Source organism: Winogradskyella aurantia (genome assembly GCF_002266855.1).
Lineage (GTDB): Bacteria > Bacteroidota > Bacteroidia > Flavobacteriales > Flavobacteriaceae > Winogradskyella > Winogradskyella aurantia.
The window spans coordinates 115,344-230,686 of the sequence record NZ_NGJN01000002.1; the positions used below are offsets into that span (position 1 = coordinate 115,344).

104 protein-coding genes and 2 tRNA genes (2 of these 106 cut by a window edge) are annotated in these 115,343 nt (G+C 37.7%); 39 read left to right on the top strand and 67 right to left on the bottom strand.

Features of this window, described 5'->3' with window-relative positions; translation table 11 throughout:
• Positions 1 to 2,945: the 3' portion of a cytochrome c biogenesis protein CcsA gene (ccsA, locus tag CA834_RS03895; protein ID WP_094967367.1), read on the top strand. The gene continues 253 nt to the left of window position 1, outside the view; 2,945 of the gene's 3,198 nt are visible here — the last part of the coding sequence; the start codon falls outside the window, past its left edge; it ends in the stop codon at positions 2,943 to 2,945.
• Between the two features lie 77 nt (positions 2,946 to 3,022).
• Positions 3,023 to 3,211 (top strand): hypothetical protein, encoded by a 189-nt coding sequence (locus tag CA834_RS03900; protein WP_094967368.1) that lies wholly within the window; start codon positions 3,023 to 3,025, stop codon positions 3,209 to 3,211.
• 137 nt (positions 3,212 to 3,348) lie between these two features.
• Here CA834_RS03900 and CA834_RS03905 read toward each other — a convergent pair whose 3' ends face one another.
• Positions 3,349 to 5,034 carry a carbamoyltransferase family protein gene (locus CA834_RS03905; RefSeq protein ID WP_094967727.1) on the bottom strand — a complete coding sequence of 562 codons (1,686 nt, stop codon included), beginning with the start codon at positions 5,032 to 5,034 and terminating at the stop codon, positions 3,349 to 3,351.
• Positions 5,035 to 5,414: 380 nt separating this feature from the next.
• Here CA834_RS03905 and CA834_RS03910 point away from each other — a divergent pair, with 380 nt between their 5' ends.
• From CA834_RS03910 to CA834_RS03920, 3 genes are read left to right on the top strand one after another with little or no spacing between them, the layout of a single operon-like run.
• Positions 5,415 to 5,798: an alkyl hydroperoxide reductase gene (locus CA834_RS03910; RefSeq protein WP_094967369.1), complete on the top strand. Its 384-nt coding sequence runs from the start codon at positions 5,415 to 5,417 to the stop codon at positions 5,796 to 5,798.
• Positions 5,795 to 6,166, top strand: coding sequence for a DoxX family protein (locus tag CA834_RS03915; protein WP_094967370.1), 372 nt, complete (start codon positions 5,795 to 5,797; stop codon positions 6,164 to 6,166). Before CA834_RS03910 ends, CA834_RS03915 begins: the two co-directional genes overlap by 4 nt.
• 1 nt (position 6,167) lies before the next feature.
• Complete coding sequence (locus CA834_RS03920; protein ID WP_094967371.1) at positions 6,168 to 6,581, top strand: hypothetical protein; 414 nt, start codon at positions 6,168 to 6,170, stop codon at positions 6,579 to 6,581.
• Between the two features lie 100 nt (positions 6,582 to 6,681).
• Here the strand turns inward: CA834_RS03920 and CA834_RS03925 are convergent, their stop codons facing one another.
• Positions 6,682 to 7,425, bottom strand: a complete 744-nt coding sequence (locus tag CA834_RS03925; protein WP_094967372.1) for a bacteriorhodopsin-like — start codon at positions 7,423 to 7,425, stop codon at positions 6,682 to 6,684.
• A 108-nt stretch (positions 7,426 to 7,533) separates the two neighbouring features.
• Here CA834_RS03925 and CA834_RS03930 point away from each other — a divergent pair, with 108 nt between their 5' ends.
• Positions 7,534 to 8,406, top strand: a complete 873-nt coding sequence (locus tag CA834_RS03930) for a Brp/Blh family beta-carotene 15,15'-dioxygenase (RefSeq protein ID WP_094967373.1) — start codon at positions 7,534 to 7,536, stop codon at positions 8,404 to 8,406.
• A gap of 44 nt (positions 8,407 to 8,450) precedes the next feature.
• Positions 8,451 to 9,596: a trans-sulfuration enzyme family protein gene (locus tag CA834_RS03935; RefSeq protein ID WP_094967374.1), complete on the top strand. Its 1,146-nt coding sequence runs from the start codon at positions 8,451 to 8,453 to the stop codon at positions 9,594 to 9,596.
• 145 nt (positions 9,597 to 9,741) lie between these two features.
• Here the strand turns inward: CA834_RS03935 and pckA are convergent, their stop codons facing one another.
• Positions 9,742 to 11,379 (bottom strand): phosphoenolpyruvate carboxykinase (ATP), encoded by a 1,638-nt coding sequence (pckA, locus tag CA834_RS03940; protein ID WP_094967375.1) that lies wholly within the window; start codon positions 11,377 to 11,379, stop codon positions 9,742 to 9,744.
• Positions 11,380 to 11,403: 24 nt separating this feature from the next.
• Entirely contained in the window at positions 11,404 to 13,242 is a 1,839-nt protein-coding gene (locus CA834_RS03945) for an SLC13 family permease (protein ID WP_094967376.1), read from the bottom strand.
• 217 nt (positions 13,243 to 13,459) lie between these two features.
• Between CA834_RS03945 and bshB1 the strand changes: the two genes are divergently transcribed.
• Both bshB1 and CA834_RS03955 read left to right on the top strand, forming a co-directional pair.
• Positions 13,460 to 14,182, top strand: coding sequence for a bacillithiol biosynthesis deacetylase BshB1 (gene bshB1, locus CA834_RS03950; RefSeq protein WP_094967377.1), 723 nt, complete (start codon positions 13,460 to 13,462; stop codon positions 14,180 to 14,182).
• Between the two features lie 59 nt (positions 14,183 to 14,241).
• A tRNA-His gene (locus CA834_RS03955) sits at positions 14,242 to 14,317 on the top strand.
• A gap of 53 nt (positions 14,318 to 14,370) precedes the next feature.
• On the opposite strand, the gene CA834_RS03960 is transcribed toward CA834_RS03955, so the two are convergent.
• The 3 genes from CA834_RS03960 to CA834_RS03970 form a co-directional block, all read right to left on the bottom strand.
• A complete protein-coding gene (locus CA834_RS03960; RefSeq protein ID WP_094967378.1) occupies positions 14,371 to 15,954 on the bottom strand; it encodes a M28 family peptidase in 1,584 nt (527 codons plus the stop codon).
• A gap of 115 nt (positions 15,955 to 16,069) precedes the next feature.
• The gene (locus tag CA834_RS03965; RefSeq protein WP_094967379.1) at positions 16,070 to 17,107 is read right to left on the bottom strand and encodes a M28 family metallopeptidase; all 1,038 of its coding nucleotides are present in this window, start codon (positions 17,105 to 17,107) and stop codon (positions 16,070 to 16,072) included.
• Positions 17,108 to 17,166: 59 nt separating this feature from the next.
• Positions 17,167 to 17,496 (bottom strand): hypothetical protein, encoded by a 330-nt coding sequence (locus CA834_RS03970; RefSeq protein ID WP_094967380.1) that lies wholly within the window; start codon positions 17,494 to 17,496, stop codon positions 17,167 to 17,169.
• Positions 17,497 to 17,733: 237 nt separating this feature from the next.
• Between CA834_RS03970 and CA834_RS03975 the strand changes: the two genes are divergently transcribed.
• From CA834_RS03975 to CA834_RS03985, 3 genes are all read left to right on the top strand, one after another.
• Positions 17,734 to 17,818 (top strand) — tRNA-Ser (locus tag CA834_RS03975).
• A 199-nt stretch (positions 17,819 to 18,017) separates the two neighbouring features.
• The gene (locus CA834_RS03980) at positions 18,018 to 20,663 is read left to right on the top strand and encodes a cation-translocating P-type ATPase (RefSeq protein WP_240507453.1); all 2,646 of its coding nucleotides are present in this window, start codon (positions 18,018 to 18,020) and stop codon (positions 20,661 to 20,663) included.
• Positions 20,664 to 20,782: 119 nt separating this feature from the next.
• Positions 20,783 to 22,726 (top strand): erythromycin esterase family protein, encoded by a 1,944-nt coding sequence (locus CA834_RS03985; RefSeq protein ID WP_094967382.1) that lies wholly within the window; start codon positions 20,783 to 20,785, stop codon positions 22,724 to 22,726.
• 91 nt (positions 22,727 to 22,817) lie between these two features.
• Here the strand turns inward: CA834_RS03985 and CA834_RS03990 are convergent, their stop codons facing one another.
• The 6 genes from CA834_RS03990 to ppsA all read right to left on the bottom strand — a co-directional run bounded on the left by CA834_RS03990 (position 22,818) and on the right by ppsA (position 28,764).
• Positions 22,818 to 23,456, bottom strand: coding sequence for a phosphoribosyltransferase (locus tag CA834_RS03990; RefSeq protein ID WP_094967383.1), 639 nt, complete (start codon positions 23,454 to 23,456; stop codon positions 22,818 to 22,820).
• Between the two features lie 4 nt (positions 23,457 to 23,460).
• Positions 23,461 to 24,096: a dienelactone hydrolase family protein gene (locus tag CA834_RS03995; RefSeq protein ID WP_094967384.1), complete on the bottom strand. Its 636-nt coding sequence runs from the start codon at positions 24,094 to 24,096 to the stop codon at positions 23,461 to 23,463.
• Between the two features lie 4 nt (positions 24,097 to 24,100).
• A complete protein-coding gene (locus tag CA834_RS04000) occupies positions 24,101 to 24,745 on the bottom strand; it encodes a YceI family protein (protein ID WP_094967385.1) in 645 nt (214 codons plus the stop codon).
• Between the two features lie 7 nt (positions 24,746 to 24,752).
• Positions 24,753 to 25,487: a peroxiredoxin gene (locus CA834_RS04005; protein ID WP_094967386.1), complete on the bottom strand. Its 735-nt coding sequence runs from the start codon at positions 25,485 to 25,487 to the stop codon at positions 24,753 to 24,755.
• Positions 25,488 to 25,524: 37 nt separating this feature from the next.
• Positions 25,525 to 25,761, bottom strand: coding sequence for a heavy-metal-associated domain-containing protein (locus tag CA834_RS04010; protein ID WP_094967387.1), 237 nt, complete (start codon positions 25,759 to 25,761; stop codon positions 25,525 to 25,527).
• Positions 25,762 to 26,352: 591 nt separating this feature from the next.
• On the bottom strand, positions 26,353 to 28,764 hold the full coding sequence (gene ppsA / locus CA834_RS04015) for a phosphoenolpyruvate synthase (RefSeq protein ID WP_094967388.1): 2,412 nt from the start codon (positions 28,762 to 28,764) through the stop codon (positions 26,353 to 26,355).
• A gap of 172 nt (positions 28,765 to 28,936) precedes the next feature.
• Between ppsA and CA834_RS04020 the strand changes: the two genes are divergently transcribed.
• On the top strand, positions 28,937 to 29,140 hold the full coding sequence (locus tag CA834_RS04020; RefSeq protein WP_094967389.1) for a dodecin family protein: 204 nt from the start codon (positions 28,937 to 28,939) through the stop codon (positions 29,138 to 29,140).
• 63 nt (positions 29,141 to 29,203) lie between these two features.
• Here CA834_RS04020 and ligD read toward each other — a convergent pair whose 3' ends face one another.
• On the bottom strand, positions 29,204 to 30,100 hold the full coding sequence (gene ligD, locus CA834_RS04025; protein ID WP_094967390.1) for a non-homologous end-joining DNA ligase: 897 nt from the start codon (positions 30,098 to 30,100) through the stop codon (positions 29,204 to 29,206).
• 139 nt (positions 30,101 to 30,239) lie between these two features.
• On the bottom strand, positions 30,240 to 30,908 hold the full coding sequence (locus tag CA834_RS04030) for a BON domain-containing protein (RefSeq protein WP_094967391.1): 669 nt from the start codon (positions 30,906 to 30,908) through the stop codon (positions 30,240 to 30,242).
• Positions 30,909 to 31,113: 205 nt separating this feature from the next.
• Here CA834_RS04030 and CA834_RS04035 point away from each other — a divergent pair, with 205 nt between their 5' ends.
• The 3 genes from CA834_RS04035 (at position 31,114) to CA834_RS04045 (ending at position 32,755) form a co-directional block, all read left to right on the top strand.
• Positions 31,114 to 31,893 carry an RNA polymerase sigma factor gene (locus CA834_RS04035; protein WP_094967392.1) on the top strand — a complete coding sequence of 260 codons (780 nt, stop codon included), beginning with the start codon at positions 31,114 to 31,116 and terminating at the stop codon, positions 31,891 to 31,893.
• A 12-nt stretch (positions 31,894 to 31,905) separates the two neighbouring features.
• The gene (locus CA834_RS04040; RefSeq protein ID WP_094967393.1) at positions 31,906 to 32,313 is read left to right on the top strand and encodes a hypothetical protein; all 408 of its coding nucleotides are present in this window, start codon (positions 31,906 to 31,908) and stop codon (positions 32,311 to 32,313) included.
• An 82-nt stretch (positions 32,314 to 32,395) separates the two neighbouring features.
• Entirely contained in the window at positions 32,396 to 32,755 is a 360-nt protein-coding gene (locus tag CA834_RS04045) for a hypothetical protein (RefSeq protein WP_094967394.1), read from the top strand.
• A 14-nt stretch (positions 32,756 to 32,769) separates the two neighbouring features.
• On the opposite strand, the gene CA834_RS04050 is transcribed toward CA834_RS04045, so the two are convergent.
• The gene (locus CA834_RS04050) at positions 32,770 to 33,495 is read right to left on the bottom strand and encodes an LOG family protein (RefSeq protein ID WP_094967395.1); all 726 of its coding nucleotides are present in this window, start codon (positions 33,493 to 33,495) and stop codon (positions 32,770 to 32,772) included.
• Positions 33,496 to 33,622: 127 nt separating this feature from the next.
• On the opposite strand from CA834_RS04050, the gene CA834_RS04055 reads away from it, so the two are divergent.
• Positions 33,623 to 34,072: a pyridoxamine 5'-phosphate oxidase family protein gene (locus CA834_RS04055; protein ID WP_094967396.1), complete on the top strand. Its 450-nt coding sequence runs from the start codon at positions 33,623 to 33,625 to the stop codon at positions 34,070 to 34,072.
• Between the two features lie 14 nt (positions 34,073 to 34,086).
• Here the strand turns inward: CA834_RS04055 and CA834_RS04060 are convergent, their stop codons facing one another.
• The 3 genes from CA834_RS04060 to CA834_RS04070 are packed head-to-tail and all read right to left on the bottom strand — an operon-like array spanning position 34,087 to position 35,925.
• Positions 34,087 to 34,851: an exodeoxyribonuclease III gene (locus CA834_RS04060; protein ID WP_094967397.1), complete on the bottom strand. Its 765-nt coding sequence runs from the start codon at positions 34,849 to 34,851 to the stop codon at positions 34,087 to 34,089.
• Positions 34,852 to 34,853: 2 nt separating this feature from the next.
• A complete protein-coding gene (locus CA834_RS04065; RefSeq protein ID WP_094967398.1) occupies positions 34,854 to 35,507 on the bottom strand; it encodes a BON domain-containing protein in 654 nt (217 codons plus the stop codon).
• A 31-nt stretch (positions 35,508 to 35,538) separates the two neighbouring features.
• Positions 35,539 to 35,925, bottom strand: a complete 387-nt coding sequence (locus CA834_RS04070; RefSeq protein WP_094967399.1) for a hypothetical protein — start codon at positions 35,923 to 35,925, stop codon at positions 35,539 to 35,541.
• Between the two features lie 369 nt (positions 35,926 to 36,294).
• Here CA834_RS04070 and CA834_RS04075 point away from each other — a divergent pair, with 369 nt between their 5' ends.
• Genes CA834_RS04075 through CA834_RS04085 form a run of 3 tightly spaced genes read left to right on the top strand, consistent with a single transcriptional unit; the run spans position 36,295 to position 37,744 of the window.
• Positions 36,295 to 36,684 (top strand): hypothetical protein, encoded by a 390-nt coding sequence (locus CA834_RS04075; RefSeq protein WP_094967400.1) that lies wholly within the window; start codon positions 36,295 to 36,297, stop codon positions 36,682 to 36,684.
• Between the two features lie 52 nt (positions 36,685 to 36,736).
• A complete protein-coding gene (locus CA834_RS04080; RefSeq protein ID WP_094967401.1) occupies positions 36,737 to 37,228 on the top strand; it encodes a hypothetical protein in 492 nt (163 codons plus the stop codon).
• Between the two features lie 39 nt (positions 37,229 to 37,267).
• On the top strand, positions 37,268 to 37,744 hold the full coding sequence (locus CA834_RS04085) for a DinB family protein (protein WP_094967402.1): 477 nt from the start codon (positions 37,268 to 37,270) through the stop codon (positions 37,742 to 37,744).
• 23 nt (positions 37,745 to 37,767) lie between these two features.
• Here CA834_RS04085 and CA834_RS04090 read toward each other — a convergent pair whose 3' ends face one another.
• The 6 genes from CA834_RS04090 to CA834_RS04115 all read right to left on the bottom strand — a co-directional run bounded on the left by CA834_RS04090 (position 37,768) and on the right by CA834_RS04115 (position 42,822).
• The gene (locus CA834_RS04090; protein WP_094967403.1) at positions 37,768 to 38,121 is read right to left on the bottom strand and encodes a carboxymuconolactone decarboxylase family protein; all 354 of its coding nucleotides are present in this window, start codon (positions 38,119 to 38,121) and stop codon (positions 37,768 to 37,770) included.
• Positions 38,122 to 38,388: 267 nt separating this feature from the next.
• Entirely contained in the window at positions 38,389 to 39,582 is a 1,194-nt protein-coding gene (locus CA834_RS04095; RefSeq protein ID WP_094967404.1) for an acetate/propionate family kinase, read from the bottom strand.
• Between the two features lie 13 nt (positions 39,583 to 39,595).
• Complete coding sequence (gene pta, locus CA834_RS04100) at positions 39,596 to 41,704, bottom strand: phosphate acetyltransferase (protein WP_094967405.1); 2,109 nt, start codon at positions 41,702 to 41,704, stop codon at positions 39,596 to 39,598.
• A gap of 15 nt (positions 41,705 to 41,719) precedes the next feature.
• The gene (locus CA834_RS04105; RefSeq protein ID WP_094967406.1) at positions 41,720 to 42,085 is read right to left on the bottom strand and encodes an arsenate reductase family protein; all 366 of its coding nucleotides are present in this window, start codon (positions 42,083 to 42,085) and stop codon (positions 41,720 to 41,722) included.
• A gap of 23 nt (positions 42,086 to 42,108) precedes the next feature.
• The gene (locus tag CA834_RS04110) at positions 42,109 to 42,321 is read right to left on the bottom strand and encodes a hypothetical protein (RefSeq protein ID WP_094967407.1); all 213 of its coding nucleotides are present in this window, start codon (positions 42,319 to 42,321) and stop codon (positions 42,109 to 42,111) included.
• Positions 42,322 to 42,363: 42 nt separating this feature from the next.
• Positions 42,364 to 42,822 (bottom strand): hypothetical protein, encoded by a 459-nt coding sequence (locus CA834_RS04115; RefSeq protein WP_094967408.1) that lies wholly within the window; start codon positions 42,820 to 42,822, stop codon positions 42,364 to 42,366.
• Between the two features lie 326 nt (positions 42,823 to 43,148).
• On the opposite strand from CA834_RS04115, the gene CA834_RS04120 reads away from it, so the two are divergent.
• The 4 genes from CA834_RS04120 (at position 43,149) to CA834_RS04135 (ending at position 47,577) form a co-directional block, all read left to right on the top strand.
• Positions 43,149 to 43,832, top strand: a complete 684-nt coding sequence (locus tag CA834_RS04120) for a sll1863 family stress response protein (protein ID WP_094967409.1) — start codon at positions 43,149 to 43,151, stop codon at positions 43,830 to 43,832.
• A 203-nt stretch (positions 43,833 to 44,035) separates the two neighbouring features.
• Positions 44,036 to 44,665, top strand: coding sequence for an NAD(P)H-dependent oxidoreductase (locus CA834_RS04125; protein ID WP_094967410.1), 630 nt, complete (start codon positions 44,036 to 44,038; stop codon positions 44,663 to 44,665).
• 75 nt (positions 44,666 to 44,740) lie between these two features.
• Positions 44,741 to 45,934 (top strand): DegT/DnrJ/EryC1/StrS family aminotransferase, encoded by a 1,194-nt coding sequence (locus tag CA834_RS04130; protein WP_094967411.1) that lies wholly within the window; start codon positions 44,741 to 44,743, stop codon positions 45,932 to 45,934.
• 89 nt (positions 45,935 to 46,023) lie between these two features.
• The gene (locus CA834_RS04135; RefSeq protein ID WP_094967412.1) at positions 46,024 to 47,577 is read left to right on the top strand and encodes a family 16 glycosylhydrolase; all 1,554 of its coding nucleotides are present in this window, start codon (positions 46,024 to 46,026) and stop codon (positions 47,575 to 47,577) included.
• Here CA834_RS04135 and ribB read toward each other — a convergent pair.
• The 7 genes from ribB to pheT all read right to left on the bottom strand — a co-directional run bounded on the left by ribB (position 47,574) and on the right by pheT (position 57,447).
• The gene (ribB, locus tag CA834_RS04140; RefSeq protein WP_094967413.1) at positions 47,574 to 48,722 is read right to left on the bottom strand and encodes a 3,4-dihydroxy-2-butanone-4-phosphate synthase; all 1,149 of its coding nucleotides are present in this window, start codon (positions 48,720 to 48,722) and stop codon (positions 47,574 to 47,576) included. The two genes, CA834_RS04135 and ribB, sit on opposite strands and share 4 nt — an antisense overlap.
• Before the next feature lie 29 nt (positions 48,723 to 48,751).
• Positions 48,752 to 50,773 (bottom strand): LptF/LptG family permease, encoded by a 2,022-nt coding sequence (locus tag CA834_RS04145; protein ID WP_094967414.1) that lies wholly within the window; start codon positions 50,771 to 50,773, stop codon positions 48,752 to 48,754.
• Positions 50,774 to 50,790: 17 nt separating this feature from the next.
• The gene (locus tag CA834_RS04150) at positions 50,791 to 51,432 is read right to left on the bottom strand and encodes a LolA family protein (protein ID WP_094967415.1); all 642 of its coding nucleotides are present in this window, start codon (positions 51,430 to 51,432) and stop codon (positions 50,791 to 50,793) included.
• Between the two features lie 19 nt (positions 51,433 to 51,451).
• Positions 51,452 to 53,875 carry an FtsK/SpoIIIE family DNA translocase gene (locus CA834_RS04155; protein ID WP_094967416.1) on the bottom strand — a complete coding sequence of 808 codons (2,424 nt, stop codon included), beginning with the start codon at positions 53,873 to 53,875 and terminating at the stop codon, positions 51,452 to 51,454.
• A gap of 132 nt (positions 53,876 to 54,007) precedes the next feature.
• Positions 54,008 to 54,376, bottom strand: a complete 369-nt coding sequence (locus CA834_RS04160) for a diacylglycerol kinase (protein WP_094967417.1) — start codon at positions 54,374 to 54,376, stop codon at positions 54,008 to 54,010.
• Between the two features lie 6 nt (positions 54,377 to 54,382).
• Positions 54,383 to 54,883, bottom strand: a complete 501-nt coding sequence (gene tpx / locus CA834_RS04165) for a thiol peroxidase (RefSeq protein ID WP_094967418.1) — start codon at positions 54,881 to 54,883, stop codon at positions 54,383 to 54,385.
• Between the two features lie 137 nt (positions 54,884 to 55,020).
• Positions 55,021 to 57,447: a phenylalanine--tRNA ligase subunit beta gene (gene pheT, locus CA834_RS04170; RefSeq protein WP_094967419.1), complete on the bottom strand. Its 2,427-nt coding sequence runs from the start codon at positions 57,445 to 57,447 to the stop codon at positions 55,021 to 55,023.
• A 118-nt stretch (positions 57,448 to 57,565) separates the two neighbouring features.
• Here pheT and CA834_RS04175 point away from each other — a divergent pair, with 118 nt between their 5' ends.
• Positions 57,566 to 58,780 (top strand): peroxiredoxin family protein, encoded by a 1,215-nt coding sequence (locus CA834_RS04175; RefSeq protein WP_094967420.1) that lies wholly within the window; start codon positions 57,566 to 57,568, stop codon positions 58,778 to 58,780.
• Positions 58,781 to 59,090: 310 nt separating this feature from the next.
• Here CA834_RS04175 and CA834_RS04180 read toward each other — a convergent pair whose 3' ends face one another.
• Genes CA834_RS04180 through recG form a run of 3 tightly spaced genes read right to left on the bottom strand, consistent with a single transcriptional unit; the run spans position 59,091 to position 63,544 of the window.
• Complete coding sequence (locus CA834_RS04180) at positions 59,091 to 60,485, bottom strand: short-chain fatty acid transporter (protein WP_094967421.1); 1,395 nt, start codon at positions 60,483 to 60,485, stop codon at positions 59,091 to 59,093.
• A 56-nt stretch (positions 60,486 to 60,541) separates the two neighbouring features.
• Positions 60,542 to 61,378 (bottom strand): DUF6671 family protein, encoded by an 837-nt coding sequence (locus tag CA834_RS04185; RefSeq protein ID WP_094967422.1) that lies wholly within the window; start codon positions 61,376 to 61,378, stop codon positions 60,542 to 60,544.
• 12 nt (positions 61,379 to 61,390) lie between these two features.
• Positions 61,391 to 63,544: an ATP-dependent DNA helicase RecG gene (gene recG / locus CA834_RS04190; RefSeq protein ID WP_094967423.1), complete on the bottom strand. Its 2,154-nt coding sequence runs from the start codon at positions 63,542 to 63,544 to the stop codon at positions 61,391 to 61,393.
• A 78-nt stretch (positions 63,545 to 63,622) separates the two neighbouring features.
• Between recG and CA834_RS04195 the strand changes: the two genes are divergently transcribed.
• Positions 63,623 to 65,587: a M1 family metallopeptidase gene (locus CA834_RS04195; RefSeq protein ID WP_094967424.1), complete on the top strand. Its 1,965-nt coding sequence runs from the start codon at positions 63,623 to 63,625 to the stop codon at positions 65,585 to 65,587.
• Positions 65,587 to 66,516 carry a patatin-like phospholipase family protein gene (locus tag CA834_RS04200; protein ID WP_094967425.1) on the top strand — a complete coding sequence of 310 codons (930 nt, stop codon included), beginning with the start codon at positions 65,587 to 65,589 and terminating at the stop codon, positions 66,514 to 66,516. Before CA834_RS04195 ends, CA834_RS04200 begins: the two co-directional genes overlap by 1 nt.
• Before the next feature lie 31 nt (positions 66,517 to 66,547).
• On the opposite strand, the gene CA834_RS04205 is transcribed toward CA834_RS04200, so the two are convergent.
• Complete coding sequence (locus tag CA834_RS04205; protein ID WP_094967728.1) at positions 66,548 to 67,069, bottom strand: DUF7935 family protein; 522 nt, start codon at positions 67,067 to 67,069, stop codon at positions 66,548 to 66,550.
• Between the two features lie 84 nt (positions 67,070 to 67,153).
• On the bottom strand, positions 67,154 to 68,422 hold the full coding sequence (locus tag CA834_RS04210; protein WP_094967426.1) for an amidohydrolase: 1,269 nt from the start codon (positions 68,420 to 68,422) through the stop codon (positions 67,154 to 67,156).
• 134 nt (positions 68,423 to 68,556) lie between these two features.
• Here CA834_RS04210 and CA834_RS04215 point away from each other — a divergent pair, with 134 nt between their 5' ends.
• A complete protein-coding gene (locus CA834_RS04215; protein WP_094967427.1) occupies positions 68,557 to 70,890 on the top strand; it encodes an ATP-dependent helicase in 2,334 nt (777 codons plus the stop codon).
• Between the two features lie 180 nt (positions 70,891 to 71,070).
• A complete protein-coding gene (locus CA834_RS04220) occupies positions 71,071 to 71,691 on the top strand; it encodes an L-threonylcarbamoyladenylate synthase (protein WP_094967428.1) in 621 nt (206 codons plus the stop codon).
• Here CA834_RS04220 and CA834_RS04225 read toward each other — a convergent pair.
• Positions 71,688 to 72,893: a multidrug effflux MFS transporter gene (locus CA834_RS04225; RefSeq protein ID WP_094967429.1), complete on the bottom strand. Its 1,206-nt coding sequence runs from the start codon at positions 72,891 to 72,893 to the stop codon at positions 71,688 to 71,690. The two genes, CA834_RS04220 and CA834_RS04225, sit on opposite strands and share 4 nt — an antisense overlap.
• Positions 72,894 to 73,103: 210 nt before the next feature.
• On the opposite strand from CA834_RS04225, the gene CA834_RS04230 reads away from it, so the two are divergent.
• Positions 73,104 to 74,876 carry an ABC transporter ATP-binding protein gene (locus CA834_RS04230; protein WP_094967430.1) on the top strand — a complete coding sequence of 591 codons (1,773 nt, stop codon included), beginning with the start codon at positions 73,104 to 73,106 and terminating at the stop codon, positions 74,874 to 74,876.
• A 55-nt stretch (positions 74,877 to 74,931) separates the two neighbouring features.
• Positions 74,932 to 75,672, top strand: a complete 741-nt coding sequence (locus CA834_RS04235; protein ID WP_094967431.1) for an SOS response-associated peptidase — start codon at positions 74,932 to 74,934, stop codon at positions 75,670 to 75,672.
• Here the strand turns inward: CA834_RS04235 and CA834_RS04240 are convergent.
• The 5 genes from CA834_RS04240 to CA834_RS04260 all read right to left on the bottom strand — a co-directional run bounded on the left by CA834_RS04240 (position 75,667) and on the right by CA834_RS04260 (position 80,990).
• Positions 75,667 to 77,208: an acyl-CoA carboxylase subunit beta gene (locus CA834_RS04240; RefSeq protein ID WP_094967432.1), complete on the bottom strand. Its 1,542-nt coding sequence runs from the start codon at positions 77,206 to 77,208 to the stop codon at positions 75,667 to 75,669. The two genes, CA834_RS04235 and CA834_RS04240, sit on opposite strands and share 6 nt — an antisense overlap.
• Before the next feature lie 6 nt (positions 77,209 to 77,214).
• Positions 77,215 to 78,654 carry an acetyl-CoA carboxylase biotin carboxylase subunit gene (gene accC / locus CA834_RS04245; RefSeq protein WP_094967433.1) on the bottom strand — a complete coding sequence of 480 codons (1,440 nt, stop codon included), beginning with the start codon at positions 78,652 to 78,654 and terminating at the stop codon, positions 77,215 to 77,217.
• Between the two features lies 1 nt (position 78,655).
• Positions 78,656 to 79,132, bottom strand: coding sequence for an acetyl-CoA carboxylase biotin carboxyl carrier protein subunit (locus CA834_RS04250; RefSeq protein ID WP_094967434.1), 477 nt, complete (start codon positions 79,130 to 79,132; stop codon positions 78,656 to 78,658).
• A gap of 155 nt (positions 79,133 to 79,287) precedes the next feature.
• On the bottom strand, positions 79,288 to 79,902 hold the full coding sequence (locus CA834_RS04255) for an NUDIX hydrolase (protein WP_240507456.1): 615 nt from the start codon (positions 79,900 to 79,902) through the stop codon (positions 79,288 to 79,290).
• Positions 79,902 to 80,990: a M42 family metallopeptidase gene (locus CA834_RS04260; protein ID WP_094967435.1), complete on the bottom strand. Its 1,089-nt coding sequence runs from the start codon at positions 80,988 to 80,990 to the stop codon at positions 79,902 to 79,904. The genes CA834_RS04255 and CA834_RS04260 overlap by 1 nt, the downstream gene beginning before the upstream one ends.
• Positions 80,991 to 81,117: 127 nt before the next feature.
• Between CA834_RS04260 and CA834_RS04265 the strand changes: the two genes are divergently transcribed.
• On the top strand, positions 81,118 to 81,804 hold the full coding sequence (locus tag CA834_RS04265; RefSeq protein ID WP_094967730.1) for a DUF4294 domain-containing protein: 687 nt from the start codon (positions 81,118 to 81,120) through the stop codon (positions 81,802 to 81,804).
• Positions 81,804 to 82,430 (top strand): PAQR family membrane homeostasis protein TrhA, encoded by a 627-nt coding sequence (gene trhA, locus CA834_RS04270; RefSeq protein WP_094967436.1) that lies wholly within the window; start codon positions 81,804 to 81,806, stop codon positions 82,428 to 82,430. Before CA834_RS04265 ends, trhA begins: the two co-directional genes overlap by 1 nt.
• Position 82,431: 1 nt before the next feature.
• Here trhA and CA834_RS04275 read toward each other — a convergent pair whose 3' ends face one another.
• The 6 genes from CA834_RS04275 to CA834_RS04300 all read right to left on the bottom strand — a co-directional run bounded on the left by CA834_RS04275 (position 82,432) and on the right by CA834_RS04300 (position 87,497).
• On the bottom strand, positions 82,432 to 83,022 hold the full coding sequence (locus tag CA834_RS04275; RefSeq protein ID WP_094967437.1) for an MCP four helix bundle domain-containing protein: 591 nt from the start codon (positions 83,020 to 83,022) through the stop codon (positions 82,432 to 82,434).
• Positions 83,023 to 83,274: 252 nt separating this feature from the next.
• Positions 83,275 to 84,000: a class I SAM-dependent methyltransferase gene (locus tag CA834_RS04280; protein ID WP_317042068.1), complete on the bottom strand. Its 726-nt coding sequence runs from the start codon at positions 83,998 to 84,000 to the stop codon at positions 83,275 to 83,277.
• Positions 84,001 to 84,109: 109 nt separating this feature from the next.
• A complete protein-coding gene (locus CA834_RS04285; RefSeq protein WP_206186842.1) occupies positions 84,110 to 85,477 on the bottom strand; it encodes a metal-dependent hydrolase family protein in 1,368 nt (455 codons plus the stop codon).
• Between the two features lie 175 nt (positions 85,478 to 85,652).
• Entirely contained in the window at positions 85,653 to 86,081 is a 429-nt protein-coding gene (locus CA834_RS04290; RefSeq protein WP_094967439.1) for a DUF4268 domain-containing protein, read from the bottom strand.
• Positions 86,082 to 86,756, bottom strand: coding sequence for a ZIP family metal transporter (locus tag CA834_RS04295; protein ID WP_094967440.1), 675 nt, complete (start codon positions 86,754 to 86,756; stop codon positions 86,082 to 86,084). It lies immediately after the preceding gene.
• Positions 86,757 to 86,765: 9 nt separating this feature from the next.
• Positions 86,766 to 87,497, bottom strand: a complete 732-nt coding sequence (locus CA834_RS04300) for a class I SAM-dependent methyltransferase (protein ID WP_094967441.1) — start codon at positions 87,495 to 87,497, stop codon at positions 86,766 to 86,768.
• Positions 87,498 to 87,553: 56 nt separating this feature from the next.
• Between CA834_RS04300 and CA834_RS04305 the strand changes: the two genes are divergently transcribed.
• Positions 87,554 to 88,717: a THUMP domain-containing class I SAM-dependent RNA methyltransferase gene (locus CA834_RS04305; RefSeq protein ID WP_094967442.1), complete on the top strand. Its 1,164-nt coding sequence runs from the start codon at positions 87,554 to 87,556 to the stop codon at positions 88,715 to 88,717.
• Here CA834_RS04305 and CA834_RS04310 read toward each other — a convergent pair.
• From CA834_RS04310 to uvrA, 14 genes are all read right to left on the bottom strand, one after another.
• Positions 88,714 to 89,283 carry a DUF4136 domain-containing protein gene (locus CA834_RS04310; protein WP_094967443.1) on the bottom strand — a complete coding sequence of 190 codons (570 nt, stop codon included), beginning with the start codon at positions 89,281 to 89,283 and terminating at the stop codon, positions 88,714 to 88,716. The genes CA834_RS04305 and CA834_RS04310 overlap by 4 nt on opposite strands.
• 63 nt (positions 89,284 to 89,346) lie before the next feature.
• On the bottom strand, positions 89,347 to 90,162 hold the full coding sequence (locus CA834_RS04315) for a class I SAM-dependent methyltransferase (RefSeq protein ID WP_094967444.1): 816 nt from the start codon (positions 90,160 to 90,162) through the stop codon (positions 89,347 to 89,349).
• A gap of 47 nt (positions 90,163 to 90,209) precedes the next feature.
• Positions 90,210 to 90,689: a hypothetical protein gene (locus tag CA834_RS04320; protein ID WP_094967445.1), complete on the bottom strand. Its 480-nt coding sequence runs from the start codon at positions 90,687 to 90,689 to the stop codon at positions 90,210 to 90,212.
• A gap of 1 nt (position 90,690) precedes the next feature.
• Positions 90,691 to 91,380: a LytR/AlgR family response regulator transcription factor gene (locus tag CA834_RS04325; RefSeq protein ID WP_094967446.1), complete on the bottom strand. Its 690-nt coding sequence runs from the start codon at positions 91,378 to 91,380 to the stop codon at positions 90,691 to 90,693.
• Positions 91,370 to 92,410, bottom strand: coding sequence for a sensor histidine kinase (locus CA834_RS04330; protein WP_165764751.1), 1,041 nt, complete (start codon positions 92,408 to 92,410; stop codon positions 91,370 to 91,372). Before CA834_RS04330 ends, CA834_RS04325 begins: the two co-directional genes overlap by 11 nt.
• A gap of 19 nt (positions 92,411 to 92,429) precedes the next feature.
• Complete coding sequence (locus tag CA834_RS04335) at positions 92,430 to 93,083, bottom strand: hypothetical protein (RefSeq protein WP_094967448.1); 654 nt, start codon at positions 93,081 to 93,083, stop codon at positions 92,430 to 92,432.
• A gap of 123 nt (positions 93,084 to 93,206) precedes the next feature.
• Positions 93,207 to 93,473, bottom strand: coding sequence for a YidH family protein (locus CA834_RS04340; RefSeq protein ID WP_094967449.1), 267 nt, complete (start codon positions 93,471 to 93,473; stop codon positions 93,207 to 93,209).
• Positions 93,474 to 93,676: 203 nt separating this feature from the next.
• Positions 93,677 to 94,507: a polyphosphate kinase 2 gene (gene ppk2 / locus CA834_RS04345; RefSeq protein ID WP_094967450.1), complete on the bottom strand. Its 831-nt coding sequence runs from the start codon at positions 94,505 to 94,507 to the stop codon at positions 93,677 to 93,679.
• Positions 94,507 to 95,361: a polyphosphate kinase 2 gene (gene ppk2, locus CA834_RS04350; RefSeq protein ID WP_094967451.1), complete on the bottom strand. Its 855-nt coding sequence runs from the start codon at positions 95,359 to 95,361 to the stop codon at positions 94,507 to 94,509. The genes ppk2 (CA834_RS04345) and ppk2 (CA834_RS04350) overlap by 1 nt, the downstream gene beginning before the upstream one ends.
• A 131-nt stretch (positions 95,362 to 95,492) precedes the next feature.
• On the bottom strand, positions 95,493 to 97,904 hold the full coding sequence (locus CA834_RS04355; protein ID WP_094967452.1) for an alpha-ketoacid dehydrogenase subunit alpha/beta: 2,412 nt from the start codon (positions 97,902 to 97,904) through the stop codon (positions 95,493 to 95,495).
• Positions 97,905 to 98,058: 154 nt separating this feature from the next.
• Positions 98,059 to 100,830: a gluzincin family metallopeptidase gene (locus CA834_RS04360; protein ID WP_240507460.1), complete on the bottom strand. Its 2,772-nt coding sequence runs from the start codon at positions 100,828 to 100,830 to the stop codon at positions 98,059 to 98,061.
• Positions 100,831 to 100,895: 65 nt separating this feature from the next.
• Positions 100,896 to 102,170: a T9SS type A sorting domain-containing protein gene (locus CA834_RS04365; protein WP_094967454.1), complete on the bottom strand. Its 1,275-nt coding sequence runs from the start codon at positions 102,168 to 102,170 to the stop codon at positions 100,896 to 100,898.
• A gap of 22 nt (positions 102,171 to 102,192) precedes the next feature.
• Entirely contained in the window at positions 102,193 to 102,879 is a 687-nt protein-coding gene (locus CA834_RS04370) for an LOG family protein (protein WP_094967455.1), read from the bottom strand.
• A gap of 86 nt (positions 102,880 to 102,965) precedes the next feature.
• On the bottom strand, positions 102,966 to 105,794 hold the full coding sequence (gene uvrA / locus CA834_RS04375; protein ID WP_094967456.1) for an excinuclease ABC subunit UvrA: 2,829 nt from the start codon (positions 105,792 to 105,794) through the stop codon (positions 102,966 to 102,968).
• Between the two features lie 339 nt (positions 105,795 to 106,133).
• On the opposite strand from uvrA, the gene CA834_RS04380 reads away from it, so the two are divergent.
• From CA834_RS04380 to arsB, 5 genes are all read left to right on the top strand, one after another.
• Entirely contained in the window at positions 106,134 to 106,769 is a 636-nt protein-coding gene (locus CA834_RS04380) for a transglutaminase-like domain-containing protein (protein WP_094967457.1), read from the top strand.
• A gap of 250 nt (positions 106,770 to 107,019) precedes the next feature.
• Entirely contained in the window at positions 107,020 to 107,352 is a 333-nt protein-coding gene (locus tag CA834_RS04385; protein ID WP_094967458.1) for an ArsR/SmtB family transcription factor, read from the top strand.
• A gap of 45 nt (positions 107,353 to 107,397) precedes the next feature.
• A complete protein-coding gene (locus CA834_RS04390; RefSeq protein ID WP_094967459.1) occupies positions 107,398 to 107,865 on the top strand; it encodes a DUF6428 family protein in 468 nt (155 codons plus the stop codon).
• Between the two features lie 22 nt (positions 107,866 to 107,887).
• Positions 107,888 to 108,511 (top strand): low molecular weight phosphatase family protein, encoded by a 624-nt coding sequence (locus CA834_RS04395; RefSeq protein WP_094967732.1) that lies wholly within the window; start codon positions 107,888 to 107,890, stop codon positions 108,509 to 108,511.
• Between the two features lie 3 nt (positions 108,512 to 108,514).
• Positions 108,515 to 109,552, top strand: a complete 1,038-nt coding sequence (gene arsB / locus CA834_RS04400) for an ACR3 family arsenite efflux transporter (RefSeq protein WP_094967460.1) — start codon at positions 108,515 to 108,517, stop codon at positions 109,550 to 109,552.
• Between the two features lie 72 nt (positions 109,553 to 109,624).
• Here the strand turns inward: arsB and CA834_RS04405 are convergent, their stop codons facing one another.
• From CA834_RS04405 to ggt, 4 genes are all read right to left on the bottom strand, one after another.
• Positions 109,625 to 110,362: a hypothetical protein gene (locus tag CA834_RS04405; RefSeq protein ID WP_240507464.1), complete on the bottom strand. Its 738-nt coding sequence runs from the start codon at positions 110,360 to 110,362 to the stop codon at positions 109,625 to 109,627.
• 13 nt (positions 110,363 to 110,375) lie between these two features.
• Positions 110,376 to 111,284, bottom strand: coding sequence for an ATP-grasp domain-containing protein (locus CA834_RS04410; RefSeq protein WP_094967461.1), 909 nt, complete (start codon positions 111,282 to 111,284; stop codon positions 110,376 to 110,378).
• Positions 111,285 to 111,287: 3 nt separating this feature from the next.
• The gene (locus tag CA834_RS04415) at positions 111,288 to 114,554 is read right to left on the bottom strand and encodes a S41 family peptidase (RefSeq protein WP_094967462.1); all 3,267 of its coding nucleotides are present in this window, start codon (positions 114,552 to 114,554) and stop codon (positions 111,288 to 111,290) included.
• Between the two features lie 96 nt (positions 114,555 to 114,650).
• Positions 114,651 to 115,343 carry the final stretch of a gamma-glutamyltransferase gene (gene ggt, locus CA834_RS04420; RefSeq protein WP_094967463.1) on the bottom strand. Its footprint extends 1,011 nt past the window's final position, so only the last 693 of its 1,704 coding nucleotides appear in the window; its start codon lies beyond the right edge, outside the window; it ends in the stop codon at positions 114,651 to 114,653.

Consider the following 115,343-nt stretch of genomic DNA (forward strand, 5'->3'; position numbering starts at 1 on the left):
TGCACCTTGCCTTTATCCTAATCTTGGTAGGTGCCTTTATTACACGATACATAGGTTATGAAGGTATAATGTCTATTAGGGAAGGCGCTACTGAAAGTCAATTTTTATCGCAGAAAACCTACATTACAGCCTATGTGGTTGGGGATTACAAAAAAGATGGTGTGCTTCAGCGTTACAATTTTCAGCGAGAAGTGGATTTTTCGCCCCGCCTGGATAACGAATTTGATGAGACCATCACTTACGATAATACGGAAGTTAATTTTAAACTTGAAAAGTTTGTAAAGGGAGCAGAAAAGGACATTGTGCCCAATGAAACAGGAGAATCTTATCTTAAAATCGTAGAAGCAGGTGATGGGCGTCCACATAATCATTTTTTAAAGGATGGTGAAATCTCTAATCTTCACAATGTTCTCATTTCTCTCAATAAATTTCAAGAGGGTGCTATAAATATCACCACTACGGATGAAGGGATTTTCATTAAGTCTCCATTTGAAGGGGAGTACATGACCATGGCTACTGGAGCCACTGGCAAGGTTGTTAAAGATAGTCTACAGCCACTGAGATTGCGATCTCGCTATGTGATAGGAAACATGCAATTGGTATTTCCTAAACCTGTTGTTAAAGGAACTTTTGATATTTTGAAGAAGCCTGTCATCTTAAAAAGTGACGAAGACGGTATTGTTTTAGATGTAACTGCAAATGGCCAAACCAAAAAGGTGAACCTACTAGGTGGTAAGGGTTCCTATAATGGTTTTGAGGAAATTGAGGTTGGCGGTTTGGAGATAGCATTACAGTATGGGTCTAGGGTAGAGCAGCTACCTTTTAAAATAAAATTAAATGATTTCATAGCTGAGAAATATCCTGGAACCGAAAATGCGTATTCTTCATATGAAAGTAAGATAACGGTATTGGATGAGGAGGCAGGTGATTTTGACTATCATATCTACATGAACCATATCTTGGATCATAAAGGCTATCGCTTTTTTCAGGCGAGTTTTGATCCCGATGAAAAAGGTACCGTACTTTCTGTCAATCATGATAAATGGGGGACATTAGTCACTTATGCAGGTTACCTATTACTTTATTTTGGTTTAATGGCTATTCTCTTTGCCAAACACACACGCTTTGATGATTTGCGCAAAATGCTCAATAAGCTTAAGGTTAAGAAAGCTAAGATAGCTACTGTATTAGCCTTGTTTTTAAGTTTAGCGGCATTTGGTCAAGAGCATTCTGAAAATGACGGGCACGACCACACAGCTCCGCAAAAGCCTTTAAGAGAGCAGATTGATTCTATTTTACGAGAGAACATTACACCAAAAGCCCATGCTGACAAGTTTGCAGAATTGGTCATTCAAGACTACAGTGGCCGTATGATGCCAATGCATACCTATGCTTCTGAGATGCTCAGAAAAATAAGTAAAAGTGATGTCTATGGTGAATTCAATGCGACTCAGATATTTCTATCCATTCAAGAATCCCCCATGCTGTGGTACAATGTGCCCATTATTTACCTCAAGCCTAGAAAGGCGGACTCCATAAGAACTATAATTGGTGTAGATTACGATCAGAAGTATGTAAGCTTATTGGATTTCTTTACGCCTCAAGGGCGCAATAAGCTAGGACCTTACATAGAAGAATCCTTTAAGGCGCAAGTGCCGAATGGATTTCAAAAAGAGGTGAAAGAAACTTATGGTAGGCTTAGTTTACTGTCCGATGCTATAGAAGGACGTTCTGTTAAGATATTTCCAGTTCCAGAAGACGAAAACAATAAATGGATTTCTGCTTTTGAATACCGAAAGGAAGGCTACAAGGATGTTATAAAGGATTCCCTCTATGGCAATTTCGTGAACAAGGGATTTAGCTTTTATTTAATGACTTTAAATAATGCAAAGCAGACGGGGGATTTTACAAATGCGAATAAATTATTAGAGGATTTTAAAAAGACCCAAAAAAAATTAGGTGCGGAGGTCATGCTATCTGACGATAAGGTTAAAACAGAAATTCTTTATAATAAATATGATATTTTTAAGAAGCTCTTCAGCTGGTATATGTATGCTGGTACCTTGCTATTTATCCTATTGATTGTTCAGATTTTTAAATCTAACAGTAAGGGCATCAATATTAGTGTCAAGGTTTTTAAAGTTATTATTCTTGGTTTGTTCTTGTTACATACTACGGGTCTTGTTGTGAGATGGTATCTTTCAGGCCATGCACCTTGGAGTGATGCTTATGAATCTATGATTTATGTCGCCTGGGCAACCATGTTGTTCGGTCTCTTGTTTGGACGAAAAAGTGATTTAACCATTGCGGCAACGGCCTTTGTGACTTCAATTATTTTGATGGTTGCACATTGGAATTGGATGGATCCGGCCATTGCCAATCTAGAACCCGTTCTTCAGGGCTACTGGTTGATGATACACGTTGCGGTTATTGTTGCGAGTTATGGGCCTTTTACATTGGGCTGGGTTTTGGGAATTGTGGCCTTACTTCTAATGCTGTTTACTACTACCAAGAATAAGGAAAAGATGAAGCTTAACCTCAAGGAACTCACCGTTATAAATGAAATGGCCTTAACAGTTGGCTTGGTAATGTTAACCATTGGAAACTTCTTAGGGGGTATGTGGGCCAATGAGAGTTGGGGACGTTACTGGGGCTGGGACCCAAAAGAAACTTGGGCGCTTATAAGTATCATGATTTATGCTTTTGTTATTCACATGCGATTGATTCCAGGTTTACGTGGAAGATGGCTATTTAATCTTATGGCGGTCTTAGCCTTCTGTAGTATATTAATGACCTACTTTGGGGTTAATTTTTACCTATCCGGATTACACGCATATGCGAGTGGTGACCAAATAATAAGCTTTCAGTTCATTGCTATTTATCTGGCTGCAATAGCCATTTTGGCTGCTTTAGCGTATAGAAAGTATAAGTTGCATTACAAATAGACATAAAATTTTCCTACAAGATTTTAAATATCTACAGACTATTTTTAGTAACTTGAAACCGTAACTAAAGAATAACAATGGAATATTTCAAAAAATTAGGAACGGGTAACCTACTGATGTTGATTTTGTGCGCGATTATAATTCTTGTTGCAGAGTACTTATTTTTAACCGGTGATCAATATCATGGAATATTTGTTGGCCTTTGGGCACCGACATTACTTGGCGTGATGATTTACTTAAAGCTTGTAGATCATGGTGGCAAATGATATCGTTTTTTGGTTTTCTGTAATTGTTATCGCTCTGGTCGCTATTTGGGCCATTCTAATGATTCGTGCATACAACAAGGCGAGTAGAAATGACTAGATTGTTATAATGGTATAGCACTTAAATGTCTACTGCTTCGTCACTTTTCCAAAACATAGTTTCCAATAACTAAAGCGTCTAAGCCAGTAGAGTAGAAGCAACGCAATGCGTCTTTTGGCGATTCTACAACTGGTTCACCTTGGATATTAAAGCTCGTATTTAACACTACAGGTACGCCTGTTTTTTGCCCCAGAGTTTCAATGAGTTTATGATAGAGAGGGTTTGTAGTTTTGTTTACCGTTTGCAATCTCGCTGTGCCATCCACATGCGTAACAGCTGGGATAACATCCTGTTTTTCTTTGTAGACATTACAAACTTTAAGCATAAAAGGCGCTTCTACGGTTAAATCAAAATAGTCTTTATAGGATTCTACCAAAGCAGATGGCGCAAAGGGTCTGTAAGCTTCTCTATGTTTTACCTCAGCATTAATTTTATCTTTCATGTCCGGGAAAGCTGGATTCGCTAAGATGCTTCGGTTCCCTAAGGCTCTAGGCCCAATCTCCATAGAACCCTGAAACCAGCCTATAATTTTTCCTTCGGCTAAAAGTGAGGCCGCTTTTTCCGTAATATTCTCAAAATGTGTAGCTTTTAATTTGGCACCATCAATAGCTGCCTTTATCTCTTCGTTTTTATAGGAGGTACCTACGTATGGATTGTCGTGAACAAATGTTCTCGGTTGCTTAAGAATGCCATTGTACAAATAGAACGCAGCACCAAGTGCGGTGCCATTATCACCTGCAGCAGGCATCACATAAACATCTTTGAAGGGCGTCTCTCTTACAATTCTGCCATTCATAACACTATTTAGAGATACACCACCTGAAATTACCAAGTAGTCGGCTTTGGTTGTTTTGTGCAAAAGATTACAAATTTCCAATACCTTGTTTTCTAAGACTTTTTGGAATGCGGCGGCGACATTGAGGTGATTGGCCTCAAATTCGCCATCTTGTGCTCTTGGACTACCAAAAATCTCTAAAAACTTTTTTGAGTATAACTCCTTGATTAAATATTGATAATTAAAATAGGATAGGTCTACCTTGATTTGACCTTTAGAATTAACCGCAACCATTTTGTCAACTTCTTTTTCAAAAACACTGGGGTCACCCATAGGTGCTAATCCCATGGTCTTGCCTTCGTCATAATTGGGCTTAAAGCCACAAAACTGTGTTACGGTTTCGTAAAAAGAGCCCAGTGAATCTGGAAAGAAACTCTCACTGATTTTGTCAACTTTATTGCCTTCGCCATAACCTACCCAAGTTGATGCCCATTCACCAGAGCCATCAATACCTAATAAGGCCGCCTTTTTATAGGGTGAAACAAAAAAAGAACCTGCCACATGGGTTAAATGGTGTTCTATAAAATGAATTTGAGGTTTGTGCTTCCCATTAAAAGTTTTATTGTACCAAATCTTAAAACGTCTTTGTTTGGCATATGCATTGACGACATGATGACCAAAAAAGGGCATAAAAAGTTTCAAATGCTTTAAAACGAATACCACTTTTTTAAACCAATGCGTTTGAGGCTTGATGGAGACGGCGATATGATCAATATCATCATAATCCAACCTAGAAATGGCTAAACATCTCTTGATAGCTCTTTCGGGAAATGCTTGCGTATGCTTGTCTCTATTAAGTCGCTCTTCTTCAATAGCGGCTATTAACTTCCCATCCTTAACAATACAGGCTGTTGAATCATGAAAATAATAATTTAAACCTAGAATTACCATAACAATAAATTTGGAAGAGCAATTAAGGAAAATAAAATGAATTAGATTATTATTTTCTACCATTTAATAATTTTCTCGTTGAAGGCTTCTGTCCTCAAATGAAAAGAGTCGTTATGAGTATAAAGCTTTTAAGGATTACGCAAAGGATAGTAATAACTTTAGTCTCTCGTATTCCCTTTACCGAAGTCATATTTTCTATGAGTTGGTGCTAACTTTATAAGTGAAACTACGTTTTAAATAATTGATTAGGCTAAGCTAAAATAGTATTTGTGAATGATCTAAAAAGTTGTGTACATTAAGGTTTAATATTTTTCAGTGAATTGGGCATATGGCTTGAAAAAACTACTTAAACAAAGCCTTATCTTTGTATCAAAAAGAAAATGAAACTTACGCTTAAAGTAGCTGCGATTTATAATATTCTCTGGGGTGCTTGGGTTGTTCTATTTCCAAATCATTTTTTTAATCTAGTTGGTATGTCTCCACTTAACCATACGATGGTATGGCAGGGCATGGGCATGGTGATTGGCGTTTATGGGCTTGGCTATTGGTGGGCCTCTTATGACCCAATGAGACATTGGCCTATAGTGGCTGTAGGTTTTTTGGGAAAGATATTTGGTCCACTTGGTTTTATCTTTAATTACCTTAAGGGTGAGGTCCCATTTGAGTTTATATATACCTTAATAACCAATGATTTTATATGGTGGATACCTTTCTTTTTAATTTTGAGAAGAGTACATTGTGACTACAAATGGCGTTTAACATGATTAAAATTTTACGTTTACTACTTATCGGGTTTTATATTTTTGCGGGGGCTAACCATTTTATAAACCCTGACTTTTATTTAGGTTTAATTCCTGATTACTTACCGTTTCCGGAGGCAATTAATTATAGCAGTGGTTTTTTTGAAATACTTTTGTCCATTGGTGTTGCCGTTCCAAAAACAAGGGCATTGGCCGCAAGGGGAATTATTCTTTTATTAATCTTGTTTATTCCATCGCACATCTATTTTATTGAAGTGGGGTCCTGTGTAGAAAACGCCTTCTGCGTAGAACCTTGGATTGCGTGGTTAAGATTATTGGTAATTCATCCATTACTCATGCTCTGGGCGTGGGCCATAAGAAAAACGAAGTAGTATGACTTTAGATTTAGCACGCTTACTCACAGATACAGGGTTCTTGATATTGATTTGGGCTGTTCAATTGGTCATATATCCAAGCTTTAACTATTATACGCCTAAAAATCTTTTTGAGTGGCATAAGAATTACACCGTACGGGTCACCTACATCGTGTTGCCTTTAATGTTCAGTCAGCTTATTCTAGCTGTCATTTATGTGTGGCAAATACAGAATTGGTACAGTATACTCAGCATATTGATTATAGTGATATTATGGCTGCTCACATTTTTAATCTTTGTACCCTTGCACCAGGGCATAGATAAAGCACAGCCTCAAGAAAGAGTTTGCGATAAGTTGGTTTCAAAAAATTGGATCAGGACCGTATTGTGGACCTTGTTATTCATTTTATCTTTATCTAATTATTTATTTTAATAATGGATTGAGACTCTTCATTTAAAGGTCAAAACCACTTATTTAACGAAAAAAGCCTCCCGAAAGGGAGGCTTATATATTATACTCTAACTAACTCTGATTAAGCTTCAGAGGTAGATGTAGCTGCAACGGCTAAACCGTAAACAACAAGTCCGAATCCTATTTTGTTGATAGCGTCACCAATATTATAGATAACATCCATATTAAGTCCTAGCTCACCCACAAAAGAATACCATCCTTCTGTTCCGGCCATATACCCTAATGGATAGATTGCCCATCCAACAAGTACGAACCAACACAATGTTTTGTGAGCGGCTAATACAGCACCACCGGCTTGTTCTGCCAATTTCTTGGCTTCCCCAAACCATATGATGTACACAATAGCAAAATAAGCGACCCCAGAGATAAAGCCCCATAATGCTGGACCAGTTCCAGTAGTATATACAGCTTCTCCAAAATAACCTGTTACAAGCATTACCACAGAAAGGAAAATCAATTTCCACATCAAGGATTTTTTAGCACCTGCAACTCTTAGGATAAGATAAAACTCAACACACATTAACGGTACGGTCAATACCCAATCTACATATCTGAAAAATGTTGGGGACTCCATGTACGTAGCCCAATAATCTCTCATGTACCAATAGTGCACTGCAGCAATAAAAGTAATAAGACCTGACACCAAAATGGAAGTTCTCCACTTTTTATCAAAGGTATTCATTGATAAAAAGAAAAATGCCGAAGCGGCCATCATTGCCATACATCCTACAAAAAATGTAAAGCCAACGTAATCATCGGTGGCCATTTTGCCCACCTCAGCGTAAAAGCTAGTTAGTAAATTCATAATTATAAATTTTAGTTTGTTTAATCAAAAATAAGAATTGTTAAACACAAAATGTTTAAAATTTTCACAAAAAAATTTCACAGATAAGAAATTTCGTATGTTCGTATTATGAAATTCTCAGCTTTTAATTTAGTTTCAACAGTATTTTTGCTTTGGTTGACCATTCAAATTGAATCGGCATATGAGGAATATTTGGCCTATTTTTTTATCCTTACGGTGGGAATTGTTCATGGGGCTAATGATGTGTCTCTTATTAGTTTTATCACCAAAAGTCGGGGAATGTCAAAAAATAAATATCTGATTAGTTATATCGCCATTATTATCGTTATGTCTATTGCCTTCTTTCAATTTCCATTTTTGGCGTTATTGATTTTTATTTTGTTTAGTTGTTACCATTTTGGAGAGCAGCATTTTTACAATCAACTACATCAAGCCGGAGTAACGGGCAACTTACTTTACTTAAGCTATGGTATCTTAATTTTTGGACTGTTGTTCTATTTAAATTACACTGAAACATCATCTATTATAGCTGAACTAACAGGAATTACCCTTGATGCGTTTTATTTCCTTTATTTTTTGATTCTCGGGTTAATAGCTACTTGTGTATTGGTTTTCATAAACTTAAAGAATTTTAAAGATGGGTTAGATTACTTCCAAGAGTTTTTTTTAATCGCTCTTTTTGCCTTACTATTTAAGATGGCATCCCTACTTTGGGCTTTTGCTATTTATTTTATCATATGGCATTCCTTGCCTTCACTTAGGGATCAAACCAAAGCATTATACGGACGATTGGATGCTTCAAGCCTTATCAAGTATTTCAAATCCTCTTTGGTGAACTGGATTATTTCTGTGATTGGTTTGGCGGTGATTTTTTATATCTCCTCACGGCTTGAAATTCGATTTATCACTCTATTTTTTGCTTTTTTGGCGGCAATAACGATTCCTCATGTTATAGTGATGTATTATCTCAATAAAAAATGAATGCGCAGTGAACCTGTTTAGTCGAAATTCAATATTTTTAGAACATGAAAAAATTAGGAGAGAATACCATTTGCACACATATAGGAGAAATTGAGGATAAGCAATTTAAGGGAGCTGTCTCTCCTATGTTTTTAAGTACATCATATGAATTTTTAGATGTTGACGTAAAACGTTATCCTAGGTATTTCAATACGCCCAACCAAGAATACCTTTCACGTAAAATAGCAGCTTTGGAGCATACGGAGTCAGCTATTATCTTTGGTTCTGGTATGGCGGCCATAAGCACTATGTTTTTGGCATTCTTGCAAAAAGGGGACCATTTGGTAGTACAAAATACACTTTATGGTGGCACAGTAAATTTTATAAAAGAAGAACTTCCTAAGTACGGAATAGAGTTTACGTTTACTAAGGGGTATGAGGTTCAAGATTTTAAGAAGGCCATACAACCAAATACAAAACTCATTCATATTGAGAGTCCTTCTAATCCTCTTATGACAATTACCGATATAAAATCTATTGCAGACCTTGGGAAATCGAATGGAATTCTTACATCTATAGACAACACCTTTGCTTCACCTATAAATCAGAATCCAATAGACCTGGGTATAGATCTGGTAATGCATTCGGCAACAAAATATTTTGGTGGTCACAGTGACATAAGCGCAGGTGCGGTAGCCAGTTCTGCTGAGCATATTGATAAAATTTGGAATGTGGCTAAAAATCTTGGTGGTAACTTAAGTGATATGACCGTATGGATGCTAGAACGCAGTATGAAAACCTTAGGTTTAAGAGTGAAAGCTCAAACCAAAAATGCTATGAAATTAGCCAAATGGCTGCACAAGCATCCCAAAATTTCAAAAGTGTACTATCCCGGTCTTAAATCGCACCCCGAGTACAAATTGGCGAAATCCCAAATGAAAGGTTTCGGTGCCATGCTGTCCTTTGAACTGCACGAGAAATTAGATTCCTATGCCTTTCAAAAGGAACTAAACTTAATTAAATCTTCCATGAGTTTAGCGGGTGTAGAAAGTAATGTTATTTCACCGCACTTGACCTCTCATTCATTGCTAACCCAAGAAGAAAGAGATACTATTGGTATAAGTGACCAACTAATTCGATTGTCAGTAGGTATTGAAGACCTTAAGGATTTAAAGGAAGATATTAATCAAGCTATAGCCGCGTTGACTTAGGCTTTTGGTTTCTTGCATCCGTTTTAAATGTTAGCCCTATGCAACAAGTTTAAGGTAAACAGCAAAGAGGTGTTTGCGGTTTGTATTACAACTAAAAAAAGAAAAAAAAGAGCCCATTTCTGGGCTCTTTACAATTTAGACATTATTAAACATGGTCATTCAAATGATGGTGTTCATCAATTAACGGTCCACCTTCTATAATCTGGTCAGAGGCTTCACTAGCAAATTTTTCGAAATTCAAGTGGAATGAATGTGCCAGCTGAATGGCCTTGCTAATGTAGGCGCCTTTTTGCAACCAAGTATTCATTGGGTCTAACATTTCCGTAGGGACATTAGGACAGTACTTAGGCATATGTAATCCAAATATGGGATGTTGCTCAAAGTCAACATTGTCTAATTCTCCTTTAAGGATAGCGGTAATCATCGCTCTTGTGTATTTAAGTTTAATGCGGGAGCCTACACCATAAGGGCCACCGCTCCAACCGGTATTTACCAACCATACGTTAACACCTGCTTCTTGCATTTTTTTGCTTAACATCTCTGCATAGACGGTCGGATGCAACGGCATGAAGGGCTCTCCAAAACAAGCAGAGAAAGACGGTACGGGCTCCGTTATGCCAGCTTCGGTACCTGCAACCTTAGCCGTATAGCCAGATATGAAGTGGTAAGCTGCCTGCCCAGGAGTTAGTTTAGAAACGGGAGGTAATACACCAAAGGCATCACAGGTTAAGAAAAATATATTCTTGGGATTATCAGCGTAAGACGGCTTTTGGATATTGTCTATGTGGTAAATCGGATAGCTCACCCTTGTGTTTTGAGTAATGCTACTATCAAAATAGTCCACTTCACCGATGTCTTTAAAAACAACATTTTCGAGAATAGCTCCCGGTCTAATCGCTCTGTAAATATCTGGTTCTTTTTCTTCCGTTAAATCAATAACTTTGGCATAACAACCACCTTCAAAATTAAAAATTCGATTTTCAGATGTCCAACCGTGCTCGTCATCTCCGATTAGTTTTCTGTTAGGATCGGCGGATAAGGTTGTTTTACCTGTCCCAGAAAGACCAAAGAAAATCGCTGTATCTCCTTCTTCGCCAACGTTAGCGGAGCAGTGCATAGGCAATACATTCTTGTCAACAGGTAAAATCATATTGAGCGCAGAGAAAATGCCTTTTTTTATCTCCCCTGTATATGCTGAACCACCAACAAGAGCAATTTTTTTTGTAAAATTCAAGATGGAGAAGTTACCTTGTCGTAGACCATATGTTTTAGGGTCTGGGCATTCATAACCCGGAGCACAAAGTACAAGCCATTCTTCTTCAAAATTCTCTAGCTCTTCTTCCGAAGGTCTTAAGAACATATTATAAACAAACATATTAGACCAGGGTAACTCTGTTACTGTTCTGACACCCATTCTATATTTTGGATCAGCACAAACAAAACCATCACGAACAAAAATTTCTTTACCGCTAAGGTATTTTTCGATTTCGCCTTGCAGATAATCAAAGTTTTCAGGAGAAATACCTTTATTTGTTTTACCCCACCAAACGCGATCTTTCGTATAATCATCTTTTACTAAAAAACGATCTTGAGGAGAACGTCCAGTGAATTTTCCAGTATTTATAGCTAAAGTACCATTAGCGGTTTCTTTACCCATACCTTTTTCAATGGTTATGGCTTGTAATTCTTCAGGCGATAAGTTCCAATGGGCGTTGGTATCTTTTAGGCCGTACTTCGTCAGGTCTTTTGTTTTCATATTCGGTTTTTTTAAAAATGTTTCCATAAGTTAATAATTTTTAGTTGTAGTTTAAAATGGCCAAATTACAGGCACTAATAGTAATGTTGTTATAAAAAACAGTATAAGTAATGGCGTACCTACCTTGAGGTAGTCCATAAATTTATAGCCTCCTGCAGTCATTACCATAGCGTTTGTAGTTGTTCCTACAGGTGTTAAAAATGCTGTGGATGCGCTAATCGCTACGGCAATCATAAATGGTGCAGCGGATATGTTAAGCGTATTCGCTGCAATGATCACTATAGGCGCCATTAGAACAGCGGTTGCTGAATTATTAATAACCTGGCTAAAAGTCGTGGTTAACAAGAATACACCTCCTAATAGCATAATAGGGTGAAAATTACCTAAGCCATTGACAAGACCATTGGCTATAAGTTGCGCTGTACCTGTTTTTTGAAGGGCCAGTCCCATGGGTATCATGGCTGCTATCATGACCACACTTATCCAGCTAATGCCTTTGTAAGCCTTAGCGATGGGTACACAACCGGTTATTAAAATAACACCTGCTGATAAAAGGGCGGCAATTGCTCCTGGTACAACATCAAACACCAATAGTACAATCATTAAAATGAGCGCAAATAAAGCAATGTATGATTTAGCCGTAAGATTTGTAACCGTTTTAGACATGCCTTCCGGGCTACCGATAATCACAAGGTTTTCATGATGGTCTTTAAGTTGTTCTATGTCGCTCCATACGCCCCTGATAAGAAACGCATCACCAGCTTTTACCGTTATTTCGCGATCCATTATTGGGGTATTATTTCTAGAAGCTGCCATGAGTTGAACACCAAATCGTTTAAAAAATCTACCGATTCTAACCTTACGACCAACCAAAACGGATTTAGGCGTGACGATAATTTCAGTCATTCCAACTTCTTGGTTGATTAGGTTATTTCTAAGCTCATCAGCTATGGGCTCAAGTGGCAACAACCCAAGGCGAAAACGTATCATTAGGGTATTTATAGCCTCTGTATCACCTTTAACCGTAAGAATATCGTGATACATAAACGGTGTATCGTTATTTGGAAATTCAATAAAAGGCTCATTTCCTTTAAGACGGTTAGGGTGTCTTCGTTTTATTCTTAAAATAGAGACATGGAAGTCATCTTCAAAATTCCAATCACCAAGTTTAGTGTTTAAAAGAGGGGATACTGACCGTACTCTTAGTCTGTAGTAGTCGTCATCAACTTTATAGGCTTCTATCCACTTGTGAAGGGTTGTACTGATATCAATGGGTTTGTTGTTGGTTTTGTTACTTGGTAGTAATCTAAACCCAATATATTTGAAATAGACCAGTGTAATCAAAAGAAGTGGTAAGCCTATAAGTGCAAACTCAAAGAATGAAAACCCTTCTAACCCACTCTCTAACATGGTATTGTTGACAATGATATTGGGTGGGGTACCGGTCAAAGTCAGTAAGCCACCGGTATTAGATCCAAAGGCTACTGGCATAAGGAGTTTTGATGGCAGTGTACCCATACTCCAAGCAGAGGAGATGGTAACGGGCATTAAAGTTGCTACTGTTCCTGTATTGCTCACCACACCAGACAACAGTCCAGAACCTAAAGTTGTTATTAGTAAGAGCCGTGTGGTGCTTTTTTTTGCTAAGCTCATGAATTTCTGACCAGCAAGAGCGGTCCACCCTGTTTGAGAAAGACCTTCCCCTATGATAAATAGAGCTGCAATCATTATGACTGTTGGATTGCTAAAACCGCTCAAGGTTTCACTTAAGTCTAATATTCCAAATAGAAATAAGCTCAACATAGATAAGAGGGCTATTATGTCTGGCGTGAATTTTCCCCATATAAAGAGTAGAATCGTGATTGAGAGAATAGCCAGCATTAAGCCCATAGATTTGTTTTTTAATGATGGAATAAAATTACTCAGGCAGTAGGCTAATTCTTATGACGAATGTCATGCTTTCACGGAATTATGGATTTTTCAATTTTACTCAAGAAATACCTTATATTATAACGAATTATTTTTTCGAAACCGATTGCGAAATTAAAAGTCTGCTATAATCTGTTGCCTTTTTAATATTTTTGCAAATCTCAATTGAACAAAAATTATGAAATTAGATATTTTAGCCATAGGAGCGCACCCAGATGATGTTGAATTAGGCTGCGGAGCAACACTTGCAAAAGAGGTTCATTTTGGAAAAAAAGTGGGGATAATAGATTTGACCCGGGGTGAATTGGGTACTCGTGGTACAGCAGAAACTAGGGATATGGAATCCGATAATGCTGCTAGTATTTTAAATGTAGCTGTAAGAACCAATATGGAGTTTGCCGATGGATTCTTTGTCAATGACAAAGCCCATCAGCTAGAAATAATAAAAATGATACGGTTGTACCGCCCTGAAATTGTGATTTGTAACGCCATTGAAGACAGACATATAGATCATGGAAGGGCCAGTCAGTTGGTAAGTGATTCTTGTTTTTTAAGTGGTCTTTTAAAAATTGACACAAAACATGAAGACGTAGATGGATGGCAAGATCCATGGCGTCCCAAAGCGGTATATCATTATATACAGTGGAAAGATTTAAAGCCAGATGTGGTTGTCGACGTGACGGGATTTTTGGAGAAAAAGATAGAAGCCGTTATGGCATACAAAACACAGTTTTACGATCCCAATAGCGAGGAGCCTGAAACACCTATATCCAGTAAAAATTTTACAGATAGTATCGAATACAGGGCCCGTAATTTAGGAAGGCTTATTGGTGTTGCCTATGGTGAAGGTTTTACGGCAGAACGCTATGTGGCCGTATCCTCATTATTTGATTTGAAATAACTATTAAAAGGTTTTGTAGAAAATTGTAAATAATTTACATTTGCAGTCCTAATTAAAATGGTGGTTGTAGCTCAGTTGGTTAGAGCATTGGTTTGTGGTACCAAGGGTCGTGGGTTCGAGCCCCATCTTCCACCCATGAAAAAAGCCTTTCAGAAATGAAAGGCTTTTTTTGTGACCTGTATTATTTTTTATGGGACCGCCTTATCAACAACTATTCTGTTGTCTCTATTAGCCAGTTCCCAAGCGGTATGGAAGACCAATTTAGCTCTATTTTCGAGTAAATCGTATTCAATCTTGTCCGGAGTGTCCGTAGGCTTATGATAGTCAGCATGTGTACCGTTAAAATAAAAAATTACCGGAATATTGTTTTTTGCAAAATTGTAGTGGTCTGATCGGTAGTAAAATCGATTAGGATCGTTTTCATCATTATAGGTATAATCTAACTCAACATTACAGAACTTGGTATTGACCTCTTCGGATATGTTATGGAGCTCTGTACTCAATTTATCACTTCCAATTAGGTAAATATAGTTTCGATTTCCATCCTCGCGCTCAGGGTCCGTTCGGCCAATCATATCAATATTTAAGTTGGCAACGGTGTTTTCTAATGGAAAAATAGGACTATTATCTGTATAGTGACGTGAACCCAAAAGACCGCGTTCTTCGCCCGTTACATGAAGAAAAACCACGGTTCGTTTAGGACCATGTCCATTTTTTTCTGCCTCTTTGAAGGCTTCGGCAATTTCTAGAATAGCAATTGTTCCCGAACCGTCGTCGTCTGCCCCGTTGTAAACTGTTCCGTTTTCTATGCCCACATGATCTAAATGTGCAGAAATGACGATAACCTCATCTGGTTTTTCAGTACCCTTTAGATAGGCCACGACATTTTCTGAAGATACTGCTTCCGACGTTTTTTCAAGGTTAAGATTAATATTGGTAGCAATGGTTTCTGGTTTATCGGATTCTGTTATACGACTATGTAGAGCCTTACCGAGATTCTCGCTGACCATAAGTCTTATCATGCTTGCTTCAGTGCTAATCAATGAAATACGTCCCGATCTTCCAGATTCCGCCTGCCTTTTATAATACGGTGCATATCTGCTAAACATTATGTCATCCATATAAATGAGACCCTTAGCACCATTATCTTTTGCAGCATCGCGCTTACTTGATAAGGATTGTCTTCCTCCAGACCATTTCGTATCTTCAGAAGTACCAGACGTTACATAATTGCCATTCTCATCTTTAGGCTCCCCTGCTTTTGCTAGAACAAATTTTCCCTTCACGTCTACACCTTCATAATCTGAGTAATTATCGGCATCAATACCATAACCGACATAGACAATTTCTGAAAGTGTAAGGCTTTCACTTTCTGATATATCCAAAACAATTATATCATCAAAATTTTTGAATGACATTCCATTAACAGTGATATCTACTTCAGCTGATTGTTGGCGTTCCAGAGGAACTTCTTGAAAATAATCCGAACCACCTAGAGGGGTAGGAACATCCATATCAAGATATTGCTGCTTTAAATATTCTACGGCTAATTTTTGACCCTTTTCTCCTGTATCGCGACCTTCAAACTCGTCTGAAGCGTAGGTGTAGAGCATCGTTTTTAATTCATCTGCAGTAATAGTTGAAGCATAATCCACCGGATTAGCGGTTACTTGGGTTTTATAATTATTGTCCGTAGTAGTCATCTGATTAGATGAACTTCCACAGCTCATTAAGATACCGGAAATTGCTATTAGAAACGCTAAATTTTTCATTGACATTAAAGTTTTTTTAACAAAGCTGAAAGTATACCCAAACAGCTGAGGGTAAAAATAATGAATTAGTTGAGGGTAATTCTTTAATGCAAATTCCTTTTAACAAAATTTAACTTTAAAGGACTTCCTTCGTCAGTGGTTGCTCTGAATTTGCTAAATACCATGCCGTTGCAAAAATAAAATGTGTTCGTTTTGTAAGTAAGGGATAGTTTATTTTGTCGGCAGTATCTGTGGGTTTGCTGTAGTCTTTATGTTCACCATTAAAAAAGAAAATAACAGGAATATCCTTTTGGGCGAAGTTGTAGTGGTCGGAGCGATAATAGTAACGGTTGACGTCATTTTTCTTATTGAAGTTATAGTCTAACTCAAGGTTGGTGAAAGTGCGATTCGCTTCTTGGGCAATAAAATCCAATTCGGTACTCAAGCGGTTAGAACCAATAAGATAAATATAATTTTCGTTGTTAACATGCGCATTGTCAACACGTCCTATCATATCTATATTGAGGAAAGAAATGGTACTTTCTAAAGGAAAAACAGGATTATTTGAATAGTAACGTGAACCGTGTAGGCCAATCTCTTCTGCAGTAACATGAAGAAATACAATGCTACGTTTTGGTCCATTACCTTGCTTTTTAGCAAGCTTAAAGGCTTCCGCCATTTCAAGAACCGCGGCAGTCCCTGACCCGTTATCATCAGCACCATTGTAGATTTCGCCATTAACAACACCCTCATGATCCGAGTGGGCCGAAATATAAATATATTCATTAGGGAACTCTGAACCTTCAATATAAGCGATAATATTTTGCGAGTCTTTTAAGTCATATTCCTTAGGAAAAACTGAAGACGGTACTTTTTGATAATAGTCTGGGTTGGACTGGGGCGCACTAATACCAAGCGACTTGTAATAGTTTCTAATGTAGTCGCACACGGCATTGTGACCTTCCGTTCCGGTCATGCGGCCCATATATTTATCTGAAGATACCTCTTCGACATGCTCTTTTAATTCCTCGGGACTAATGGTGTTAAGATAAATTTTAACATCAGAAGTGTCGTGATATGAAATACTTTCCTTAAGATTTTCTATTTTTTTACTATGCCTTATTGTAGAGCAAGAACCTACAAGTATTAAGACGGATGCAAAAAGTACTTTCATCTAAGTAATTGATTTACGCAAAAATAAGAGAATTAATGAAATATTTTCCCACAAAATTACTAATCTTTGGTATCCTCTTTAGGCTCTAATTTCTTTTCGTTTTTGATGTCAGCCTTGGTTGTATTTATGGGTGGCTCATCTGTTTTTATTGCCGTTGTTGAAAATATACTTTTATAAATAGTAAAACCTAAGGCAATGATAACCATTAAAAAAATGTATTGTATAGATTTCGTTTTGATATGTTGTTTTTTTGAAATAAATAGGATAATCAATCCTGTGGCAAATGCCACGACTATTGGAATAATGGCAAATTTTGAAAATTTTGTTACGGCTAATACTAGTGCTATTATACCTGAGGTTAAACCAAAAACGATTAATGTCTTTTTCATAATTTGTATTTTAATTTCCGTCTAAGGTCAGAGACCTGCCTCGTAAGCTCTTATTATTAAGCAAAACCAGTCAAAGGAATGAACTTAAATTCCGCCAAATAAGACTACTACATTTTTTGTGCCTAAATTACAATCCTTTGTAGAATGATACTAGAATTTTAAAAGTTTGTTCGTTTAAAAAACAACAAAAATTCCTTTGCCTGCAAGAAAAAGGATTTTATATTTGCATCCGCTAAAGGAGAAATGGCAGAGTGGTCGAATGCGGCAGTCTTGAAAACTGTTGAGGGTCACACCTCCGGGGGTTCGAATCCCTCTTTCTCCGCTGAGAAGCCTATAACTAAAGTTATGGGCTTTTTTTCTTTATATATCCACTTGTCTGATATGATGAATATCATTTCACGATAGTCCTCTTTTCAATAGATTTATCCTATTTCCAAAAATTAAATTTATGGATTCAATCATAAAGTTATAAAATGTTTGCACGTCGTTAATTACAGTTTATAGGTCAATTACCACCAATTATGTTAGATCCCTTTTCACTTTCTATTAGTACTGTTGCTGATACCCTGAACAGCAATATTGATTGCGGTCTAAATGAAAGGGAAATAAAACTACGTCTTAAAACGTATGGAAAAAATGAGATTGCTGCCAATCAAACAAAAAGTAGATGGAAAATTCTTTTCGATCAATTTAAAGACCCAATTATTTTTATTCTGGCCATAGCGGCAGGTCTTACATTTCTTTTTAATGAGGATTTACCTGAAACGATAGCTATAATCACAGTTATCTTAATTACCATTACTATTGGTTTTATAATGGAATTACAAGGTATTCGTTCTCTCGAAGCCCTTCGTAAAATGGGATTTATTGAGAGCACGGTTTTACGTGACGGAAAGATTAAAACCATAAAGGCATCCCTATTGGTGCCGGGGGATGTCCTTCTAATAGAAGCCGGAGATGTAGTTTCAGCCGATGCACGTCTCATTACCGCAGAAAACTTAATGGTTAAAGAAGCATCGTTGACAGGGGAAAGTAGAGCTGTAGAGAAGCGTGTGAATTCGCTTCCTGTAAACACCGTTTTATCCGATAGGAAAAATATGGTATTTAAAGGAACTACTGTAGAGCAAGGTTCTGCAAAGGCAATTGTCGTTGCTACTGGTACAAATACTGAACTCGGTAAGATTCAGAAAATGGGTGGCGACGTTGAAGAGCAACGAACACCATTAGAAAAAAAGTTAAATGCATTGAGTAAATGGCTTATTTGGCTCACTTTAATTTTTGGAATCCTCATTGTTTTTACAGGATATTTAAGAGGTCTGGATATGCTTTTGATTATAGAAACAGCTGTTGCACTGGCAGTTGCAGCAATACCAGAAGGTCTTCCCGTTGTAGCCACCATTGCCCTGGCAAGAGGCATGCTAAAACTATCCAAGCGCCAAGTCATCATAAAAAAAATGGAAGGCGTTGAAACTCTTGGAGCAACAAATATCATTTGTACTGATAAAACAGGAACGCTTACCGAAGATAAAATGCAAGTGCATACATTGGTTTTTGAAGATGAGATTTTAAAGGAAATACAAAATAATAGTCCTACTCAGTTAGATGATGTTAAACATTCCCAGGCTTTTTGTGCTCTTATGATGACGAGTATTTTATGTAATAATGTTGTATTAAATACTGAACAATTAAAAGGTGATAGTATTGAAATAGCCCTCGTGCAATTTGCTGAAAAATTACACTTTGATCTAAATAAAATCAAAGAAAATAATCCTGAAAAAACTGAAATCCCATTTAATACATCCAGTAAATTAATGGCAACGTTAAATAAAAACGATGATGGTTTTACCGTTTATGCAAAGGGTGCATTTGAGAGCATTGTAAATTATTGTGATACTATATTAAATGATGAGAAACCACAAGAATTTAAAAACAAAAGAGAATGGCTATCGCATGTTAGTGATATGGCGTCTCAAGGACTAAGGGTCTTGGCTTTTGCCTATAAACATCAGGAAACAGAACCAAAAAAGGATGATTTATTATCACATTTAACCTTTATAGGAGTTATCGGGTTTTTAGATCCTGCGAGGGAAGATGTCAAATCAACGATAAACGTTTATAAAGAAGCAGGGATTAAGGTGGTTATGATGACAGGAGATCATCCCGGAACTGCAAAAAAAATCGCAGAGGAAATAGGTTTGTTGCCGAAGAATGCAGCTTCAAATTGTATTATACATGGAAATGAATTACAATTTGAAGGCCAAGCAAGTCCCACAGCACATAAGAATCTTCTGGATGCTTCGGTTTTTGCAAGAGTGACACCAGAACAGAAATTAAAACTTGTAACCTTTTATCAGGAGAATGAAAATGTTGTGGGTATGTTTGGGGATGGCATAAATGATATACCGGCCTTACGGAAAGCAGATATTGGTATCGCCATGGGAATTAGAGGAACGCAAGCTGCGCGTGAGGCTGCTGATATTATTCTTAAAAATGATAAATTCACGACTATGGAATTGGCAATAAGTCAAGGGCGTGCTGTTTTCGACCATATCAGGCAGTTTGTGGTGTATCTTCTATCCTGTAATTTGGCAGAAGTCGTTTCTGTGGGGTTAGCGGCATTACTTAATTTACCTGCGCCATTGCTACCGTTGCAAATTTTATTTTTAAATCTAGTCACAGATATTTTTCCTGCATTAGCCTTAGGTATGGGTAAAGGTGAAGTGGATATAATGAAACGCCCGCCCCGTAAAGCAAATGAACCGATTATGGGCAGGAAACGATGGGCATCAACTATTATTTACGGCCTTTCCATTACAGTTGCTGTTGTCGGTATTACAGCCTACGCCTATTTTTCATTACAATTATCATCAGTGATTATAAATAATATGGCGTTTTATACTTTAGTGTTGGCGCAATTGTTTAACGTCTTTAATATGGCAGAAAGTAAGGTTTCATTTTTTAATAATGAGGTAATCAAAAATCCGTGGGTATGGTCTGCAATTGCATTATCTTTAATTATTACCGTTAGCGCGTATTATATATCACCTATTTCAGAGGCACTTTTCTTAACCAAACTAACATTAGAACAAATAGGTTGGGTGGTTATTTTCGCTTTAGGTTCATTGGCGCTTTCTCAGATTATAAAGCGGTTAGGAGGCACATTCTAGTCTGTCTCTGCTGATACTGTAGCAAATTCAAAAAAGCAAAATTAAATTTAAATGATATGCGTCATTTCATAATCAATTCATTGGTAATAATTTTAAGTAGCTAGTTAAATAGATTAAAAATGAAAGATATCGGTATTATAGAACAATTGAAGGATAGGGGCATAAGTAATAAATTACTTCTAGAAGCTTTTCAAAATATTCCTAAAGCCTTCTTTTTATCAGAAACCTTACCTCCATATTTCTATGAAAATGTGGCTCTTAAAAAATCAACTGAGAGGGCAGAGCCAAGAGTTCTTGTCTTAGCCCGCATGCTAGAGGAATTGGAGGTAAAAGAAGAAGAAAGTATCCTTATTATTGGTGTCGATTCTGTTTATATTTTAGCTGCTCTATCCAAAATTTATCAAAACGTTTACGCTGTTGAAACGACTCAAACGTATGCAAATTGGGCCTTAGACGTCTTAAAAGCCATAGATGTTACTAATGTGCACATAAAAACAGGAAAACTTGAAGAAGGATGGAAAGCTAAAGGACCATTTAATGCTATTTTAAGCGCTTCAGAATTTGAAGACATTCCAGATGCTCTGAAAAAACAATTAAAAATTGGGGCTAAGTTATTGGCACCAGTGGGTCCGGATTGGGCCCATGTGATGCTAGAAATCGTTGAACGGGTTTCTGAAACTGAATTTATAACAAAAGCACTACGGGATAATTATTTTATTCCGAAGCCCACCCTAATTCCTGACATAGGGACTGAAACCTTTCCGGAAAATGACATTATAGATGAAATCGGGATGAGTTCAATTCCCTTTAAAACCATTAAAAAATTCCCAATAGATGGTTTATTAAATAGAATAGGAGACGCCCGAGTCGTTTTGTTAGGGGAAGCCTCTCATGGAACTTCAGAATTTTATGCGGCAAGACAGGAAATTACAAAAGCGCTAATAGAACGAAAAGGATTTAATTTTATTTGCGCTGAAGCCGATTGGTCAGATGCCGAGCAAATAAATAATTACGTTAGACATGATTACAAATCACAAGATTGGATGCCCTTTGCACGGTTCCCAGAATGGATGTGGAAAAACAAAGATGTACTCCATTTTGTAGAGTGGCTTAAAAAATATAATAGCAAGCATGATAATAGTATTGGATTTTACGGTCTCGATTTATACGGATTAGAGAATTCTATTGATTTGGTTATTAAATATCTAGAAGAGGTTAACCCAGACTTGGCAACACTTGCAAAATTACGTTATTCATGTATTATGCCATTTATGTCTAGTCCTGCACTGTATGGAAAACTTGTAACTACTGATAAATTGAAGAGTTGCGAGGCCGAGATATTAAAAATGTTGTTTGATTTGTTGAAAAACAAAAATAAACTCGACCATTCTAAAGCGTATTTTTATGCTTATCAAAACGCCTCAGTGGTGGTTGATGCGGAACGGTATTACAAAGCTATGTACTACGGCAGTGCAGAATCCTGGAACTTACGTGATTTTCACATGTTTTATACCCTAAAGTCTTTATTATCATATTTTGGAGAAGATTCTAAAGCGATTGTTTGGGCTCATAACTCTCATATTGGTAATGCTTTGGCCACTGAAATGTATGCTAGAGGTGAAATAAATATTGGGCATTTATGCAAGGAACATTTTGGTGATAAATCGTATCATATTGGTTTTGGAACACATACAGGAACGGTTGCCGCGTCCAATAATTGGGGTGAGCCTATGGAAGTGATGACTGTAAAGGAGTCTTTAGAAAACAGTTACGAAAATCTTTGCCATAGAACAAATGTCTCTAATTTCACCTTGCCATTACGTGAAAACCATTCAGAAAAAAAATTAAGGGAATTTTTAAGTACACCACGCTTAGAGCGTGCTATTGGGGTAGTCTATAGACCAGAAACGGAACGGATGAGTCATTACTTTAAAACCGTGTTACCATCGCAATTTGACGAGTACATTTGGTTTAATAAAACGAAAGCTGTGACACCAATTGCAACCCAAACAGCAACTGCTAAATTACTAGATTTGCATCCATTCGGATTATTAGATACCTAGTATGGTATTAAGATTTAGGGCTCTCATCTAAGAATTCAAGAGGTTCAATGGCTTTTAAAAATTAAGCAAAGTTTGTAGTCCGGATGAAATTTTAGTTAGTATTTGCTGATACCTCCTTCAGTAAGGTTTTAACCTCTGCATCATCAACTTGGTCAAAGTTTCTATAAAATTGACCAACAGCCCTAAAATTAATAGGTGTTGATAGACAAACAACGTCATCAATAAAAGGACTGTTTTTTAATTTTTGTAGCGCATCTTGAGAAGATACAGGGATGGCGACTACAATTTTTTCAGGATGCTCTGCGTGTAACATTTCTATGGTAGATATAATAGTGTTGCCTGTAGCAATACCATCATCCACAATAATTAAAATTTTATCTTTAAGCTGAAGCGGTGGTTTATCACCGTAATAATCTCTGTAGCGTTTGGTAAGTAGGGCTCTTATTTTTTTGGTTTCTTCATCAAGATATCTAGGTGATACGTCTGCCGCAGCATTACTTAAAACCTGACTTTTTAAGGTTACGGCACCAATGGCAAATTCTTTATGTAGTGGGTGTCCTATTTTTTTAGAAAGCACTACTTCTAAGGGTAGATGAAGTCGTTTGGCTATAATATAGCCCATAGGAACACCTCCTCTTGGTATGGCTAAAATTATAGCGTTTTTACCCCTATAACTTTCTAGTTCATCTGCTAACAACATAGCAGCTTCAATTCTATCTTTAAACATCATTGCTCTAGTTTTTTAAATATTTAGTAAACCAAGCGCAGGTTAATTCGGCGACAATTTCCAATTTCCCAGATTCTGAAAACAAATGGGTGGCACCTTCAATAATTTCTATTTTTTTGATACTTCTTAGTAGATCGTAAGCCTTCTGGTTTAATGTTATAACATCGCCATCATTACCACCGACAATTAAAAGGGTAGGGCAATTTATTTGGTCTAGAATAGGTGCAGCTAAATCAGGTCTGCCACCTCTAGAAACTATAGCTTTTATTTTAGTGCCTAAAAATGGTGCTGCCTTTAAAGCAGAGGCAGCACCAGTACTTGCACCAAAGAATCCTAAGGGTACGTTCTTCGTAATGTCTTGTTTGTATATCCATTTAGTCACTAGCACCAATCTTTGGGTAAGTAAATCAATATTAAACCTATTCTCATAGACGGTGTCTTCCGTTTCAGTCAATAAATCGAATAATAATGATGAAAAGCCTTCGTCTAGAAGCAAATCAGCTACATAGTTGTTTCGGCTGCTCATTCTACTACTTCCGCTACCATGGGAAAAAACCACAAGCCCTTTTTGCTGTTTAGCTAGTCGCAAACGTCCTTTGAGGGTAACCTCTTCTATTGGAATATCTAGTGACCTGTAGTTCATGATATTATTCCATTACAGGTGTTTTACGTACAGGTAATTTGATAACAACATCCACATCGGGCCAAAGCTTTGATATGCCATCAGCTCCTTTATGAAGATCGTAACATTCTGTGTTTAAACTTGTGATGCCCTCTTCGCCGTTCCAATAGCCCAAATCGAGATGCGCAATGACCTTTATCGTGTCATTCTCGATGGAATAGGTAAACGGCGTTTCGTGAGTCGTACGATTCATGTAAAGTTTTACCATACCCTCGCCTTCTTTGGCATCTAAAATGGTCCCTTTTATTTCAGGGGTATTGAAGGGTTTAAAAAAGAAGGTATTGATCTTAGGATCTCGTATGGCATTTTTAGAATTTACAGAGGCTGTTTGTATGGATAATTGCGCCTTGTTTAAAAGGTTTTCGATGGACCCTGATGCCTCTGTATTATTAAAACTAATCCTATCAAAAGTGCCAGGAACCCCTACTTTATCTGTAAACTTATAGGCTGTCCATAACACAGAAATACCTGTTGTATCTACACTGTATGAATATAGTTGTTCGCTAGGTTTATCGACTGTAGATTTGGTTTTGTTCTTTTCTGAATTATTACAGGAAAGTACAACAACACCAAGTGACAAATAAACTATGGTTTTGAATAATCGAGTCATTGGTAATTTACATTTTTATGGTTTCTTTTTTAAGAATGGCATCTAGGATGGTGTCTTTATCCAGTTTTTTGGTGCAGAAAAACCAATCCTTACAAGTTAATTCATCTGTGGATGTCATACGTTCTTCTGCTACACCGCAAGATCCAGCCGGAGAAATAATTACATCGTCACCAGGATACCAGTCTGCAGGCGTCGCTACAGAAAACTTATCTGCCGTTTGCATGGCAATAAGTGCTCGGTAAATCTCATCGAAATTTCGACCTAAGCTCAATGGATAATAAATAATAGCTCTGACGATGCCTTTAGGGTCTATAAAGAATACAGCCCGCACGGCTTGTGTTTTGCTTTCCCCAGGTTGAATCATCCCATATGTTTTAGCCACCTTCATGGTAATATCTTCGATTAAAGGAAATTTAACTTCAATATTCTTCATACCATTAAATTCAATCTTATCCTTTATGGTTCTCAGCCAAGCAATATGGCTGTACAGACCATCGATAGATAAACCGACAAGCTTACAATTAGCTTTATCAAACTTACTTTCAAGGTGTGCAAACGTTATAAATTCTGAGGTACAAACGGGTGTGAAATCTGCAGGGTGACTAAATAAAATAACCCACTGCCCCGCATAATCATCCGGGAAATTAATAACTCCTTGAGTAGTTTCTGCTTTAAATTTCGGCGCTTTATCGCCTATTCTTGGCATTGTTGTTACTTCTTCTCTCTCTTGTAGTGTTTCCATTTTTAATTAGTTTAAAATTGTTATGTGAAATAGGTTTTTAAGTATTAGGTAAATCTCGTAAAACCTCGTCAGGGCCAAGTATGGGATAACCCATCATTTCCAGTACGTGTTTAGCGTGTTCAAAATCATGGTTTGTAAAAAAATTAAAGCTTACCGTTTCTTTTTTGAAATCGACATCAACATCGCTTATACGATCTAATCCAGTGAGTACGTTACGTATGGTTTTTACACAAGTATCACAGATTAAGTTTTGTATGTGTACAGTTGTTCTCATACTTATATTCTTAATGGGGTTGAGCTTATGTACCCCAAAATTCAAAATGATTATGGTGCCTCTTTTGTTGGTTAACGTCCTAAAAAACAGAAACGAGAAGTTAACACTTCTCGTTTCTTATGAAGCGATTAATATTTAACGCTTTAAATTGTTTAAAGCAATCCATTGCTAGAGAAGTAAACAAATCAAATTTTGGTAATAGACTAATCACTTCATATAGGCTATACTTGCTAAAAGCAGATATAAGCCAATGTTTTTATTCTTTAAAGATAATCTGGGACATTTTACCGTCCCAGATTAGTGGTGCAAACTATTCTTTAAAACCTTTTGTATCATATACACTTTTTACAAAGTCAACATCATAGCCTAAAAGCTGTTAAGAATATCTTGACACCTTCGATTCTCCTGTACCTATACAGCGAGAACCTTTACTTTTTGAATTTCAAAGAACCATATCATAATTATACTACTAATGTAATGTAGGTTATCACAGCAGGAAATGACGACGATCAGTTAAGGTGTTTTTTTAAGAGTATTAGTCACTCAAAATAATTACACCTAGTTTCTCTAGGTGGTAACGACTAATTACTCTTATAAATAGCCGGAATCAATTAAAAAACCTATATTTTCATTTTGCTTTTCTGCTTTATTAATGTTTTCGATGCCTTGTAATAGTGCATCTGGATTAAATGAAATACTATCAATACCTTCTTTTACCAAAAAAGACGCAAACTCAGGAGAGTCGCTGGGTGCTTGTCCGCACAAGCCTATTTTTGTACGGGTTTTTTTAGCCAATTGTATCGCCATTTTAATCATCTGTTTCGGAGCTTCATTGTTTTCATCAAACAGGTCCATCATTAATTCCGAATCTCTATCAATGCCTAAGGTAAGTTGTGTTAAATCGTTCGATCCAATCGAAAAACCATCAAAAATTTTAGCAAATTGTTCGGCTAATATGACATTACTTGGAATTTCTACCATGGTGTAAACTTCTAAACCATGGACTCCACGTTTCAAACCATTTTCTGACATAACGGCTAATACTTTTTTGCCTTCCTCAATAGTTCTGCAAAATGGAATCATCACTTTTAAATTAGTCAAACCCATGTCGCCATGGACCTTTTTTATGGCTTTGCACTCTAAGGCAAAACCCGCTTTATATAAATCATTGTAATATCGTGATGCCCCTCTAAAACCTAACATGGGGTTTTCTTCATGAGGTTCAAAATCTTTCCCTCCCATAAGATTGGCATATTCGTTGGTTTTAAAGTCACTTAACCGTACAATAACTTCTTTTGGGTAAAAAGCCGCAGCTATGGTTGCAATACCTTGTGATAGTTTATCCACAAAATAATCTTTCTTTTCGGGATAGGATTTTGTGATGTCTTGAATGGTTTTCCTTACAGCACTATCTTTTATCTTATCGAATTGCACTAATGCCATGGGATGTATTTTGACATAATGGGTAATGATAAATTCCATCCGTAATAGACCTACACCATTATTTGGATAACGAGATAGCTGAAAGGCATTTTCTGGATCTGCAAGAATTAGTTTCACCTCGGTTTTAGGCATTTTTATATTTGAAAAGTCTATTTGTTCTTCTTTAAAAGCACATTCCCCTTGATAGATATAGCCCGTTTTCCCTTGCGCACAAGACAAGGTAATTGTGTCGCCATTTTTTATGGATTTGGTGGCATCACCACATCCTACAATTGCCGCTACGCCCAGCTCGCGAGCTACAATAGCAGCATGGCTTGTTCTTCCTCCTTTATTGGTAACAATGCCTTTAACTTGTTTTAAAAGCGGATCCCAATCTGGGGTTATGGTGTCTGTTACAATAATAGTATCTGATGATAATGCTTCAGCTTCTTTGGGTGATTTTAAAAGTTGTGCGTTTCCGATAACTATTTTTGAGCCAACGGCATTTCCTTGCGTTAATAGTACTCCTTTTTTTAGAAGTGTATAGGCGATATGAATATTTTTATTTATGGTTTGATGTACCGTTTCAGGACGTGCTTGTGTAATAAACAATTCGTCGGTAATTCCATCTTTTGCCCATTCAATATCCATTGGTTTTTGATAATGGTCTTCTATAAGCAAAGCCCATTTTGCCAAAGAAATAACGTCCTTGTCGGACAAGACAAATTGTTCTTGTTTCTCTATTGGCGTTTCTATATTTGTAGTTGTAATTTTTCCCTGCTGTGTTTCAGAATATACCATGGTTAGTTTTTTATCTCCTAAGACCTTTTGAATTATAGGGTGCTTTTTTTTAGCCAAACTTGGTTTAAAAACATAAAATTCATCAGGATTGACAGTGCCTTGTACTATATTTTCGCCTAAACCCCAGATGCCCGAAAGTACAATGACATTGTCAAAACCAGATTCTGGTTCTATTGTAAATCCGATACCAGAACAACCTTTATCTGAACGCACCATCCGCTGAACACCTACGGATAATGCAATAGTGCTGTGTTTAAATCCTTTGTCTTCTCTATATTTTATGGCGCGATTGGTGTATAAGGACGCAAAGCACTTTTTTACCGCTTCTAGCACTGCTGTTGCTCCTTTAATATTCAAGTAGGTTTCATGCTGTCCAGCAAAACTAGCATCTGGTAAGTCCTCTGCGGTGGCACTACTTCGCACAGCAACTTCTTTCAAATCCTCGCTAAATAAATGGGTATAAGCTTCTGTGATTTCTTTAGAAAATGTAGGAGACAACTTTCCATTTAAAATAAGCGTCCTAGCCTGTTTTCCTATATGTTCAAGATTTGCATATGTTTCTCTATTCAGGTCTTTCAAAAGGTCTTCTAACGCTGTTTGAATGTTGTTTTCTTTCAGAAACTCCCAAAAAGCAGCTGATGTTGTTGCAAAACCATTGGGAATGCTTACGCCTTTTGAAGTTAATTGGTTATACATTTCTCCTAAAGAGGCATTTTTCCCTCCTACAATATCCACATCATTTATGCCAATCTCACTAAATTTTTTAATACGCGATTCCATCTTTTGATTGCTTTTGATTTATGTCAATTTAAAAATACTGCGATGTTGGACGTTCTAAAATGATATAGGTCAGTATGGTGTGGATTTAAACTTTAAAGACTGAGGAAGATCATTTTATAGGGTTTATGTAATCACTATTTTCGAATTATATTAATCATAAAATCAAAGGATTATGTCAGTATTAAAAGTGATAGAAGTATTAGGTAACTCTACAATTAGCTTTGATGACGCCGTTAAAAATGTTGTCGCAGAAGCCTCTAAAACAGTAAAAAATATCAAGTCTGTTTATGTGAAAGACATGCAAGCAACGGTTAACAACAATGAGGTGACCCAATACAGGGTAACTACAAAGGTATGTTTTGGTATTACGGATTAGTTAGGTTGAGGATTCCTTAAAAGTAATCAGATTTCTGATTTACGTTTTTGGAATCCTTTTTTATTATGTCATCTTCTTTATTTTGTGCATTGCACTATCTGTACTTTTGGCATTTTGCTCAAAATCCTCCCAAGGATTAGTCTTTTTTTCTAACCGGTCAACAATGTTGTCAATAGTATATGTTTGAGCGGTTAGTGCCCTATTATCCAATTCATCCCAGCTTAAAAGGGTTGCTACTGGAGCGTTTTCTATAGCACGAATGGAGAAGGGTGCAACACTGGTTTGCCCATATGAGTTTCTTATATAATCAATAAAAAGCCGTCCTTTACGCTTATCCTTTCTAACAGCGGTGGTAAATTCATTTGGGCTATTACTACAAATATAATGGGAAACTAACCTTGAAAATTCATGCATAGTATCAAAGGATTCATCTGCTTTTAAGGGCACCGCAATATGCAGTCCTCTAGAACCCGTGGTCATCAAAAAGGCTTTTAGTTCGAGTTCGTTTTCTAAAAGATTGCGTACTGCTTTAGCCGCTTTTATGGCGAGTTTAAAATCGTCTTTTGGTGGGTCTAGGTCAAAAATGAGTTTATCCGGATATTCTATTTTATCTATTCTACTCAACGTTACGTGAAACGTTAATGCATATTGACTTACGAGGTAACTCAATACGTCTTTAGAGTTACATAATACATGATTTACCGAACCCCCTTGTTTTTTTACCTTTACTGTCGGAATCCAATCTGGAAAATAATCTGGGATATGCTTTTGAAAAAAACCTTCTTTGTCAATCCCATTTGGAAATCGTTGCATGGTTAATGGACGATCTTTTAAGTAAGGAAGTATATAGTCCGAAATAGTATAGTAATACTCAAGTACATTTTGTTTGGTAATGCCCGAAACAGGAAACAGTATTTTGTCTTTGTGTGTTTGTCTGGATTTATTGAGTGATAAATTCATTTTTTAAGATTTTGTAATTATGCCTTCCCAAATTCAATAGTATTTAAAACCTGCGATAGAGATGAAAAAATGTCCTAACTATGTATGAGATAAGTAGGACATTTTAAACAAACTAAATAAAATACTAGTTAACCTTTACCTAAGCATATTCAGGGTAGTATTCTATTTTTAGTTCATTTTTCACATGATACACTCCGGGTGCTTTGTAAGCAGCTTCTCTAGCTTCTTCTTTTTCGGCAAGAGAATGCACTGTGCCTTTCAAGGTTACGGTATGTCCATCAACGTCCACTTTAATATTTTTGGCTTCAAGATCTGCTGAGCGCTCAAATGCTTTAACAATCTTGTTTTTAATGTCTCCAGTTTTAACCTCTTGTTTTAAGGTTATATTATTGGATACGTATTTTACGCCTAAAATATTTTCAATGGCTTTTTTAGCAGCGTCCCTTTGAAAATCCCAATTTACTTGTCCAGTTAAGTAGACCCAACCGTCTTCAACTTTTACCATGATTTGATCCTTTGGAACAGAAATATTCCATTCTAATGCATTGACCACTGCTTTTGCTATTTCCTTATCTGTCTTTTTATAGGAATCTCCAAATTTAACTACAATATCTTCAGCTACGGCTTTAACGCCATATACGCGCTTCGCTGCTTTTTCTGCTGCCATTTTTTTATAGTAATTATCTACAGTACCTGAGAGTGTTACAACCCCATTTTCTACTTCAACTCCAATCTCTGTTTCATCTACAGTTTTTTCCCAAGCTAATTCATCTAAAACATCTTTTTTAATGCTTGCATCTGTTTTCATGATTCTAAAATTTTTAATTAAACAATTAATAGTACCATGAATGTATTTTAATCGTAAGTCACTGGGAATGATATATATCAGCTAACTAAATTTTAACATTATTTTAATCCTAAGTGTGGGACTCAATTAACACATAGAATGACCTACGTCATTTTTTAAGTTCTGATATAGTTTGACCTTTATCATTCAGATTAAAACAAAAAAAATGAAAAGTACGGTTTCATATTCACAGAAAAATGAATTTAAAGTCATTGTCGATCATACATTTTCAGATCTGGTATCGTCAAAAAAGAAAGCTGATAAAATGGCTTTCAATCAACACGTACTTAAAATAGTGCCAGCAATCAAAAAGTATATTAACGGTCGATTGAGTACAGCTATAAAAAAAGGTCATTTTTCTCAGGGCAAGTACAGGGCGGATGATTTTATAGATCAGCTTTTTATTGAAATCTATGACCATGTAGACGAAATTAAAGATGAAAAGCAATTTTACTTATGGCTATTTAAAAAAACCAACGAATTATTGGAGGATACTATTGTTGAGGAAGAATTTGATGATTTTTTCTTTAAGATTATTGATTCTTATTCAAGGCCAGAGTGGGATGCTATGGAAGAAAAATTTACTAAAGATGCAGATGGAGATTTTGTAATGATTGAGGACCTTGATGATCGATCATACAACCACAATGATTATACGTTAAACCATGTGTTTATAGAGGATAACGAAGAGGAATTAACTGAAAAATTGGATGAAGAGATAACAGAAGAGGCTATTGATCGTCACATACAAATGGTACTTCATAATTTGCCACTACCCATGCGCATTGTGTTTGAGCTCTCCACACAACAGCATCTGAGTTTGGATGATATTGCCGAAATAAGAAATAGCTCAATTAGTGAGGTTCAAAGTTTGCTTAAAGACGCAAGAAGGGCCTTGCAAGTAAGTTTTTTTAATAGGTATATGAATAGCAGTAATACGAAATAAAAACTAGACATTATGAAAACCACAACTTCCAATCCAAAAGCCCAAATTTTGTTAGGTGCTGGATTAGATATTTTGCACTTTGAAAGTAAAGAATGGTTAGATACCATTGCGTTTTGGAAAGATGAAGTAAAGTTTTTCAATAATTTATTAAAGAAAAAAGAAGTTTCAAAAAAAAGTAATCCAGACTATGAAAATATGCTTAAGAATCTTGATAAAATTCATGTTGATTTGTTTGAGGATTTAGAAGATAGCATTGTTGAGCATGAGAAGCTTTTGGCTCGGATAGAACAAGGGGAATATGGATTATCTGATGCTGAGTATAGGGAAAGACATCGTATTTTACTTGAGAGAATGGATACGTTTAAACATGATTTTAAAGTATTTAAAAGAATCGTTTTTGACTATGCAAAAAACCTTTAATAAAGACAGTTGATTGAAGCACTATTTTATAACGCATCAGTGTTTTATATAGCAACTCTAATTTGGTGATAAAATATATTCCATGGATTTAATAATATATACAAAGCAATATAAGGAACCTGACGCTATTAGTGTTTTTTTGGATTTTTATTACAGTCTAAATATGACACATCTAGCGAGCGATTTGTTAGATAAAGGATTATCACCAGATAAAATCACTCAGGCCGTTGCAGCTGCTATGAAAATAGCTAACGCTTCGGGATTGGAGACAATGAAGCACTTCATGCCCGTGTACAGTAACTTAGACCACTGTATCATTCAAGACTGTAAACTTTCCCATTTAGCTTATGGATTGGTACTTATGAATGCTGATGCAGATTTACCAATTGTTGGCCAATTTCAAGTAGATTTATTACTCAAGTATTTGGAAAGGATCCATTAAGGGTCAGCTATATTTTAGTGTTCACCATACCACCACCTACTTTTAGATGCTTTATTACTTATAAGCGTGCTATAATTGTTTTCTAATTCCGAGTTGATACAATTCATCCCTTCAGTTACAGAATCCGTCACAAAAAAAAGCTTCAAATCATTTTCAGAAATTGTTCTAAACTTTTGCATCACTTGTGTTTGCTCTAATAATTTAGACCAATACGATTCACCAAACAGAATGACGGGAAAATTGAATATTTTTTTGGTTTGCAACAAAGTGAGTGTTTCAAAAAGTTCATCCATAGTACCAAATCCGCCAGGAAAGACAACAAAGGCATAAGAATATTTCAATAACAATACTTTCCTGACATAAAAATGATTCATGGTTAAATGGAAATCCAGATATGGATTAGGATGTTGTTCTTTTTGTAATTGTATATTACATCCAACGGATTGGCCAGAGACATCTTTTGCACCTCGATTGGCCGCTTCCATAATACCTGGTCCTCCTCCTGTCATAACCGTGAAACCTTTCTCTGCTATTAATTGCCCAAATGCTCTAGCTTGCTTATAATAGATATTGTCTTCTTGAAACCTTGCTGAGCCAAAAACAGTAATGCATGGATTCACAAAATGTAATTTTCTAAATCCGTGTATAAATTCAGATGCAATGGAAAGTACACTTAAGAACTCCATAATTCGACTTCGTTTTCCTACAAGAAATCGGGCTTCTTTGTCGTGTTGTTTCATATTATAAAATTGTGGCTTAAATATATTGTGAACTCTTGTAACTTAAACTGATTGTGGTCATTTCACTACTTGTTTCTATCAATTTACTTTGTAGAATACCTATGTAACTTAAAAAACGAGCAGCATTATGTTAGGCGAATTAAATTCTAAACAGATTGAGCATATTTTACACAGTTCAATTATTGGTCGTATAGGATGTCATGCAGAGGACATAACCTACGTGGTACCAGTCACCTATGCTTACGACGGTACTCATGTTTATGGCCACACGAAAGACGGAATGAAAATAGACATGATGAGGAAAAACCCAATTATATGCTTTGAAGTCGATGTCATAGATAATATGAGTAATTGGCGAAGCGTTATTGCCTGGGGAACATTCGAAGAATTAAAAACGCCATATGAACGCAAGAACGCCATGAACATCCTAATGGATAAAGTCATGCCGTTGATGACCGGTGAAACCACTATTAGTCATTCTATGTCCGATTCTCACCAAAGCACTATTGAGTCTATGAAAGGGGTGGTCTATAGAATTGAACTGACTAAAAAAACAGGACGATTTGAAAAAACCTAATAAAAAGAATCAAATCAAAGGTCAATCTCAAGCTCAATAGGGCAGTGGTCTGAGCCATAATATTGGGATAGTATTTCTGCAGATTTTACGTTTTCCATTAAGGACCTACTCACTAAAAAATAATCGATTCTCCAGCCTGTATTTCGTTCTCGCGCTTTAAAGCGGTAACTCCAATAGGTGTATGCAATGGTATTAGGATGTAAATATCTATAGGCGTCCACAAAGCCTGCACTTATGAAGTTATCCATACCATCAATTTCTGTTTGAGTATAACCAGCTGTTTTGTTGTAATTGGATTTATCATTTTTCAGATCTATGGCATGGTGCGCTACATTAAAATCACCACAGACAATTACAGGTTTGGTCTTCTCTAGTTTTTTTAAATACATGAGAAAATCGGCATCCCATTGTTTTCTGTACTCCAAACGATCTAACTGCTGGCCAGAATTTGGAACGTAAACATTTACCAAATAGAAATTTTCATATTCGGCACATTGAATGCGTCCCTCGGCATCGTGTTCTATAATGCCCATATCATTTGTTAAGGATTCTGGTTTTGTTTTACTTAATACTGCTGTTCCGGAATAGCCTTTTTTATCTGCCGCATTGTAATATTGACAATAATCATCTAATGAAGCCAATACTTTTTTGGTCTCGTCATTCTGGGCTTTGGTCTCTTGCAGGCATAAGATATTTGGATTCAAAGTCTTTATAGTCTCATAAAAATCTTTTTTTACTATTGCCCTTATGCCGTTGACATTCCATGAAACGATATTCATTTTCAGGATACTACTTTTAGTTCATTTTGTACGGCATACACTCCTGGTGCATTAAAAGCTGCCTTTTGAGCTTCCTCTTTTTCTATAATAGAGCGTACCCTGCCTTTTAATTTTACAGCATGATCGCTTGTTTCTATGCTAATGCCTTGAGCATCAATAAGCGCAGAACGTTCAAAAGCATTCTTTATTTGTTCTTGAACATCTTTAGGGTCAATGACTTGTTTTAGTGTAATATTATTTGTGACTCCCTTTACACCTGTTAAATATTCTACAGTTCGTTTGGCCGCATCCCTTTGGTAGGCGTACTCTAGGGTTCCAGAAAGTGTAATCCATCCGTTTTCCACTTCAACAAGCAGCCTGTCATTTGGTACAGAGGCATTCCATTCTATGGCGTTTACCGCGGAATTTGCAATTTCTGTATCAGTTTTGTTTTGTTCAGAGAGGTAACCCACTTTAATATCTTCAGCTATGGCTTTTACCCCTGCCACTTTTTTTACGGCATCCTCAACCGCAAGTTTTATAGGATAGGAAAAAACAAGGCCCGAAAGGGTTACAAGCCCGTCCTTAACAGTGACCCCTATTTGGGTTTCGTCTACGTCATTTTGCCATTTTAATTGATCAATGACATCCTGTTTTATTTGTGCATCAGTTTTCATGGTGTTCTATTTTTACGTTCAGACATTAGATCTACATATACGTCTCAAGAAACCTAAAAAAATCTTTTTTGAGTTTGGCGTAAATATCTCTTTGTGTTTCCATACGATTTCTAAACTCCATATGTTTTTTTGACATTTGGGTGTCCAGTTCATCCAAACCCGTTTTGCTTTGCGCAGCAATGCGAATTTCGTGTTGTTCTATAGCTTCAAGCAAATCTTCAATTACGTTACCGTGAAGTGTGAATTCGTTTTGGTAGTGTTCTAACTGCTCAAGTACCTCTTTGCTTGTATAATGGTTTACAAGTTCACTCAATCTGTTATTGAAAGATTTTAACTCGTCTTGCCAGAAGGCGAGTTCGCGATTCCATTGTCTATGCTCAAAATGCATATTGGAATTAAATAATACCTCAGTTGTCATGATGTTGTTTTTTTAAAAGTTTATCTCACCGTTAAATATTGCACTTTATTAGCATATGTTAAATGACCTCAGTCATTTTTGAGAAGCTTTAATAAGATGAAATTGCTAGATTTTATGATACCTTCCTAAAACGATAAGTTGTGACATCTTTTAATCCTCAAAAAGAAGATTTCAATTATACATGACAAGGTTTTCCTCTAAATCTGTAATTATTGCATTACTGTTTAGGGTAACCATCTTTTCACAATAGAAAACAACTATTTGTTATTCTAAATTAGGCTATTTTTTAAATTATAAGCTCTAAAATGACCTAGGTCATTTCCCTTGTTTTTCACTTTTTATTGCTTTGCTGGTATAAATAGTAGTGTTATGAAGAGTAGAAGTTATTTATTAGTACTACTCATGCTGACTGGTGGATTAACATTGCAAAGCTGTGGACCAATTGTTATTTCATCCAAGCCGGAACAACCATTGCCACCTTGGTTTTACCCCAATAGGGTAGAAGTGCTGCGGTATGTATATTTCCCAGATTATATGATTTATTATGACCTTTCGCATAGAACTTACATTTATTTGGAAAATAATGTTTGGGTACGGGTAAAGACATTGCCACCACGTTTTAATACGCTCAATTTAAACAGAAGCAGATTTGTAAGAATAAAAACCTATCGTGGTGACGACATAGGTAGTTATCACAGTGAAAATTATACTACCCGAAATCGCTCTAATACGAGGAGCACAAGTGGTAGAAGGAATTAAATATTAAGGAGATGTTTTTAAAAATAATAATGAGATTAAAATATATTGAGTCATGAAAAAAATAATGATTTTACTAGTCGCATTGGCTATGACTAGTTGCAATAATGAAAAAAAAGAAAGCGAGCAACCAGAAAGTGTTAAACAGGATACTACAATTGTTAAACCAATAGAATCCTGGGATGTGCAGAAAGAAGTTGATGAGTTTGGGAATCTTATAAAGTATGATTCCACTTACACTTGGAGCTACTCAAATACTAAAGGAGATTCGATTCAGGTAAATTTAGACAGTATAATGGACTCTTTTAAGGGCTACTTTGGAAAGAATACACCTCTTAATTGGAATGAGGACTTCTCTTATTTTCCAGAAGTCGACACGCTTTTAAAGGATAATTTTTTTAAGAAAGACTACTTTTTTGACCAATGGAAACAAAACCCTATGTCTATTGAAAAAATGTTACAGCAGATGGACTCTACTAGAAATCTTTTCTTGAAACGTTTTCACCCTGGTCTATTGGAATCTAGGGATAATATTAAAATAGAATAATTTCGTAGAATTGTGTAACGTTTTAAATAAATAATCAGAATGCATTTAAATAAGAATGGTGGTAACGATTTGGCTAATTTTTCTTCAGCAATAAGAAAGACTACGCTAAAACGATTGGAAGAGGTACCGAGCACATTTATTAATTGGCGATTGAATAATACAGCTATGAGCTTTGCTCATATTGTGAAACACCTCATTCATGTAGATGATTTATTATTTAACCTCGCAGCCTCTGAAGAAACACTATTTCAATGGAAGTTTGGGACAGACGACCCACATCACTTCGTTACGCTTGCAGATTATGAGGCAATGCTTGCTCAACTACAAGTATATCAACAAAAGCGACATGCCCTTATTAGCAATTTCAGTCCTGAGAAAATGAATCAAGAAGTGACCGATGAAAACGGAAACAAAATGACATTCTGGTGGTTTATAATGCGTAAGGTTTTGGAGCACGAAACCTACCACAGAGGACAAATCGCCGCTTATTTAAAAGTTTTAAAGGGCGAGGCTTAAACGACTTTTTTTGTAAATGTTTATCAATCTTTTTCTAATACGACAAACTGTTCTAAGGCTTCCATAGCCTCACAGCCATAAACGACGGCAGGGCCTCCACCCATCAGAACTGCAACCCCAATGGTTTCTAAAATTTCTTGGGAAGATGCTCCTGATTCCAAAGCGTCGTGTACGTGAAAAGCAATACAGCCATCACATCTCACCGTAATGGCAATACCTAGGGCAATGAGTTCTTTGGTCTTTACAGATAGTGCGCCTTGGGAAATACTTGCTTTATGCAGTTCTTCAAAGCTCTTCATGGTAGAAGGGATTTTAGTGCCCAGTTCGTTCATGAGTTTTGAGAGGTCATTGTAGTTTTTTGAATAGTCCTTAATCATGACTTGAATCTTTAATTAATTAGTTTCCCAAAAGTATTTCAAAACAGTAATTCTTAAAATGACCTATATCATTTACAGCCTCTTATTCATCAGCTTTGGTTGTAACTTAAAAATAGAATGCCAAGAGAAAGACCAATATTATTGCAGTTTAGTTGAAATAGAAATCACCCTTTGAATAAATTATGGCTTATAAGGTTCGTTTTAAGGTGACGACATGTTCCAATAGAAGCGTATTTTTTGCGAACTCTCATTCATTAGTATAAAAATCTATAACGACGCCTTAGCCAGACTGAAAGCCTGCTTTGCAATCTCTAGTTCTTCATTGGTTGGAATGACTAATAGTTTTACTTTTGATGAAGTCGTATGAATTTCTCGTAAAACCTTGGATTTTATGTTGTTTTTCGTGTCGTCCAATAGTATACCAAAGTACTCCATATCGGCACATACCAGTTTTCGTATCAAGCTTGAGTTTTCACCAATACCCGCGGTAAATACTATAGCATCTAATCCGTTCATGGCGGCAGCATATGCGCCAATATACTTTTTGATGCGATAGGCATTCATGATTAATGCTAGTGTGCAATCGGAGTCCTTTTTGGCAGCCCTAGCTTCAATATCCCTCAAATCACTATACCCTGTAAGCCCTAACATGCCGCTTTCCTTTGTGAGTAAATTGTTGACGTCATTCAATGTATACCCGAGATTATTCACGAGATAAAAAATAATAGAATGGTCTATATCACCGCTTCGAGACCCCATAACTAGTCCGTTAGAAGGCGCAAAGCCTAAACTGTGATCTATGCTTTTACCATTGACAATTGCAGTCATACTGCAACCATTACCCAAATGGATGGTTATGATTTTTGAGGTTTTCAATTGTAAGTACGACATGGCTTTTTCCGATACATATTTATGACTTGTGCCGTGAAAACCATACACCTGTATACCATTTTCTTTATAAAGCCTATTCGGGATAGCATACTTTTTGGCTTTTTCTGGTATGGACTGATGAAAAGCAGTGTCAAATACAGCGACTTGTTTGGCTAAGGGAAAAAGCGCTTCAGATACTAAAATACCTTCAAGATTATTAGGGTTGTGGAGTGGTGCCAAGGTGCTATATTTTTTAATCTCATGCTTTACCTCAGTAGTCACTAAAGTGGTATTGGAAAATGAATTTCCACCGTGTACCACACGATGGCCTATGACCTTAACGTCTCCTGCATCATGAATAACGCCTTTCTCTGGGTCCACTAATAAGGCAACGATGCGCTGTAAGCCTTCTTTGTGTGTTTTTATAGATTCTGTATAATCAATATTAAGGCTATTAGTTTTGTAGTTTAAAGTGGCATCGGCATAACCGATGCGATCTATCACACCACTGCATACTAATGTTTCTGAAGGCATCTCTATCAATTGAAACTTTATAGAAGAGCTTCCAGAATTTATGATTAATATATTCATATGTCTATACTGTTTAAATACTTTGGGCCTGAATAGCAGTTACAATGACTGTGTTAAAAATATCGTCTATGTTACAGCCGCGACTTAAATCATTAACCGGTTTATTTAAACCTTGGATTATCGGACCAATGGCTAAGGCCTTGGTTTCTCGCTGTACGGCTTTATAGGTATTGTTTCCTGTATTGAGGTCCGGAAAAATAAAGACATTAGCTTGTCCTGCCACTTGGGAATTTGGAAGCTTTGCCTTACCTACTTTATTATCTACGGCCGCATCATATTGAATGGGTCCTTCCACGGTTAAATCGGGTCTTTTCGTTTTAACTAATTCTGTTGCGGTCCTGACGCGTTCCACATCTTTTCCTACCCCTGAAGTACCTGAGGAATAGGACAGCATTGCAATTTTTGGATTAATCCCAAAAGCTAAACTAGTAGCGGCCGATGAAATAGCAATCTCGGCAAGCTGCTCCGCTGTAGGATTTGGGTTTATAGCACAGTCGCCATACACAGAAACACGATCTTCTAAACACATAAAAAACACGGATGATACTATAGAGGCTTCAGGTTTGGTCTTGATAAACTGAAGTGCTGGACGGATGGTGTGCTGCGTCGTGTGTATGGCTCCAGATACCATGCCATCTGCATCACCCTTATAGACCATCATGGTTCCAAAATAGGATACATCTGCCATTAAATCCTTAGCCATGGCCAGGTTGACATTTTTATGTTTTCGAAGCTCGTAAAGTGTTTTGGCATAATCTTCAAAAAGAATAGATTCAATAGGATTGATGATGTTAATCTTAGTGACATCCAAAGCAATATCGAGTGCCCCTATTTTCTCCTCTATTTGTGCTTTATCTCCAAGTAAGGTAATTTCTACGGCACCTAAATCAATCAGCTGTTTTGTAGCCTTAAGGATGCGTTCATCTAATCCTTCAGGAAGAACAATATGCTTTTTGTTTGATTTTGCGTTTTTCAATAAATTATACTGAAACATTCTAGGCGTAATTCTATCCGTTTTGAAAGTGATAAGGCGTTCTTCAAGTTCATCCACCTTTACATACTTTTCAAAATTTGTAATAGATGTCATTATCTTTTGTGTGTTCTCGGCATAAATTTGTGATTTAATGGTTCCGATAGCATTAGCGACCGAGAAAGTGCCGCCTTTTACGGAAATTATTGGGACAATATCAGAGAGCCCTTCAATAAGTTTAATGATGGAGTCCTCAGGTATGAGCCCTCCTGTAAGTACGATACCGGATAAGGAGGGGTAATTATCTGAAATATGGGCTTGCAGGGCACCTAGAATAATATCAGCTCTATCTCCAGGTGTAATGACCAGACCATGCTCTTTAATATGCATTAAGTAGTTATGAAGCTGCATAGCGCCAACACTAAAATACCCAGCTTGGTTATTTATATAAGAGGCGCCAAAAAGAATTTTGGCATCTAAGACATCGACTATTTCCTTAATGGACGGATTCGACAAAATAGGATCTAAAGGAATTGCATTTACAATAACACCTGTTGGAAAGTATGTTTCTAATTCAGAAACTATTGAGGCTTGGTTTTTTGCGTCAACTTTATTTGCAATCACCGACAATACTTGAACGCCTTTATCTTTGAATGCGTCAAAGGCAATTTGCAAATTACCTATAAGCTCTTCTAAGGTTTTACCTAGACCACTAGCTAAAACTATGGCTGGGATACCTAAGTTTTTAGCAATTTGAACATTAATGTCAAACTCTATAATAGAGCCTTCACCTGAAAAACTCGTACCCTCTACCAAAACAAAATCAAAGCGCTCTTCAACAGCTTTGTATTTTTCTATAATCTTGCTAATGATTTCATCGTCCTTGTCCTCATTTTTCTTCTTAATAACATCGCTTCGTTTAAAAGCATAAGCCTCTTCAAATTTAAGGTCTAAGTTAAAGTACGTTATAATGGTATTGATGTGATTATCTATTCCACCATGACCGAAATCGTCAATGATAGGTCTGAAATAACCCAATTTAGCTGCCTTGCCCAAGAGCAATTGCATCAATCCTAAAGAGACAATGGACTTTCCACTGTTAGGTTCAGTTGTGGCTATGTAAATGCCTTTGTTGGTTACTTTTTTTGCCATAGGCTTAGTGCGAATCTATATTTTAATAATATCTGTTGGTGTTTCAACCAAAATAGTAATTTCTCCGCGTAAAGCTATAGGTTGTTTCATAATTTCTGGATTGTTTTGAATCATTTTTATCCAATCGTTTGTAGAAAAATCATGATGTTCAAAGCGTGATTGGTAAGACGGGTGGTTTTGGTTGACAAGATCTTTCACCTTTAAATGCAACCTTTCAGCGAGTTCCACGATTTGGGTTCCGGTAAGTTCTGTCTTTAAGATGTCTATCTCATGAATAGGCAATCCCTCTGCTTTTGCATAAGCTAGTGTTTGTTTTGCTCTATCAGATTTTGCGTTATAGAACAATGTGATTTGACTGTTTGATGTGGCTATTTCACCCATAATAACTTTTAAAAATTCACCTATTATTTATTACTATGTGTCTCTAAATGATGTTTAAGTAATTGCTCTAAACTTTCCAAATACTCTCGCATTACAACTTTATCGACATGAGGGTGTTGGGCTACGGGCAAGGTCATCGTATTTTCGTCCAGTAAACGATAAAGCTCAGGATAATTGCTCTCAATATAGGTGGTAAGTTGCGTGATGTCTTTGAGTAATTTATGTAGATCTTTCATTGCTTATAAGGTTAGAGATTTAAAATCATGTCCTTTTATCAACTATGTTGAAATAATATTAAGTCGACGCACCAATTCTTCAACATTTATAATATGTTCTGTAATTCCAAACACGTCTTTTCTATTTTTTCTAAAATCTTTTACAAATTCGGTAAACGCTTCTTCAAGATTTTCGTGGTCGGTCCTAAATTGAGCGGAATGGCCTGCAAAAGGGTTATCTATAAACTCTGTAATGTAATGTAAATGTTCGTTTGTATTTTTTAATAATGATGCACATTGCTTGTCGACTTTAAGCAAGTTGACTTCAATGTCTAGGACCGAGTCAATATTTTCTTTTTTTGAGACATACATAAAATAGTTGTCAATAAGCTTATGAAGAAATCTTAAATCGTCTTTATAAAACAATAAATCAGATTTCCAATGTTCTGTAAGAGTGAATAGCTCTTGCCAATTGGCCGTTTGAATGAAGTTATTTTTCGGTCTGTACCTCAAATCATTCATTTTTGAATTTTTTTAGATAGTTTATGTTGAAAATTAGTTTTATAAAAGTAAGGATGCCTTCGCTAAAAAGGAATGATATAAATCAGTATCAATAAAATAGAAACTGATCAGCATCATTGTGTGAGACCTAAATAGTATTTAGTTTCACAACCCACGAGGATGGCTGCCATTCAAAATAAACCTGTTCTATAGATTTATAAGTAGTAAATGCAACGAAATCGGTTTACGTATTAAAATCATTCTCGGGCTAGGCATGATCACACAGTGCAATGGGAGCGAAATCTATAAAGCTTTACAAGAAGGAATAATAATTAAAATTTTATATAATGAACAAGAAAGAGTATAAAGCAAAAGCGAGCCAAATGATAGATGAGGTATCTGCGAAAATTAACGAATTAAAAGCTAAACAAGCATCTCTTAAGGACGACGTAAAATCAAAATATGAAGAGTCTTTGACAGATTTAAAAGCAAAAAGGGTAGACCTCGAGAAAAAATATAAGGATTTAGAAAATGCATCCGACGAGAAATGGGTTGAGGTAAAACAAGCCTTTTCATCGGCCTCTGACTCGTTTAAAGAGGGATTTAATAAAATTAAAACCTTATTTTCAATGGTAATTATTTTACTTCTAGTCGCTTCTTGTGGGTCGTCCGACAAGGAGAAAAAGACCACCGCTGAAGACGTGAAGGAAGAAGTAAGGGAAGTTGTAGATGTTTCAAAAGATTATGCAGCAGAACAATGGCGTAATTTGAATGAGGAAATTGATGAAGAGATGCAAAATGTCAGCAATGCATATAATGAGCTAAATGACGAGCTTCAAGAAAAGTTCAAGAATAAGAAGGCTGAATTAGACAAGCAAAGAGAAAAATTACAGGAAAAAATAGAAGCGTTAAATCGATCTACTGAACAAAAGGAAGATGCGTTAGAACGCGAAATAAAGCAGCTAAAAACCGCTTTGGATAAAAGTTTAAAAGCATTTCAAAAAGAAATGGCTGCAGAAACTGAGTCTTAATATTAAGAGAAGTTTATTCGGGAATTAAATTACAAATGTATTTGGTTTTCCAAAAAAGGATAATAGTTCTATCCTTTGCCTTGGTGAATCAAATACATTTTTTTATATATGATTTTTTGACTCTAGGCCTTGTCCCCGCATATGCTATTGGTTTTGGTAATTTTTAACTATAATATTCTTTACTTTTGTAAAAAAAAGAAGCTATGTCTATTATTGAACACCTGCAGTGGCGGTATGCTACTAAAAAATTCGACACCTCTAAAAACCTTGGTTCTTCGGAACTTTCTGTTTTAAAGGAAGCCTTTAACCTTACGGCCTTGTCTTATGGTCTTCAGACCTTGAAAATGGTTATTATTAGTGATAGGGAGACACGCCAAAACCTGGTTGAGGTGGCTTATGGGCAAAAACAGGTGGTTGATGCATCCCATTTGTTGGTGTTGTGTATTCAGTCCGATATCAATGAAGATGATGTGGAAACCCATTTTGAAACGGTAAAGTCTATTAGACATACACCAGAGCCTGTTTTAGAACCGTTTAAGAAACAATTAAAATCTACAATTACTAGTATGCCGGAATCTAAAAAAACAGATTGGGCCACAAGACAAGCGTATATTGCTTTAGGAAATTTAATGACCGTTTGCGCTGTTGAAGGCATAGACAGTTGCCCTATGGAGGGTTTTATTCCAGAACGCTTAGATACTGTTTTAGGCTTGGACAAATTGGGATTAAAATCCGTGCTGTTATTACCTGTAGGATATAGAGCAGAAGATGACCAGTTTGCAAAGTTCAAAAAAGTAAGGCAACCATTGTCTAAAACGATTGTAGAATTGTAGGTGCTTTTATTCAAGAAAACACCTAAAGCCTTATATTTGCTCGTAACCCTATTGATACATTTTAGTTGATTTTTTATGCCAGGATTTGAACTTTTTAGTGACTTAGAACGAAACGAAGTAAACGATGTCTTAGATAATGGCGTCTTAATGCGTTATGGTTTTGATGGGATGCGCAAAGGGCACTGGAAAGCAAAATCACTTGAGTCTGAATTGGCAAAAACCTTCAATGTTAATCATGTACAATTGGTGTCTAGCGGTACTGCTGCCGTTTCAGTAGCATTAGCCTCAGCCGGTGTTGGTGCGGGTGATGAGGTAATTATGCCAACGTTTACATTTGTGGCGAGTTTTGAAGCGATTATGATGCTTGGTGCCATACCTGTTTTAGTGGATATAGATGAAACCCTGACACTTGACCCTAAAGCCGTTGAAGCAGCTATTTCTTCAAAAACTAAGGCGGTTATGGTAGTGCAAATGTGCGGTAGTATGGGTCATATGGATGAGTTAAAGGCCATTTGCGATACACATAACTTAATTTTTGTAGAAGATGCCTGTCAGGCTATAGGTGGTACCTACAAAGGACAGGCATTAGGCAGTATTGCTGATGTAGGTTGTTTCTCATTTGATTTTGTAAAAACCATTACCTGTGGTGAGGGAGGAGCCGTAATTACAAATAATAAGAATTACTACTTAAATGCGGATCACTACAGCGATCACGGACATGATCATGTAGGTAAGGATAGGGGAGCAGAGTCGCATCCGTTTTTAGGATATAATTTTAGAATCTCAGAATTGAACGCCGCTGTTGGATTAGCACAGGTTAAGCGTTTGCCAGAATTTATTGCTATTCAAAAAAAGAATTATTTCATTTTAAGGGAGGCTTTAGCCGAAATTCCAGAAGTTACCTTTAGGAGGGTTCCTGAAGGCGGTGAGGAGAGTTATGCCTTTCTAAATTTCTTTCTACCCAATCTTGATATTGCACGCAAGGTATCAGATGAGTTTAAGTTAAATGGAATTGATGCATGTTTCCATTACTACGATAATAGTTGGCATTATATCCGTAAATGGGAGCATCTTAAAGAACTAAAATCCTTATTTCCAATTTCTAAAGACGTCAAAGAAGGGCTGAGCTACTTAAAAACCAAAACCTTTCTGCAGTCTGACGATGTCATTGCCCGAAACTTGTCGTGTCTAATCAAATTGTCATGGACTGACAGCGAGGTGAGAGACCGTGCAACTAAAATGGTGCATTGCATTAAAAAATACCTATAGCTTTCCGTAACGTTGTGGTTTAGTATTATTTAGCCTAGAAATTAGGTAATATCTTTTTCTATGCTTATTTTGTGTAAAAATTGCTTTATATGAAAGAACTTTACACTAAGGTTATACTCTTTATTTTTTGTTTAGGCACTGTTTCAGCACAGGAAATGCCATTAGATTTTTCAGACTCTAACGATACATTTATCCCTTTTGGAGGTAGTTCTTTCTCAACTGCTTTAGATCCCACGGATAGCTCAAATGAGGTAGGTCAATTTTCTAATAATGGCACTTTATGGGAAGGTTTTTTCATCGATTTGTCTCAACCAGTAAGTGTTAGTGATATTCAGGAATTGACGCTGTCCTTTTATCAGACAGATGCAAGTCCGCATGACATTCTTCTAAAACTTGAAAATGGTACAGGTCCAGATGTCGAGGTTTTAGTGAGCACTTCTGGTACGGGTTGGGCTAACGATTTAATCTTCGACTTTGCCAATGCCACCATAAGTGGTACAAATAATACAGTTTCTGCAACAGGAAATTATTCGAGGCTGACCATTTTTATTGATCCTGGGGTTGTAGCCTCAGGGACCTATTACATTGATGACATTGCCGGTGGATCTGAAGCGGTAGATCCTAACGAATTAGACGTCATATATACAGATTTGGTCTGGGCTGATGAGTTTGAAACCGATGGGGCGGTCAATCCAGATAATTGGTTCCATCAGACGCAGTTACCCGCTGGTGGTGCTTGGTTCAATCAGGAAGAGCAGCATTATACCAATCGTATAGAAAATTCATTTGTAAATAATGGATTTTTAAATATTGTTGCAATTAAGGAAAGTTTTACAGATCAAGGGGAAACTAAACAATATACCTCAGCTAGATTAAATTCTAAATTTGCCTTTACGTATGGCAGGGTAGATGTGAGAGCAAGATTACCTTTTGGTGATGGTACGTGGCCCGCTATATGGACTTTAGGTAAAAATATTAGTGAGGACGGTGCTTACTGGGAAAATCAAGGTTTCGGTACAACGCCTTGGCCTGCTTGTGGAGAAATAGATATTATGGAGCACGGTTTACATTCGTTAAATGAAGTGAGTGCTGCAGTACATACCCCATCAAGTTTTGGGGCCACGGTAAATTCAGCTACTCAACCTTTAGCAGATGTGGCCAATAATTTTCATGTGTATTCCCTAAACTGGTCACCTGACCAAATCACTTTTTTAATTGATGGTGTAGGGTATTATACCTATAACCCTTCAGTTAAAAACGATGCCACGTGGCCGTTTGATTTAGACCAATATATACTGCTCAATATTGCCATGGGCGGTACAGCCGGTATGATTGACCCAAATTTTACACAGAGTAGTATGGTTATCGACTATGTTAGAGTTTACCAAAATTCCGGTCTAGGTTTAGATGATGTTTTTGAATCTCAATTTAACATCTATCCTAATCCGACCAATGATTTATTTAATATTAAAACCAATAAAGTTATTGATGGTGTAGCACTGTACAACAATCTTGGTCAAGTCATTTTAGAACGAGATGGCAATGTGCATCAAGTTGGGGTCGGCGATTTTGACAAAGGTATTTATTACCTAAAAATAAGAGCGGAACAACAGGTTGCAACGAAGAAAATCGTAATCAATTAGTAATTGATATAATCGACAATTTCCAGGCCATAACCAATCATACCAACGCGTTTGGTTTGAAGACTGTTAGAAATTAATTTGAGCTTACTGATTTTTAAATCGTGGAGTATCTGGGCACCAATACCAAAGTCCTTGGCATCCATTCCTATTCTTGGTGCTTTGACTAATTCGCCTTCAATCTGGGCCTCTTTTAAGATTTTAAGTCGAACCAATAAATTCATGGATTCTGCTTGTTGGTTAATAAAAATAATGGCGCCTTTACCTTCCTTATTAATGACGTTAAACATGTCATCTAATTTCTGGTCTACATTGTTGGTCAAGGTCCCAAGGATATCGTTATTAACCAAAGTAGCATTTACCCTTGTAAGTACAGGTTCGTCAGAAGTCCATGTGCCTTTGGTAAGTGCAATATGGATTTGATTATTTGTAGTCTGTAAATAAGCCCTCAATCTAAATTTCCCAAAGCGTGTTTCAATGTTGAAATCCTCTTGTTTATCAATTAAGGAATCAAATTCCATACGATAGGCAACAAGGTCTTCTATAGACACGATTTTTAAATTGAATTTCCTTGCGACTTCAACAAGTTGTGGCAGCCTTGCCATAGTACCATCTGCATTCATTATCTCTACGATAACTCCAGCGGGCTCAAAGCCAGCGAGTCGCGCGAAATCTATGGCAGCTTCAGTATGGCCCGTACGTCGCAATACGCCACCTTCTTTAGCAACCAACGGAAAAATATGCCCTGGTCGTGCCAATTCAAAAGCCTTAGTCTCTTTATTGACCAATGCTTGAACTGTTTTTGCCCTATCGCTTGCAGAAATACCTGTGCTAACGCCATTCCCCCTTAAGTCAACAGAGACTGTAAATGCCGTCTCCATAGGGTCGGTGTTATTTCTAACCATCATATTCAGGTCGAGTTCCTCACAGCGGTGTTCTGTTAATGGTGCACAAATGAGCCCTCTACCATGTGTTGCCATAAAATTTATCATCTCTGGCGTAACCATTTCCGCTGCAGCTAAAAAATCGCCTTCATTTTCACGGTTCTCATCATCAACTACAATAATGACCTTACCATTCCTGATGTCTTCTATGGCTTCTTCAATAGTATTCAGCTGTATTTTAGAATTCACGGTATTGCTTGTCATAGCTCATTTTTTATTACTGCAAAGATAGCCTATTTTATATTTTGAGAACAACTGTAGTAGAAATCCTGATCAATCTTATTCCTAAGCACTAGATATTTTAAAGGATATAGGGGAAGTGTAAGTACTAAGACTAAAGGATTTGTGCTCTTGCCCTTTAAATTAACAACCTTGTAAAATCTTGAATAGACAACAGCATCAACAATGACATAAATACCGAAGAAAACAAAGGCTATAATACTGAGATTTAAGGAAGCGTTAGCTATTTCAGGTAGCTTATTATTCTTAAAGATAAAATGAAAAACAAGTAATATAATACCGCTGCTATAACTGACCAAGCTGGTCTTTGAATAATCCTTATAATCTTTGTATAAGGTTTTCGCCTTAAGGAGCATATCTGGTATAGTGAGTCCCTCTTTGCGTAAATTCTCTAAACTTATATTTCTATGCAAGAGGTTATGTAGGGCAATTTCTTTAGGTTTTTTATCTAAATCGTATTGGCCTTGCCCTTTAATAACTTGAACCAGTTCTTGTATGGAATATTTCTTATAGTAATTAAAACTTTTGGTTTCACTTTCAGATAGCTGTAATTTATTTTTTGGGCTGAAAATGCGTTTGAGCGGCACAATAAGAGCATCAAATTGAAATACGCCTCTGTCATTGGTAGCACGATGGGTGAGGTAAATACTCAATGGAAACATCACCGCAGTAGCTAACCAAGAACCAATAATTGGACTAAAACTGCCTTTTTCCGCACTATTTTTAGCAAAAATACCGAAGAAATGGTAGGTTAGGAAGAGAACAATAGCTATAACCATTGGTAGCCCAAGGCCTCCCTTTCTAATTAAAGCACCGAGTGGAGCGCCAACAAAAAATAAGATCACACATGCAAAGGCAAGGACAAATTTATCGTGAAGAACAATCACATGCTTGTTTAGCCAAATGGCCTTTGTTTCAAAATTACGCTGGTTAGAATCAATAATCTGTAAGGTGCTGTTTGAAGAATTTAGGGCAAGATTCAAGATTTTGGCCTTATCGTTCGTCCCAAAATTATCGAGGATAGGAATCTTGTCAGCCGCACTATCCATTATATCTGTTGTATCTTTTTTAACCGTGGTGTCCTTTTCAATCGTATTTAGATTGTCATCTAAAGCATCAAAGGTACTTCTGTTGTACAAGGTTTTAGAAAACCCCTTTAAACTACTGACCTCACTCGTTTCCAAGCTATCTATGGTGTACCGTAACTGATTAACGTTTAACATATTGTACCTATCGGTAAATTTTTTGTCTTCTAAATCATCAGAATTCAATATCTCCAAATCCACGTTTAAGGTATAAGTCTCAAAATTACTTTTGGCATGTGGTTTGTATAAATCCTTTTTTCTATCCTTACCTATGATTTCCTCATAGTAATTGCCGTTGATAAGTTCTAACTGCAGGACGTTCGAAGTTGGACTGGTCTTCAGTTCACCTTTTTCAGCAATAATGACCTTGTAATTTCCTCGTCTTACAGATGATTTTTCATGGATGACAATACCTTCTAAAAATTGACCGCGATCACCGGTTTTTTCATCGACCTTAATATTAATGTTTCCAATTTCATTGAACTGATCCTCAGCGATGGCTAAGGCTGGTTTCTTTTTGGCAATATTACGCCTTAGGTTATAGAAATTATATTCCCCCCAAGGAATAACATTGTTAGCAAAGAAGAAACAGGCAACACCTAAGGCTAGGATAAATACAATAAGACTTCGCATGGCACGCTGTAGGGAGATGCCGGTAGATTTCATCGCGGCGAACTCATAGTTTTCAGCAAAGTTTCCAAATACCATTATGGAGGATAAGAGAACGGTTAAGGGCACGACCAAAGGAATTAACTTGGGCATGTAGTAAATAATGAACTTAGCGGTAACCGAGACATCTAAATCCTTACCTGCCAATTCAGCAATATAAAGCCAAACACCTTGTAATACAAAGATGAACATGAATATAACGAAGACACTGAAAAAGGTCTTGACGAAGGTGATAAGAATGTACCTATCTAATATTTTCACGATATGTGTGTTAGGCCCTAATCGATTTTATTGATAAAATAATCACTGTACTTGCTTTCATCAAATGTAAATAAGGTTTTTGAGATAGGTTCATCAGTTTTAAAAGAATTAACGGTAAGCGTGGTTTTTGTGCCGTTTTTACCAACTTCTATTAAATTGTAGATATGTTTAGTTGTAGCATCTATTCCTAGCAATACATGTTTAATCTCTGAATTGGTATCCATCGGATTCAATTTTACATACTGAATCTTTCTGCCTTTGACGTTTTGGATTATATCCATTTTATAGGTGTAGCCGTCTTCATAAAAGGACAGCATTTTACTCGGAGTTATAGTACCCTCATCTTCAGTGTTTTCAGATGATATGGTCACTTCCTCGTCTTCTGGACTTATGGTGTACAACGTTTTTCCATCAAATATTCTGGTTACACCCAAGATATTTAGTTTATATTTTTCACCTTCAATAACCACATCTCCTCGTGTCTCTTGATTAATATTTTCACTGAGATTGTTCAGTTCATATTTAAAATCGAGACTTATGTTTTTATACCCTTTGATTTTGGCGCTTACTTCATTAAGTAATGTTTTGGCTTCGGCATCACTTTGAGAAAACCCTATGAAGCCCAGGGTTAAAATCACTATTAAAAGTACTTTTTTCATTTTAACGCTATCTGTTATGTTAGTTTTGTTCGTTTTCCAATAATTGTTCTAGAGCGACTAAATCAGGAACCAAGACCTGTCTCGCCTTACTACCTTCAAAAGGGCCCACAATGCCTGCAGCTTCCAACTGATCTATAATACGTCCAGCTCTATTGTAGCCTAGTTTTAATTTGCGCTGCAATAAGGAGGCTGATCCTTGTTGTGCTGTTACTATGACTTCTGCAGCGTCCTTAAATAACTTATCTCTATCCTCAATATCAACATCAAGATTTGTGCCACCTTCTTCGCCTACATATTCAGGCAGCACATGGGCTTCTGGATAGGCTTTTTGCGATCCAATAAATTCAGTGATGCGTTCCACTTCGGGAGTATCCACGAAAGCGCACTGCAGGCGAATTAAGTCGTTACCCTGTGTGTATAGCATATCACCACGACCAATAAGTTGATCGGCGCCAGACCCATCTAAAATAGTACGTGAATCAATTTTACTGGTAACCCTAAAGGCAATCCTAGCAGGGAAGTTGGCTTTAATAATTCCTGTAATAACATTAACTGAAGGGCGCTGTGTTGCAATAATTAAATGAATGCCTATGGCTCTAGCCAACTGCGCAAGTCTGGCTATTGGTGTTTCCACCTCCTTACCGGCTGTCATTATTAAATCGGCAAACTCATCGACCACCAAAACAATGTAAGGTAAAAAGGCGTGCCCATCATTGGGATTTAGTTTGCGGGCTTTGAACTTAGCATTATACTCTGCGATATTTCTACAAAATGCGTTTTTGAGCATTTCATAGCGATTGTCCATTTCAATACAGAGTGAATTTAAGGTATTGATAACCTTGGTGTTATCTGTAATGATGGCGTCCTCGCTATCCGGTAGTTTGGCCAAATAGTGACGTTCAATTTTATTGAATAAGGTGAGCTCTACTTTTTTGGGGTCTACCAGTACAAATTTAACTTCGGCGGGATGTTTTTTATATAATAATGAGGTCAGTACGGCATTAAGTCCTACAGACTTACCTTGACCTGTAGCACCGGCCATGAGCAAGTGTGGCATTTTAGCCAAATCTACCACAAAAGTCTCATTACTTATGGTTTTACCAAAGGCAATTGGCAATTGCATTTTGGAATTTTGAAATTTTTGGGAGGCAATCACCGACCGCATGGAAACAATAGTGGCTTTTTTGTTAGGCACTTCAATTCCAATAGTGCCTTTACCAGGGATTGGCGCGATAATCCGGATACCTAAAGCGGCGAGGGATAGCGCAATATCGTCCTCTAGGTTCTTTATTTTTGAAATCCTGATACCAGCGTCCGGCACTATTTCGTAAAGGGTTACCGTGGGTCCAATGGTGGCCTTGATACTGCTAATGCCTATTTTATAGTTGTTGAGGGTATCAACAATTTTATTTTTGTTTTCCTCTAACTCTTCCTGATCGATTGAAATACCTTCGTTATCGTATTTTTTCAGTAAGTCCAAAGGCGGAAACTGATAATTACTCAACTCCAAGGTGGGGTCGAACTGTCCAAAGTCCTCAACCAATTTATTAGCTAGTGCATCCGTTTCAGAGAATTCCTCGTTTTCAGTGGGTTTTATCTCAACCTGTAGTTCTGGCGACTCAGTTGTAGTGATATGGGACTCTTGTTTTGTTTTATCCTTAGACGGTGTTGTGTTTTGCTTAGGATCTGAGTGCTTTGATATGGTCGGTGCCTTGTGGTCTATTGGAATTTCAAAGGCAGACTTTATGGCGTCTGCTTCATCCGTAAAACTATTATCTACTACCACGGACGCACTTTCACTGGACTGACCGGAAGGGTCAAAATCTTGTTTAACGTTCCGTTTAAATCTTTTAAATAAGTTTACGAAGGTCTCACCCGTTAGTTTAAAACGAATGGCTAAATAGACGATAAGACCAAATAATAAAAGAAGGGCAGTGCCAATTTTTCCAATATAATCTTGAAAGAAATGGTTCATTTCATAACCTATGGTCCCACCCAGAATATCATATTTATGGGTAAAAAAGCCCAGTAATATGGATAACCATATAACCATTAAAGTACCCCAAACCCAATGTTTTCTGAGTTTTGACTTTTTAAGGTTCAGCGTTATATAGACACCTGAAAGGAAAACCAGCCCGGCAAATATAAAGGACGGAATTCCAAACCCCTTAGTGATGAAAAACTCACTTAACCAGGCACCTAATTGACTGGCCCAGTTATTATAAGCGCTCGAGCGTTCTGGGAAGTTGCTCAGTACACTTTGGTCTTCCTTTCCGGTATAAATGAAGGATAGGAACGAGATAAACATAAGAATGCCTAGAATAATCAATAAGCTACCAAAAACAAGCTTCTGCTGGTTTGATAGCTTAAAAGACCACTTTTTACGCTGGACTTTCGATTTAGTTTTAGTCGAAGATTTTTTCTTGGTACTTCTTTTAGCCATGCTCTAATATACTGACTGCAACATGTAATATACAGCTCCCATTTTGTAGCGAAAATTTAAACCAATTTCTGGTACTAAATTCGCGTTAAACAAAAATACAAATATGTAACGGTAATCCTAACGGTTTGGTATTTAAAGCATCTTTGGTAAGTAAATAATTCCAGCCACAATTACCGCGACAATAGAGGCTATAAAAACAGCTCCAGCAGCTACATCTTTTATGAGTCCTATTTTTTGGTCATTCTCCGGATGTACAAAGTCGGATAAATATTCAATAGCCGTATTGATACCCTCAATACTCATGACTAAGCCAATCATTCCAATTTGTATCATCCATTCCGTTGTGGAAATATTAAAATAAAAACCAGCCATGGTTATAAAGACAGCAATAACAAGCTGTATCTTAATGCTCGCTTCCGTTTGTATTAATATAAACATACCATTAAAAGCATAGCCAACGCTTTTAAGCCTATTGCTAATAAAAGATTCTTTCTTCTGCATTAAGTATTACTCTAAACTTGCAAGAGCAGCCCCGTAATCTGGCTCGTCACCGGTTTCGCCAACCTGTTCGGTATAGATGACTTCACCTTTATCGTTTAGTACCACGATACTTCTGGAATGTAAGCCTTCAAATCCTCCGGAAGAAAAGGTTACGCCGTAGGTGTCACCAAATTTCCCTGTTTTAAAGTCAGACAACATTACTACATTTTCTAAACCTTCTGCTGCGCAGAATTGATCTTGTGCAAAAGGTAAGTCTCTAGAGATGCAAAGTACCTTGGTATTATCGAGTTTAGAGGCTTTCTCATTAAATTTTCTTACTGAAGTTGCGCAAACTCCTGTATTGACGCTTGGAAAGATATTCAATATTAAATTATGACCAGCGAAATCAGCCATGGTCTTAGTGCTTAAGTCAATTGCTGTAAGCTTAAAATCTGGAGCTTTTGATCCTATTTTTGGTAATGTTCCTACGGTTTCTACAGGTGTTCCGCCCAATGTTATATGTGCCATATCTTATGTTGTTTTAATTAATTTGGTTAAAATTAAGGATTATTATATCCTTTACTGTAAAGAAAATGATAATGTTTTGTATGTAAAACCAGCCTCTGGTGTAGAGTCTCAAAATAGATTGATTTATTATAGAGCATCTAACGCAATTCAGCACCCAATTGAGATTGAAAATTGGATTGCAGTTTAGACATAATTTTATCTATTTGCTTATCGGTCAATGTTTTGTTTTCATCTTGAAGCGTAAAACTCACCGCATAACTCTTTTTACCTTCAGGTAGGTTCTTACCCTCATAGACATCGAATAAGTTCACATTTTTAAGCAACTGCCTTTCAGTTTGCTTAGCGATACTGTAGATGTCCTCAAAGCGCACATTCTTATCTAATAAAAGAGCGAAGTCTCGGCGCACTTCTGGATATTTTGATATGGCTTTAAATGTAATGCTCTTATGCTTAACCAAATTAAGGACGTTGTCCCAATTAAAATCTCCGTACAAAACAGGTTGTGAGATACCGAAATGTTTTAAGATAGATTTCCTGACTAAACCAAAATCGACCAGATGGGTCTTGCCCATTGAAAAACTGAGACCCTCACTAAAGATATCTGCCTTGACAGGTGCTGTTTTTAATTGGTCTAAACCGAGTCGTTCAAGTATAGCTTCGATGCTTCCCTTTAAAAAGAAGAAGTCACTAGTTTGTGTGTTAGTCGTCCAGCGTTCTTCGGATTTATTTCCAGTAACGAACAGGGAGAGATGCTTATGTTCTTCGCGTTCCTTGTTAAATTGATGGTAGGTCTTGCCAAACTCAAACAACTTTAAATCGCTTCGTCTTCTGTTGATGTTATGCGCAACAGCCTCTAGGCCAGAAAATAGCATAGATTGGCGCATCACCCCAAGATCGTTGCTCAAGGGGTTGAGCATTTCAACATGATATTCTGATTTAAGTTGCTCAGTTAATGTCGCATAATCTGGCGTCGTTAAGGAGTTTGCCATAATCTCAAAAAAGCCTTGGGCGGCTAATTGATTTCCAATGACATTTTGAAGCTTAAAATCCTCAAAACGTGTTGAATTGGATATAGAGGCATTTAATTTTTCTGTAGTGCCTACATTGTTGTAGCCATAAACCCTTAGTATTTCTTCAATAATGTCCGCTTCGCGCTGCACATCATTTCGATAGGCGGGTACCGTAAGTCCCAGTCCGGCTTCAGTGACATTGTTTACTTTAATTTCCAAAGAGGCCAATATACTTTTTATGGTTTCTGGTGGAATTTCCTCACCTATGAGTTTAGCGGCATTTTCAAAGCTCAATCTCACTTCAAAATCCTTGATTTTTTTTGGATAGGTATCCGTGATATCACTGGTAATTTCACCTCCGGCAATATCAGTAATCATAAGGGCTGCGCGTTTTAAGGCGTATTCAGTAATATTGGGGTCTATGCCACGCTCAAACCTAAAGGAAGCATCTGTGTTCAAGCCATGACGCTTTGCTGTTTTGCGGATGTTAATAGGGTTGAAGTAAGCGCTCTCCAAGAAAATATTAGAGGTGCTTTCTGTTACACCGGAGTCTATCCCACCAAAAACCCCTGCAATACACATGGGCTTTTCGGCATCACAAATCATTAAATCATCCTTGTGTAATTTGCGTTTCACCCCATCTAAAGTGGTAAAGGGAGTGTCTGTATCACAGGTTCTTACAACCACCTTATTCCCTTTGATTTTATGTGCATCAAAGGCATGAAGGGGTTGACCTAGTTCATGAAGCACGTAGTTGGTAATGTCAACGATGTTATTAATAGGTGAAAGGCCAATAGCTCTTAATCGGTTTTGTAACCAAGTAGGTGAGGCCTCTACTTTAACGCCAGAAATGGTAACACCACAATAACGGGGACACTTCGCGTTGTCCTGCACATCAACATCGATCTTTAAAGACCTCGCATCTACATGGTAAGAGCTCACCGAAGGCGTTATTAACTCTAAAGGAATTTCTTGTTGTAACAGTCCGGCTTTGAGATCTCTTGCCACACCGTAATGGCTCATGGCGTCGGCACGGTTTGGGGTGAGTCCAATTTCAAAGACCTCGTCAGTCTCAACATTAAAAATGACTGAGGCGAGTGTACCCACTTTAATTTTAGGATCTAACACCATAATGCCATCATGAGACTCCCCAAGGCCAAGCTCATCCTCGGCACATATCATACCGTGACTCTCTTCGCCACGAATCTTTCCTTTTTTGATGGTCCAGGCTTCACCCTCTGGGGTATATAAAGTTGTACCGATGGTAGCCACTGGAACTTTTTGGCCAACCGCCACATTAGGTGCACCACAAACAATCTGTAAAGGGGCATCTTCGCCAATGTTGACGGTGGTTAGTTTTAAACGATCGGCATTAGGGTGTTGTATACAGGTCAGTACTTCTCCAACAACGATACCTTCAAGACTTCCCTGAACGGATTCAAACCGTTCTATACCTTCTATTTCTAAACCTAAATCAGTGAGTAGTTTACCTGTTTTCTCAGCATCCCAATTTATCTTTATAAACTGCTTCAACCAGTTGTATGAAATCTTCATGACCCTAAACCTATTTTAAGTGCCCAAAGATAGCAATTCCCAAGATGCCACGAAATTTGAAAATAGCTTTTTTATGTAAGGGATTTGTTGTTATTTCGACCTTTGAATTATGATGTATATGACTAGATTATTAGCCCTTCTCGCCTTTATAATGCTCACCAAGTGCCAAGAGAGCACTACAGAACACCAATTAAAGTCTGGAATCTACAGGGCTTCGCTTCACACTCAGGATGGCTATGAGCTGCCCTTTATTTTTAAAGTGGAAGCCCCGAAGCGGCTTAAGATTTATAATGCGGAGGAAGTGATTGAGGTCGACGAAATTACCTACCGTAACGATTCGGTGCTTATTACCACACCTGTATTTGAAGGTTATTTTGCAGCCGTGTTTGAAGGCGATAACCTTAAAGGGCAGTTTATAAAAGAAAGTCGTGATCTTGTAGTGGACTTTGAAGCGGAGTTTAACCAAGAAGAGCGTTTTAAAGCTAATGCAGAACCAAAACAAGACGTGTCTGGCGTTTGGGAAACCGTGTTTAGTCCAGGAATAGCGGAAGATACTTATGTCGCCAAAGGTATTTTTAAGCAAGACAACGGAAAGGTAACGGGTACCTTTAGAACCACCACTGGCGATTATCGGTTTTTAGAAGGTGTCATGGATGGTGATAGCTTAAAATTATCTGCCTTTGATGGTTCGCATGCCTTTTTATTTGTTGCTCAGGTGAAAGATTCTACTTTGGAAGGTATGTTTTACTCGGGGAACCATTTTAAGGAGCCCTTTACAGCCAAGCGAAATGCTGACTTTGAGCTACCCAATACCGATACGCTAACTTATTTAAAGGAAGGCTACGATACCTTTGCGTTTAGCTTCCCAAATGCCGAAGGACAAATGTTGTCTTTAAGTGACGAGCGCTTTAAGGACAAGGTAGTGGTGGTGCAGATTATGGGAACTTGGTGTCCAAACTGCTTGGACGAAAGTAAGTATTACACTGAGTTTTACAGGGCTAATAAAGATAAGGATTTTGAAATGGTGGCCCTTGCATTTGAATACGCCAAAACTAAAGCTAAGGCCTTTGACCGTATAGCGCGCTTACAAAATAAATTGCAGATAGAGTATCCGATTTTATTGGCCCAGTACGGTGGCACGGATAAGGACGAAGCCCAAAAAAAACTGCCGATGCTAAACCATGTGCTGTCCTATCCTACCAGTATTTTTATAGACAAGCAAGGTAAGGTGCGTAAAATCCATACCGGCTTTAACGGACCAGCCACAGGCGACAAGTATCTGGAATTTAAAGCGGAGTTTGAAGGCTTTGTGGAGCAGTTGTTAGAGGAGTGATTACCTTGGACGGCTAAAATGTGGGTTGAAAAAAGTGTGACGTAGCTCATTTTCATTTAGGCATTGTCGGATGCAGTTACTTTTTATTATTTACTCTAGTAATATTCAAAAAAGACTGATTTAAAGCATTTTTAAAAACAACCTCAAAAGCTGGTTGATATTTTGCTGTGATTCACAACTAGTTTTAAATTACATCCAACTTATAATATGAGACTATTTCAATGACTCATGTTTTACGTCAGGTGAAATACGTTATTTTTGAGCGAAAAATTACCTTTGCCATCGGCTAAGCTGTTGAAAATTATCAACATTACAGTGGTACGTAGGTTAACAATATGGCCTCAATAATAAAGAACACCACAAAGGGGATAAAGAGGTACCCAACTACATCGCGTGCTTGTATTTTTATGCCTTTACCCATTACAGGAAATACCATCAAAAGGAAAAAGGGTTGTAATAAGTTGCTCAAGCTTTCACCATAGGCAATGGACATCGAGGCCCTTGCGGTCATGGCTGTAACTTCCGTCTGAGACAAACCCGCGCCTAAGACTTCCACCATTTTAATGATGCTAGGACCAACCACGGCAAATTCACCACCTGCAGAAGGTATGGCAAAATTGACAACGGCGCCAGTAATAAATGAAATAAACGGATAGGAATCCGTAGTAGCAATAGATACCAATAGTTTGCTGATTTCAGCACCTAAACCCGAAGCCAACATAATACCCATTATTCCTGCATAAAAAGGGTATTGAAATAAGATGCCCGAAATATTGCTCGATGCGCGTTTCATGGCGATGCTAAATCTCAGGGGCGTTACATGCAGTAGCATGCCCAATACCAAGAATATAAAAATGATAATATTAAAATTAAGGTCAAACCCTTTGGTTATGAAGTGGTGCACAATGTAAATGACGCCAAGAAGTCCCACAGCGATTTGTAACCAACCCGCATTATTTAAGAGGTCAGATACGGCTCTAAATGGTAGTTGGTACGATTGGGCTTCGGCTTTAATAGTTTGCTCGCTTCCTGCTCCTGTATCCAGTAAATCCTTTAACTCTTTACCCTTAAATTGTTTTGGGGCAACCAATAGTATTATGAGCGGGCCAATTAGTATATACATCAAGAATATAAATAAATTGAGCAAGGACCCTAAGCTGTACCCTGTAGATATGGTGCTCTCAAGGACGCCACTTTCAATCAAAAAATTATTCTCAGTATTCAACAATAAGGGAATGGAGCTCGACAAGCCACAGACCCAAGAACCTCCAGAAAAATATACACAAGCAATCAAAAACGGATAGTTGATTCCTTTCACACGACTCGCTAATTCCCTAGCCAGAATAGCGGTCATTACAATCATGCCAAAACTGACCATAGAAAAAAGACCACCTGCAATTACAACGATGATATAGACCTGGCTTGGCGATTGTACTAGCTTAGAGAGTTTGTCTATGCCCTTTTCCAATAAGGCGGATTGTGCGATGCAGTATGCGGTTATTATAATAAGCACTATTTGCATACCAAAGGAAAGCAGGCTCCAGAAGCCATCGTACCAACCTTCTAAAATGGTTAAAGGGGTGCTCTCCGTAAAAATAAGGGCGAGTACGGCCATTAAAATTGTGAGCAGTAAGGCAAACACATAAGCACTTGGCATGTATTTGATAAAACCGTCCGTAAATTTTTGGCCTAGTTTGTTGAGCATGGTTAAAACTTATAGGAAACGAATATAAGTGTTTTGCAGTAATATGAGTTATCACATTAGGGGTTACAGAAATCACAATAGGTCGGATCCTCTGTGGTTTTTCCATGTGGTGGTGCTTTTTCTAGGGTATAGGCACATTTTTTACACTGGTATACCAAAGCCTTAATTGATGCTGTGGGCATGCCGCATAAATCACAGGGCAAACCTGTTTTTGTGTCCGTAACACCAAATCCTGGTGTTTTACATTTTGGACATGACGACTTAATTTTAGCTACAAGCTTTTTTGCTGCAGCTTCAATAACTGCCATTCGACTAGGGTTGAACATGGCACGCATATCTGTTTCGGCGTAGATTTCACCGTGCTTTTCGATGATATCTTGAAAAGCTGTTTTTAAATCCTGAAAATCGGTTATCCCTTTAACCATATCCTCTATATTTTCCTTTGATGGTTTTAGAATAAGGGCGTGCGACGGAAACTTAATCAAGTCAGCGAATGCCATGAGTTCGTTTTCACTTGATATAGCCTTACCGTTGAAATTGGTCTCTGTACTTAGTTCCCTAACCACAATTTCAAGGTCGTTTTTCTTATCAATAAAAATGAGAAACTCATCATCCGCACTAGCGAAGAATAGGGAAGGGTGAGGGCCAAAAGAACCTTCGCTCGCCACACCTAAATCGCAATTGTTACATTCCATGGCTTTTAGGCACTTGAGTCGTGCCGTACTTAAAGGGTCTTGCTCCCGTTGCACCTCACCAGAAAACGTCCCGAGTGTATCGGTGTCAAAAGTCTCGTCAATAAAACATTTCACCCCAAGTTCTTGTTCTAAAAGCGGTGCTATAACGTGTTCCTTATGATGTTTTGTAGCAATAATTAGCCGTCGGTCTTTAAACATTGTAGATGAGGTTTAACTGATATAATTCCAAATATTGCGATACTTGCTCATTTGTCTATAGGTGTTTAGAATCATTTTATGTTCTGGTAAGCCCAGGCTTGGATCTAAATTGAGCACCTGTTTAGCGTAATAGCGGGCTTGGGCTAAAATATCCTTGTCTTTAATCACGTCGGCAATGCGTAAATTTAAAACACCACTTTGCTGTGTGCCCATGATATCTCCTGGTCCGCGCAATCTAAGATCTACCTCGGCAATTTCAAAACCATCGTTAGTGCCTACCATGGTTTCTAGTCGCGTTTTACTGTCGTTACTCAACTTATGTCCGGTCATGAGTATGCAATAGCTTTGTTCCGCACCACGACCAACGCGACCTCGTAATTGATGTAATTGCGATAAGCCGAAACGCTCAGCGCTTTCTATTACCATCACTGAGGCGTTGGGCACATTAACACCAACTTCAATAACGGTTGTGGCTACCATAATGTTAGTTTCCCCTTTGGCAAAGCGCTGCATTTCATAGTCTTTATCGGCAGATTTCATTTTGCCATGTACGATGGAGATTTGATAGTCTGGCATGGGGAATTCGCGCGATATGCTATCGTAACCGTCCATAAGATCTTTGTAATCCATTTTTTCACTTTCCTGAATCAAGGGGTAGACGACATAGATCTGTCGGCCCTTGGCAATTTCATCCTTCATAAAGCGAAACACCTTTAACCGATTGTTATCATAACGATGCACCGTTTTGATGGGTTGTCGCCCCGCAGGTAATTCATCGATAACGGAAATGTCCAAATCACCATAAACCGACATGGCCAAGGTTCTTGGAATGGGAGTGGCTGTCATTACTAAAATGTGTGGAGGGACAATGGCCCCGCCAACCTCATTAGGGTCTGTTTCATTTTGGGAAGATTGAGATGAACCCTTATGCCATAACTTGCTTCTTTGAGCTACTCCAAAACGATGTTGTTCATCGATAATGGCAAGGCCTAAATTCTTAAATTTCACCTTATCTTCAAGTAGGGCGTGGGTACCGATTAGAAGCTGTAAATCGCCATTTTCAAGAGTTTCATGAATATGTCTACGTTCTAAAGTGGTACTTGAGCCTGTGAGTAATGAAATACTGATTTTAAGCGGTTTACATAGTTCGTATAATCCATTATAGTGCTGGACTGACAAAATTTCAGTCGGCGCCATTAAGCAACATTGAAAACCGTTGTCAAGCCCCATGAGCATTGACATAAAGGCTACTATGGTCTTTCCGGAGCCGACATCGCCTTGCAATAACCGATTCATTTGAGCATTGCTCCCCAAATCAGATCTAATTTCCTTTAAAACACGTTTCTGGGCATCAGTTAATTCAAAGGGTAAATGGTCTTTATAAAAGGTGTTAAAGTAGTCGCCAACTTTTGAAAATTTAAAGCCCTTGATTTTAGATTTATGGATAAGGTTTTTGAGAATCAATTGTAATTGAATATAGAAAAATTCCTCAAATTTTAATCGAAATTGGGCCCTTGCCAATAGGTCTGGTGACTTCGGAAAATGAATGTTAAACAGCGCCTGGGATTTTGATAGTAATTTTAATTCGCTGCGCATTGTTTGTGGCAAGGTTTCCGAAAATTGGCCTTTGGTTTCAAGAAATAATTGCTGCATTATTTTAGAGACCACACGATTGGTAATTCCTTTATTGGACAGTTTTTCGGTAGAGGGATAAATGGCTTGCATGGCAGAGCGTAAATTGGTCTCGTGCTCCGTCTGTAATTCGATTTCGGGATGTGGCATGCTGAATTTACCATTAAACCAGTTGGCCTTGCCAAATACCACATAGGGCTGATTGGTTTTAAGACTTTCCCGAATCCATTTCTGGCCCCTAAACCAAACGAGCTCCATCATGCCGGTGTCATCCTTAAAGTCGGCTACCAAACGTTTACCGCGCTTTTGGGCGACCTCCCTAAACCCTGTAATTACACCAACAACCTGTACTTCGGCGTTATTTCGTTGTAATTCGTTGATGTGGTAATACTTGGTGCGATCAATATAGCGGTTTGGGAATAGGTTGATGAGGTCTTGATAGGTATGGATACCCAATTCTGAGCGCAATAAATCTGCTCTATTTGGGCCAACACCCTTGAGGTAGTCTATAGGAGTTTGCAAATTGACACTCATAAAGCGAAATTAAGTCATTTCCATAAAAGTTATATAAGATGTTTGCATTTTGGCCTTATACTTGTTTAGTTTTAGGGTATGAAATGTATTGTGATTCTGTTTACTTGTTTTTTGGGCCTCTTGGGTTTTACCCAACAGACCAAATATGTGGATTTCATTGAAGCCAATGCCGTACTTGTTTTAAACCCAGATTCGACGAAGGTGTCAGGTTTGGTTGCCTACGAGATGACAGCGCTGCAGTCTATTGATTCCGTTTTTATAGACGCCAAGAACATGACCTTTCCAGGCGGTATTTCCGTTAATGACAAAAAGGCAAGCTACACCAACGATGGCAATCGCCTTTGGATTTATACACCTTTTAAAAAGGATAGTACTTATAGAATTACTTTCAATTATGATTGTTATCCAAAGCAAGCCCTTTATTTTTTAAAGCGCAAGGAAGATTGGAACATATGGACCCAAGGGCAGGGCAAATACACCAGCCATTGGTTGCCTAGTTTTGACGATGTCAATGAAAAGGTCATATTTAAAATAGGTACTGCCTTTACATCAGGTTACGAGATTATATCCAATGGAAAGCGATTGCAAGGGCTACAAGATGGAAACGTAAATTCTGGTGTCTATGCGATGCAAAAACCCATGTCTAGCTATCTGTTGGCCTTGGTTATAGGGAATTATAACAAGAAAACAGAAACCTCGTCAAGTGGTGTTCCATTAGAATACTATTACTATCCCGAAGATTCTTTAAAAGTGGAACCAACGTATCGTTATAGCAAACGCATGTTTGATTTTTTAGAAGGAGAAATAGGATTTGCTTATCCATGGCAAAACTATAAACAAGTTCCAGTGCATGATTTCTTATACGCTGGCATGGAAAATACCAGCCTTACCATTTTTTCGGATGCCTTCGTCGTGGATTCTATTGGCTTCAACGATAAGAATTACGTCAACGTCAATGCACACGAATTGGCCCACCAGTGGTTTGGCGATTTGGTTACGGCCAAATCGGGTGAGCATCATTGGTTACAAGAGGGCTTTGCTACCTATTATGCCTTATTGGCCGAGCGCGATATTTTTGGTGCAGATTATTTTTACTTTAAATTATTTGAAGCGGCGGTGGAACTGGGGCGCCAGGATTTCTCTGGAGACGGCACCTCACTTCTTAATCCAAAATCGAGTAGTTTAACCTTTTACCAACGTGGGGCCTGGGTGTTGCATGCTTTACGGAGTCTGGTTGGAGACGCTGTTTTTAAAAGGGCGGTTAGGTCGTATTTAGAAAAACATCAGTTCAAAAATGTGCAAACCTCCGATTTTATAACCGAAGTGGAGCGACTTTATGGACGCAATTTAAGCGGGTTTAAACAAAAATGGATAGTTGCTGAGGCATTTCCTTTTGACGATGCCATCGCCTTGTTACAACGGCAATCAGACTATGTTAAAGACTATATGATGATTGATTGTAGTGCAAAATCGGGAAAATGTGCTGAGTATATCAAGTATTATGCTTCCGACGACGCTAAAATTAGGGTTATTTCACAGGCGCCCGAATTAGTGACCGAAGATACCTTTAAACATGGGCTCAGGGTAAGACAGGCCATAGCGCAGTACGTGAAGCAGATTCCCAAAGCGTTGAAAGCTAACTATGAAACACTTCTTAGGGATTCGTCATATCTAACTATTGAGAGTGCGCTTTATAATCTTTGGGTAAATTTTCCAGAGGACCGGCCTAAGTATTTAGCTTCAACACGTGGGGTTTATGGTTTTAGCGACATGAACGTACGCTTGCTTTGGATTGTCTTGAATTTAAGCACGCCCTTTTACGAAGCCGACAATAAACAGCAGCTATACCAAGAGCTAGTAGGTTACACAGAATCTGAATATAATGCCGCATTACGCATGAACGCATTTCGGTATTTGAAAATGATTTCGTCTTGTAACGAGACCTGTTTGTCCAATTTAGAGCTTGCAAAGTCTCATCATAATTGGCAATTGGTTAAGTTTGCTAAGGAAATGACTGAACAATTACAAGAGGTTAAAAATTAATGAGAGCATTAGTAATTTCTGGTGGTGGTAGTAAAGGTGCCTTTGCGGGCGGTGTTGCGCAATATCTTATGGAGAGAGAAAAGCGGCAATACGACATGTTCCTAGGAACCTCTACAGGGAGTTTGTTGGTGCCGCATCTAGCAGTAAATAATATTCCCAAGCTTTACGATATCTTCACTAATGTACAGCAGCATGATATATTTAGTGTGAGTCCCTTTGTTCAGCGAAAAAAAGGGGATAGGGAGTACGTTTCTATTGATTTTGTCAATTCCCTATGGCAGTTTATAAAACGCAAGCGAACCTTTGGGGAAAGTAAGGCCCTTAAGCGCAACATAAAGCGTAATTTCACTTTAGAGGAATATCGGCAAATCAAGGAACAAAAGCACGATGTAGTTGTGACGGTCTCTAACCTTTCCATGAATCGTGTTGAGTATAAATCTATAAACGACTGTACGTACGAGGAGTTTTGTGATTGGATTTGGATATCCTGCAATTACATTCCTTTTATGTCCTTGGCTACCAGAAATGGCTATGAGTATGCGGATGGTGGTTTGGGCTGCGTAATTCCCATTAGGGAAGCTATTTTACGAGGAGCCACAGAGGTCGATGCTATTGTTTTGGAAGCTGAAAACCTTGAAAAACAAAAGGTTTTGGGCCGTAACCCGTTTTCCTTAATGCTTAATTTGTTTGGGCATCTTCTCAATCAAGTGGAGCGGAGTGACATCGTAATCGGCAAACTGGCATCATTAAACAATAATGTGAAGCTGAATTTGTATTACACTCCAACGACCCTAACGGAGAATTCCTTGATCTTCAGTAAGCGGCTGATGGAGAAATGGTGGAAGCAAGGCCATGATTACGCCGAAAAAAAACACGCTAAACAGGTCTCGCTTGAAAGTATTCAAAGCCAAAACCAAACGCTTTTGTAATCTTTGGGTTGTTATAATCCACCAAGGGATGTTACCACATTTCCCCAACTTCTTTTTTTATAAATGACAACGCTGCGTTGCTAGGAGCAGATTTTTCCATGAGTTCTGTCAAAATCACTTCGCGCAGTTTGTTGGCAGTATCTGTTTTTTCGTTCATATTGGATTTGCGAATCAGCTGGATGGTTGCATTTTTAGCAGCTATAATAATGGTCCAGCAATCATCGCTTACATAAATTTGCTGCGATAAATTATGTTCAAATTCTTGTTCAATATTTGCTATAAGTAAGTTTTCATAATCCTCTTTATTAGAAGATGTTGGATGTACTCTTGTAAGTAATTTAGAAGGGGAGATGCGCTCTAAGAAAAGCGCCATGCGTTCATACGCCTGAAGCCTTATGGGGAAAGATTCTTTTTGTCTGTCTTTTTGTATCAAATACCGACGTCTACCAGCTTCATTTTCCATATGCTGCTTAAAGAAGTAATAGGCGACGGCTCCAACAATGGCTGCCGGTAATAAGCTTAAAAGAAAATCTATAATTTTATCTATTTCCATGGGATTAATTAATTTTTTTACAATATTTAAATTTAGTTGGCCACCGAGACGTCGCAGCCATGACATTTAAAATGTTATTGTACGTCAAATGTTAAGATAGTCAAAAGTAAGTTGTGTAAAAGCCTTTACTCCTAATAACATCCCGCTATCATCAATTCTAAAATCCGGTGTATGGTGAGGATACGGTTCTTCGGTACCTGGTGTCATCCCCCCTAAGAAAAAGTAAACACCCGGAACAACCTCTTGAAAAAATGAAAAGTCTTCCCCACCCGTAGTAGCGTTAACCAGTTTAACATTGGCTTCACCCGCCACCTTTTGCAAAGAGGGTAAAATCTGAGCTGTTAAGTCAGCATCGTTATAGGTAATGGCAGCATTGTTTTGAAATACAATTTCAGCTTCGCCTCCATAGGCTTCAGCTATAGATTTTGCCATTTGCGACATACGCTCTATGATGAGGGTGCGCATTTTTGGATCCAGTGTTCTAACGGTGCCAATGAGTTCGGCTGATTCTGGAATAATGTTGAAACGAGTACCCGCTGTTATTTTTCCGACAGTTATTACTGCGGCAGCGTCAGTTAATTTAGCTTCCCGGCTAATGATGGTTTGAAAACCATCAATAATCTTAGCTGAAATTAAGATAGGATCTACACCTGACCAAGGTTGTGAGCCATGGGTTTGTTTACCTTTAACGTTAACAACAAAGCGCTCAACTGAAGCCATGATGCCACCGGTTTTATACGTTATAGTCCCTACAGGAGTTCCTGAATTGATATGTAAACCAAATATGGCGTCAACTTTTGGATTGTCCAAAACACCTTCTTTTACCATAAGTTTGGCACCACCTTCTTCGCCTGGAGGCGGTCCTTCTTCTGCAGGCTGAAAAATAAATTTAACCGTGCCATTCAATTTGTCCTTATGTTTTGTAAGCACTTCCGCTGTGGCCATTAAAATAGCAATGTGGGTGTCGTGTCCACAAGCATGCATCACACCGGTTTCAGTATTTAGAAACGTGGTTCTAACTTCAGATTTGAATGGTAAGTCATTGCGTTCGGTGACAGGCAAGGCATCAATATCTGCGCGTAAAGCGATGACTTTTCCGGGTTGCCCACCTTTTAAAATTCCTACAACTCCAGTTTTTGCGATACCTGTCTGAACTTCTAGTCCAAGGTTTTCCAAGTGTTCGGCAATTTTCTCAGCGGTTTTATATTCCCGGTTCGACAATTCGGGATTCTGATGAAAATAATGGCGCCATTCGATTAATTTTTCTTCAATTTGCTCAATGTCTTTGTCAACCGCAGTTTGAGAAAAACAAAAAAACGGCAGTACTAAAGTTAAGATTAAGAGTTGTTTCATTTTGTAAAAATTTTCACTAATATATTCAAATTTATACAATAATATGCTTTTGATATATTGTTTATAATTTGTATGCTTTAACTATGGAATTCGCCTATACAATACGTATTTTCACGGTTTGAAAAAGATAGTTTTTGCAACAGTATTTAAGTCAACTTAACGATGCCCAGTTAGCGCCAACTTTGCAAAAAGATGGTCCTATGATTGTTATTGCCGGCGCCGGTTCAGGGAAGACACGCGTGCTAACCTTTCGTATCGCTTACCTTATGAGTCAAGGGGTTGACCCCTTTAATATTTTGGCCTTGACTTTTACCAATAAGGCTGCTCGTGAGATGAAGGGACGAATAGCCCGTATCGTTGGTGATTCGGAGGCTAAAAACTTATGGATGGGCACGTTCCATTCCGTATTTGCCAAGATATTAAGAATTGAAGGAGACCGTTTGGGCTATCCAAGTAACTTCACCATTTACGACACACAAGATTCGGACCGCCTAATTTCCTCTATCATTAAGGAATTAGGATTAGACAAGGATATTTATAAATACAAACAGATACGGTCAAGAATTTCCTCCTATAAAAACAGTTTAATTACGGTTAAGGCCTATTTTAATAACCCAGAACTTATGGAAGCCGATGCAGCGGCCAGACGTCCTAGAATGGGAGATATTTATAAGCATTATGTCGAGCGGTGCTTTAAGGCCGGGGCAATGGACTTTGATGATTTATTGCTAAAAACAAATGAGCTTTTGACACGGTTTCCAGATGTTTTAGCCAAATACCAAGATAGATTTCGGTATATATTAGTTGATGAGTACCAAGATACCAATCATTCGCAATATCTTATTGTACGAGCTTTAGCGGACAGATTTCAAAATATATGTGTTGTTGGTGATGATGCCCAGAGTATCTATGCTTTCCGAGGGGCTAATATTAGTAATATTCTTAATTTTCAGCGTGACTATGATGATGTGAAGGAATTTAGATTAGAGCAAAACTATAGGTCTACCAAGAATATTGTGAACGCTGCTAATTCAGTTATCGATAAGAACCAGAATAAACTAGATAAGATTGTCTGGACGGCCAATGACGAAGGCGCTAAAATAAAAGTTAACCGTTTGATGACGGATGGTGATGAAGGACGTTATGTAGCCAGTACTATTTTTGAATCTAAAATGCAAAATCAATTACAAAACAAGGATTTTGCGGTACTTTACAGAACCAATGCTCAGTCACGGGCCATAGAGGATGCTTTGCGTAAGCGTGATATTCCATATCGCATCTATGGTGGATTATCTTTTTACCAGCGAAAAGAAATAAAGGACGTACTTTCTTATTTGAGGTTAATTCTCAACCCTGCTGATGAGGAAGCACTAAAGCGGGTTATTAATTTTCCTTCTAGAGGTATTGGGCAAACGACTTTAGATCGTCTTATTGTGGCTGCTAATGCCTATGATATTCCAATTTTTGATGTCATCAAGCGCATTGATGAACTAGACGTGAAAATAAACTCTGGCACCCGCAACAAACTGAAGGACTTTGTAACAATGATTGAAAGCTTCCAGGTGATGAACACCAATGCCAATGCCTTTGAGCTTTCTGAACACGTGGTTAAGGTTACCGGTCTAATACGAGAATTCAATAAGGATGGTACACCTGAAGGCATCGCTAAGATGGAAAACATTGAGGAGTTACTCAACGGTATTAAAGATTTCGTTGAAGGACAGAAGGAAGTAGCAGATACAAGAGGTGCATTGGCAGAGTTTCTCGAGGATGTAGCACTAGCAACAGATTTGGATGCCGATAAGGGCGACCCTAACCATGTGGCTTTAATGACCATACATCTAGCGAAGGGCTTAGAGTTTCCTCATGTGTTTATAGTAGGCATGGAAGAGGATTTATTCCCAAGCGCTATGAGTATGAATACTCGAAGCGAATTGGAAGAAGAACGACGATTATTCTACGTTGCTCTCACCAGAGCGGAAAAGCAGGCCTATTTGACTTATACCTTATCGCGCTATCGTTGGGGTAAGCTCATAGACGCTGAACCAAGCCGGTTTATAGAGGAAATAGATGAAGACTATTTAGATATTATTACCCCGCTTCAGGAGCAACGGTTTAACCCTATGCTTGATGCTTCCATTTTTGGAGATATCGAGCCCAATAAGGTGCGTTTTGCCAAACCGAAATCTAGAAAAGTTGAAAAGAAGGACGCAAAATCAAAACCTGAAAACTTTAAGATAAATGCACCAAAAAAATTAAAGCCAGTGTCTAAAACGACTAATACCAGTGCCAATTTATTTGATAGTAAGCTTACCGTTGGGAATATTGTGAATCATCAGCGTTTTGGAAGAGGAGAGGTAATGAAGATTGAAGGTGCTGGAGGAGACTTAAAAGCAGAGATAAGATTTGAAAATGGCGACTTAAAAAAACTGCTTTTGAGATTTGCCAAATTAGAAATTGTGGGTTAGTCAGCCCTTTATTTAACCATACACACTGAATTGATATGACCCTTATCGTCGTACTCCACGATAAAATTGTTAGGGTCTGTAATCCACACACCATCAACAATATATAGTGGATGTTGTTATTTTTTAAGAATTTAATAGTATGCAGAAATAAATTATCATTTAATTTCATACTTTTAAATTATGGCAGATTTCATTAAAATATATCCCGAAAATCCTAACCCAAAGGCCATACAAAAAGTGGTTGATGTACTAAAAAGGGGAGGGTTGGTTATTTACCCAACAGATACGGTTTATGGGTTGGGCTGCGATATTACTAAGCTTAAGGCTCTTGAGCGGATTGCTCAAATAAAAGGTGTTAAGCTAGAGAAGTCCAACTTCTCATTCATCTGCGAGGATCTTAGTAATTTAAGTGATTATGTGAAGCAAATTGATACGGCAACGTTTAAGATTTTAAAACGTGCGCTACCTGGACCTTACACATTCATCTTACCGGGTTCAAAAAATTTACCTAGTTCGTTTAAAAAGCGGAAAACCGTTGGGATTCGTGTTCCAGACAATAACATCACCTTAGCCATCGTGAGTGCCTTGGGCAATCCTTTGGTATCTACTTCAATAAGAGACGAGGATGACATAATAGAGTATACCACAGATCCTGAACTTATTTTGGAAAAATGGGATAACTTGGTGGATATTGTTATTGATGGAGGTTATGGAGGAAACGAGGGTTCTACCATTATTGACTTATCTGAAGGCGATCCAGTGGTTGTAAGGGAAGGAAAAGGAAGTCTGGAGATTTTTTAAGTACCTCTTAATATTTTTATTACAGTACTGCTATTGCTATAAAACAGCAATAAAGACAGAACGCCACATACCGAGAACCCAATAAATAATGGTGTCACGGAATCTACAACAAAACCTCCAATAAAGTTGGCGATTGGTACAGCCATAACCGTTGAAATAAAACCATTTAAAGCGGATCCTACGCCAGCAATATGACCCATAGGCTCCATAGCTAAAGCCCTTAAATTTCCAAATAAAAATCCGATAGTAAAAAATTGCAGGGCAAAAAAGCCAACTAAGATTTCAATACTTGGGTTTGAGCTTCTACTGAAAAAAAGTAAGAACAACAACGATATACCTATAAAACTAATCATGGCTGTGTGAACAATCCGTCGCATTCCATATTTTATAACTAGCTGGCTGTTCATGAATGTCGCTAAGCCTACTGAAACTGCCAAACTTGCAAAAATCAAAGGGAATTCCTCGGCCAAGCCGTATTGGTTTTCAAAAATTTGTTGAGAGGTACTTAAATAGACCATAAATGAACCTGTAAAAAGACCGGATAAAATGGTGTAGATCACTGCAGATCTTATCTTAAAGAATTCTAAGGTCCCCGTTTTAAAAATAGTCAAGCGGTAGGGTATCTTATATTTTGGTTTTAATGTTTCTGGTTGGCGCAACCAGAACCAAAACATAACTAGTATTCCAAATAGTAGGGTAAATAAGAAAATAGATCTCCAATCGAAATAAACCATTAATACCTGGCCTAGGGTTGGCGCAATTACAGGCACCAAAATAAAAATCATCACAACGATAGATAATATTTTTGCCATATAATTACCACTGTAAGTATCCCGAACCATGGCAATACACATGGTACGCGGTGAGGCTAAACCTATACCTTGAAGAATCCTTCCGAAAATCATCATTTCGAAACTTCTTGTTGTAATGCAAATAATGGATGCAACGATAAATACGGTGAATCCCATATAGACAATCGGCTTCCGTCCAAAACTATCAGACAATGGTCCAAAGATGAGTTGACCAATACCTAGACCTAAAAATATCATGGTGATTATTTTCTGATTGTCATTGGGGTCAGTTAAATTGAGGTATTCACCAATATTCGGTAGGGCTGGTAAAACCGCATCAATAGAAAGTGCCACAATAGACATTAGAGCTGCCATTAATACCACAAATTCTGCTTGAGATCGATTTTTCATGGCGCAAAAGTAAGTCAATTATCGAGTAATATTTGAAGGAAAGGACATTTATTAAGGTACAATACGTATTTAAACCTACTTTTGCAGTCTTTAAGTACCGGCGTTTACATTAAGGCCTTGTCTTTATTTGACCAAAATCCATGTGTAAAATTCCAGAAATCAACTTGAACACAGGGTGATATTTTAATTAATATTATAAAACCAGATGCCATGAAGCATTTAAAGAATAACCCCAAATCATCCAAATCGAATAAACCCAAAGTCACAATGGCAACAGCCTTTAAGACTATTATTTGGCCAAGACGCAACCTCGTTTTTATAGGGTTAGTGCTTATTGTTATTCGGAGTTTATCAGGCCTTATTTTGCCATGGCAAAGTAAAGTACTGTTAGACGATGTGGTACCTAATAAGGATTTTGACGCCCTGTATACACTTATCGGAATAGTTCTGGCAGCCATTTTAGTGCAATCAGTCACCTCATTTCTATTAACACGTATTTTGAGTGTCCAAGCGCAATATTTAATTTCAGAATTACGGGCTCAGGTGCAAAAGAAGGTGCTTTCTCTTCCCATTCGTTTTTTTGACAATACGAAATCAGGCGCTTTGGTGTCTCGAATTATGAGTGATGTTGAAGGTGTGAGGAATTTAATTGGTACTGGCTTGGTACAGCTTGTAGGAGGCTCCTTCACGGCCATTGTATCCTTGATTATTTTGATAAAATTGAATGCTTGGATGACACTTTTTGTGTTTGTGCCACTCTCTATTTTTGGATTGGTGGCTTTAAAAGCGTTTAAGTTCATACGTCCTGTTTTCAGAAATCGTGGAAAGATCAATGCTGAGGTTACGGGTCGATTAACCGAAACGCTTGCAGGTGTGCGTGTTATAAAAGCCTTTAACGCTGAAGAACAAGAAAATAAAACTTTCGAAAAAGGGGTGGCACGTTTGTATGAAAATGTAAAAAAGAGTTTAACGGCCACTGCTTTAATGACGAGCTCTTCTACATTTTTAATCGGTGTGGCAACCACTGGTATAATGGGTATTGGTGGATATTACATGATAAGTGATAGCATGACTACTGGAGAGTTTTTATTTTTTACCTTGATTCTTGGATTCATGATTGCACCCATTGTCCAAATGAGTAATATAGGAAGCCAACTTACGGAGGCTTTAGCAGGTTTGGACCGAACAGAAGAGCTCATGAATTTAGCTGCTGAAGATGAGCAGGCCGATAGAACAATTCAATTAGAGGGAATACATGGCGATATAAAATTTAAGGATGTGTCTTTTGCTTATGAAGAAGGGAAATCCGTATTGTACAATATAGATTTTGAAGCACCATCAGGTTCAGTTACGGCTTTGGTTGGCAGTTCTGGATCTGGTAAATCGACCATTGCTGGTTTGTCGGCCACATTCTTAAATCCTGAGTCTGGAGTGATTACCATTGACGGTTACGATTTATCCAAGGTAAAACTCAATAGTTTTAGACAGCATTTAGGCGTTGTATTACAAGACGAGTTTTTGTTTGAAGGCACCATACGCGAGAATATTATGTTTCCAAGGCCAAATGCTACTGAAGAACAGCTTCAAAATGCTGTAAAAGCTGCTTATGTCGATGAATTTACTGACCGTTTTGATGATGGCTTAAACACCTTAATTGGCGAACGTGGTGTAAAATTATCTGGAGGACAACGTCAGCGTATAGCTATAGCTAGGGCGATTTTGGCAGACCCCAAAATTATTATTTTAGATGAGGCAACGTCTAATTTAGATACAGAAAGTGAAGGACTTATTCAGAAAAGTTTATCCCAATTGACCAATAATAGAACCACGATTGTTATTGCCCACCGTCTGAGTACGATAAAAAAAGCCAATCAGATTTTGGTAATAGAATCCGGGCGTATTGTGGAACGCGGTACGCATGATGATTTATTGGCCTTGAAAGGGCGCTATTACGATTTATACACATTTCAAGCAAAAATATAGGCCTGAGTTATTATTGTTTAAAAAATTCATAGTTTTATAAGACTGATGTCTTTCTATGTGTTACCAAACTAGACAAACAAAAACCGTTAAGGATTTAGAGCTCCGATATAAGGTGACTTTGAGCAATCCATCCTACGGTCCTTTATTCAATGAGCCTTCACACCATTTAAATGGCTTTGTCCATCCCAATATGCTCCTTATACCGCAACAAAAGCCATCCGTCTTGGCGCCTGGGATTTGGGGTATTGTACCGCCGAACAAAAAGGCTGAGGACATAAGGCCGTATTATAAGGAAAGTGTACGATATGGTTCCGGTTTAAATGCGCAAAGCGAAAAACTCTTTAATCATTTTATTTATAAGCATAGTGTATTTACAATGCGTTGTATTATTCCGGTAACAGGCTTTTTTGAACCACATACGGTGGAAAAGAAAAAGTACCCTGTTTTCATCCATAAAAAGGACGATTCTGCATTTTCACTAGCCGGAATTTATACGATTATTGGAGAACACATCACATTTACCATTCTTACTAAAAAAGCCAATCCTTATTTTGAGCGTATTCACAATGTAAAAAAGCGACAGCCCGTAATTTTAAATGAAGCTTCAGAAACAGAATGGTTGGATACTGAATTAACGGAAGGGGATATCAAATCCATACTTCAGGAAGACTATGACGCAAAGCAACTTGAGGCTTACACCATCAATAACGATTTGTATAAACCTCAGGTTGATTCAAATACTAATACGATTACAGAACCAGTGACATATCCAGGTTTGGCCTACACCTATTTATAAGGGAATATTGCCGTGTTTACGTTTGGGTTTGTTCACTTCTTTGTTCTCAAGGGTCTTAAAGGCTTTAATTAATTTGCGGCGGGTATTTTTAGGTAAAATAACCTCATCTATAAAACCGCGTTCAGCGGCACTGTACGGATTGGCGAAAAGTTTGGCATATTCTGCCTCCTTTTCTTTCCATTTTGCCTCGGGGTCATCAGAGGATTGAATTTCGCGTTTAAAAATAATCTCTGCAGCACCTTTTGCTCCCATAACGGCAATTTCTGCAGATGGCCAAGCAAAATTCATATCTGCACCAATGTGTTTGGAGTTCATTACATCATAAGCACCTCCATAGGCTTTTCTTGTAATAACGGTTATCCTTGGTACGGTAGCTTCACTAAAGGCATATAATAATTTTGCACCATGTACAATAATACCATTCCATTCTTGATCTGTGCCTGGCAAGAAGCCTGGGACATCTTCAAGTACTAACATTGGAATGTTAAAGGCATCACAGAACCGAACAAATCGTGCTGCTTTTTTTGAACTTTTTACACCTAGAACTCCCGCTAAGAACATGGGTTGATTAGCAATAATCCCGATGGATTTGCCTCCCAAGCGCGCAAAACCTACAATAATATTTTCCGCATAGTCTTTATGGATTTCGTAGAACGAATCGGCATCAATAATACCATTGATGACCTCATGCATGTCATATGGCTTGTTGGGATTCTCTGGAACAATAGCAGTCAGGCCTTCTCGCACTTCATCTTGAAGATCATATGCTATGTCTAAAGGTTTCTCCCTATTGCTTTGAGGCAGATAACTTAATAGTTTTTTGACATCTTCAAGGCATTCAACATCATTAGCAGACGTTTTATGGGCGACACCAGATTTCATGGAATGAACACTAGCGCCACCAAGTTCTTCACTGGTAACCTCCTCGTTGGTGACCGTTTTAACTACGTTAGGTCCAGTAACAAACATATAACTCGTGTCTTGCACCATAATTGTAAAATCAGTCATAGCTGGCGAGTACACGGCACCACCAGCACAAGGTCCCATAATGGCCGAAATTTGAGGGATGACACCTGAGGCTTGCACATTTCGATAGAATATATCTGCATAGCCACCCAAGGAGCGAACACCCTCTTGAATACGTGCACCACCGGAATCGTTTAAGCCGATTACAGGTGCCCCTACATTAACGGCCATATCCATAATCTTACAAATTTTTTCAGCATGGGTTTCAGATAGTGATCCACCAAAAACTGTAAAATCTTGTGCAAACACATATACTAAGCGTCCATCAACAGTACCATAGCCAGTAATCACACCATCCCCATAGAACTTTTGACTTTCCATACCGAAGTCTTTAGTTCGGTGGGTCACTAAAGCACCTATTTCCTCAAAGGAGCCTTGGTCTAAGAGATAAAGAACCCGTTCCCTTGCGGTCAGTTTCTTTTTCTGGTGCTGCTTGTCTATTCTAGCCTGGCCACCGCCGATTTTCGCTAGGGCTAATTTATCGTTAAGGCTTTTTATCTTTTGGTCCATAATGTCTTAGTTAGGTAGTCTTAATAGTTTTTGATCTTTTAAAAATAGCTTCAATGCCAGTTTTGCTGCAATTTCTGCCTCTTCTGCATGTTTTGCTTCCAATAGGCTGGGTGAGTAGTAGTTCTTAACGAAGTGTGTGTCGAAGTTGCCACTTCTAAAAGCATCGTGCTCACAGACGAAACGTCCAAAAGGCAGGGTCGTTTCAACACCTTTGATGTGATAATTGTCAATAGCTTCAATCATGCGTTGAATGGCCTCATTTCGGTTTTTTCCGTAGGTAATCAATTTCGATAACATCGGATCATAATAAATGGGTATGTCCATACCTTCCTCAAATCCATTATCAACACGGATATTATCACCTTGTGGTAATCGATAAACCTCTAGATTTCCCACGCTTGGTAAAAAATCATTCATAGGATCTTCAGCATAAACACGCAGTTCAAGGGCATGTCCTTGTATTTTGAGGTCTTCCTGTTTAATTTGAAGCGCTTCACCTCTTGCCACATTAATTTGAAGCTCAACCAAATCTACACCAGAAATCCATTCTGAAACAGGGTGTTCTACCTGAAGACGTGTATTCATTTCCAAGAAATAAAAATTATGGTCAGCATCCATTAAGAACTCTACGGTTCCTGCGCCGAGATAATCACAAGAACGTGCAACATTAATTGCGGCCTTGCCCATTTCCTCCCGTAATTCAGGCGTCAGAATTGCAGATGGCGCCTCTTCAACTACTTTTTGATGACGGCGCTGTATAGAACATTCACGCTCAAAGAAGTGCAATATATTTCCGTGACTATCTGCCATTACCTGTATTTCTATATGGCGTGGTGAGCTTACATATTTTTCAACAAAAACAGAACCATCACCAAACGCAGAGGTAGCCTCACTAATAGCCCGTTTCATTTGATCTACAACATCCTTCTCTTTTTCTACGATGCGCATTCCTTTGCCTCCACCACCAGCTGCAGCTTTTATAAGGATGGGAAATCCAATTGACTTAGCAATTTCCACGGCTTCCATAGGATCTGTTACAGCGCGATCCACTCCTGGAACCATAGGAATATTATAGTGCTTTACGGCATCTTTTGCTGCGAGTTTGTCACCCATCATCCTGATAGCTTTAGATCGTGGACCTATAAAAATGATATCGTTTTTTTCGCAGTTTTCTGCAAAATTTGCATTTTCACTGAGGAACCCGTAGCCAGGATGTATACCATCAACGTTCAGGGATTTAGCTACTTTTATAATTTTGTCACCTCTTAAATAAGATTCACTTGATGGTGGCGGACCAATACAAACAGCTTGATCGGCAAATTTTACATGTGGTGCATTTCTATCTGCTTCAGAATAAACGGCTACGGTTTTAATTCCCATCTTTCTTGCCGTACGCATTACACGGATAGCAATTTCGCCTCTATTGGCGACTAGTATTTTTTTCATTTTATTCGAATTCGATTAAAAGTGTATTTTTATCAACGGTATCACCTTTTTTTACCTTTAGGGATTTAACCACGCCATCCCGTGGGGAATTGATAACATTTTCCATTTTCATGGCTTCGAGAATAAGTAAAACTTCGTCAGTCTTAACCTCTTGACCTTCCTTAATATTGATTTCAAGAATCAAACCCGGCATAGGTGCCTTAATATTGTTCACCTTTTTGGAAGCTCCCATTTCAAAACCTAATGAAGCGATTTGCTCATCTAGTTTATCCATGATTCCAACATTATAACTGTTGTTGTTTACGTTTATGGTGTAGTGCTTTTTGTTGAAGTCCGATTTTAAAACCTGAGCTTTAAATGAGCTATTGTTTTGAAGGATGTGATACTCATTTTTTGATGTTTTAACCGCATCAAGATCTTTGGATGCTTCTTCCGTAACATCGAAGTTATGGGAAGCATTGACTTTTGCTTTATACATGTAAGATGATTTATTAAACTTAGGCTAAATTATGGATAAGTAGCTCTCTAAAATATGAAATAAATCATGTTTGCGAAAACTTTACAAAGATTTAAAATAGGAATATTCTAGGATTTGGATCTGTCTATGGCACTATGCCTTATGCACTAACAGACTTAAGCGTCGAGATGCTCTTTAATAGCCTGTATTACAAAAAGATAATACTCTCGATTGCTAGCTACAAAATGATTGTTGGTTTCACTATGTTCGAGCAGTTTATTAAACTCTGTAATGTCAACTAATTTTAGGGCCTCAACTTCTTCAGGCTGAGGAATCAATTCATCTAAACTATAATGTAATTGGGCTATAAACACCTGATGAAACTCGTAGTCCTTTATTTTGCCGCCATTATATTGAGATTCGTGAAGTCTGACACCTATTTTTTTTAAATCACCTGCCGCCAAGCGCAGTCCGATTTCTTCATGGGTTTCTCTCAACGCTGCCTCAATAATAGCTTCGCCGGCATCAATATGGCCTGCCACGGAGACATCCCAGAGTAAGGGGAAAATTGACTTTTTATGGGAGCGCTGTTGCAATAGGATTTTTCCGTCTAGAGTGTAAAGCCAAAGATGGATGGTATTATGGTACCAACCCTTTGCATGTGCTTCGGATTTTAACCCAATCAGACCTGTCGTTTTGCCGTCTTGCGTTACGATATCAATGTAATCGTCCATTATGGATAGGAAATATTCAGGCACTTCGAACACCTCGGTGCCTGAATAAGTAAACATTATTTAAAATAGCTAAACGTCTCGCCTTCTTTTATTTTTAAAAGTGTCTCATAAATTAAGCGAATGACATTTTCAACATCTTCTTTGTGAACCATTTCAACTGTGGTATGCATATAGCGCAAGGGCAACGAAATAAGTGCAGATGCTACACCTCCATTACTGTATGCAAATGCATCGGTATCTGTGCCTGTGGCTCTAGATAAGGCAGCACGCTGAAAAGGAATCTTTTTGTCTTCTGCCGTATCAGTTATGAGGTCACGTAATTTTTGTTGAACGGCAGGTGCATAAGCTACCACTGGACCCTTACCAATTTCGGCATAACCTTGTTTTTTCTGATCGATCATGGGTGTTGTTGTGTCATGTGTAACATCCGTAACGATAGCCACATTGGGTTTGATGGTTTGTGTGATCATTTCGGCACCACGAAGACCTATTTCTTCTTGAACGGAATTGGTGATGTATAAGCCAAAAGGGAGTTTCTTTTTGTTTTCGTGCAATAAACGAGCTACTTCTGCAATCATGAACCCTCCCATTCGATTATCTAAAGCACGGCACACAAACTTATTGCCATTGAGAACGTGGAATTCATCGGGATAAGTGATAACGCAACCTACATGAACGCCCATTTTCTCTACTTCTTTTTTGTCTTTAGCGCCAATATCTATGCAGATATTTTCTGGTTTTGGTGCCTCTTCTTTTGAACGGTCCCGTGTATGTATGGCAGGCCATCCAAAAACGCCTTTGACAATACCTTTTTTAGTATGGATATTTACCACTTTACTTGGTGCAATTTGGTGATCACTGCCGCCATTTCGTATGACGTATATTAAGCCATTGTCCGAAATGTAATTCACATACCAAGAAATTTCATCAGCATGGCCTTCTATAACAACCTTGTATTTGGCTTTTGGATTGATAATCGCTACGGCACTTCCGTAAGTATCTGTAATAAAGTCATCTACGTATGGTTTGAGGTAGTCCATCCAAATCTTTTGTCCGTTCCATTCATAACCCGTTGGTGAAGCGTTGTTTAAATATTTTTCTAAAAAGTCCATTGACTTTTTTGTTAATAATTGCTTTTTTGCCATGTGCTAAAATTTTTTCTTAAAAATAATAATATTAATATGAATTTAAGGTTAAAGGTGCTATTAATTCTTAATTTTGAATATGGCATTATCGTTGGGTTTTGGCACGTTTTTGGTAGCAAGGGAATTCATGAAGAATTTAGTCATTTTTGTAATAGGTTTCTCCTCAATAATCGTTTCTGCACAGGTAAACCCAAAGGAGCGAGATTCTACCCAGATTGAATATATTATTATAGAAGGTGATTCTATACCAAGAACAGTAATTGATTTAGATGAAGTCTTATTGTTACCTAACTTAAGTTTTGATAATCGCGATGCACGAATTAGATATCTTATCTTGAAACGGAAAACCCTTAAGGTGTACCCTTATGCCAAATTGGCTGCTGAGCGGCTGGAAGCGCTCAACGAACGCCTTTCAACATTGAAACGCAAAAGGGACAAACGTAAATACGCCAAGGTTATTCAAAGGTATATAGAGGATGAGTTTTCTGCAGAATTGAAAAAGCTGACTAAAACAGAAGGTCAGATTCTTGTTAAATTGATTCACAGACAAACCGGAAAAACAACATTTGACCTCATTAAGGAATTACGTAGTGGTTGGCGTGCGTTTTGGTATAATAATACCGCCAGTTTGTTCGATATTTCTTTAAAACGTGAATTTGCGCCCTTGGATGAATTAGAGGATTACTTAATTGAGGATATTTTACAACGTGCCTTTCAGAATCAGATTTTAGAACGGCAGAATCCAGCATTTGATATTGATTTCTATTCTTGTGTTAATAAATGGTCTAAACCCAAAAAAAAATACGGTGGCTAATGCATGAGCAAACAATAATTGAAGAGAGACTTAATGCCATTTCTCACGGCATAGGTGCTATGTTGGGTGTTACAGCGCTCATTTTATTGATTGTCTATGTAGACGCTTCTATACCTTTTGGTCTTTTTAGCGTTAGTGTATATGGGTTATCCTTAATTGTGCTTTTTCTTGCGTCTACACTGTATCATTCCACAAGGGATGAAAAACGGAAACACTATTTTAGAATTGTTGATCACGTAAGTATCTACTTCCTCATTGCAGGCACCTATACGCCTGTATTGTTAATTTCGCTTACCGATAGCTTAGGTTGGACGCTGTTTTGGGTGGTTTGGGGGATTGCAGGCTTTGGTGTGATTCTGAAATTGTTTTTTACGGGACGCTTTGAGGTATTCTCAACCCTGCTTTACCTTGTAATGGGCTGGCTGATTGTGTTCGATTTCTCTAATCTTTCGGATACTGTCGGCCCAAATGGTATACTGTGGTTATTTGCAGGAGGCTTATTTTACACGGTGGGCATTATTTTCTATGCGGTACAGAAAATTCCATACAATCATGTCATCTGGCATCTCTTTGTGCTTGGTGGTGCTATTTGCCATTTCTTCATGATTTTTTTTCACATAATTTAAATCATCTTTTAAAGATGATAAACTGCACTACAATACCGATTAGTAAAATAACAGCAATTTCTATTTTGGACATGGTGTCTGATGTGTCAAAGGAGTTTTGAGCGAATTTTGTTAGGCTTTCGCCTTCGGATACTTGAATTTTAGCGAGATTGTCTAAATCCTTTTGGATACGGTTGAGATGAATTTTAATCTTTGATTTGTTGCTGGCTGAATCTATATCTGAACTCGTATTCTTCAAGACTCTTAAATCCTCATAGTCCTGTTGAAACTTCTTAAATACCGATTTTTCCTCATTGGTCAATTTGGTTGCGCTGTAATCTGAAATTAGTTGATCAATCTTACTTTGCGCCATAACATCTTCAACATTTTGTGTCTCACTTAGAAGTGCTTTTTCTTGTTTATGGAAAACAGAGCTAAGCTGGTATAGATAACCCTTTGCAACCAATCTGTCTTCGTATACTGAAGTCAGTGATTCATTCATTCTATCAAAACGTCTTTTGTCTAATCTATTGGTGGCCAATACGAGTAAAAAAACGATAGCGAAGGCAAAACCTATTTTTATACGATTACTTACGGTTAGTTTATTACCCATTTCAAATGCTTTAGTATCACTAAAATACTACAAGCACTACGTTTTACCTTACTATTTAACACATCTTTTGGATAAGGTATTGATTGTGATTCTAGCGTTCCCAATTAAAGGTAATTTGGTCACAAGTCCTTATATGGCTTGGAGTTAATAACCGAAAAAAGTGGAAGGGATTCGTTTTTTATTTTAAAGACCTCATTAATTCAAGGGCTATAGGATGGAATTATGACTTCATCCTGTTTGGCGCACAGAACGCTATTCTTTTTTTATAAATACCATACAATGTTGCCAAGGAAGGTTGTCTTTATTACTTTCTAGATTAAAGCCAGCGGCTTTCATCTCTTTTACAGCCTGGCTTTCGGTCATTTTATGAATTTTTTTAATAGGAATTGACCCATCCTCGCCACGGTATTCAATGAGAAATAATTTACCGTCAATTTTTAAGGCCTTTTTCATTGACATTATCATTTCATAAGGAAAATTAAATTCGTGATAGACGTCTACCATCAATATTTTATCTATGGAGTTTTCAGGAAGATTGACACTTTTTTCAGTACCTAAAATAGTTTCAATATTGTTGTTTTTGTTATATAAAGGATTAGTTCTAATGGCCTCTAACATTTGAGGCTGAATATCAACGGCATAAATTTTACCATTATGGGCTAATGGTGCCATTTTAAAGACATGGAACCCAGATCCAGCACCTATATCGGCAATAACATCATTGGACTGAATGTCCATATTTTTTATTAGGCTCGAGACCTTTTCCTCCTGCTCGCGCTCGGGTCGTTCCAACCAACTTATTCCTTGATACCCCATTACATAAGCTATTTCCCTTCCCAGATACCATTTTCCAATACCATTTGGGTCGCCATTTTTATAGGTATAGCGATTAGTTTCAGTGGGGTTCTGACCAAGACAGGAATAGGAAGGAATGGCCAACAGTAGTGCAAAAAGAATAATCTTAAGTTGTTCCATCATTTTTTGCTAAAAGATAGAATTATTTTAGCGAGGGTCCATTTAAGGCTTTGTTAATTTTCATCTTTAGTTAACTTAGATAAATTGCCTGGTTTAAAACAATTCGTACTATTTAAGGAAGGATGTTCTTTATGATCTCCCCATCTTTCATGATTACTAAAAACCTTTCAGCGGGCTGCGCGATAAGTTCAATGTTTTCAAGGGGATTTCCATCTACTAAAATTAAATCGGCCAGGGCATTTTCCTCTACAACACCTAATGTACCTTTATATGGACTTCTGAGACCTGATAGCGCAAGCAGTTGAGCATTGTCGTGAGTCACCATTTTTAAAATTTCATAAGGGGTAAACCATTTTTTGAGCTTAAGCATATAGGCATTTTGTTCTTCGTTGAGCCAGGGCTCAAAAAGAAAATCCGTACCCCAAGCCAACTTCACTTTCATTTCTTTTGCCATGGGCCATAATTTTTGCTGGCCCTCAATTACAGGTTTGCGTTTAGCCCTTCTCAGGGAATCCATACCAGGCGTGTCTTCTATAAGGTTTTGGGAACTCAGCCAAACACCTTTTCGTTTTATTAGTCTCAATGTGGCTTTATCTAGCAATTGTCCATGTTCTACACATTTTACGCCCGCTTCTACAGCTCTTTTAATGGCCCTTGATGTATAGGCATGTACCGCGACGTAAGTACCCCAATCTTCAGCCGCATCAACGCCTGCTTTCATTTCATCAAAGGTATACTGGGTAACATCTACAGGGTCGTAAGCAGATGAAGTGCCGCCACCAGCCATCAATTTAATTTGGCTTGCACCAAACCGAAGGTTTTCTCGAGCAGCCGTCAATACTTCATCCCGGCCATCTGCTATAAAACTGGCACCAAGGAGTTCAGCGCGTGACGGTTTACCAAAAAAGCGTCTGGACTTCTCATCGGGCATGCGTAAATCGCCGTGGCCCGATGTTTGACTGATCATTGCCCCGGACGGCCATATGCGTGGCCCTTTAACGACACCTTTGTCTATGGCTGTCTTGAGCGCAAATGATGGACCGCCCATATCGCGAACTGCCGTAAAACCGCGAAGCAGCATTTTTTCTGCCTGCAAAGCGGTTTTTTCCATAATAGTCTCTTTATTTAAAGTCGGTGAAGTTAGTTCTTCCGTTGTGAGCGCTCCGAATACCATATGCACATGAACATCTATTAAGCCAGGCATCAATGTCTTTCCTTCACCTTTAATTACCCTTGCAGCTGCTTTATTTTTAAACGCAGTGGATGATATAGCAAGAATTCTGTTCCCCTCCACCAATACATTTTGATTGGGAATGAGCTTGCTTGTCTTACCGTCAAAAATATTCACATTTTCAAAAATAATAGTATTGGATTGCGACGATTGAGCCATTATTACTCCGTGAAACACAAGGGTGTATATCGCTGTTACTATTAGGTCTTTTATTGACTGTTTGACGTTATTATTTTTAAATTTTGACATGCTCAAATTCTTTTTAATGGTGTACTTATGTGCTTGTAATATTTTCTAGTGGTCCTTGTCATAAATATAACAAAAACAAATTGTTAAGAGTATCTATGAGACAAAAGTGAAACAGTATTAATCTATACCTTATGTCAGTGGATTGTTTTTTTATACAGACCTTTATGCCTGAAAGTTAGTCTTTAATAACCTCTCGATAATCTTCAAAAAAGGCCTCAAATAGACTCATATGAGTATTAAAAAAGACCATAACATCACGCCATGCGTTTTTATTATGGATGGAGACCTTAGCCTTAAGTGGAACATAAATTCGAGAAATTTCTTTGCCATTGGCTAGAAGGTATTCTTCCTTGTAAATTACTTCTGGTAAGTAGTCACGGGTTAAAATAGTTTTTAGGGCTAAGAGCTTTTCCCAGTAATTAATGCGGTTCTCCAAATCATCCTCAAGATCTAGTGCAACCAAAGCCGATGTCGTATCAAAATGAAATTTAAAACTTAGGCCTTTTGTCTTGGTATTGTATAACACCCATTTTTTTGGAAATGATTTACCAAAACTGGTCCAGAATTCGTGGCGTAGTTGTCGAGATTCTTCCTTACTAAACATTTAAATAAAATAGGCAATTAATATACCCAAGCCAATAGCGATTAGCTTAGATAAATTAAATTTATGGCCTTCACCGGTTTCAAACAATATAGTTGTTGAAATATGTAAAAAAATACCAATGACTATTGCATTTATTATGGGGACATAATTATTTACAGCATTTATATTGTTTGAAATATAGGTGCCTAAAGGAGTCATGGCGCCAAATACAACCATAAAGGAAACGCGCTGCAAGGTGGTATAAGGCGATTCTAATAAAAATACCGTTAGAAGGGCGGCAATGGGTATTTTATGGATTAACACACCGTAAACCATGTCATTGTGTTGATGGATTGGAAAACCTTCCAGTAAACTGTGAATACAAAGGCTAATGAAGAGCATCCAGGGAAATCTATTATTTGTTTTATGAATGTGTACATGCCCGTGCTCGGCACCCTTGGAAAAGAGTTCTAATACAATTTGCAATAAAATACCCATCATAATAAAAAGGCCCGTTTGCTTAGCATTGAGATGGTCATAGACCTCTGGTAACAGGTCAAATAAGGTTAAGGCTAGAAGGAAGGCACCACTAAAAGAGAGTAGAAGTTTGGTGCCAATAGTCTTCTGCTTTTTAGTTAAAAGCGCAATAGCCACACCAATAATAATCGCATAAACAGGAAAAAGATACTTATTCATGCCATCAATTTATTTAAATATCATAATCAAACGTTCAGAATCCTCTGGGTGGAATCTATTTAATTGGTAATCACCAAAAATATCTAAAAGGTGAACGCCTGCTTCATCAAAAAGGGCATTAAAATCGTTTAGGGTAAGCGCTTTTACACGTTCTTGAAATTCGTACCTTTCGTTATTTACAGTAAATGCTATGTCTTTAATGATATAACCGTCCTCAACTCGTCTTTTTTGGTGAAAATTGATGCCGTCAACAGTTTTGATATCTGCACTGATGAGGTGTTTAGTGACATAATTTACGTTCATAAAATCAATTACCCCAAAACCATGGCTGTTTAATTCCTGCTTAATAGCGATAATAGTTTCTAAATTACTCCGTTCATCTTCAAAATATCCAAAACTTGTAAATAAGTTAAATACCGCATCAAATGTTTCGGGATAAGCTTGGGTCATGTCATGAACCTCAAAGGACAGGGTGTTGTTCTCAAATTGCTTGGCATGTGCTATACTCTGTTCGGATAAATCTATGCCAGTGACCTTATATCCCAACTGATTGAGATAAATGGAATGCCGACCTTTACCACAGGCCAAATCCAAAATGCTCCCACCATCAGGGACATTGAGATAGTTGACCAGATTGTCCATAAAACGCTGTGCTTCCGAATAATCTCTATCCTTATACAAAATATGGTAGTAAGGCGTATTAAACCAGGAAGCATACCATTTCGTCATTGATTTAGCCATATTGTAAATGTGTCGTGTAAAAATACTGTATTTTTGCAACCTGTTAGACGTTAAAAATGGACAATAATTTCAAAATGGTGGCCAAAACCTTATTTGGGTTTGAGGATATTTTAGCAAATGAACTCACTCAACTAGGTGCAATGGATGTAGAAAAAGGGATACGAAACGTTAGTTTTGTGGGAGATAAAGGTTTTATGTACAAGGCCAATCTTGGTATAAGGACAGCGATAAAAATCCTGAAACCCATAAAATCCTTTAGGGTAGTACGTGAAGATGATCTCTATAATAATGTAAAGTCCATACCGTGGGAAGATTACTTAAAGTCCTCAGGATCATTAGCTGTTGATGCAACCGTACATAACAGTGTTTTTACACACTCTAAATACACAGCGCTAAAGGCGAAGGATGCCATTGTTGACCGTTTTAGGGATCAAAGCGGTGAGCGGCCTAATGTAGATTTGAGATTTCCTGATTTAAAAATCAATGTACATATAGATCGTCAACGATGTACTATTTCTTTAGATACTTCGGGAGAGTCTTTGCATAAACGCGGTTATAAGACGGCTACAAATATAGCTCCTATCAATGAGGTCTTAGCTGCAGGACTTATCATGATGAGCGGTTGGGACGGTCAATGTGATTTTATGGACCCTATGTGCGGCAGTGGAACTATTTTGGCCGAGGCCGCTATGATTGCCTGTAATATTCCACCAAGCTTAATGCGCAAGGAGTTTGCTTTTGAGCGCTGGAACGACTGGGACGTAGAATTATTTGAAACTATTGAAGAATCACTATTAAAGAAAACCCGCGATTTTCACCATAGGATTTTGGGCTACGATAAATCACCTTCTGCGGTGCGCAAAGCACAAGAAAACATAAAGAATGCACATCTACAGGAATTTATAACCATTAAGCACGAGGATTTCTTCAAGACCCAAAAAGCAGGGTCAGATAAACTACATATGGTATTTAATCCGCCCTATGGTGAACGCTTGGAAAATTTAAATATTGAGGAGTTTTACGGGAATATTGGCAGTACACTTAAACACGGCTACCCGAATACCAATGCATGGTTGGTGACGTCTAATCTAGATGCATTGAAACATATTGGTCTGAGGCCCTCACGAAAAATAAAGGTGTTCAATGCCAAGTTAGAAGCACGTTTTGTAAAATACGAAATGTACGAAGGCAGCCGAAAGGCAAAAAACGAATCTGTTTAAAATACTTTGTCCTCATCTGGGTGTGGCGCTACCTCGGTCTTGGGGTAGGTTGCAAACAGGTCTTTAACCAAACCGTTTATATAGGGTCTTAATTTGTTTTTTGGCTTCTTGAGGTCACAAAGTATAGAGGCATGCCATAGGACTTTATTGGTGTTGAAATCGGCAACATATACAACAAGGGTTTCTTCCTCATAGGTTTCTTGGTGAATGGTGCAATTTTCCCAATACTCCAAATCCTCCGAATGTTCACAGTTTTTGAATTGGGCGGTTTCCTCACTAATTAAAATTCTAAATCCTGCTTGAAGTTGTGGTTCAAAAACATTTGTGCGATGGTTCTTTTTTTCCATTTCAACAGCAACGGCATCGCCAATCATTTGTCTTGTAAGCTCAGTATCAAGCTTTGGATGGTTGGTGTGTTCTATAAAAAAATCGTCCATACAGAGTACATAAGTATCGAATTGGTTAAAATCAACATTGAGGTTATAATCATAAATAACCTCACTTGTTGAAGCACAGTTGAAAAGGAGAAGCAATATTAAAGCTGAACTAATGGCAGAAACTCTCATGACTTTAAAATTTATAATGTCACTAAATTTCGGGATAATGCCTTAGAATAACTATGACAATTATCATTTCAACAAAGAAGGCTTTCTTATAATCCAAACATCCTGTGGTACCCAATTTTTAGACTCTGATATTAACTCGTCATGTTCTAAAATGTCAACATTGGCAAAAAGATTGTGCATAAAGGTTTTTGGTTGGAAAGCACAATAGGTGCGATGACCCTCCTTTACCTCACCTCGCACTACGACTTGTCCCTGATTGTATTGCTTTAATTCTGCCTTATCTAGTTTAACCTTAAAGTTATCTCCATGTGTAGTTAGGAACATGATTCCCCCGGGTTTTAATATGCGATGAAGTTCTTTAAACCAATCATGGTGCATCTCATCAGATAGATGGGTGAAAATAGAAATACCATAAATAATATCCATGACGTTATTTTCGTATGGCAGTTGGGCCTTTAATGAATTTTTGTTGAAATCAATTTTAGTTAAATGACTTTTACACCAATTAATGGATTTCTCATTATAGTCCGTACCGTAAAATCTACAACCATTATTTATTATTTTCGGCATATGCCTAATAACCCTGCCGGGTCCACAGCCCCAATCCAAAATGTTCAAATCTTGCAGCGTGATGTATTTTTTTAAGTAGCCTACAATCCATTTAGCATTTTTATAACCCCCATTAAAATACTTATCATAATCTAACTGAAAGGACTCATACATTAAATAATCTGGAGGAAGGACAACCTCTGGATAGTTTCGTTTAAATCTAGAATTCTTAGGGTAATTTAGAATTTTTTTTAGGTAAAAACGAATCCAGTCCGCAAGATAAAAGAGCTTAACACGTCGCAATACATTTGAAAGGTATCCTTTGTTCATTGAGGCTTAAAGACTAATATAATTTGGGGGTAAATATAGAAATAATGCTAAATCTTAGACAGGTCATTTAATTGCATGTTATAATCGAATTGCAAATCCTCGTGCAATACCGCAATTTTTTTCTTCAAACTCTCAATTTGTCGCAGGTATAGATTGCTTAGTGTTCTGTTGCGATGGATAGAGGGGTTAAGCTCATTTAAACGCTCACAGAAATACAGGAGTAGCTCAACTTCTGTAGTTTTCTTATTGGAATATTTACTGTAGGTTCTTATCTGCCTTAATATCTTTCGTATGGTTTTCTTCATGTAGAAATAGCTATCTGTGTTTATCCCTTCAAATAGCTCGTCTAAAGTTGTCTTTACGCTCTCAATGTACCCATCTTCATCATGGGCTTCAAAGAGTAAGTAGGTGAGTAGTGCCTTATTTTCTTTTTTAAAGCGCCCTAAACGCAGGCATAGTTCTAAAAGTTCTTCCTTGTTTAAATGACGGAGTTCCTTTCTAATAGTAACAATAGATGCAATCTTCATATTACAAATTTAAGGCTTTTAAAACAGCTTTTTTGTAGGTCTGGCCAATTGGAATCATATGTTCGTCAACGCTAATTTGATTTCCGCTCAAATAGTTCATACGGTTAAGGTTAATTGAAAATGATTTATGCACACGCAAAAAGTAATGGGGTAGATTATCAATGAAACTAGAAAAGGTGCTATGGGTCACTATGGTTTTAGGTTCGGTGTGTACCTTAACATAATCACCAAAAGCTTCCACATATTGAATGTCTTTGTAAAATATCTTGTGCAGGGCTTTGTTTTCTTTAAGAACTACAAAATCGTCATGGGAATTGTTAGGGCTGTTTAATTCCAATACTTTATTTATGGCAGTTAAAAACCGGTCATAGGCTATGGGTTTAAGTAAATAGTCGACAGCATTGACTTCAAAACCTTCTATTGCAAATTGGGGGTAGGCTGTTGTAAAAATAACTTTTGGCGGTTGTTTTAGGGATTTATAGAAATCCAGTCCTGACTGCCTCGGCATATTGATATCCAAAAAAAGAAGATCTATAGAATCATGGAGTTGTAAATATTTGAATGCCTCTGCCGCATTGTTGCAAATAGCCTTTAGTTCCAAGACCTCAGTCTCTGAGATGAAGTGTTGTAAAACACGCTGTGATGACTTTTCGTCATCGACAATAAGACATGTTATATTTTTATTCGACATCCGTTTGAAGTTCTAATTTAACCTTAAATATGTCGTCATTGGTCTCAATTTCAAAGGTATGCCTATTGGGGTAAACCAATTTTAAGTTGTTTCTTAAGTTTTCCAACCCTATACCGCTGTGTTTGTTTTTTAGTTGGTTTTGGGTGTGTAATATAGGATTTGATATATGAAATAGAAATTTTGTGCCCTTCTGTTGTAGTTTAATCTTTATGGGTGCAGTGTCAGTGCCTGAAATGGTACCGTGCTTATAGCTATTCTCCAATAACGGAAGCAGTAGCATAGGATAAATTTCAAACGTTTCATTTTCCACATCTATGTTCAATTCGGTTTTATGTGGTGTTTCTAAACGGTAATTTTGAAAGGCTATAAAGTTCTTTAAAAGGAGTATTTCATCCTTTAACTGAACACGTTCCGTATCACTATCATAAATGACATACCTCAAAATATCAGAAAGCTCAACAATTGCATTGGTAATGCTTGATTTCTTATCTAAAGCGAGTGCATATATAACATTAAGGGAATTGAACAGGAAATGGGGATTTATCTGAGACCGCAATGCAAATAGTTGGGTTTCGATTTGTTGATTTTTAAATTTTAAACTTTTATTCTCACTGGCATTGAAATAAAACCAGTCTTCTGCTAATTTCATCAATGTCGAACTCACTAAGAAAATAGTGACAACAATTATCAGGTTATTATGGGTTAAATAAGAAATAAAGAAATAGGAGGGGAACAAACTATCTATAAGCGGTTGGAAAAACCGAAATATGATATAGCCGAAAATTGAGGCATTTAAAATAAAGGCAATAACATAGTTGAGATATCTTTCCTGCTTTAAAAACCTAGGCATCAAAACGTAAAAATTTAGGCAGACAGGAATTGATATTAATATCAAAAATGAGATGGTATAGAGGTAATCGATGCGCACAGGGCGTTTTCCCTTGGTAAAGACAAATATTAAAACCACAAAGGCCAATATCCATAGCACACTGTGAAAAACCAGTGGTCTATGGATATTTGATTTATGCATAAGTGTATTTAAGCTGAGACTACGCATTATTTGGTTTCAAGGTTTTAATGACATCCTTATCCCATTTATTCTCAATGTCAGACGCCATAAACTTTTCTAAAAAACGGTATAGTTCATCACTGCTTGCAGTTAAGACGAAATCATCATCTATTCCAGTTTCCTCATGCTTAATACGCATTTTATTGCTTTTAATAAGCTCTTTCACAACCGATTCGTCAAGCCATTTAAGTTTAATGGAACCATCGTCTTGAAAATCTACATAAGTTACGGAATGGGTCTTTAAGAGGTGTTGTGCGGCCAGGCTATTTAAATCTTCGCTCTCGTACTCAAATGGCGTAAAATCAAGGAATAAATGTTCTCCCACTAAAAATGGCATGGCAATAAAAGACGCTTCCTTATTGGAACTTGTATATTCAATGATATAGGCTTCCTTATAACGCTCAAAAGCATCGCGTTCCTCCTTGGAGAGTTGGGCTTTATCGTTGTTTTCTGCCTCGTAGGCTGTTTTAAAGGAAACGATTTCCCAGGTGCTTGTTTTAGAGCTAGACCAACTGCCAACAAGTTTGGGATTAAACTTTACCTTTTCCTTTAAGTAAAAGGGGTTTATGGATTTTACAATACAAGAACTAAATAAGACTAAGGCTAAAGCTACTAATACATGTTTTGGTTTCATAATATCCGATTTTAAAAGTTTAGGCTAAACTCAAAATATCTTCTCATCAATACAACAATTTTCGACAAACATTATTCTGCTCATGTCAAACACTATTAATCTTAAACCATGACAATTGCGGTGCTACTCTTTGTAGTGTTTTCGAATGGTTCTTTTTACCCTAAACAATCTAAAAACACCAATACATAAAATGAAAATGGACGATACAATAAGGATAATCCCAAATGACTTTAACTCTCTAAAGAGATCTAGTTTTATGATGGTTATTCCGGTTCCTAAAATGACCAAGAAAGTTCTGAAATAGGCAAGGAATGTGCGTTCGTTAGCGAGTTTAGTACGTTCTATAGCAAGCCAATCACGCATTATTAAGTGCTCGTTTTTAGAATCCATGTGGTTAAGTATTTAGATGCCCTACAAGTTAATCATAAAAAATCATCCATACCACGCTAAGGATTCATAAAACCCATGATGTAATACCATCCTTAGGTTTAGTGATAACAGGGTTAATTGAAAAACACTAGTAAACATCTTAAGACGGTCTTTTTAGATATGTATTTAGTCAAGAACTTTTTATTTTCACATAAGGCGTTGTTTTAGTCGTCTTCGACAATGCTTTTAAAGGGTTTATGCTTAATCTGTGATACATCCTTATTCTCGTATGGAATTTGGTTTAAGATATATTCAAAAGCTCTTATCCGGGCATTCGTTTTTCTATTGGCTTTAATAATTTTCCAAGGTGCAGCCTTCTGGGTTTGCTGAAACATGGCTTCTTTATAAACGGTGTACTCATCCCAAAGGGTTAAGGCCTTTCTATCTACATCGCTATATTTCCATTTTTTAATTGGCGAGGTTACAATATCCTTGAAACGTCGCTCTTGTTCGTTTTTGGTAATTGAAAAGTAGAGTTTTAATAAGATGATTCCGGAGTCTTGTATCATCTTTTCAAATTCATTGACTTGGCCCATAAAAGTTTTGTATTGCTGTTGGGTGCAAAAATTGTTTACGGGTTCTACAATAGCCCTGTTATACCAACTACGGTCAAAAAATACAATTTCACCATTATTGGGTAATCGATTTATGTAGCGCTGAAAATACCATTGGCCTAATTCGGTTTCATTTGGTTTGGGCAAGGCTACGACGCGGATTGCTCTCGGCGGGAGATGTTGAATGATTCTACGGATAGCACCACCCTTGCCCGCTGCATCACGGCCTTCAAATAGTATGATTACTTTTTTATTATTGTTGGCTACCCATTGTTGTAGAATGAGCATCTCTTCCTGGAGCTTTTCCAAGCGTTTCTCATATTTTACATTTTTAATGCCTTTATTGTAGTCCAAGCGACTCAGTCGCAACAGTGCTTCCAATCCTTTTTTGGAGTTAATGATATCGATATCCTTTTCTGTGAGATTTAATTTGTCGGTCATTAGCGGTCGAGTTGTATGGTGTTTCTAAAATAGCGCTGCACAATATTTGGGTCTGGAAGAATCGTCTTGCAGTTACTGCCCTTATTGTCATACTCAAAGAGGCTTAAGACATATTTGATGCTCTCTAAACGCGCTTGTTTTTTGTCATTCGCCTTTATGACAACCCATGGGCTAAAGGTGTTGTGTGTCCTTGAAAACATTTGGTTCTTATACTTGGTAAAGTCATCCCATAATTCTTGGCCCTTCTGGTCAACCGGACTGAACTTCCACTTTTTAAGTGCATTGTTGAGGCGTTTTTCAAACCGTCTTTTCTGCTCATCTTTTGACACAGAGAACCAAAATTTAATAATGGTAGTGCCTGATTCATAAAGCATATTTTCAAATTCCGGCACTTGGATAATAAAACGATTATACTGTTGGGGTGTGCAGAAGCCCATAACAGGCTCCACAACGGCCCTGTTGTACCAGCTTCTATCAAAGAAAACAATTTCTCCAGCGTTGGGCAATTCCTTTATATAGCGGTTAAAATACCACTGGTTCTTTTCAATTTCAGTTGGTTTGTTTAAGGCCACGACACGCATAGCCCTTGGATTTAAATGCTCTTTAAATCGTTTGATGGTCCCACCCTTGCCAGAAGCATCACGACCTTCAAAAATGATAGCTATTTTTCTGTTTTCTTTCTGTACCCATCGCTGAAAATCTACGAGCTCAGCCTGTAAAGGCAATAACTCTTGCTCATAGGCATATTTGTCTAGGGCCGATTTAATGGTTGGATTGTCCTCTTGATGTTGTTGAAGGTAATTCAGTAAATCTGATTTTTTCTTAAAGGAGGAAAGTATATCTCGTGTTAACATATAGAAATAGATGAGCTTAACTATCAAAGTTAAAATTTACAGTAGCTAAAGTTTATGACATATATCATGCTACAAAATAAAATAACCTCTTCGCATGGCAAAGAGGTCAGTACTATTTATTTCGCAAAGACTTATCGTAGTTTAGGAAAGTCTTTAGGGTTAGCTTCGTGCATAACGGCATAAACCGCCTCAAAAATATCTTCGGTTGATGGTTTTGTAAAATAATCACCATCCGTTCCATAAGCAGGTCTATGAGCTTTGGCAGCTAAGGTTCTAGGTGCGCTATCCAGGAATTCGTATGCATTCTGTACATTCAATACTTGATCTAAAATAAAAGCGGAAGCGCCACCTTTCACATCTTCATCAATGACCATAAGTCGGTTGGTTTTGGCTACACTTTTTACGATATCGTGATTTAAGTCAAAAGGTAAAAGGGATTGCACATCAATAATTTCAGCATCTATACCAAGTTGCATTAATTCCTTAGCGGCCTGTTCAACCAAACGTAAGGTAGAACCATAGGACACCAGAGTAATATCTTCACCTTCCTTGAGCGTTTCTACTACACCTATTGGGGTCTTAAATTCCCCTATATTATTAGGACGTTTTTCCTTTAATCGATAACCATTGAGACATTCCACAATTAGCGCTGGTTCATCACTTTCTAAAAGTGTATTGTAGAACCCCGCTGCTTTGGTCATATTTCTAGGGACAAGCACATGTATACCTCTTATCAAATTTAAAATTCCACCCATCTGCGACCCCGAATGCCAAATACCTTCTAATCGATGACCACGTGTTCTTACAATCACCGGAGCTTTTTGTCGCCCTTTTGTCCTGTATTGCACAGTAGCAAGGTCGTCACTCATAATCTGAATAGCATACAGGATATAGTCCAAATATTGGATTTCAGCAATTGGCCTTAGACCTCGCATAGCCATTCCGATACCCTGACCGAGAATCGTCGCTTCCCTGATGCCCGTATCTGCCACGCGTAGTTCACCAAATTTTTCCTGTAAACCTTCTAGCCCTTGATTAACATCTCCTATATGACCTGTGTCTTCACCAAAAACCAAAGTCTCAGGGTATGCATTGAAGAGGGCCTCAAAATTATCTCGTAATACAATACGTCCATCAACCTCTTTGGCATCCGCGTCATAAGTTGGTAAGACTTCAGTTTGGTTAATGGCTTTTTGATGTGAAACACTATGTAAATGCGAGCTGTATTTTGGTTGCATTCGATTTATGTACCCATTGATCCAATCTTGGAATTCTGATTTCTCAGTTGATGATTCAGATACCACATAACGTAAAGCTTGGCGTGTGTGAGATAAGATATCCTTGCGCAAGGGCTCATCGATAGCCGCCAAATCATTGCGAAGTTTAGTTATAAAAACGCCGTTTGGACTTGTGCTTATAAGTTTATCTAATATGTTAATGGCTTCATCGCGTTCCTTTATTATTGGATTGATAAAAGCAGACCATGCGGCTTTTTTACCATCTCTAACTTCTTTTTTGATGTCTTTTTCAAGAGTTTTTAGTTCCTCTTCTGAAGCGATATTATTATCAATTATCCAAGCGCGCATCTGAGCATTACAATCATATTCGGCCTCCCAAGCTAATCGATCCTTGTCTTTGTAGCGCTCATGTGACCCGGATGTTGAGTGTCCTTGAGGCTGAGTTAGTTCCATGACATGAATCATTACTGGAACATGCTCTTTTCTGGCCAATTGTGAAGCGCGCTGATAAACGTCAATTAGTTCTGGATAGTTCCATCCGTTGACCCTAAATATTTCATAACCCTTACCGTTTTCATCACGTTGGAAACCTTTGAGAATCTCTGAGATATTTTCTTTGGTTGTTTGATGTCTTGCATGAACCGAGATACCATACTCATCATCCCAAATACTAATCACCATTGGTACTTGAAGAACTCCTGCGGCATTGATAGTCTCAAAAAAGAGGCCTTCACTGGTACTAGCGTTTCCAATGGTTCCCCAAGCCACTTCATCTCCATTTTTGGAAAACCCAGTGGTATCGATACCCTTGACATTTCTGTAAATTTTAGAGGCTTGTGCCAATCCTAATAAGCGCGGCATTTGTCCAGCAGTAGGAGAAATATCTGCACTTGAGTTTTTTTGAGCGGTGAGGTCTTTCCAATTGCCTTTGTCATCGAGGCTATGGGTAGCAAAATGTCCACCCATTTGCCGACCAGCAGACATAGGCTCTTGTTCTAGGTCGGTATTGGCATATAAGCCCGCGAAGAATTGCTCTATAGAAAGCTCTCCTATAGCCATCATAAAGGTTTGGTCGCGATAATAACCACTTCTAAAATCTCCATTTTGAAAAGCCTTGGCCCAAGCAATTTGGGGAATTTCCTTTCCGTCACCAAAAATCCCGAATTTGGCCTTACCGGTCAATACCTCTCGTCTACCGAGCAAACTACATTCACGACTCGTTACGGCAAGTTTATAGTCATTGATAACTTCAGATTTAAAGTCTTGGAATGTGATTTCAGTTTTTATGTCAGGGTTTGTCTTCATAATGGCTCTTTTTCAGCTTTGCGAAAGTACGAAATTCTCAAATTTTTCGCAATAGGCAACATTGTTATAAAATTGAATATATCACAAAAAAAATATCTCAGAACAAGGAATTATTCAAAAAATAATCAATTATTAGGGTTTTGATACGAATATGCTAATACCATTTTCGTCTAAATAGACCCAAAAGGACCTGAGGGTCCACCGTAAACATAAAGCGAATGCGCTGGTCGTAATTGGGTTGTGAAATCTCCCAGCCTAAGTTGGAATAAATTGGAAAATAAATTTCAAAATAATCTTCTACTAAATTTAATCGTATTCCAGAATCATAAACCAATGTGGCCGAGGCAAATTTATTTTTTACAAATCCTATATCACCATAAGCTTGAATGTAACGCCAAATAGAGGTACTAAAGTTTGCTGTAGCTATCCATTGATTAGCAAAAGGAGTCTCCAATTGCGATTTAAACCCACCTTCCGCGATTATAATTTGTTGGCTAAACAGACCAGCATCTTCAGAACGACCTAAATAATTTAAATCGAATAAATAATCGGTTGGTCGGTCTAAGGCGAAACTAAAATAATCTGAATTGGGATCGTTATTGTTTTCTAGAAAGACCCCTGCAAAAAGTCTGAGGTTAAAATTGCGATTGGTTTTAGTCAGTGTCCTGAATTCATAATTTAGCGACAGTTTACTGAATTTATCAGCTACTTGAAAATCAGTGGCAAAACGGGAGAAATTAATAATACCTGGTTTTGAGCGCACATATCTTAAATTAAAAACACCGTAATCTGGCTCATCAATTTCTACAATGGCATCTTCTCCAAGCTCTCGTGATATACTCACATAGCGGGCTGAAATCTGGTCTATTCTGTCTTTTCTAAAGTCTTTATCGTCCCTAAACGTAAAGGATATGGATGGTCTCAACCTGGTAAAAAATGCATCTTGGGCAAAGGATTGGTAACCAGCAGAAATTCCGTAGGTGATATCAAATAGGTTTTGATTTTCAAGGTTATGGGTATAAAATACCGACGCTGATCCAGTCAAGGCTCGTGATTTCGTGGCATATTGCGGTGAAAACCGGTAATTAAGACGTTTCCTTAAGATGGTCTTGTTATAAACCTTTGTTCCTAGGGTTAAACCATCATAAATGTTGTTGAATTCAACCAAGGGCATGAGGAACACCTGATTGTAGTCGGGGTCTTCAATATCCTTAAAAATTCTAAATTGAAATGGTTTATTATTCAAAAAGGAACCTTTTACTGTTCTGTAGTTGTCTCGTTGATTGAATTCAGGGATGATGTTATAATAGTCAAGTACAAATTTATCCGTACTGTCTTTGGGCAGTGTAACCGTTTTAGTGCCTTTAATATCCTCAACCCACATTTTGCCTATGACAGAATCATTGCTTAAATTAAATAATGATATAGGCATGGTATTCTTCCGCTTATTTTTTATGGTGACCCTTATAGAATCTTCAGTGGTTTCAACAGATTTAATTTTAAAATCAATTTTTTTTCGAGTTTTTACATAATCTTCAAAAAACCAATCAATATCTTTAGTGGTTTTGGATTTGACAAAATTTTCAAAATCCGCTGTAGATACGTCCTTCAACTTATATTTTTGTAAAAATTCTAGAATGACTTCCGATAAGGCGGTATCGTCTGTAAAATCATCTAAATAGTTTAATCCTATACCAGCTTTATATTTCCCCGCGATATTGGCATTAAATTTTATCAGTGAATCCTTTGATATTGATAGAGCTTGATCTCTGTTTTTTCTGGCAACCTCCATGGAATAGAGAAAGTATTGAAAATTAAAATCAAGATCTGCCCCGTGAAATGCCCTTAACCCCCATATATTAGAGAGAGAACCGAACAGCTTCATGTTTGGATAATACTCCTCTACATATTTCATGAGAAAATAAATTTGAAGTCCTTCACTTATCCAATGTTCCTTCCTTGGATTTAGAAATAAAATATTGTCAATATATTTTTTAAGGGACGTTTTCAACAGCTTCAGTTCATACTGAAAGTTATCTGGAAAAGGCCTTAAAAAGTCGGGGAGTTGGTTCAGTCCATAAAGTGGATTTTTATTGTAATCAATATTGGTAACTAAAAGTCGTTTGTGTGGATAATCGCCTAGAATACTCGATAGGTATCGCGTTATCCTATCTGTTAAAAGCGCCTTTTCTTCTGCAGGGAGACCTTTTTCGTTAATGTTGGAAATAAGTATAAAATCATCTGTTTGTATATAGCTGTAGCGTGGGAACTTATTTATTGATAAAAACGTACATACCCTGTTTTTTCCATAAAACGTTGTAGTTTCAGTCTTACTTAAATTATCTGGACTCATCGCTATCACATCGAGTTCTGAAGTCACCTTATAATTAATAGGATACTTAATACGCAGAAAAATTTCTGAATCAGGAACAAATAAGTCATCCAAATTTTTATTGCTGTAATATTGCCATTTGCCATCATAGACCGTTGGCGTTATGTACCAATACTTCAAATTAAAATCTTTATTTTTTGTATAGCCATAATCGGTAAAGGTGGCATCTGGGATAAGCAATTTATAACTCAACTTTATATTGTACGCCTCACCGGGTAGAAGAGGGTTTTTTAATTCTATTTTTAAAATATCCGGATGTTCTTCAGGCCTTGAAAAGCCCAGGTCGATATTCTCCTTATTTACAATAGAGGTGATAGCCGTATAACCGCGCAGGTCATTTTTAGCCAAGTGAAATTTAGTACTAAACTCTTCCTCGAATCTTTTGGCCAATGGCGTAGATTTAGTAGAATAACTATTGTTCCAGTCATTTAAATAAATCTCGGAAAGCGTATCCTTTGTTTTATTGTAATAAATGATGGATTGTGTTATATCTATGGTTTTGGAATCAACATGCACAATCGCATCAATTTCCATTTTATTTTGCGAAAATAATTTGGGATAGATGAATAAACAAATAACTACTATGAATGTGTGTTTTATCAATTAGAGATTATGAATTTTACAGGATTTATGGCGTAATCTTTAACTTTTATATAATACATACCCATTTGTAATTGACTTAGGTCTAGGTTCTGTTCCGGGTTTGAATTAAGTGTTAGGGTTTGTACAACCTGACCCAGACTATTATATATGACCACCGTTTTATTGGAAAGGGTATAATCTGAATTGTATATTGTCAAGGTTGTATTAATAACAGTCTGCTTTACCATTAGTGGCGCAGAAATTTCTTGAGAAGCTATCGTTGACAAGCTTGCATCCGTTTGCAAGGATACGGTTACAGGCAAGTGGTCACTAAAATTGTGTAAGGCGTCTCTAATAGCAAATGAAAATTCTGAATCTGCTAATCCACACTCTGTTGAATTTATGGCACTGTTGTAACAAGCCGAAAGCTCGTTGTTACCGTAGACTTGGTAGGAGTCTGGTACATAAGTAATGCTTGTTGTACTTAACATGTTTTCAGAGGTCAGTATAAAATCGAAACGATCATCAAATCCACCACTGGTACCACCAAGGCCACTTTGTGTTCTTGTGGACTGTGTAAATACATCTACAAAGCTGGGGTTATTGGACCAACTGCCTACACGGTTTGCCGGATCTGCAAAGGTAATATGGTTAGTGGCGTCCAGCAATTCTTGAAAGGCTGGTTCCGAAGCCGTATAAAGATTTAGGTCGCCACCAAGTACAATATTGGAATCGGCAGGTAAACTGTTGAGATAATTATCTAATTCCGCAACCATATTAAAGCGTCTTAATTCGTTGTCGGCGCCGCTTGAAGCTTTTAAGTGGCAAACAACGACATAAAACTCAATGGGGTTGGTGTTTTGCTCAACCGAATTTACTTTTAACTTATAGACATTAAAGTCTCTTAAATCCGTTGGGACAATAATTTCTTCTTCGATACTAAATTTGGTACTATCGTAATATAACAAATTCTGTAAGTCGTTTTGGTCACCTGTAGAATCATCAGATGTATTAGAAACATAAGTAGCCATTTCCATGTTTTGATTTATGGCTGTTCTTGCAATGTTTAAAACGTTATTTGCGCCGGTAATAGTATTTAGTTCGCAAACTAAAAACAAATCGGGTTGATAATCTGCCAGTATAAATTCTAAATCGTCTTCCCTGTTGGGTACAGCGTCTTCTATAGGATAGTTTAGCAAATTATAAAACATAACCTTAAATGTTTCTTGCGAAGACAGTTCTAAGGTTGCTAATGACATAAGTAGTAGGCATCCAATGATTCTTTTGGTCATGGCTTAAACTGGTTGGTTTTCTTTAAAAATTAGGGCTGAGCCTGTATTCCTTGTAGAAACTGTTTAAGATGTCTATAACTTCATCTGCCGAGTCCACAACATGGAAAAGGTCGAGATCCTTTGGGCTGATATTTCCTTGTGTGATAAGGGTATTTTTAATCCAGTCTACTAAACCGCCCCAGAATTCCGTTCCAACCAAAATAATAGGAAAGGTTTCAATTTTATGGGTTTGTATTAAGGTCATGGCTTCAAACAATTCGTCAAGTGTTCCAAAACCACCAGGCATAACTACAAAACCTTGGGAGTACTTTACGAACATTACCTTGCGTACAAAGAAATAATCAAAATCTAAACTCTTATCGGAATCTATATAGGGATTGTCATGTTGCTCAAAGGGTAAATCGATATTTAAACCTACAGATGTTCCTCCTGCAATATGAGCTCCCTTATTTCCGGCTTCCATAATACCAGGCCCACCTCCCGTAATAATGCCATAGCCCTGTTCTACAATTTTCTCGGCGATATCAACAGCCAATTGATAGTATTTGTGGTCTGGTTTGGTTCTTGCCGAACCGAAAACAGAGACACATGGTCCAATTTTACTAAGCTTTTCATATCCACCAACAAATTCGCCCATAATTTTAAAAATGGCCCAAGAATCGTTGGTTTTTATTTCATTCCAACCTTTATGCTTATGTTCTTTTCTCATATATCAGTAATCAATTGTTGCCTGTTTTTTTCTTTTGTTTAATAAGCTTAATTAAGCTCAATACCCATTACAAGCGCACTAGCTAGCTAATTTAATTCTTTTCTCAAAAATTTAGCGGTATAACTCTTATTATCCTTGATGAGTTGTTCTGGAGCACCTGTGGCTACAACCTCTCCACCAGCTTTTCCGCCTTCATAACCAATATCAATTATGTAATCTACCATTTTAATAACATCGAGATTATGTTCAATGATAAGCACGGTATTCCCTTTGTCCGCCAGTTTATTTAGCACTTTCATAAGCACATTGATATCTTCAAAATGTAAACCAGTAGTGGGCTCATCTAATATATAAAAGGTATTACCAGTGTCTCTCTTGCTAAGTTCCGTGGCCAGCTTAATACGTTGTGCCTCTCCACCTGAAAGGGTTGTGCTCTGTTGCCCTAACGTAATGTACCCCAAGCCTACATCTTCTATGGTCTTTAATTTCCTGTATATTTTAGGTATATGTTCAAAGAAACTCACCGCCTCCTCTATGGTCATAGCCAGGACATCACTGATAGACTTCCCTTTATAGCGAATTTCAAGCGTTTCTCTATTGAAACGTTTTCCTTGACAGGTTTCGCACTCTACATAAACGTCGGGTAAGAAATTCATCTCTATCACCCTTACGCCACCGCCTTGACAGGTTTCACAACGGCCTCCGGCCACATTAAAGCTAAATCGGCCTGGTTTATAACCGCGAATCATGGCTTCAGGAATTTTAGAATACAGACTGCGTATTTCACTAAAAACACCAGTGTAGGTGGCAGGATTACTTCTAGGTGTTCTTCCGATAGGTGATTGGTTGATGTCGATTACTTTATCTATATACTCTAAGCCCTTGATGCTTTTGTACGGCATGGGTTTTTTCACAGCATTAAAAAAATGAGCATTTAAGATAGGGTAGAGGGTTTCATTGATTAATGTGGATTTCCCACTGCCCGAAACTCCTGTCACACCAATCATTTTACCCAAAGGAAACTCAACATCCACTGCCTTTAAGTTATTCCCGGTACAACCTTTTAAAAACAGCTTTTTGCCATTCCCTTTTCTGCGATTTTCTGGAATTTCAATTTGTTTCTCACCGTTGAGGTACTCAGCGGTTGTAGTATGATGACTCAATAATTGTTTAGGTGTTCCTTCGCTTATAATTTCCCCACCGTGTTTTCCCGCGTGGGGTCCTATGTCAATGACATAATCTGCGCGTATAATCATGTCTTTATCGTGCTCAACTACAATAACTGAATTTCCAACATCGCGCAGTGATTCTAAGGAGTTAATTAATTTTTCATTATCGCGTTGATGTAATCCAATACTAGGTTCATCAAGGATATATAGCACGCCAACCAATTGTGATCCAATTTGTGTAGCCAACCTAATGCGTTGCGCTTCTCCACCAGATAAGGATTTTGAGCTGCGGTTAAGGGACAGATAGGTGAGTCCAACGTCTAATAAAAATTGAACTCTACTTTTTATTTCCTTTAAGATTTCAGAAGCAATTTGTACCTGTTTGTTGGTTAGACGTTCATTTAAACCTTCAAGCCATTTAGCGAGCTCTTGGATGTCCATTTTCACCAAATCGGCAATGCTTTTTCCGTCAATTTTAAAATAAAGTGACTCTTTTCTCAACCTAGACCCTGCGCAAGTACCGCATTCTACCTTATCCATATACTCCTTAGCCCATCTCACTAATGACGTTGAATTGGATTTATATTGGCTCTCGATAAAGTTAGCCACACCTTCAAAATCAATATTGTAATCTCTGGTAACTCCTAATAATTTGCTTTCTACGGTGAACTTGTCTTTGCCACCAAAAAGAATCATGTCTTTGGCTTCTTGTGGAATATCTTTCCATGGGTCGCTCAAAGAAAAATCAAAACGCTGCGCAATGGTATCAAATTGTTTAAAAATCCAGCTTTTCTTTTGTGGCCCATGAGGTGCTAGAGCCCCATTTTTAATAGATAAGGATTCATCCGGGACCAACTTATTTTCATTGACCACATACAATTCTCCAATACCGTTACAGTTTGGACAGGCACCCTTAGGTGAATTAAAGGAGAAATTATTAGGCTCTGGGTTTGGGTAAGAGATGCCAGAGGAAGGACACATGAGATTACGACTGAAAAATCGAGATTCATTAGTGTCTTGATCAATGACCATTAATACATTATCTCCATGATACATGGCTGTATTAATAGATTCCATTAAGCGCTTTTCATTGTCTTGGGTGGCATCTATTTTAAGACGATCAATAACAATTTCTATGTCGTGGGTTTTGTAGCGATCTAGTTTCATGCCTTTTTCAAGGTCAACGATTTCCCCATCTGTTCTTACTTTTACGAAACCTTGTTTGGCGATTTGCTCGAAGAGCTCGCGGTAATGACCTTTACGCGACCTTATGACTGGTGATAAAATATTGATGCGTTTGCCTTTGTAAGACTCTAAAATTAGGTCTTTGATTTGCTCATCGCTGTAGCTGACCATTTTTTCACCTGTTTCATAGCTGTAAGCGTCGGAAGCACGGGCAAATAATAGTCGAAGAAAATCATAAATCTCTGTGATGGTCCCTACTGTAGAACGCGGTGATTTGCTGGTAGTTTTTTGCTCAATCGCTATAACGGGAGAAAGACCATCTATTTTATCCACATCTGGTCGTTCAAGACTGCCCAAAAATTGACGCGCATAGGCTGAAAAAGTTTCTATGTAACGACGCTGTCCTTCGGCGTAAATAGTATCAAAAGCCAAGGATGATTTCCCGCTACCTGAAAGGCCCGTAATAACCACAAGTTTGTCCCGAGGTATACTTACATCGATGTTCTTTAGATTGTGAACTCGCGCTCCTTTTACTTCAATAGCGTCGTTGGTTGTTGTCATAGCAATTATAAGGCAGAAATTAAATGATTTCTTATGTTTTTCTACTTATGCTTGAGTAGAATAAGCAAAGGTGCAAAGGTACAATTTTAGATGTTAAATTGATGTGAAGGTTTGTTGCGATATAACGCAGTGAAGGAAGCAAAAAGAATAGAACTGATATGGGTGTTGATAATGTCTATAAATAAAATAATGGCATAGGCAATAGCCCTCAAGGCAATAGGTAAATTTTAATTATATTTCGGTGTTTAATGGAATGAAATGGACTGGTAACTCAATAGTGTTAGTGAATTAAACGTACAGAATAAAGCCAAATCCGCAAACAAAAAGCTTTCATATAGAATGAAATATTTAGAATCATCATATTATTTAGATTATGACCACCCAACCATTCAAAGGTTGATTTTAGAATTTAAAAATGATTCTACAACTCAAAAGGAGAAAGCTATAGGGCTGTATACCAAGGTACGAGACCAATGGAAATATGACCCCTACCATATACATCTTTCAAAAGAAAATTACAAAGCTAGCAATATAGCCACAAGACCAACAGGAAATTGTGTTGAGAAATCTATACTATTAGTGGCCTGTTTTAGGGCTATGCAATTACCCTCTAGAATACATTTGGGCAAAGTAAAAAATCACCTTGCCGTAGAACGCTTGATTGAAAAGTTTGGTTCAAATGAATTAACACCCCATGGAATGGTCAGTGTTTACTTAAATGGAAAATGGCTCAAGATGTCCCCAGCATTTAATAAAACACTGTGCCAGAAGTTTAATGTAGCGCCTCTGGAATTTGATGGGGAAAACAATTCCTTTTTACAGCAATTCAATGAAGAGGGCAGTCTTTTTATGGAATACCTTGAAGATTATGGACATTTTGAGGATGTGCCATTAGAATTTATGAAGAGAAATATTAAAGAACATTATCCTCATATTTTTGACACTAATGAATCCATGACAGAATTTAAATTGTAATGAGTTGCAAGTTCAATGACCGTTCTTTGCAATGACCTGCTACAGATCTCTGTTAATTCCAGAAGATTTAATAAAGACATTACGGTACTTCTAACTGCTTGCATTTAAAGTTGATTTAGTACCAATGATTGTATAAGTACAGTGTCAAGTGGATTTAGTTTATGAATTAGAAAGTTTTAATTTATTAATGAAAAACAACAAGTATAACAATATTTATCGTAATATTGCAATATACAAATAAAGTAATATTATGGGATTAGCTAAAACGGAAATATTTACAGATCAACAAAATAAAATAGCGCTGTTTGCTAAAGTTTTTGGGCATCCTGCGCGAGTTTCAATTTTACAGCACCTGTTTAAGATAAATGCCTGTATTTGCGGTGACTTAGTCAATGAAATAGGGTTGGCTCAGCCCACAATCTCCCAGCATTTAAAGGAGCTAAAACATTTAGGGTTAATTAAGGGAAATGTTGAGGGTACGAGTGTTTGCTATTGCATTCATAAAGAAAATTGGACCGCCATGAAAACTGTTATGTCTGAATTTCTCAATCAGGACCTTAGTAATAATCAAGAATGCTGTTGAAAAATTAAATTTTTTAAGCGTGTAACTGAAAAAAAATATACAATCGTGAAATTATCAGAATTTAAAAATAAGCTAAACCAATTAGAGATCATTAGATTTAAATTACCTAATGGTACATTGGTACCCAATCATTTTCATGTCACGGAGGTTGGCAAAATCACCAAGCATTTTATAGACTGTGGTGGCACTGAAAGAAATGAAGAGGTTGCGAACTTTCAACTTTGGAACACCGATGATTACGATCATAGGCTGCATCCTGAAAAGCTAGTTCAAATCATAGAACTTTCAGAAAATATCTTGAAACTAGAAGATTTAGAAATTGAAGTAGAGTATCAGGGGGAGACCATTCAAAAATTTGGTCTTGATTTTGACGAAGAAAATTTCTTGCTTACTACAAGGCAAACGGATTGTTTAGCAAAAGACAAATGTGGTATTCCAGTTCAGAAACCAAAATTAAAATTAGTAGACTTGACCGAAGAACCTTGTTGTTCACCAGATGGAAATTGCTGCTAAAAATCATAGAACTTCCTTTAGAATGACGTCAACCCTATTTTCCAAACTAGAAGATTCAATTTCAAAATTGGACCTACTTATTATTTCAGATGAACGCAAGACGATTTTACAACCACTAATTGATTTTATTCAGGCAAAAGTCTCTGCTGATAAAGAGGTCCGCCTAAATTTTATCTGTACGCACAATTCACGTAGAAGTCATTTGTCGCAAGTGTGGGCACAAACGCTAGCTCATTATTTTAATGTTGAAAATGTGATGTGCTATTCGGGGGGCACCGAAGCTACCGCACTTTTTCCTATGATTGCAGAAACGTTGAGGAATTCTGGATTTCAAGTCCAAAAATTATCAGAAGAGAATAATCCTATCTACGCAATTAAATATGCGAATAATGAACATCCTATTATTGCGTTTTCTAAAAAATTGGATAATGATTTTAATCCAAAGTCTGGATTTGCGGCCATTATGACTTGCGATTCAGCCAATGAGGCTTGTCCATTTGTTCCAGGGGCAGAAATCCGAATCCCTATGACGTTTGAAGATCCAAAAGTTTTTGACAATACACCACAACAAACAGAAAAATACGAGGAGCGGAGCCTGCAGATTGCAATTGAACTGAAGTATGTTTTCTCACAAATCAATTCTTGAAACATGGCAACAAAAAAATTGAGTTTTCTAGATCGAAATCTTACGTTGTGGATATTTGTGGCAATGGCTTTTGGCGTTGGATTAGGGTATTTTATCCCAACGTTTCCAAACATCATAAACTCATTAAGTAGTGGTACTACTAATATTCCAATCGCTGTAGGTCTAATAGTGATGATGTATCCACCTTTAGCAAAGGTGAATTATGCACTGTTACCCAAAGTTTTCAGAAATACAAAAATTTTAACAATCTCCCTTGTTCTAAATTGGATTATTGGCCCTGTTTTAATGTTTGTGTTGGCTATCACGTTTTTACGCGATTACCCTGAATATATGGTTGGACTTATATTAATAGGTCTGGCGCGCTGCATCGCTATGGTTTTGGTTTGGAATGACCTGGCTGAAGGTAGCAGCGAATATGGGGCCGGCTTGGTAGCCTTAAATAGTATTTTTCAAGTGTTTGCATATAGTTTTTATGCTTGGATTTTTATAACCGTTTTACCTCCCTATTTTGGATTTGAGGGTGCTATTGTAGATATTTCAATAGGAACCATAGCAGAGAGTGTCGCTATTTATTTAGGCATTCCGTTTGTACTTGGTCTATTGAGTAGACTTATTTTGGTAAAACTAAAAGGGGAAGCGTGGTACACCAAGAAATTTATTCCAACTATTTCGCCAATGACTTTAATTGCACTGCTATTTACAATTATAATTATGTTTTCACTCAAAGGGGAACTCATCGTTGAAATTCCGTTAGATGTAGTAATTATTGCTTTGCCTTTACTTATTTATTTTACCCTCATGTTCATTATCGGTTTTTTTGTTTCCAAATCCATTGGAGCATCTTACGATAAGACAGCATCAGTAGCTTTTACAGCAGCAGGAAATAATTTTGAATTAGCAATTGCGGTGGCGATAGCCGTGTTTGGTCTGAACTCAGGACAAGCATTTGCAGGGGTTGTTGGTCCTTTGGTAGAGGTCCCTGCCTTGATTTTATTAGTTAGGGTTTCGTTTTGGTTACGAAAGAAATATTACAGTGCGTAGGTGTGTAAGGTCTTTTGTTTTTACCCTTATGTACTTTCCGAAGGTTTTAATATAGTTCGAATTCTGAAGTAGCTATTGGCTTAGGCTCAAGCCCTTTATATCTTGTAATTCTATCCCCAGAAAGAATAATTTATGAAATGTGGGTAAAGCTGCGCCGCTTTCGGTGGTAATCCATTGCTCCCAAGAGGCTTCCAAACCACCAATGGGTATGATTTTTACCCACATTTGAAAACTTTTAGGCTTGCCATTATCGTCCAAATGCCAAAGATAGGAATCACCAGGTGTTGTTCCGCCTGAGGCATAAGTTATTAATAAAGCGTTCTTACCGTTTTCTGTGGTGACCAACTTCCGTACTGTACCTGGGTCAAAGACTTTGTAAGGGGCGACCAACCAAAAGGAATCGTTATTGAAGTAGTTGATTGCTTGTTCTATATAACCTTGCTTTTCAATACCATTATACTCTTGCTCAGCCACAAAGACCTGTGAATTATCTTTGTTTTTTAAATCAAGGAGCACTTTAAAATTTTTCCAAGTCACCTCACATTTTCCATCCGTTTTATACCATTTATAACTGTGTTGCCCTTTAAACGTCCACTCTAAGTAATCTGTATTTAGGTAAGCGTCGTTGTTTAAAGCCTCTAACATTGTTTGTGCTAATGCATTGGCCTTAGGACCTTGTTGTCCTTCAGGTAAATCTTCATTGTATTTAAAATATAGAAATCCGAAAAAGAGAAGTGAGGGCAGGGTAAGGAAGATAATCAGTCCTACAATAATTTTTAAGATGCGTTTGAATGGTATTGATTTTGCCACGGTATTTCAAATTTTATGAGCGTATTGCATTTAGTTTTTCTTTTATGATTTTAGCCAATACCATAGCAGCATTAGGAAAATTTCTAAACCACAATTCGGGTTCAATAAGTTCTAATTCAGATACAGCTAATAAATCATTATTATCGTAAAATATATCGACTCGAGCATAAATGGGTAATTCCGGACATGCTTTTGCCGCATTTTCTGCAAATTCAATTTCCTGTGAACTTGGGCTATAATCGTGAACAGTGCCTCCAAAATCATCCTGAACTCTAAAATCGCCTGGTTTGGCTTTCTTTAAGACAGCATGGCTAAACAACCCATTAAATACCATCATGGAAATCTCGCCTTGGCTAACTATATTATGTTGAAAAGGCTGCAGCATCATGGATTCGTTTGTAAGAAGCGTTTCAAAAATAGCCTCATGGTCTTCAATAGTTTCTGAATTCAGTAAATAGGTATGCCGACCCGCTCCAGATATACAAGGTTTAAGCACGGTTTCTGTCCATCCTAATTGTTCATGCAGCCTTCTCAGTGAAATCAAGGCCCCCTGTTTTATATACTTGGTCTCTGGTATAGGAATACCTTTTTCAGCTAAATCTTGCAAATAAAGTTTATCGAGGTTCCAACGGATTAATGCTTCTGAATTTATAAGCTGCGTAACTTTTGAAACTTGGTTTAACCATTTCGAAAACACATCGAAACGGTCAAAATAATCCCAAGTGGTCCTAAAAACGATACATTGTGTTGTTGACCAATCGAAACTCGGGTGGTCCCAAGCCAGGCGGTCAACGGCTAGGCCTAGTGACTTCAATGCTTGAACTAAAAGTTGGTCTTCATAAAAGACATTATGTTTATAGGCGTCACTAGAATCTTTCAGGTATCTGTTATCGGTTAGAACAATACAATCAAAGTTAGGCATGTTCTAATTGTCACTTTTGTAGCCTTCAGGACGTTTCCACCGAATTGGTGGAGCCGGTTCTGGCTTCAATTTAAATTCATTGACCTTTAATAATTTCATAGCTTCTTCTACCGCACGTTCTAACTGCGGATCATTGCCCTTAGACGTTTCCTTTGGGTGTTGAATCACTTCAATGTCAGGGGCCACACCTTCGCCTTCAACAGCCCATTCGCCATTAACATCAAAGAAACCTCCTCGTGGAGCTACCATTCTACCGCCATCGATAAAACGAGGCGTATCCCAAGTTCCTACAAGACCTCCCCAAGTTCTTGTGCCAACGAGAGGACCAATAGCTTTCTTTTTAAACATGTAGGGTAAGAGGTCACCACCAGACCCGGCACGTTCATTGATTATCATCACTTTTGGACCCCATATACCAGCCATAGGCGTGGTCCAAGGACGGTTGTCATTGGCCTTACTATTGAAATAACCAAATAGTTCGCGAGACATGATATCAATCATGTAGTCGGCAGCTGATCCGCCGCCATTATTCCGCTCGTCTATTATAGCTCCCTTTTTATCTTGTTGGGAAAAGTAATAACGGTTAAAGGCAGAGAATCCACCGTTACCAGTATTGGGTACATAGACATAGGCCAATTTTCCATTTGATAGTTTATCAACCTTTCGTCTATTGCCTTCAATCCAATCTATAGTTCTAAGTCCACGTTCGCTGGATACAGGTTTTACGGTTATTGTTCTGGCGCCATCCATGGATGGTTTAGAATTTACTGTTATTGAAATCTCACGTCCGGCAGTCTGTTCTAGGAGCTTGTAAGGATTTACATCGGCATTTAGGGTAATTCCATTAATGGCTAAAAGATAATCTCCTACATTGACATTAATTCCTGGTTTTGCCAATGGTGCATCAATATTTGGATTCCAACGCTCGCCATTGTAAATCTTGGAAATTCTATAACTATTTTTTGAAACATCAAAATCACAACCTAAAAGACCAACCGGTACATTGTCTAAATTTGGAAAATCTCCACCACTCACGTAGGAATGACCAATAGCTACCTCACCACTCATAATGTCTACGACATAGTTTAAATCTGTGCGATGCCTAACATGGTCAACCCAAGGTGAATACCATTCATAGATATCGTCCCATGGGGCACCGTGTACATTATCTACGTAAAGGAAATCGCGCATATAGCGCCATCCCTCCTTAAATATTTGATGTGCCTCCGCTTTTGGGTCTAGCTTTATTTTAAAGTCAATCTTAAGGTTGTCTTTTCCGGGTTTTGGTGGGGTACTAGTATCGGTAAGGACCCAATTTCCATTTTGGGAAAGCAAAATAGATTTTCTGTCTTCAGAGGCTACCATTCCAGACACACCAGTGGCGAAATCTGTTGCTTTTTCCTTTTCTACGTCATAGGAATGTACTTTTAAACCGCGCTCATTGGGGATGGATTCAGCAATAAAGACTTTATTTTTAGGACCTTTTAATAAGGCCACGTAATTTCTAGGTGGTAATTGAAGTGCAACAGCCCGGTCCATAATTCCTGTTTCATCAATAGTTACCGTAATTTCTTTGGAGGTGTCTTTATCTTTTTTCGTGTCAGTATTATCACCATTATCATCGCTGTCTTTAGATTCAACCTTAGCCATTTCATTTTGAGGGAGGTTAGGTGCTTGACCGTCTGCACTTAGAATGATGGCATATAAGCCTCTTTCTATCCTTGAACCGGGATCATACGAGCTCATATCCAACCAGCCCGATTGAAGTCCATAATTGGTGCTGGCTAATGTATAAAGATATTTACCCGAGGCATCCCAAACAGGGGTTATAGCATCAGCTAAGGGATCTGTAAGTTGTACTATTTTGCCTGAGTCAATGTTGTATGCAAAAATGGCTTTAAAATGACTATCCTGTTGTTTGGAATAGGCAATCCATTTGCTATCTGGGGACCAGATCGGATTCATAGCACGATTTGGATGTGCATATCGGTCTGTATCAACAACTTTTGTCTTTTTCGTATCTAAATCTACGATCCAAATATTGTAGTGCGTGTCAGTGTAAGCGATGTATTTACCGTCTGGTGACCAATCAGGTTGAAAATAAAATGTTGGATTCGGTAGTGTAATAGCTTCCGTATTGGAACCGTCTTGATTCGCTAGTATCAATTGGTATTCCCCACTTTTATCAGAAAACCAAGCGACCTTATCACCTTTTGGTGACCAAATAGGATTACGATCTGCCACACCGGGAGAGTTGGTGAGGTTCATCCAAGTTCCGTTCTCCTTGGGAGCTGTAAAAATTTCACCGCGATATTCAAAAATAGCACGTTTACCTTGAGGCGATAGATTAGGATTAGATAAATTTCTTGCGGACACGTTATCCCACTTTGTGCGGTAGAAATTAAGATCGGCGTTAACGTCAATAGTTAACTGTTTGGTTTCACCATTATTCGGATTATAAATACGAAGATATCCACCTTGTTCATAGATGATTTTATCTTCACTGGCGTCAAGGCTTTTTACATCAAATTTCTTATGAAAGGTAATTTGCTTTTCTTCCTTGGTCGCAGGGTTAAAGGACCAGATATTCATGGTATAATCGCGTTCTGACATGAAATAGACGATTCCATTTAACCAAACAGGATCAAGATGACGTTCCTTAGTGGGTTGTGAGGTTCGGATTAATTCCTTGGTTTTTAAATTTACGACCCATATTGGCATAGCCTGACCACCTCGGTAATTACGCCATTCGGCATCCCAACCTGTAATAGGTGTGTAAGCGATATGCTTTCCGTCCTCGGAAATTTCTCCATAAGCAGCACGTGGTATATCTAGTGGTTCGGGTAAACCGCCATTCAGACCTATGGTGAAAAATTTGCTGGTCATGGTTGGTTGGCCGTTTCTACTCGAATTAAATAGAACTTTTCCATCCGGAGTCCAACCTTGCACAAAATCACCACTTGGATGATAGGTGAGGCGTTTAGGCTCACCACCTTGAGATGGAATCACAAAAACATCGGTATTTCCATCATATTGTGCTGTAAAGGCGATATAATCTCCATTGGGGGAGAAATGCGGGCTAGACTCATAGCCTTCGTCACTTGTAAGTCTTGCCGCAGCCCCACCATTGGATGAAACCTTCCATAGATCATTGGCATAAACAAAGACCACATCATTGCCGTGCATAGTTGGTTGTCTGAGTAATTGTGTGCCTTGAGTATAACCAACTAAGGTCATTAGAAGCATCAGAGAAGTAATTACATATTTCATTTTCGATTAGTTTTAGAATAAGGTTAAGACAACTGAATGGGTAGGTTTAAAGATACAATTTAGACGATTGAGATGCTCTAAAAAGTTGTTAAAACCTTAAAATCCAACGGCAGTATCGTCGCCTCTTTTGTCTGCACCACCCTCTAGGCGGCCATCTTCAAGCCTTAAAATACCATCTACCCTACCAATGACAGGTGTACGCTCAAAATTAAGCTTATAACCCTTGCTCTTTAATTGCTCAATTAAGGTTTGATCAAAAGCATGCGTTTCCATCCTAATTTCATCCGGTCGCCATTGATGATGGAATCGCGGTGCATTAACAGCCTCTTGCATGGTAAGCTTAAACTCATGGACATTAAGAATAGTCTGTAAGACCGACGTAATAATTGTAGATCCTCCGGGTGTTCCAAGTGTCATAAAAAACTCATCATCTTTTTCTACTATGGTAGGTGTCATGGAACTGAGCATGCGCTTTTGAGGCGCTATGCTATTGGCTTGGGCACCAATAAGGCCGTAAGAATTAGGAGAACCTGGCTTAGAGCTAAAATCATCCATTTCATTATTGAGAAAAAATCCCAATTCAGAAGCATATAATTTTGAACCGTAACCGCCATTTAAGGTGGTTGTCACGGCGATAGCATTACCAAATTGGTCGACGATAGAGTAGTGGGTGGTTTCATCACTTTCATCACCGAGAATTTTACCGTGCGCAATGGAATCTGCTGGCGTAGCAGCTTCAAATGAGAAGTCAGCCATTCTATTTTCTAAATACACATCGCTAGTTAGGGC

Excerpts from the sequence above, each read along its gene's own strand:
- CA834_RS03905 (WP_094967727.1), bottom strand. The coding sequence starts at position 5,034 with ATGGTAATTCTAGGTTTAAATTATTATTTTCATGATTCAACAGCCTGT.
- ppsA (WP_094967388.1), bottom strand. The coding sequence starts at position 28,764 with ATGGAATCGCGTATTAAAAAATTTAGTGAGATTGGCATAAATGATGTG.
- ribB (WP_094967413.1), bottom strand. The coding sequence starts at position 48,722 with ATGACAAGCAATACCGTGAATTCTAAAATACAGCTGAATACTATTGAA.
- CA834_RS04035 (WP_094967392.1), top strand. The coding sequence starts at position 31,114 with ATGAAAAGTACGGTTTCATATTCACAGAAAAATGAATTTAAAGTCATT.
- CA834_RS04205 (WP_094967728.1), bottom strand. The coding sequence starts at position 67,069 with ATGGAAATAGATAAAATTATAGATTTTCTTTTAAGCTTATTACCGGCA.
- CA834_RS04050 (WP_094967395.1), bottom strand. The coding sequence starts at position 33,495 with ATGAAACAACACGACAAAGAAGCCCGATTTCTTGTAGGAAAACGAAGT.
- ligD (WP_094967390.1), bottom strand. The coding sequence starts at position 30,100 with ATGAATTTATCACTCAATAAATCCAGACAAACACACAAAGACAAAATA.
- CA834_RS04250 (WP_094967434.1), bottom strand. The coding sequence starts at position 79,132 with ATGTATAAAGCAAAAGTCAATGCTTCCCATAACTTCGATGTTACGGAA.
- CA834_RS03965 (WP_094967379.1), bottom strand. The coding sequence starts at position 17,107 with ATGAAAGTACTTTTTGCATCCGTCTTAATACTTGTAGGTTCTTGCTCT.
- CA834_RS04185 (WP_094967422.1), bottom strand. The coding sequence starts at position 61,378 with ATGTTTAAAGACCGACGGCTAATTATTGCTACAAAACATCATAAGGAA.
- pheT (WP_094967419.1), bottom strand. The coding sequence starts at position 57,447 with ATGAAGATTTCATACAACTGGTTGAAGCAGTTTATAAAGATAAATTGG.
- CA834_RS03925 (WP_094967372.1), bottom strand. The coding sequence starts at position 7,425 with ATGAATTTACTAACTAGCTTTTACGCTGAGGTGGGCAAAATGGCCACC.
- CA834_RS04275 (WP_094967437.1), bottom strand. The coding sequence starts at position 83,022 with ATGGGTAATAAACTAACCGTAAGTAATCGTATAAAAATAGGTTTTGCC.
- CA834_RS04315 (WP_094967444.1), bottom strand. The coding sequence starts at position 90,162 with ATGAACAAAGGATACCTTTCAAATGTATTGCGACGTGTTAAGCTCTTT.
- CA834_RS04410 (WP_094967461.1), bottom strand. The coding sequence starts at position 111,284 with ATGCCTAACTTTGATTGTATTGTTCTAACCGATAACAGATACCTGAAA.
- CA834_RS03935 (WP_094967374.1), top strand. The coding sequence starts at position 8,451 with ATGAAAAAATTAGGAGAGAATACCATTTGCACACATATAGGAGAAATT.
- CA834_RS04210 (WP_094967426.1), bottom strand. The coding sequence starts at position 68,422 with ATGAAACAACTCTTAATCTTAACTTTAGTACTGCCGTTTTTTTGTTTT.
- CA834_RS04150 (WP_094967415.1), bottom strand. The coding sequence starts at position 51,432 with ATGAAAAAAGTACTTTTAATAGTGATTTTAACCCTGGGCTTCATAGGG.
- CA834_RS04175 (WP_094967420.1), top strand. The coding sequence starts at position 57,566 with ATGACTAGATTATTAGCCCTTCTCGCCTTTATAATGCTCACCAAGTGC.
- CA834_RS04065 (WP_094967398.1), bottom strand. The coding sequence starts at position 35,507 with ATGAAAACTGATGCACAAATAAAACAGGATGTCATTGATCAATTAAAA.
- CA834_RS04255 (WP_240507456.1), bottom strand. The coding sequence starts at position 79,902 with ATGTTTACTTATTCAGGCACCGAGGTGTTCGAAGTGCCTGAATATTTC.
- CA834_RS04310 (WP_094967443.1), bottom strand. The coding sequence starts at position 89,283 with ATGAGAGTTTCTGCCATTAGTTCAGCTTTAATATTGCTTCTCCTTTTC.
- uvrA (WP_094967456.1), bottom strand. The coding sequence starts at position 105,794 with ATGACAACAACCAACGACGCTATTGAAGTAAAAGGAGCGCGAGTTCAC.
- pta (WP_094967405.1), bottom strand. The coding sequence starts at position 41,704 with ATGGCAAAAAAAGTAACCAACAAAGGCATTTACATAGCCACAACTGAA.
- CA834_RS03915 (WP_094967370.1), top strand. The coding sequence starts at position 5,795 with ATGATTAAAATTTTACGTTTACTACTTATCGGGTTTTATATTTTTGCG.
- CA834_RS04360 (WP_240507460.1), bottom strand. The coding sequence starts at position 100,830 with ATGGAAATTGATGCGATTGTGCATGTTGATTCCAAAACCATAGATATA.
- CA834_RS04225 (WP_094967429.1), bottom strand. The coding sequence starts at position 72,893 with ATGAAAAATCGATCTCAAGCAGAATTTGTGGTATTAATGGCAGCTCTA.
- CA834_RS04285 (WP_206186842.1), bottom strand. The coding sequence starts at position 85,477 with ATGTCAAAATTTAAAAATAATAACGTCAAACAGTCAATAAAAGACCTA.
- CA834_RS04020 (WP_094967389.1), top strand. The coding sequence starts at position 28,937 with ATGTCAGTATTAAAAGTGATAGAAGTATTAGGTAACTCTACAATTAGC.
- CA834_RS03960 (WP_094967378.1), bottom strand. The coding sequence starts at position 15,954 with ATGAAAAATTTAGCGTTTCTAATAGCAATTTCCGGTATCTTAATGAGC.
- ppk2 (WP_094967450.1), bottom strand. The coding sequence starts at position 94,507 with ATGACCGACAAATTAAATCTCACAGAAAAGGATATCGATATCATTAAC.
- CA834_RS04160 (WP_094967417.1), bottom strand. The coding sequence starts at position 54,376 with ATGCAGAAGAAAGAATCTTTTATTAGCAATAGGCTTAAAAGCGTTGGC.
- CA834_RS04395 (WP_094967732.1), top strand. The coding sequence starts at position 107,888 with ATGACGTCAACCCTATTTTCCAAACTAGAAGATTCAATTTCAAAATTG.
- ppk2 (WP_094967451.1), bottom strand. The coding sequence starts at position 95,361 with ATGTTAACACGAGATATACTTTCCTCCTTTAAGAAAAAATCAGATTTA.
- CA834_RS03930 (WP_094967373.1), top strand. The coding sequence starts at position 7,534 with ATGAAATTCTCAGCTTTTAATTTAGTTTCAACAGTATTTTTGCTTTGG.
- CA834_RS04120 (WP_094967409.1), top strand. The coding sequence starts at position 43,149 with ATGAACAAGAAAGAGTATAAAGCAAAAGCGAGCCAAATGATAGATGAG.
- CA834_RS04415 (WP_094967462.1), bottom strand. The coding sequence starts at position 114,554 with ATGAAATATGTAATTACTTCTCTGATGCTTCTAATGACCTTAGTTGGT.
- CA834_RS04195 (WP_094967424.1), top strand. The coding sequence starts at position 63,623 with ATGAAATGTATTGTGATTCTGTTTACTTGTTTTTTGGGCCTCTTGGGT.
- CA834_RS03900 (WP_094967368.1), top strand. The coding sequence starts at position 3,023 with ATGGAATATTTCAAAAAATTAGGAACGGGTAACCTACTGATGTTGATT.
- CA834_RS04340 (WP_094967449.1), bottom strand. The coding sequence starts at position 93,473 with ATGGATTCTAAAAACGAGCACTTAATAATGCGTGATTGGCTTGCTATA.
- CA834_RS04045 (WP_094967394.1), top strand. The coding sequence starts at position 32,396 with ATGGATTTAATAATATATACAAAGCAATATAAGGAACCTGACGCTATT.
- CA834_RS04030 (WP_094967391.1), bottom strand. The coding sequence starts at position 30,908 with ATGAAAACAGATGCAAGCATTAAAAAAGATGTTTTAGATGAATTAGCT.
- CA834_RS04040 (WP_094967393.1), top strand. The coding sequence starts at position 31,906 with ATGAAAACCACAACTTCCAATCCAAAAGCCCAAATTTTGTTAGGTGCT.
- CA834_RS04290 (WP_094967439.1), bottom strand. The coding sequence starts at position 86,081 with ATGTTTAGTAAGGAAGAATCTCGACAACTACGCCACGAATTCTGGACC.
- CA834_RS04385 (WP_094967458.1), top strand. The coding sequence starts at position 107,020 with ATGGGATTAGCTAAAACGGAAATATTTACAGATCAACAAAATAAAATA.
- CA834_RS04080 (WP_094967401.1), top strand. The coding sequence starts at position 36,737 with ATGAAAAAAATAATGATTTTACTAGTCGCATTGGCTATGACTAGTTGC.
- CA834_RS04380 (WP_094967457.1), top strand. The coding sequence starts at position 106,134 with ATGAAATATTTAGAATCATCATATTATTTAGATTATGACCACCCAACC.
- CA834_RS04135 (WP_094967412.1), top strand. The coding sequence starts at position 46,024 with ATGAAAGAACTTTACACTAAGGTTATACTCTTTATTTTTTGTTTAGGC.
- CA834_RS03945 (WP_094967376.1), bottom strand. The coding sequence starts at position 13,242 with ATGGGCTTAATGCTGGCTATTCTCTCAATCACGATTCTACTCTTTATA.
- CA834_RS03920 (WP_094967371.1), top strand. The coding sequence starts at position 6,168 with ATGACTTTAGATTTAGCACGCTTACTCACAGATACAGGGTTCTTGATA.
- accC (WP_094967433.1), bottom strand. The coding sequence starts at position 78,654 with ATGAAAAAAATACTAGTCGCCAATAGAGGCGAAATTGCTATCCGTGTA.
- CA834_RS04295 (WP_094967440.1), bottom strand. The coding sequence starts at position 86,756 with ATGAATAAGTATCTTTTTCCTGTTTATGCGATTATTATTGGTGTGGCT.
- arsB (WP_094967460.1), top strand. The coding sequence starts at position 108,515 with ATGGCAACAAAAAAATTGAGTTTTCTAGATCGAAATCTTACGTTGTGG.
- CA834_RS03985 (WP_094967382.1), top strand. The coding sequence starts at position 20,783 with ATGAAAGATATCGGTATTATAGAACAATTGAAGGATAGGGGCATAAGT.
- CA834_RS04300 (WP_094967441.1), bottom strand. The coding sequence starts at position 87,497 with ATGGCTAAATCAATGACGAAATGGTATGCTTCCTGGTTTAATACGCCT.
- CA834_RS04220 (WP_094967428.1), top strand. The coding sequence starts at position 71,071 with ATGGCAGATTTCATTAAAATATATCCCGAAAATCCTAACCCAAAGGCC.
- CA834_RS04095 (WP_094967404.1), bottom strand. The coding sequence starts at position 39,582 with ATGAATATATTAATCATAAATTCTGGAAGCTCTTCTATAAAGTTTCAA.
- CA834_RS04325 (WP_094967446.1), bottom strand. The coding sequence starts at position 91,380 with ATGTCGAATAAAAATATAACATGTCTTATTGTCGATGACGAAAAGTCA.
- CA834_RS04085 (WP_094967402.1), top strand. The coding sequence starts at position 37,268 with ATGCATTTAAATAAGAATGGTGGTAACGATTTGGCTAATTTTTCTTCA.
- CA834_RS04320 (WP_094967445.1), bottom strand. The coding sequence starts at position 90,689 with ATGAAGATTGCATCTATTGTTACTATTAGAAAGGAACTCCGTCATTTA.
- CA834_RS04305 (WP_094967442.1), top strand. The coding sequence starts at position 87,554 with ATGGACAATAATTTCAAAATGGTGGCCAAAACCTTATTTGGGTTTGAG.
- CA834_RS03970 (WP_094967380.1), bottom strand. The coding sequence starts at position 17,496 with ATGAAAAAGACATTAATCGTTTTTGGTTTAACCTCAGGTATAATAGCA.
- CA834_RS03910 (WP_094967369.1), top strand. The coding sequence starts at position 5,415 with ATGAAACTTACGCTTAAAGTAGCTGCGATTTATAATATTCTCTGGGGT.
- bshB1 (WP_094967377.1), top strand. The coding sequence starts at position 13,460 with ATGAAATTAGATATTTTAGCCATAGGAGCGCACCCAGATGATGTTGAA.
- CA834_RS04055 (WP_094967396.1), top strand. The coding sequence starts at position 33,623 with ATGTTAGGCGAATTAAATTCTAAACAGATTGAGCATATTTTACACAGT.
- CA834_RS04330 (WP_165764751.1), bottom strand. The coding sequence starts at position 92,410 with ATGCATAAATCAAATATCCATAGACCACTGGTTTTTCACAGTGTGCTA.
- CA834_RS04115 (WP_094967408.1), bottom strand. The coding sequence starts at position 42,822 with ATGAATGATTTGAGGTACAGACCGAAAAATAACTTCATTCAAACGGCC.
- CA834_RS04090 (WP_094967403.1), bottom strand. The coding sequence starts at position 38,121 with ATGATTAAGGACTATTCAAAAAACTACAATGACCTCTCAAAACTCATG.
- CA834_RS04335 (WP_094967448.1), bottom strand. The coding sequence starts at position 93,083 with ATGAAACCAAAACATGTATTAGTAGCTTTAGCCTTAGTCTTATTTAGT.
- tpx (WP_094967418.1), bottom strand. The coding sequence starts at position 54,883 with ATGGCACATATAACATTGGGCGGAACACCTGTAGAAACCGTAGGAACA.
- recG (WP_094967423.1), bottom strand. The coding sequence starts at position 63,544 with ATGAGTGTCAATTTGCAAACTCCTATAGACTACCTCAAGGGTGTTGGC.
- CA834_RS04265 (WP_094967730.1), top strand. The coding sequence starts at position 81,118 with ATGAAGAATTTAGTCATTTTTGTAATAGGTTTCTCCTCAATAATCGTT.
- CA834_RS04235 (WP_094967431.1), top strand. The coding sequence starts at position 74,932 with ATGTGTTACCAAACTAGACAAACAAAAACCGTTAAGGATTTAGAGCTC.
- CA834_RS04280 (WP_317042068.1), bottom strand. The coding sequence starts at position 84,000 with ATGATGGAACAACTTAAGATTATTCTTTTTGCACTACTGTTGGCCATT.
- CA834_RS04365 (WP_094967454.1), bottom strand. The coding sequence starts at position 102,170 with ATGACCAAAAGAATCATTGGATGCCTACTACTTATGTCATTAGCAACC.
- CA834_RS04000 (WP_094967385.1), bottom strand. The coding sequence starts at position 24,745 with ATGACTCGATTATTCAAAACCATAGTTTATTTGTCACTTGGTGTTGTT.
- CA834_RS04200 (WP_094967425.1), top strand. The coding sequence starts at position 65,587 with ATGAGAGCATTAGTAATTTCTGGTGGTGGTAGTAAAGGTGCCTTTGCG.
- CA834_RS04010 (WP_094967387.1), bottom strand. The coding sequence starts at position 25,761 with ATGAGAACAACTGTACACATACAAAACTTAATCTGTGATACTTGTGTA.
- CA834_RS04155 (WP_094967416.1), bottom strand. The coding sequence starts at position 53,875 with ATGGCTAAAAGAAGTACCAAGAAAAAATCTTCGACTAAAACTAAATCG.
- CA834_RS04240 (WP_094967432.1), bottom strand. The coding sequence starts at position 77,208 with ATGGACCAAAAGATAAAAAGCCTTAACGATAAATTAGCCCTAGCGAAA.
- CA834_RS04180 (WP_094967421.1), bottom strand. The coding sequence starts at position 60,485 with ATGCTCAACAAACTAGGCCAAAAATTTACGGACGGTTTTATCAAATAC.
- CA834_RS04370 (WP_094967455.1), bottom strand. The coding sequence starts at position 102,879 with ATGAGAAAAGAACATAAGCATAAAGGTTGGAATGAAATAAAAACCAAC.
- CA834_RS03995 (WP_094967384.1), bottom strand. The coding sequence starts at position 24,096 with ATGAACTACAGGTCACTAGATATTCCAATAGAAGAGGTTACCCTCAAA.
- CA834_RS04355 (WP_094967452.1), bottom strand. The coding sequence starts at position 97,904 with ATGAAGACAAACCCTGACATAAAAACTGAAATCACATTCCAAGACTTT.
- CA834_RS03990 (WP_094967383.1), bottom strand. The coding sequence starts at position 23,456 with ATGATGTTTAAAGATAGAATTGAAGCTGCTATGTTGTTAGCAGATGAA.
- trhA (WP_094967436.1), top strand. The coding sequence starts at position 81,804 with ATGCATGAGCAAACAATAATTGAAGAGAGACTTAATGCCATTTCTCAC.
- CA834_RS04070 (WP_094967399.1), bottom strand. The coding sequence starts at position 35,925 with ATGACAACTGAGGTATTATTTAATTCCAATATGCATTTTGAGCATAGA.
- pckA (WP_094967375.1), bottom strand. The coding sequence starts at position 11,379 with ATGGAAACATTTTTAAAAAAACCGAATATGAAAACAAAAGACCTGACG.
- CA834_RS04125 (WP_094967410.1), top strand. The coding sequence starts at position 44,036 with ATGTCTATTATTGAACACCTGCAGTGGCGGTATGCTACTAAAAAATTC.
- CA834_RS04060 (WP_094967397.1), bottom strand. The coding sequence starts at position 34,851 with ATGAATATCGTTTCATGGAATGTCAACGGCATAAGGGCAATAGTAAAA.
- CA834_RS04230 (WP_094967430.1), top strand. The coding sequence starts at position 73,104 with ATGAAGCATTTAAAGAATAACCCCAAATCATCCAAATCGAATAAACCC.
- CA834_RS04260 (WP_094967435.1), bottom strand. The coding sequence starts at position 80,990 with ATGGCAAAAAAGCAATTATTAACAAAAAAGTCAATGGACTTTTTAGAA.
- CA834_RS04105 (WP_094967406.1), bottom strand. The coding sequence starts at position 42,085 with ATGGGTGAAATAGCCACATCAAACAGTCAAATCACATTGTTCTATAAC.
- CA834_RS04075 (WP_094967400.1), top strand. The coding sequence starts at position 36,295 with ATGAAGAGTAGAAGTTATTTATTAGTACTACTCATGCTGACTGGTGGA.
- CA834_RS04110 (WP_094967407.1), bottom strand. The coding sequence starts at position 42,321 with ATGAAAGATCTACATAAATTACTCAAAGACATCACGCAACTTACCACC.
- CA834_RS03980 (WP_240507453.1), top strand. The coding sequence starts at position 18,018 with ATGTTAGATCCCTTTTCACTTTCTATTAGTACTGTTGCTGATACCCTG.
- CA834_RS04130 (WP_094967411.1), top strand. The coding sequence starts at position 44,741 with ATGCCAGGATTTGAACTTTTTAGTGACTTAGAACGAAACGAAGTAAAC.
- CA834_RS04005 (WP_094967386.1), bottom strand. The coding sequence starts at position 25,487 with ATGGAAACACTACAAGAGAGAGAAGAAGTAACAACAATGCCAAGAATA.